Annotated in this window: 108 protein-coding genes and 1 tRNA gene (2 of these 109 running past the window's edge); 39 read left to right on the top strand and 70 right to left on the bottom strand. The window is 36.1% G+C overall.

From position 1 onward, the window contains the following. Positions 1-706: the 3' portion of a class II glutamine amidotransferase gene (locus C0Z22_RS13925; protein WP_103218974.1), read on the top strand. The gene continues 143 nt to the left of window position 1, outside the view; only the last 706 of its 849 coding nucleotides appear in the window; its start codon lies beyond the left edge, outside the window; the stop codon is at positions 704-706. Here C0Z22_RS13925 and C0Z22_RS13920 read toward each other — a convergent pair. After that, positions 699-2,129: a hypothetical protein gene (locus C0Z22_RS13920; RefSeq protein ID WP_103218973.1), complete on the bottom strand. Its 1,431-nt coding sequence runs from the start codon at positions 2,127-2,129 to the stop codon at positions 699-701. The two genes, C0Z22_RS13925 and C0Z22_RS13920, sit on opposite strands and share 8 nt — an antisense overlap. Beyond that, complete coding sequence (locus tag C0Z22_RS13915; protein WP_158246936.1) at positions 2,126-3,022, bottom strand: YihY/virulence factor BrkB family protein; 897 nt, start codon at positions 3,020-3,022, stop codon at positions 2,126-2,128. The genes C0Z22_RS13920 and C0Z22_RS13915 overlap by 4 nt, the downstream gene beginning before the upstream one ends. A gap of 258 nt (positions 3,023-3,280) precedes the next feature. Between C0Z22_RS13915 and C0Z22_RS13910 the strand changes: the two genes are divergently transcribed. Further along, positions 3,281-3,709, top strand: a complete 429-nt coding sequence (locus C0Z22_RS13910) for a hypothetical protein (protein ID WP_103218971.1) — start codon at positions 3,281-3,283, stop codon at positions 3,707-3,709. A 21-nt stretch (positions 3,710-3,730) separates the two neighbouring features. Here C0Z22_RS13910 and C0Z22_RS13905 read toward each other — a convergent pair whose 3' ends face one another. After that, complete coding sequence (locus C0Z22_RS13905) at positions 3,731-4,375, bottom strand: hypothetical protein (RefSeq protein WP_146037909.1); 645 nt, start codon at positions 4,373-4,375, stop codon at positions 3,731-3,733. A gap of 163 nt (positions 4,376-4,538) precedes the next feature. Here C0Z22_RS13905 and C0Z22_RS13900 point away from each other — a divergent pair, with 163 nt between their 5' ends. After that, entirely contained in the window at positions 4,539-5,285 is a 747-nt protein-coding gene (locus tag C0Z22_RS13900; RefSeq protein ID WP_103218969.1) for a hypothetical protein, read from the top strand. Positions 5,286-5,312: 27 nt separating this feature from the next. On the opposite strand, the gene C0Z22_RS13895 is transcribed toward C0Z22_RS13900, so the two are convergent. The 4 genes from C0Z22_RS13895 to C0Z22_RS13880 all read right to left on the bottom strand — a co-directional run bounded on the left by C0Z22_RS13895 (position 5,313) and on the right by C0Z22_RS13880 (position 9,334). Further along, complete coding sequence (locus tag C0Z22_RS13895) at positions 5,313-7,235, bottom strand: serine/threonine-protein kinase (protein ID WP_103218968.1); 1,923 nt, start codon at positions 7,233-7,235, stop codon at positions 5,313-5,315. Between the two features lie 61 nt (positions 7,236-7,296). Further along, positions 7,297-7,818: a hypothetical protein gene (locus tag C0Z22_RS13890; protein ID WP_103218967.1), complete on the bottom strand. Its 522-nt coding sequence runs from the start codon at positions 7,816-7,818 to the stop codon at positions 7,297-7,299. Then, complete coding sequence (locus C0Z22_RS13885; RefSeq protein WP_103218966.1) at positions 7,808-8,536, bottom strand: alpha/beta hydrolase; 729 nt, start codon at positions 8,534-8,536, stop codon at positions 7,808-7,810. Before C0Z22_RS13885 ends, C0Z22_RS13890 begins: the two co-directional genes overlap by 11 nt. A 6-nt stretch (positions 8,537-8,542) precedes the next feature. Then, positions 8,543-9,334: a GYF domain-containing protein gene (locus C0Z22_RS13880; RefSeq protein WP_158246935.1), complete on the bottom strand. Its 792-nt coding sequence runs from the start codon at positions 9,332-9,334 to the stop codon at positions 8,543-8,545. A 164-nt stretch (positions 9,335-9,498) separates the two neighbouring features. Between C0Z22_RS13880 and C0Z22_RS13875 the strand changes: the two genes are divergently transcribed. Continuing rightward, positions 9,499-11,109, top strand: coding sequence for a hypothetical protein (locus C0Z22_RS13875; protein WP_103218964.1), 1,611 nt, complete (start codon positions 9,499-9,501; stop codon positions 11,107-11,109). On the opposite strand, the gene C0Z22_RS13870 is transcribed toward C0Z22_RS13875, so the two are convergent. Next, positions 11,106-12,170: a Crp/Fnr family transcriptional regulator gene (locus C0Z22_RS13870; protein WP_103218963.1), complete on the bottom strand. Its 1,065-nt coding sequence runs from the start codon at positions 12,168-12,170 to the stop codon at positions 11,106-11,108. The genes C0Z22_RS13875 and C0Z22_RS13870 overlap by 4 nt on opposite strands. A 43-nt stretch (positions 12,171-12,213) precedes the next feature. Continuing rightward, positions 12,214-13,380 (bottom strand): thiolase family protein, encoded by a 1,167-nt coding sequence (locus C0Z22_RS13865; RefSeq protein ID WP_103218962.1) that lies wholly within the window; start codon positions 13,378-13,380, stop codon positions 12,214-12,216. A 121-nt stretch (positions 13,381-13,501) separates the two neighbouring features. Here C0Z22_RS13865 and C0Z22_RS13860 point away from each other — a divergent pair, with 121 nt between their 5' ends. Next, positions 13,502-13,936, top strand: a complete 435-nt coding sequence (locus C0Z22_RS13860) for a hypothetical protein (protein ID WP_103218961.1) — start codon at positions 13,502-13,504, stop codon at positions 13,934-13,936. Between the two features lie 94 nt (positions 13,937-14,030). Further along, positions 14,031-14,372, top strand: coding sequence for a hypothetical protein (locus tag C0Z22_RS13855; protein ID WP_103218960.1), 342 nt, complete (start codon positions 14,031-14,033; stop codon positions 14,370-14,372). 38 nt (positions 14,373-14,410) lie between these two features. Here C0Z22_RS13855 and aspA read toward each other — a convergent pair whose 3' ends face one another. The 27 genes from aspA to C0Z22_RS13720 form a co-directional block, all read right to left on the bottom strand. Beyond that, on the bottom strand, positions 14,411-15,829 hold the full coding sequence (gene aspA / locus C0Z22_RS13850) for an aspartate ammonia-lyase (RefSeq protein WP_103218959.1): 1,419 nt from the start codon (positions 15,827-15,829) through the stop codon (positions 14,411-14,413). Between the two features lie 92 nt (positions 15,830-15,921). Beyond that, a complete protein-coding gene (locus C0Z22_RS13845) occupies positions 15,922-17,202 on the bottom strand; it encodes a flagellar hook protein FlgE (protein WP_103218958.1) in 1,281 nt (426 codons plus the stop codon). A 143-nt stretch (positions 17,203-17,345) separates the two neighbouring features. Then, positions 17,346-17,810 (bottom strand): TIGR02530 family flagellar biosynthesis protein, encoded by a 465-nt coding sequence (locus C0Z22_RS13840; protein ID WP_103218957.1) that lies wholly within the window; start codon positions 17,808-17,810, stop codon positions 17,346-17,348. Positions 17,811-17,820: 10 nt separating this feature from the next. Then, positions 17,821-18,687 carry a flagellar hook assembly protein FlgD gene (locus C0Z22_RS13835; RefSeq protein WP_103218956.1) on the bottom strand — a complete coding sequence of 289 codons (867 nt, stop codon included), beginning with the start codon at positions 18,685-18,687 and terminating at the stop codon, positions 17,821-17,823. Further along, on the bottom strand, positions 18,687-20,249 hold the full coding sequence (locus tag C0Z22_RS13830) for a hypothetical protein (protein WP_103218955.1): 1,563 nt from the start codon (positions 20,247-20,249) through the stop codon (positions 18,687-18,689). Before C0Z22_RS13830 ends, C0Z22_RS13835 begins: the two co-directional genes overlap by 1 nt. An 80-nt stretch (positions 20,250-20,329) precedes the next feature. Next, positions 20,330-20,863: a hypothetical protein gene (locus tag C0Z22_RS13825; protein ID WP_103218954.1), complete on the bottom strand. Its 534-nt coding sequence runs from the start codon at positions 20,861-20,863 to the stop codon at positions 20,330-20,332. After that, positions 20,864-21,322 (bottom strand): hypothetical protein, encoded by a 459-nt coding sequence (locus C0Z22_RS13820; protein ID WP_103218953.1) that lies wholly within the window; start codon positions 21,320-21,322, stop codon positions 20,864-20,866. It lies immediately after the preceding gene. Between the two features lie 5 nt (positions 21,323-21,327). Further along, positions 21,328-22,698 carry a FliI/YscN family ATPase gene (locus C0Z22_RS13815; protein ID WP_103218952.1) on the bottom strand — a complete coding sequence of 457 codons (1,371 nt, stop codon included), beginning with the start codon at positions 22,696-22,698 and terminating at the stop codon, positions 21,328-21,330. Beyond that, on the bottom strand, positions 22,685-23,500 hold the full coding sequence (locus C0Z22_RS13810; protein ID WP_103218951.1) for a FliH/SctL family protein: 816 nt from the start codon (positions 23,498-23,500) through the stop codon (positions 22,685-22,687). The genes C0Z22_RS13815 and C0Z22_RS13810 overlap by 14 nt, the downstream gene beginning before the upstream one ends. A gap of 20 nt (positions 23,501-23,520) precedes the next feature. After that, a complete protein-coding gene (gene fliG / locus C0Z22_RS13805) occupies positions 23,521-24,552 on the bottom strand; it encodes a flagellar motor switch protein FliG (protein WP_021266524.1) in 1,032 nt (343 codons plus the stop codon). Positions 24,553-24,597: 45 nt separating this feature from the next. Beyond that, a complete protein-coding gene (gene fliF / locus C0Z22_RS13800) occupies positions 24,598-26,259 on the bottom strand; it encodes a flagellar basal-body MS-ring/collar protein FliF (protein WP_103218950.1) in 1,662 nt (553 codons plus the stop codon). Between the two features lie 68 nt (positions 26,260-26,327). Next, positions 26,328-26,690 carry a flagellar hook-basal body complex protein FliE gene (gene fliE, locus C0Z22_RS13795; protein WP_199177570.1) on the bottom strand — a complete coding sequence of 121 codons (363 nt, stop codon included), beginning with the start codon at positions 26,688-26,690 and terminating at the stop codon, positions 26,328-26,330. Between the two features lie 26 nt (positions 26,691-26,716). Continuing rightward, positions 26,717-27,160 (bottom strand): flagellar basal body rod protein FlgC, encoded by a 444-nt coding sequence (gene flgC, locus C0Z22_RS13790; RefSeq protein WP_021265925.1) that lies wholly within the window; start codon positions 27,158-27,160, stop codon positions 26,717-26,719. Between the two features lie 14 nt (positions 27,161-27,174). Further along, positions 27,175-27,582 (bottom strand): flagellar basal body rod protein FlgB, encoded by a 408-nt coding sequence (gene flgB, locus C0Z22_RS13785; protein WP_021266076.1) that lies wholly within the window; start codon positions 27,580-27,582, stop codon positions 27,175-27,177. Between the two features lie 9 nt (positions 27,583-27,591). After that, entirely contained in the window at positions 27,592-28,524 is a 933-nt protein-coding gene (locus C0Z22_RS13780; protein WP_103218949.1) for a sigma-54 dependent transcriptional regulator, read from the bottom strand. Between the two features lie 42 nt (positions 28,525-28,566). Next, positions 28,567-31,242 (bottom strand): hypothetical protein, encoded by a 2,676-nt coding sequence (locus C0Z22_RS13775; protein WP_103218948.1) that lies wholly within the window; start codon positions 31,240-31,242, stop codon positions 28,567-28,569. A gap of 237 nt (positions 31,243-31,479) precedes the next feature. After that, on the bottom strand, positions 31,480-33,021 hold the full coding sequence (locus tag C0Z22_RS13770) for a sigma-54 dependent transcriptional regulator (RefSeq protein ID WP_103218947.1): 1,542 nt from the start codon (positions 33,019-33,021) through the stop codon (positions 31,480-31,482). A gap of 152 nt (positions 33,022-33,173) precedes the next feature. Next, the gene (locus C0Z22_RS13765) at positions 33,174-33,404 is read right to left on the bottom strand and encodes a hypothetical protein (protein WP_103218946.1); all 231 of its coding nucleotides are present in this window, start codon (positions 33,402-33,404) and stop codon (positions 33,174-33,176) included. 58 nt (positions 33,405-33,462) lie between these two features. Next, positions 33,463-34,629, bottom strand: coding sequence for a methionine adenosyltransferase (metK, locus tag C0Z22_RS13760; RefSeq protein ID WP_103218945.1), 1,167 nt, complete (start codon positions 34,627-34,629; stop codon positions 33,463-33,465). A gap of 119 nt (positions 34,630-34,748) precedes the next feature. Further along, positions 34,749-36,443 (bottom strand): hypothetical protein, encoded by a 1,695-nt coding sequence (locus C0Z22_RS13755; protein WP_103218944.1) that lies wholly within the window; start codon positions 36,441-36,443, stop codon positions 34,749-34,751. After that, a complete protein-coding gene (locus C0Z22_RS13750; RefSeq protein ID WP_103218943.1) occupies positions 36,427-37,851 on the bottom strand; it encodes a Mur ligase family protein in 1,425 nt (474 codons plus the stop codon). The genes C0Z22_RS13755 and C0Z22_RS13750 overlap by 17 nt, the downstream gene beginning before the upstream one ends. Positions 37,852-37,924: 73 nt before the next feature. Next, positions 37,925-40,474, bottom strand: a complete 2,550-nt coding sequence (locus C0Z22_RS13745; RefSeq protein ID WP_146037908.1) for a hypothetical protein — start codon at positions 40,472-40,474, stop codon at positions 37,925-37,927. After that, positions 40,438-41,769, bottom strand: a complete 1,332-nt coding sequence (locus tag C0Z22_RS13740; protein WP_103218941.1) for a hypothetical protein — start codon at positions 41,767-41,769, stop codon at positions 40,438-40,440. Before C0Z22_RS13740 ends, C0Z22_RS13745 begins: the two co-directional genes overlap by 37 nt. A gap of 14 nt (positions 41,770-41,783) precedes the next feature. Beyond that, complete coding sequence (locus C0Z22_RS13735; RefSeq protein ID WP_103218940.1) at positions 41,784-43,466, bottom strand: hypothetical protein; 1,683 nt, start codon at positions 43,464-43,466, stop codon at positions 41,784-41,786. An 86-nt stretch (positions 43,467-43,552) separates the two neighbouring features. Continuing rightward, entirely contained in the window at positions 43,553-44,440 is an 888-nt protein-coding gene (locus C0Z22_RS13730; protein ID WP_103218939.1) for a serine hydrolase, read from the bottom strand. Continuing rightward, positions 44,440-47,091 (bottom strand): pyruvate, phosphate dikinase, encoded by a 2,652-nt coding sequence (gene ppdK, locus C0Z22_RS13725; RefSeq protein ID WP_103218938.1) that lies wholly within the window; start codon positions 47,089-47,091, stop codon positions 44,440-44,442. The genes C0Z22_RS13730 and ppdK overlap by 1 nt, the downstream gene beginning before the upstream one ends. Before the next feature lie 64 nt (positions 47,092-47,155). Then, positions 47,156-48,475, bottom strand: a complete 1,320-nt coding sequence (locus C0Z22_RS13720; protein ID WP_304466325.1) for a glycine--tRNA ligase — start codon at positions 48,473-48,475, stop codon at positions 47,156-47,158. 315 nt (positions 48,476-48,790) lie between these two features. Here C0Z22_RS13720 and C0Z22_RS13715 point away from each other — a divergent pair, with 315 nt between their 5' ends. From C0Z22_RS13715 to C0Z22_RS13690, 6 genes are all read left to right on the top strand, one after another. Continuing rightward, entirely contained in the window at positions 48,791-51,244 is a 2,454-nt protein-coding gene (locus C0Z22_RS13715) for a U32 family peptidase (RefSeq protein WP_103218937.1), read from the top strand. Continuing rightward, positions 51,244-51,504 (top strand): GIY-YIG nuclease family protein, encoded by a 261-nt coding sequence (locus C0Z22_RS13710; protein ID WP_103218936.1) that lies wholly within the window; start codon positions 51,244-51,246, stop codon positions 51,502-51,504. The genes C0Z22_RS13715 and C0Z22_RS13710 overlap by 1 nt, the downstream gene beginning before the upstream one ends. 64 nt (positions 51,505-51,568) lie before the next feature. After that, complete coding sequence (locus C0Z22_RS13705; protein ID WP_103218935.1) at positions 51,569-52,090, top strand: redoxin family protein; 522 nt, start codon at positions 51,569-51,571, stop codon at positions 52,088-52,090. A 2-nt stretch (positions 52,091-52,092) separates the two neighbouring features. Beyond that, positions 52,093-52,470, top strand: a complete 378-nt coding sequence (locus C0Z22_RS13700; RefSeq protein ID WP_103218934.1) for a hypothetical protein — start codon at positions 52,093-52,095, stop codon at positions 52,468-52,470. Then, positions 52,470-52,901, top strand: coding sequence for a FixH family protein (locus C0Z22_RS13695; protein WP_103218933.1), 432 nt, complete (start codon positions 52,470-52,472; stop codon positions 52,899-52,901). Before C0Z22_RS13700 ends, C0Z22_RS13695 begins: the two co-directional genes overlap by 1 nt. After that, on the top strand, positions 52,883-53,770 hold the full coding sequence (locus tag C0Z22_RS13690; protein WP_103218932.1) for a hypothetical protein: 888 nt from the start codon (positions 52,883-52,885) through the stop codon (positions 53,768-53,770). Before C0Z22_RS13695 ends, C0Z22_RS13690 begins: the two co-directional genes overlap by 19 nt. Here C0Z22_RS13690 and C0Z22_RS13685 read toward each other — a convergent pair. Next, positions 53,765-54,562, bottom strand: coding sequence for a DNA repair protein RecO (locus C0Z22_RS13685; protein ID WP_103218931.1), 798 nt, complete (start codon positions 54,560-54,562; stop codon positions 53,765-53,767). The two genes, C0Z22_RS13690 and C0Z22_RS13685, sit on opposite strands and share 6 nt — an antisense overlap. Further along, positions 54,550-55,512 carry a DEAD/DEAH box helicase gene (locus C0Z22_RS13680; protein WP_146037907.1) on the bottom strand — a complete coding sequence of 321 codons (963 nt, stop codon included), beginning with the start codon at positions 55,510-55,512 and terminating at the stop codon, positions 54,550-54,552. The genes C0Z22_RS13685 and C0Z22_RS13680 overlap by 13 nt, the downstream gene beginning before the upstream one ends. Before the next feature lie 61 nt (positions 55,513-55,573). On the opposite strand from C0Z22_RS13680, the gene C0Z22_RS13675 reads away from it, so the two are divergent. After that, complete coding sequence (locus C0Z22_RS13675) at positions 55,574-56,278, top strand: RsmE family RNA methyltransferase (protein WP_103218929.1); 705 nt, start codon at positions 55,574-55,576, stop codon at positions 56,276-56,278. Between the two features lies 1 nt (position 56,279). Next, positions 56,280-56,534 carry a NifU family protein gene (locus tag C0Z22_RS13670; RefSeq protein WP_021266260.1) on the top strand — a complete coding sequence of 85 codons (255 nt, stop codon included), beginning with the start codon at positions 56,280-56,282 and terminating at the stop codon, positions 56,532-56,534. Positions 56,535-56,574: 40 nt separating this feature from the next. On the opposite strand, the gene C0Z22_RS13665 is transcribed toward C0Z22_RS13670, so the two are convergent. The 3 genes from C0Z22_RS13665 to C0Z22_RS13655 all read right to left on the bottom strand — a co-directional run bounded on the left by C0Z22_RS13665 (position 56,575) and on the right by C0Z22_RS13655 (position 58,973). After that, on the bottom strand, positions 56,575-56,757 hold the full coding sequence (locus C0Z22_RS13665; protein WP_103218928.1) for a hypothetical protein: 183 nt from the start codon (positions 56,755-56,757) through the stop codon (positions 56,575-56,577). A 96-nt stretch (positions 56,758-56,853) separates the two neighbouring features. Continuing rightward, on the bottom strand, positions 56,854-57,660 hold the full coding sequence (locus tag C0Z22_RS13660; RefSeq protein ID WP_103218927.1) for a nitrilase-related carbon-nitrogen hydrolase: 807 nt from the start codon (positions 57,658-57,660) through the stop codon (positions 56,854-56,856). After that, positions 57,660-58,973: a UDP-glucose/GDP-mannose dehydrogenase family protein gene (locus tag C0Z22_RS13655; RefSeq protein WP_103218926.1), complete on the bottom strand. Its 1,314-nt coding sequence runs from the start codon at positions 58,971-58,973 to the stop codon at positions 57,660-57,662. Before C0Z22_RS13655 ends, C0Z22_RS13660 begins: the two co-directional genes overlap by 1 nt. Before the next feature lie 80 nt (positions 58,974-59,053). Here C0Z22_RS13655 and C0Z22_RS13650 point away from each other — a divergent pair, with 80 nt between their 5' ends. After that, positions 59,054-60,046 (top strand): lysylphosphatidylglycerol synthase transmembrane domain-containing protein, encoded by a 993-nt coding sequence (locus C0Z22_RS13650; protein ID WP_103218925.1) that lies wholly within the window; start codon positions 59,054-59,056, stop codon positions 60,044-60,046. 5 nt (positions 60,047-60,051) lie between these two features. Here the strand turns inward: C0Z22_RS13650 and C0Z22_RS13645 are convergent, their stop codons facing one another. The 5 genes from C0Z22_RS13645 to C0Z22_RS13625 all read right to left on the bottom strand — a co-directional run bounded on the left by C0Z22_RS13645 (position 60,052) and on the right by C0Z22_RS13625 (position 66,297). Next, positions 60,052-60,672 carry a hypothetical protein gene (locus C0Z22_RS13645; protein WP_103218924.1) on the bottom strand — a complete coding sequence of 207 codons (621 nt, stop codon included), beginning with the start codon at positions 60,670-60,672 and terminating at the stop codon, positions 60,052-60,054. A gap of 2 nt (positions 60,673-60,674) precedes the next feature. Continuing rightward, positions 60,675-62,498, bottom strand: coding sequence for a translation elongation factor 4 (lepA, locus tag C0Z22_RS13640; RefSeq protein ID WP_146037906.1), 1,824 nt, complete (start codon positions 62,496-62,498; stop codon positions 60,675-60,677). A gap of 89 nt (positions 62,499-62,587) precedes the next feature. After that, positions 62,588-63,820 (bottom strand): HAMP domain-containing protein, encoded by a 1,233-nt coding sequence (locus C0Z22_RS13635; protein ID WP_103218923.1) that lies wholly within the window; start codon positions 63,818-63,820, stop codon positions 62,588-62,590. Positions 63,821-63,850: 30 nt separating this feature from the next. Then, positions 63,851-64,546 (bottom strand): TrkA family potassium uptake protein, encoded by a 696-nt coding sequence (locus tag C0Z22_RS13630; protein ID WP_021266154.1) that lies wholly within the window; start codon positions 64,544-64,546, stop codon positions 63,851-63,853. A gap of 20 nt (positions 64,547-64,566) precedes the next feature. Further along, a complete protein-coding gene (locus tag C0Z22_RS13625) occupies positions 64,567-66,297 on the bottom strand; it encodes a TrkH family potassium uptake protein (RefSeq protein ID WP_158246933.1) in 1,731 nt (576 codons plus the stop codon). 65 nt (positions 66,298-66,362) lie between these two features. Here C0Z22_RS13625 and C0Z22_RS13620 point away from each other — a divergent pair, with 65 nt between their 5' ends. The 3 genes from C0Z22_RS13620 (at position 66,363) to C0Z22_RS13610 (ending at position 69,550) form a co-directional block, all read left to right on the top strand. Continuing rightward, positions 66,363-67,511, top strand: coding sequence for a class I SAM-dependent RNA methyltransferase (locus C0Z22_RS13620; protein WP_103218921.1), 1,149 nt, complete (start codon positions 66,363-66,365; stop codon positions 67,509-67,511). A gap of 97 nt (positions 67,512-67,608) precedes the next feature. Then, positions 67,609-68,412, top strand: coding sequence for a lipopolysaccharide assembly protein LapB (locus C0Z22_RS13615; RefSeq protein WP_158246932.1), 804 nt, complete (start codon positions 67,609-67,611; stop codon positions 68,410-68,412). A 16-nt stretch (positions 68,413-68,428) separates the two neighbouring features. Then, a complete protein-coding gene (locus tag C0Z22_RS13610; protein ID WP_103218919.1) occupies positions 68,429-69,550 on the top strand; it encodes a RodZ family helix-turn-helix domain-containing protein in 1,122 nt (373 codons plus the stop codon). Here C0Z22_RS13610 and C0Z22_RS13605 read toward each other — a convergent pair. Next, positions 69,547-70,728 carry an LptF/LptG family permease gene (locus tag C0Z22_RS13605; protein ID WP_103218918.1) on the bottom strand — a complete coding sequence of 394 codons (1,182 nt, stop codon included), beginning with the start codon at positions 70,726-70,728 and terminating at the stop codon, positions 69,547-69,549. The two genes, C0Z22_RS13610 and C0Z22_RS13605, sit on opposite strands and share 4 nt — an antisense overlap. 101 nt (positions 70,729-70,829) lie before the next feature. On the opposite strand from C0Z22_RS13605, the gene C0Z22_RS13600 reads away from it, so the two are divergent. Both C0Z22_RS13600 and C0Z22_RS13595 read left to right on the top strand, forming a co-directional pair. Continuing rightward, complete coding sequence (locus C0Z22_RS13600) at positions 70,830-72,338, top strand: leucyl aminopeptidase (protein WP_103218917.1); 1,509 nt, start codon at positions 70,830-70,832, stop codon at positions 72,336-72,338. Positions 72,339-72,350: 12 nt separating this feature from the next. After that, positions 72,351-72,827 (top strand): tRNA (cytidine(34)-2'-O)-methyltransferase, encoded by a 477-nt coding sequence (locus tag C0Z22_RS13595; RefSeq protein WP_233189732.1) that lies wholly within the window; start codon positions 72,351-72,353, stop codon positions 72,825-72,827. Here the strand turns inward: C0Z22_RS13595 and C0Z22_RS13590 are convergent. The 10 genes from C0Z22_RS13590 to C0Z22_RS13545 all read right to left on the bottom strand — a co-directional run bounded on the left by C0Z22_RS13590 (position 72,824) and on the right by C0Z22_RS13545 (position 84,792). Beyond that, positions 72,824-73,810, bottom strand: a complete 987-nt coding sequence (locus tag C0Z22_RS13590; RefSeq protein WP_103218916.1) for a hypothetical protein — start codon at positions 73,808-73,810, stop codon at positions 72,824-72,826. The two genes, C0Z22_RS13595 and C0Z22_RS13590, sit on opposite strands and share 4 nt — an antisense overlap. A 68-nt stretch (positions 73,811-73,878) precedes the next feature. Continuing rightward, a complete protein-coding gene (locus C0Z22_RS16145) occupies positions 73,879-74,754 on the bottom strand; it encodes a hypothetical protein (protein WP_103218915.1) in 876 nt (291 codons plus the stop codon). A 110-nt stretch (positions 74,755-74,864) separates the two neighbouring features. Beyond that, complete coding sequence (locus C0Z22_RS13580; RefSeq protein WP_103218914.1) at positions 74,865-75,845, bottom strand: hypothetical protein; 981 nt, start codon at positions 75,843-75,845, stop codon at positions 74,865-74,867. A gap of 61 nt (positions 75,846-75,906) precedes the next feature. Continuing rightward, positions 75,907-76,902: a hypothetical protein gene (locus C0Z22_RS13575; RefSeq protein WP_103218913.1), complete on the bottom strand. Its 996-nt coding sequence runs from the start codon at positions 76,900-76,902 to the stop codon at positions 75,907-75,909. Between the two features lie 102 nt (positions 76,903-77,004). After that, positions 77,005-77,967 carry a hypothetical protein gene (locus C0Z22_RS13570; protein WP_103218912.1) on the bottom strand — a complete coding sequence of 321 codons (963 nt, stop codon included), beginning with the start codon at positions 77,965-77,967 and terminating at the stop codon, positions 77,005-77,007. A 161-nt stretch (positions 77,968-78,128) separates the two neighbouring features. After that, positions 78,129-79,079, bottom strand: a complete 951-nt coding sequence (locus C0Z22_RS13565; RefSeq protein ID WP_368667190.1) for a porin — start codon at positions 79,077-79,079, stop codon at positions 78,129-78,131. 183 nt (positions 79,080-79,262) lie between these two features. Continuing rightward, positions 79,263-80,444 (bottom strand): hypothetical protein, encoded by a 1,182-nt coding sequence (locus C0Z22_RS13560; RefSeq protein ID WP_103218910.1) that lies wholly within the window; start codon positions 80,442-80,444, stop codon positions 79,263-79,265. A gap of 153 nt (positions 80,445-80,597) precedes the next feature. Further along, entirely contained in the window at positions 80,598-81,734 is a 1,137-nt protein-coding gene (locus C0Z22_RS13555) for a hypothetical protein (protein ID WP_103218909.1), read from the bottom strand. A gap of 128 nt (positions 81,735-81,862) precedes the next feature. Continuing rightward, positions 81,863-83,392: a lytic transglycosylase domain-containing protein gene (locus tag C0Z22_RS13550; protein ID WP_103218908.1), complete on the bottom strand. Its 1,530-nt coding sequence runs from the start codon at positions 83,390-83,392 to the stop codon at positions 81,863-81,865. Between the two features lie 155 nt (positions 83,393-83,547). Further along, positions 83,548-84,792, bottom strand: coding sequence for a dicarboxylate/amino acid:cation symporter (locus C0Z22_RS13545; protein WP_103218907.1), 1,245 nt, complete (start codon positions 84,790-84,792; stop codon positions 83,548-83,550). 47 nt (positions 84,793-84,839) lie between these two features. On the opposite strand from C0Z22_RS13545, the gene C0Z22_RS13540 reads away from it, so the two are divergent. Continuing rightward, on the top strand, positions 84,840-85,382 hold the full coding sequence (locus C0Z22_RS13540) for a hypothetical protein (RefSeq protein ID WP_146037905.1): 543 nt from the start codon (positions 84,840-84,842) through the stop codon (positions 85,380-85,382). Here C0Z22_RS13540 and C0Z22_RS13535 read toward each other — a convergent pair. Then, positions 85,379-86,188, bottom strand: coding sequence for a hypothetical protein (locus C0Z22_RS13535; protein WP_103218905.1), 810 nt, complete (start codon positions 86,186-86,188; stop codon positions 85,379-85,381). The two genes, C0Z22_RS13540 and C0Z22_RS13535, sit on opposite strands and share 4 nt — an antisense overlap. A 245-nt stretch (positions 86,189-86,433) precedes the next feature. Between C0Z22_RS13535 and rplU the strand changes: the two genes are divergently transcribed. From rplU to C0Z22_RS13510, 5 genes are all read left to right on the top strand, one after another. Next, positions 86,434-86,739, top strand: coding sequence for a 50S ribosomal protein L21 (gene rplU / locus C0Z22_RS13530; RefSeq protein ID WP_103218904.1), 306 nt, complete (start codon positions 86,434-86,436; stop codon positions 86,737-86,739). A 26-nt stretch (positions 86,740-86,765) separates the two neighbouring features. Further along, entirely contained in the window at positions 86,766-87,020 is a 255-nt protein-coding gene (gene rpmA, locus C0Z22_RS13525) for a 50S ribosomal protein L27 (RefSeq protein WP_021266471.1), read from the top strand. Between the two features lie 89 nt (positions 87,021-87,109). Further along, positions 87,110-88,111, top strand: a complete 1,002-nt coding sequence (gene obgE, locus C0Z22_RS13520) for a GTPase ObgE (protein ID WP_103218903.1) — start codon at positions 87,110-87,112, stop codon at positions 88,109-88,111. 3 nt (positions 88,112-88,114) lie between these two features. Next, entirely contained in the window at positions 88,115-88,579 is a 465-nt protein-coding gene (rsfS, locus tag C0Z22_RS13515; RefSeq protein ID WP_103218902.1) for a ribosome silencing factor, read from the top strand. A gap of 6 nt (positions 88,580-88,585) precedes the next feature. Continuing rightward, positions 88,586-89,053, top strand: a complete 468-nt coding sequence (locus C0Z22_RS13510) for a 23S rRNA (pseudouridine(1915)-N(3))-methyltransferase RlmH (RefSeq protein WP_103218901.1) — start codon at positions 88,586-88,588, stop codon at positions 89,051-89,053. A 3-nt stretch (positions 89,054-89,056) separates the two neighbouring features. On the opposite strand, the gene C0Z22_RS13505 is transcribed toward C0Z22_RS13510, so the two are convergent. Beyond that, a complete protein-coding gene (locus C0Z22_RS13505; protein ID WP_199177574.1) occupies positions 89,057-90,064 on the bottom strand; it encodes a tryptophan--tRNA ligase in 1,008 nt (335 codons plus the stop codon). 111 nt (positions 90,065-90,175) lie between these two features. Beyond that, positions 90,176-90,478, bottom strand: coding sequence for a hypothetical protein (locus tag C0Z22_RS13500; RefSeq protein ID WP_103218899.1), 303 nt, complete (start codon positions 90,476-90,478; stop codon positions 90,176-90,178). Positions 90,479-90,621: 143 nt separating this feature from the next. Between C0Z22_RS13500 and C0Z22_RS13495 the strand changes: the two genes are divergently transcribed. The 3 genes from C0Z22_RS13495 to C0Z22_RS13485 all read left to right on the top strand — a co-directional run bounded on the left by C0Z22_RS13495 (position 90,622) and on the right by C0Z22_RS13485 (position 93,276). Then, a tRNA-Met gene (locus C0Z22_RS13495) sits at positions 90,622-90,697 on the top strand. 89 nt (positions 90,698-90,786) lie between these two features. Continuing rightward, a complete protein-coding gene (locus C0Z22_RS13490) occupies positions 90,787-92,001 on the top strand; it encodes a sensor histidine kinase KdpD (protein WP_103218898.1) in 1,215 nt (404 codons plus the stop codon). 48 nt (positions 92,002-92,049) lie between these two features. Further along, positions 92,050-93,276 carry a sensor histidine kinase KdpD gene (locus C0Z22_RS13485; protein ID WP_103218897.1) on the top strand — a complete coding sequence of 409 codons (1,227 nt, stop codon included), beginning with the start codon at positions 92,050-92,052 and terminating at the stop codon, positions 93,274-93,276. Here C0Z22_RS13485 and C0Z22_RS13480 read toward each other — a convergent pair. The 3 genes from C0Z22_RS13480 to alaS form a co-directional block, all read right to left on the bottom strand. Continuing rightward, positions 93,273-93,572, bottom strand: a complete 300-nt coding sequence (locus C0Z22_RS13480) for a hypothetical protein (protein ID WP_103218896.1) — start codon at positions 93,570-93,572, stop codon at positions 93,273-93,275. The genes C0Z22_RS13485 and C0Z22_RS13480 overlap by 4 nt on opposite strands. Before the next feature lie 65 nt (positions 93,573-93,637). Further along, positions 93,638-93,991, bottom strand: a complete 354-nt coding sequence (locus tag C0Z22_RS13475; RefSeq protein ID WP_103218895.1) for a hypothetical protein — start codon at positions 93,989-93,991, stop codon at positions 93,638-93,640. Positions 93,992-94,127: 136 nt separating this feature from the next. Next, positions 94,128-96,698 (bottom strand): alanine--tRNA ligase, encoded by a 2,571-nt coding sequence (gene alaS, locus C0Z22_RS13470; RefSeq protein WP_103218894.1) that lies wholly within the window; start codon positions 96,696-96,698, stop codon positions 94,128-94,130. A gap of 232 nt (positions 96,699-96,930) precedes the next feature. Between alaS and C0Z22_RS13465 the strand changes: the two genes are divergently transcribed. The 8 genes from C0Z22_RS13465 (at position 96,931) to C0Z22_RS13430 (ending at position 105,177) form a co-directional block, all read left to right on the top strand. Beyond that, positions 96,931-98,514: a phosphoenolpyruvate carboxykinase (ATP) gene (locus tag C0Z22_RS13465; protein WP_103218893.1), complete on the top strand. Its 1,584-nt coding sequence runs from the start codon at positions 96,931-96,933 to the stop codon at positions 98,512-98,514. After that, positions 98,514-99,050: a CopD family protein gene (locus C0Z22_RS13460; RefSeq protein WP_103218892.1), complete on the top strand. Its 537-nt coding sequence runs from the start codon at positions 98,514-98,516 to the stop codon at positions 99,048-99,050. Before C0Z22_RS13465 ends, C0Z22_RS13460 begins: the two co-directional genes overlap by 1 nt. Further along, complete coding sequence (locus C0Z22_RS13455) at positions 99,050-99,295, top strand: DUF1653 domain-containing protein (protein ID WP_103218891.1); 246 nt, start codon at positions 99,050-99,052, stop codon at positions 99,293-99,295. Before C0Z22_RS13460 ends, C0Z22_RS13455 begins: the two co-directional genes overlap by 1 nt. Next, on the top strand, positions 99,292-100,086 hold the full coding sequence (locus C0Z22_RS13450; protein ID WP_103218890.1) for a 2-oxo acid dehydrogenase subunit E2: 795 nt from the start codon (positions 99,292-99,294) through the stop codon (positions 100,084-100,086). The genes C0Z22_RS13455 and C0Z22_RS13450 overlap by 4 nt, the downstream gene beginning before the upstream one ends. 83 nt (positions 100,087-100,169) lie before the next feature. Then, positions 100,170-102,023 (top strand): phosphatidylserine/phosphatidylglycerophosphate/cardiolipin synthase family protein, encoded by a 1,854-nt coding sequence (locus C0Z22_RS13445; protein WP_158246930.1) that lies wholly within the window; start codon positions 100,170-100,172, stop codon positions 102,021-102,023. A gap of 41 nt (positions 102,024-102,064) precedes the next feature. Then, a complete protein-coding gene (locus C0Z22_RS13440) occupies positions 102,065-102,619 on the top strand; it encodes a hypothetical protein (RefSeq protein ID WP_103218888.1) in 555 nt (184 codons plus the stop codon). Positions 102,620-102,683: 64 nt separating this feature from the next. Next, complete coding sequence (locus tag C0Z22_RS13435) at positions 102,684-103,805, top strand: hypothetical protein (RefSeq protein WP_158246929.1); 1,122 nt, start codon at positions 102,684-102,686, stop codon at positions 103,803-103,805. A 1-nt stretch (position 103,806) separates the two neighbouring features. After that, the gene (locus tag C0Z22_RS13430; RefSeq protein WP_103218886.1) at positions 103,807-105,177 is read left to right on the top strand and encodes a hypothetical protein; all 1,371 of its coding nucleotides are present in this window, start codon (positions 103,807-103,809) and stop codon (positions 105,175-105,177) included. Here the strand turns inward: C0Z22_RS13430 and C0Z22_RS13425 are convergent, their stop codons facing one another. Beyond that, the gene (locus tag C0Z22_RS13425; protein ID WP_103218885.1) at positions 105,178-106,914 is read right to left on the bottom strand and encodes an ABC-F family ATP-binding cassette domain-containing protein; all 1,737 of its coding nucleotides are present in this window, start codon (positions 106,912-106,914) and stop codon (positions 105,178-105,180) included. A gap of 65 nt (positions 106,915-106,979) precedes the next feature. Between C0Z22_RS13425 and typA the strand changes: the two genes are divergently transcribed. Together typA and C0Z22_RS13415 are read left to right on the top strand one after the other, a co-directional pair. Further along, positions 106,980-108,821 (top strand): translational GTPase TypA, encoded by a 1,842-nt coding sequence (typA, locus tag C0Z22_RS13420; RefSeq protein WP_103218884.1) that lies wholly within the window; start codon positions 106,980-106,982, stop codon positions 108,819-108,821. A gap of 224 nt (positions 108,822-109,045) precedes the next feature. Continuing rightward, positions 109,046-109,747: a response regulator transcription factor gene (locus C0Z22_RS13415; RefSeq protein ID WP_103218883.1), complete on the top strand. Its 702-nt coding sequence runs from the start codon at positions 109,046-109,048 to the stop codon at positions 109,745-109,747. Here the strand turns inward: C0Z22_RS13415 and C0Z22_RS13410 are convergent. The 6 genes from C0Z22_RS13410 to C0Z22_RS13385 form a co-directional block, all read right to left on the bottom strand. Continuing rightward, entirely contained in the window at positions 109,736-110,803 is a 1,068-nt protein-coding gene (locus C0Z22_RS13410) for a glycosyltransferase (RefSeq protein WP_158246928.1), read from the bottom strand. The genes C0Z22_RS13415 and C0Z22_RS13410 overlap by 12 nt on opposite strands. A 7-nt stretch (positions 110,804-110,810) precedes the next feature. Then, positions 110,811-111,968: an NAD(P)/FAD-dependent oxidoreductase gene (locus C0Z22_RS13405; protein ID WP_103218881.1), complete on the bottom strand. Its 1,158-nt coding sequence runs from the start codon at positions 111,966-111,968 to the stop codon at positions 110,811-110,813. A gap of 4 nt (positions 111,969-111,972) precedes the next feature. Then, entirely contained in the window at positions 111,973-113,808 is a 1,836-nt protein-coding gene (locus tag C0Z22_RS13400) for a DEAD/DEAH box helicase (protein ID WP_103218880.1), read from the bottom strand. Positions 113,809-113,978: 170 nt separating this feature from the next. Beyond that, positions 113,979-114,671: a hypothetical protein gene (locus tag C0Z22_RS13395; RefSeq protein ID WP_103218879.1), complete on the bottom strand. Its 693-nt coding sequence runs from the start codon at positions 114,669-114,671 to the stop codon at positions 113,979-113,981. A gap of 74 nt (positions 114,672-114,745) precedes the next feature. Beyond that, positions 114,746-115,135 (bottom strand): hypothetical protein, encoded by a 390-nt coding sequence (locus tag C0Z22_RS13390; RefSeq protein ID WP_103218878.1) that lies wholly within the window; start codon positions 115,133-115,135, stop codon positions 114,746-114,748. A 166-nt stretch (positions 115,136-115,301) separates the two neighbouring features. Continuing rightward, on the bottom strand, positions 115,302-115,343 hold the 3' end of the coding sequence (locus tag C0Z22_RS13385) for a hypothetical protein (protein WP_103218877.1). It continues 348 nt past the right edge of the window; 42 of the gene's 390 nt are visible here — the last part of the coding sequence; its start codon lies beyond the right edge, outside the window; its stop codon occupies positions 115,302-115,304.

Genomic DNA, 115,343 nt, shown 5'->3' with positions numbered 1-115,343 from the left:
TATTATCAAATCTACTTGTGCTGCACTAGAAGATAAGATTTTCAAAAAGGTTTCTGGTGTAGTTTCATCACAAACCGTACTTGGACATATTCGAAAGGCCACCATTGGAGAGACTAATATTCTTAACACTCACCCATTTCAATATGGGCATTGGACCTTCGCACACAATGGAAATATTAAAAATTTTGATGAGTGTCGTGACAAGATTCTTTCACATATCCCAGAGTATTTTCAAAAATTTATTTTAGGGACAACTGACAGTGAGGTTCTCTTCTACTTTCTCCTTTCAAAGATCTCAAAAGAGATCAACTTAAGTGAAGAAGAAATTGATATCGAATTTGTCACAAATATTATCAACAGTGCAATTGATGAGCTTATTGAAATTATTGGCGAATTGAACTTTGATCCAAAAGCTCCACCAACAGATAACTTCATTTCATTTATCTTAACAAATGGAAACCTTATGCTTGCCTTTAATGGTGGTAAAAAGCTTTACTATTCTACATATAAGAACAAATGTCTCGATCGAGATACCTGCAGTAGTTTTTCCCCAGAATGTGAGGCACCAACTAAGACAAGTTTTGTAAACCATCTAATCTTTTCAAGTGAGCCACTATCTGGTGACAATATTTGGATTGATCTTAAGCCTATGGAAATTATGGGTGTAGATTTTAAAATGAGATTATTTAACAAAAGCCTTAGATAGCTCGATAGAATTTCCCCGAGTTTAAGTACTCATGGTAATCATCCATTTTATATACCTTCATTCTACTGATCGAGTAATCATAAATAACAGATTGGAGCATCTGAGGGTTTAATCGCGATGTAGCAAATGCTTCCCAAAGGGCCTTGTACTCATTCCCATCAATAGCTTCATCAGCAAATAAGATATGGCAAATTGCAAGATACTTAAGCTTTGAATCTTCTTTCTTAATACCTTTGAAAACCCTTTCAATGTACTTCTTATTTAAAAAGCCATTGATTTTTTCAAGGTCATAACGATCATTTAAAACAAGATTAATTATCAGTAGAATCTCTTCTTCTACGACCTTACCTGATAAGATTTCATCGATACCCTCAACAATCCCTTTCTTTCTTCCAGATTTAATAAAATCAGAAAAAGTCGTCAGTCTATTCTCATCTAATCTTAAGAAGTGTTTCGCAAAAGTTAGAAAGAGCATATTGGCCATATCGTAAAGCGGTTTCTCTTCGTGCCATATTTTACGTATAAATTTACGATTTTTCTTAAAGACAGTTGGTACTTGAATAAGGACACTAAAGAGCCAAAATACCTGTTCTATATTATTAACGACGAAGTTCGCATCGTAGTTATCAAAAAACCACTCTTCTTCTTTTTCAGTTAATTCGTGATCTGCGAGAAGGACAATCAAAGAAATAAATGGAGAAACAAATTTCCAGCTATCGTCGTGAAACTCACCGAGATGCATCTTCTTAATAACTGATTTAACAGCTGCAATTTCCTTTTTATTTACTTCGCCATCAGACTTTACAGCGGCAATGACTTCATTACGCATCTTTAGAATTTCATTTTTAGAATATGCATTTACTGCCAAAACATTCTTAATATCAAATGAATGGATTGGAACCTTTGGCATGTGTCCACTAATGTGACGTAAAATATTTCGAAGGCTTTCAAATTCAGCTTGATCCAAAACACCATCATTAGAATATGAGATCATTAATGAGAACAATAAGGCATTTGAGTAATCTCTAAGTCCTGCTCTATTAAAGTAATGGGTACGATAAAATCCATCTCTGATATATTCAAGATCTTCTTCTTTAATCTCTAGATGTTCATAAGCTTCACGTAATACATTTGGCGCTTTCTTATTTCTAATCTTCGTACTAAATACGTCAAAAAGGCGAAAGAAAATCTGCTTCTTTTCCTCATAAGTAAACTTAGCATTGATATATTTGAATGAGCTTTTCCATCGATTGTAAAAGGATTGATCTTCATCAATTTCATTAATAATTTTTTCAACTTGATTATAGGAGCTAAAAGACCATGAATAGAAATAAGCAAAGAAATTCTTTCGAAGTACCTTATCAATATGTAAATCCTCACATATTTCATGGCACATCAATAGAATGACATCTTCTTTAATCAACGCTTACCTCTTTTCTTGCCATCGAAAATCTTAATCTTAGGCACATAAGTATAACAGGCCCCTAAATAGAAGGAACATATAATATAATAAACCCAAATCATTGCTACGAGTAGGTTATAAAAACTTCCGTAGTCACTAACTAAATCATCTTTAAAATACTTAAGATAAACCCAATAAGTCGATTTGCCGATGAAGAAGCACATAACAAATACGCAAGCACCACAGAGCGCATCTTTATAGCTAACCTTGATTTGTGCTGAGACTTTATATACAAGAGCAAAGATTGTAATTGTAAATGGTAACAAGAGTAATTCAATAAGATAATAAAGCTCATTTGAGTGTTTTGTTACATTTGATAACAAACCAACAATCACATTCTTTTCCATCAAAAATGAAACGATTAGAAAAAAGAGAGCTAAGACAACACCAAAAATAGCAGATCTTAGATCATCTTGAATCATTCCCCCGTCAATATCCACTTTTGAAAGAGTATTAATTCCAAAAATAAATGAAGTACTAATACCTAAACAAGCAAAGAACCAAAGACCAAGCTGATGCCAGTCCACAAATGAGCCCTTTACCTGCTCTTCTACTAGATGCTTAATAGCATTTAAGACAGAAGTATCAATCTGTGGAAAATTTGAAAAGATCATTGAAATGATATGTTCTTTTGCCGTATCACTATCACCTAGATAAGCACCAATAATTGAGATAAGAATCATGATCGCCGGGCCAAAACTTAAGATCGTAAAGAAAGTTGTTGCACCGGCCAGTACTTCTCCCTTTCTCTTTTTAAATAAAAAAATTGAGGCAATTAAGCGAAGTACAAATGTCTTACAAAATTCAAGAAAGTCTTTTTCAATTTTGTCAGGATCGAACCTAACGGCGTTCATATATTTTTTCATTTGCTATTCAGGTACGAATACCTGACTCCCTTTCTCTTCTTTTCATCGATTCCTACATATATTCATCGGTTATAAATCCCTGAATTTTAGTTTGTTCATTCTTTTTTTTTCCGCAATTTTAAGTACCTACAAAAGTTAGCCGATAAGTATGATTAGCTGATGGTCAAAGATTACCATCTCAAACTGCTTTTAAAATGGTGGTAAAATACTAAGGTGGCCCTGGTCACTTCTAGGATGGAGAAAATAATGAGTAAGTTAATTATCGCAATTTCATTAATGTATTTATCGTCACAATTTTCTTTTGCAAGAAAACCAGCGGTAGAAGATACATATACTTCTTCAATCGAAGAATATAAAGAAGTTGAACCTTCAAAAGCAAAAGGATATGACTTCTCTCCAACGAGAAAACCCTCTACAGCAAAAACAGAAAGAGTACATAGCCCAGAACTTTTAAAAGTAGAAAGTTATACAGAAAGTAATGCCTCAGAAAGCTTACTTTACCTTTTCTTTATTCTACTTCCAATTGCAGTTAGTGCTTATACATTCTTCAGAGCGAACAAAGATTCTTACGCTAATAACCTAAAGCGCGAAGAGACTACTGATCATTCTAATGTAACTCACCTCTCAGATAAGAGAAGTACAAAAGAGAAAGACGAAGTTAAGAAAGCTTCGTAAATATCCTAAAAAAGAACCAATTTATTTTTTATATGTTTGAGACCACTTACTCCCATTAACATGGGAGTAAGCCTTATAGACTGAACCACTAGAGATAACGACATCTAGTTGTCCATCATTATTAACATCCATAAAGTTAACTAAATGCGCCCTCTTATAAAGGCCATAATTATCTTTGTTCTCTTGCCAAATTTGTCCGAAGTTATGAATTTTAATATTATCTAACTTTCCATTCTCAACTACGATACCCCATAAATTGGAAGAACCATATGTATTGATATAGTTAGTATTACCATTAAATTGGTAGAAGAGTGTTGCTGTTTTATTTTCTGAAATCTTTCTTCTTTTAATTCGATAGATGTGAGAATTAAATCCTGAAATTGGAAATCGATAACTAAAAATTAATCTTTTTTGAACATCATAAATCTGTAAAGTCGGGATACCATCAACAATTGAGGTTCCAATATACTCTCTTACAATGTCGCCATTTATATCAATTTGGTAAAGTGCGGAATCTTTCTTGTAATGAGTTTTAGCTCTCTTCTTCTCTTCCTTTTTGCTACCTTGTGTATAAAAATCATCGAGAAGCCAGGCATCCTGAGCAATACTATTTGTTGAAAATAATAAGATCGGACATAGGCCAATCATCAATTTTAATGACAACATATGTTAATTATATCATCGAGTTCAAATTCCAACATCCCCATGCTCTTTTATTCCCCTATTTCGTCAAAAACAGCGACAAACAATATCCTCGAGGGCCTAGAAGATTGACGTATGCTCGACTAATTCGATAATATTTTGCAATAGGACACACAGAGGGGACATAATGCAACGCCAGATTGGTTTTATTAAAAATCAGAATCAAATTATTATCAGAGATTTAAATAGCAACACAAAAAGCAAGATTGCTGACGTGTCAGAAGTATCTGAAGAGAAATTTGACTGCATCTTTTATTCTCCTGAATTATTAGAAGAAGAGGTTGTCCATAACTTTCTAAAGAAAGAATCAAAGTACACACCACTACATGAAGGAAATAATTTTTTTGAAAGCTCTGAACAATTTGAAGCAGAATCAAACGATAAACTAAAACAAGTATTTGATAAGATTTCAAGTAACTGGATTTTGCAAAATAATATTGTTCTACTAGAAGAGCTATTCGAAGTAGTGGATCACCTAAAAGCTCTATGGCCAAATGATAGAACTGCCTTTTTCGAAGAACTGTGGCATATTTTCAAAATCAACCTAGGTGCTAATAATCTAAAGCTTATCTATAATGATATCGAAGACGTTTCAAAAAATAGCGATAAAAAGGCACTCGTTCACATAACGATTGATGGGGACAAAAAACCAAACCCAGTTAAGGGAAAAGAGTTTGAAGCAAAGTTAATGAAACACTTTGAAGAAGAATTCGTAAATGCTTTTCAAATTGTAGAGTACAGTGAAGAAAAGGGTGAATTAACTATTTGTGGAAATATTCTAAAGAGTCCATTTATTATTATGGCCAATATTGGTCAAATAACAAAGCTTCAAGAGTCAGTTCTTGCAACACTAATTAAAGCATTATCAAGATAAAAAAGGCCCGCTAAGCGGGCTTTTTTTTTATAATAATTTACAAAGATCGACGACCTTGGAATTTTGAATTTCGAAACTTACCTTATGTGGTACAGAGCTCTTTGCATCCTTAATAATGACTTCATATTCCTTTGGAACACTATCACCTTGTGGACTTATTCCAGTTGCAAATGGAATCCCTGGAACAAAGCGGATAGGTAATCTCTCTTCTCTTTGCTCTCCAAAAAGTTCAAAACTGATCGTTCCCTTTAAACAAGCAGAACTTGTTTGCAGATATCCAAAGTATGCTTTTGGCATCGATTCAACTTGAATATTACGAGACTCTCCATCCTGAATTGAAATATCTTGGACAATGAAGTGCTCACGCCCTGTCTTCTCTACACGAACAGTTAATAGTTCATTTGCATTTACTTTTATACGATTTAAAACATCAACACTTTGTTCAGATCCATTGATATAAAGTTTATCTTTATTTCGACTGAAGTTCTTAAGCGTTATCGTTCCACGCTGGTTACTTGTAGGCTCACGCTTTGTTTTAGCCTTTGGCTCTACTGTCGTTGCAACCTCAGTTGGAGTTGTTGATGAATTTTTCAAGAAAGGAATATGATCCTTAGCAAAGTAAACTCCAGCAGCAATTGCTGCCACAGAGGCAACATGAATGAAGTAGTTCTTTTTCTTTGCTTCAACTTTCTTCTTTTTCTTAATTCGCTTGATCTTAGTACTAGCACTAGTCTTATTAGAGCGAATATCAATCTTATTAATTTTTGTTTTTGATGACTTTGAGGCCATATCAAGTTTAGGTAATGAACCTTCTACTTGAATATCTGTTTGTTCATCAATATCAAGTTCAAAAAGTGCCTCTTTTTCTTTTCTCTTCTTAGCTACAGATGGTTGAGTTGCATCAACACTATCATCACTACTATAAGGCTTACCTTCTGTTTCATTTTTATAATCTTTAATATATGGGCCAAGCTCAATCTGACCAAATTCATACATTCTTTCACGGTCAACTTTAATCTCATCTTTGAATAACTCTTTAGCAAAGTATGAAAGATCTGAAGAGTTGAAGTCTGGATAAGTTGAGTATAAGAACTTATTTAAAGCTCGAGCAAACTCTTCAAGAGATTGGTAACGCTTGTTACGATCTTTATGAAGGGCCTTTAAAATAATCTTATCAAGTTCTTTTGGAACCATTGGGTTAATTGATGAAGGTACAGGAATTTTACATTCTTGAATCTTCTTTAATACCGCTAGATCATTTGAAGCTTTGAAAAGCTTTCTAGAACATAGCATTTCCCATAATGTAATTGCTGTAGCAAATAGATCGTAACGTGGATCAAGATCTAAACCATCTAAGTATTCAGGAGCAAGGTATGATAACTTACCTTTAATAGTTCCCGCCTGAGTCGCTTCAGAGTTAGTTTCAGACTTTGCAATACCAAAGTCGATTACCTTTACTGAGCCATCAAAAGTTAACATGATATTATGAGGTGAAATATCACGGTGAATAATATTTGCAGGTTTCCCTGTTAGTTTATCAGTGAATGTGTGAGCGTAGTGAAGGCCTTGGGCTGCTTGAATCGTAATAAAAGCTGAGATTTCAACAGGAAAGACATAGTTATGTTCTTTAAGTTTATCGATATATTGCTTTAAGTTTCTACCATCACAATATTCCATCGCAACAAAAAGCTGACCATTATGAAAACCATAGTCATAGGTCTGAACGATATTTGGATGTAATAATCCAAATGTCGTCTTAATCTCATCCATGAACATAGTTTGAAATGCTTCGTCAGATGAAAATTGTGGCTGAACCATTTTGATTGCTACAATTTTATCGGCTTGCTCCCCCAGAAAGCGAGCTCGACAAATTTTGGCCATACCACCATCAACTAGGTGATCTAGAATAAGGTATCGACCAAATCTATCAAATTTCTTTTCTTCACTCATTACTAAAGCTCCTCGAATTTTTATCGGAACTTCAGAGTGCAAACTTTAGATAAGTTTTTGACTAAAAATGCAGAGTTTTCACTCTATAATTTGGAAAATGAATCTTTAAGTCACCGATATCAGATGTAGCACAAAGTGTTTTACTCTTGTATAACGACAAAAAGAATTTATTGAAATCTGGATGGTTTGCAATGGCAAGATCAAAGTCATTAGTTACGACAGGTTGAAGCTCTTTCGATAAAACTTGATTATAAAACATTGCATGAGAAATTCGGTCAGAGTCTAAACTAAATGTGATAGCAACATAGACATCCTTACACTCTTTAAGGCGTCTTGACTCACCTTCAGAAAACCATTGCCAAAACGGAGAGCTTGGCTCGATTTTAGTTAAGAAAACATCATACATTAAATTAAGCTCTGAATACCAAGAGAGGCGTTGAAACTTCAAAGGATCATTCCAAGGCTTACCACCAGCAGTACCACCCTTGATAATAGATTCTCCGCCTTTGACAAAGTTCTTTGTCATATTTCCGCAAGAAGTTAATAAAACCAGGGCAAAAAGAGCTAAAATTTTAGTTTTCATGTATCCAATTATAAGTTTCTTTGAAAATAATGTCTTGTTTTTTTATGGTCTTTACAGAATTAAACTCAGGGATTTCGACCTCTTCTCTAAATTCACTCATAATTGTCTCAAAGATAATACTGTCTTTATTACTACTAAAGATTAAGTTTCGACATTGCATGAAATAGACGTTCAATTGAACTTTTTTCAAGATTTGGTTAAGAACAACTAGAGTCTTCTTTGTTACAAAGTTATTGGCTGTTAAGTCATTGCTTTGCTTTGATAGCTTAATATGAGAGCGTGACAAGAAATTTGGTTGCCATGGTATTTTAGATATTAATTCATTTTTTAAGTTCTTATTATATTCAGTTCTAATTTTAGGATTTAAGAATATATTACCTTTTACATTATCAAATAGCGTGGAATAAAAAAGAGAGATCAATGCACCTTGATTAACGGCCAGAGTATAAATCTCCTCACCTTGCGCAAGTTTACTATGTTGATATAGTTCATTTAAAAAATTCTTAACGTGATTAATACTTTCAAAGTGTCCACGTGTGCCAGAACTTAGGCCATGGCCAATATAATCAAAACAAACAACATTCACCCCTTCTTCCACAAGCAAGGGAATTAAACTATCGTAAGTATAGTGGCCTCCGCCAATATCATGAAAAAGAATGAGGGTTTTTGCTTCCTCATTACCTGAATGATACTCACGAATATAGATCGAAGTATCCATCTTAAATTAACCGATATAGCTTTTAATCGAGCTTTCAGCTTCGTCTGAGAGATTAACAAATCGGAGAGCAAAACCTTGGTTCTCATTAAGATGTCTTACTACTAGGCCCGAGGCAATAAAGTGGTAATCAGTATTTTCAGGGTGAACATTTAATGTGACCTCATCACCTACATTAAATGGAAAATTCGAAACGAGAACTTGCATACCACCGATTGAGATATCGCGACAAACTCCTTCAAATACCTGTTGAGAATCATGAAAGAACATACGAGCAACAAATGGCTTTCTTTGATTTAATCTTCTTTCATCATCTGTAATTAATGGAGGAACAGTCCCCATTACCTTCTTAGCAATTGGTGTTTCTGCTAAGAAAACCCATTCGTTTTCACCAGGAATATAGGCAAGAGTTTTTTCATTAATACGATTTTGCTGATAAGCCTTTTGTAAATCAATTACACTAAACGGCCCATACTCAACTTCTTCCATTCCTCGATCAAGACCAATTTTAATCGTAATTATTTTTTCATCATCTTTGATATCATCCCATGAATAAAGAACGACGTGCTGATCATCAATGACAGGAGGCATATCGAGCTCTGGAGGAAGTTCATCCATTACACGCTTATTTAATAAGTGTCCTAGCTCAGTTGCTTCTGAAATAAGTTTCCAATTATCAAATCCTTTAGTCCAAACATAGCTATCAGGTGTAAGCTTTCCTTTTCCAAATAGGACTTCAACCTCTTCCAATTCAACAGGTCCTACTCTTTCACCTTTTTCAACGTAATACCATTGTGCCATTTTCTTCTCCATTTGATTTGCACTTCCTATTTTAACCTGTTGATATCATTAACAAAATTAATGAAAAATATTGCCCCTAAGAAGCATCAAATGGGAATAATACTTTAGTAAAAAAGGCTGAATTATATTTAAGTTTTAGTTTTTCTTAACCGAAGAGTTAATTGATGAAAAAGATCTTACTTGTTTTGACATTATTATTCATGGCCTCTTGTGCGAAAGAAGAATTTGCGACTCGCAAGAATTCTGACTCATTTGGAACTGATCCAACTCAGACAGTAAACAGTGAAATGTGTTCTAAGTTTACTTATATTAGGCCACCTGTTGACCTACTCTTTGTTTGGGATAACTCAAGAAGTACCAGCTTTATTAGTAGCCAGACTAAAACGGCACTAAATAATGTTGTAAACAATATTGCGGATCGATTCGATTACCAGGTTCTTATGGCGCCTCTTATTGGTTCAGGAAATAATGAAACTTATTTCTTTTCTCGCTCAGGAATTAATCCTTCAGGAGTAACAACGATATCTCGTTACGCCGCTTCAAATGTCATCTCAAACTTCAGTGGTGCAACAGGAACAGAGGAAGCTGGACTTACTCGTATTAGAGACCTTGTAAAATTAAATCAATTAAATGGTGCCCTTAGAAAAGGTGCTCATACAATTATTGTGATCATGTCTAACGAGGATGATAACTCTTGGGTTCCTTCTGGTTCAGGTGTTTCAGGGAGACATCCAATCGGAGAAAGGTATATGAAAGGGATTTCTCATGATCTCCTTTGTATGCGTGGTAATTACAATGGCTCACTCTATGATCAATCTGTCTTTAGTAACGAAGAAAAAGCAATGTTTGGAATCACTCGTACGACTTATGCTACTTTTAATAGAACATGTAGTAATGTCGGAAACTACGAACTCGACTCATCAATGATGAGATTCATTTCTCTAGCTCCATCTGTTCAGCCTAGCTCTTACAATTGTCCGCAAATTAGCAAAGGTGAATTGAATTATTACTATCATAAAGCTAGTGATTTAATTTATAATCAACCATATAGTAATATAACAGGTAGTAATCCATATCCATTTCCACGTTCTAGTAATTCATACAACGGATTTGGCTACAACGATAATATTAACGTATGTACTCAGAGTAACTTCAATAATATTTTCGATCACGTAAATAATTCAATTGTTGATGCAATCCTTAAGCACAAATACAACTACTGGAAAGTTGCAGAACCAGGTGCTCTTATTGACCCAAATTCGTTAATCATCACGAAGTATGTAAGAGGAAGCTCTCAACCGGGTACACCAATCCTTGAAGGTGCAAGTAATGGCTATACCTATCTTGTTGGAGAAAAATATAATTTTGCTACAAGATACTCTCCTTCAGTTGGAGAGGAGCACTCAGGCCACTTTATTCGCTTAAATGGAAATGCAATTGTGGAATATCCAGAATGTTTAGTTGTAAGCTATCAAACACCACAAAACTTTTATGGTTACGTAAAACTTAATAGTAAGCCTGTTGAAAGTTCGATTACTCTTAAGATTAATGGGCAGACTATTAATAAGAGTTCGACAAATGGATGGCAATTAATGAAATCAGGATCTAATCCTGCTTATTATTCAAACTTCAATATTAAGGTGACAAGTCCAACAGATGACACTCCAGCGACACCTGTTATGAACGAAACTGGTTACTTCTTAAAACTTTATGGAAATGCTATTTATAGTGATGGTGCCAATGTTGAAGTAAACTTCTATCCAACTGGAAACTAATAACTATTACCGGCCTTTTCTTCATTTAAACGTTGCCAAGCAACTTGAAAGATTAGGCCCGGTAAAATTTTAATCAATTTATCCATATCAACAACATTAGTCATATTACCTTTGTCATCCACGAAAATATCTTCCACAATTCCCGCTAATATTGCAGGACGAATATCTTCAGCGTTAACAATCGCTTCACCTTCCTTAAGCTCAGCAATAACTGCAGATAAATCGGCAGAAGACTTTCCTTTAGTAATACCTTTTGCAAGAAGTTGATTCTTCATACGAGAAAGAATTAGATTGCACTTCTTCGTTGTTTTTATTTTCTTATCATCTGTTTTTATTTTTTCAGCATTAACAAAAGCTACAATACTTCGAAGATTTTCAAGATTAGGTATTTTTACAAGTTTTGGTTGTCCGTCCTTATCGTCTTCCATAACAATTAAACCTTCTCTTTTTAAAAGTTCAATCATCTCTTCAAACTTAATTTCAGAAACACCAAAGATATCGAATAGGTAATAACGAATTGAGCTAATATGAATACGGTGTGCACCATCCTCACCTTTTTGTGCGTGTACTTTTGATGATAGATAAATCCCTGCAAGAATTCTTAGGACATCTGTTGTGTGAAAGAAGACATACTCGCCAACTTTACCATCTTTACCGAAACCAACAGAATTGGTCTCAAGTGCCTTTACACGATCATTCGTCTTTCTCAAACGTTCAGCAAGAGTGTTAACGATTGTTTTAAACCATGGATTAAGACCCTGCATTGTTTTATCGAATGCAGAAAATGTAACGCGAACAACATCTGTAGGAACAATGGCAGCAGCAGAACAACTTCTTCTTGATCCCTTATCATCAAAATAGGCCATCTCACCAATAACTTCACCAGCACGAAGGATTGCAATTTCAACAAAGCCCTGTCCTTTTGGAATATAGAGTCTTATCTGTCCTTTTTGAATAATATAAAGAGAATCCGCTGGATCGTTTTGGTTGAAAAGAACTTCACCTGCTTTGAATCGAACGATACCAGATTTGTGTTGTTTTTGTGTTTGAGCTTGGGCCATCCATAGTCCTACTAAAAAGCAGGACTACGAAAGTCCTGCAAATTTATTTAATTTTTTCTAATATCAATGATAACGCCTCACCGCCACCGATGCAAATAGAGGCCAAACCGTACTTTGCATTTTGGTTTTTCATAGCAGTCATAAGTGTTACCACAATACGAGTACCAGAAGTTCCAATTGGGTGACCAAGTGATACACCAGAACCATAGATATTAAGTTTTGCGTGATCAATTCCCATTTCTGCCATCGCTGCCATTGGAACAGCTGCGAAAGCTTCATTGATTTCAAAAACATCAATATCTGAAAGTTTTAGTCCAGTTTTCTCAAGGTTCTTCTTCATTGCTTCAATTGGAGCAGTTGTAAACCAAGTTGGCGCTTGAGCGTGAGATGCCCAACCAACGATTTTAAATTCTGCTTGGTCTTTATATTCTTCACCTGCAAGAACAACAGCAGCAGCACCATCATTAATAGTTGATGCGTTAGCAGCAGTAATTGTTCCATCTTTTTTGAAAGCTGGTCTTAGACCAGGAATCTTATCAAACTTAGCCTTGAATGGTCCTTCGTCTTCAGAAACAACAACGTCACCTTTGCGACCTTTGATTGTTACTGGAGCGATTTCATCTTTAAAAATCCCAGCTTCGATTGCAGCTTGAGCTCTTTTAAAAGACTCAATTGAATAAGCATCTTGTGCTTCTCTTGTTAGGTTATATTTTTCAGTACACTCTTCTGCACAATTTCCCATTGCTTGGTCAGAATAAACATCCCAAAGTCCATCCCATTGCATAGCATCTTTAACTTCTGCTGCACCAAATTTTGCAACACCAGTTCTAGAGTTCATAAGCAAGTGAGGAGCTTGTGACATATTTTCCATACCACCAGCAACAACAACTTGATTGTCACCTGTCATAATTGACTGAGCACCAGAGATAATTGTCTTCATCCCCGATCCACAAACTTTGTTAATTGTTGTACATGGAGTCGCTTCGCTTAGACCTGCAAAGATTGCGGCCTGACGAGCTGGAGCTTGTCCAACACCTGCCTGAACAACGTTCCCCATAAATACTTCATCAACCTTATCTTTTGCGATTCCCGCTTTTTCAACTGCAGCTTCAATTGCCGTTGCACCTAAGCGAGTTGCTCCAACTTCTGCAAGTGAGCTTAAGAAACTTCCACTTGGTGTTCTAGCACCAGAAAGAATATAAACACTCATTATTTACTCCTTTTTATTTAGTCTTATTTAAAGTCCAGATATATTGACACACAAACAGTGGCTTGTTAATTATCTTCTACTTCTATATAGATTTTCGTAGCGTTAAAAAAGGATATTGCGAATGCTTTCAAGAACAAACGGGCCATTTTTAATTGATCTTCCAAATGAGTGGGCAGATTCTGTACTTGAACTTCTTCAAGATACGTATCGCAACGAGTTATTTGATGCTAATAAAGTTTTTGAAGTCTATGGAAGATTGCACAAAGGTGAAGTTCTAGTAATTGCTTCTCTTGTGGACACATCAAACCAAGCAGCTGCTGCTACAACATACTTTGCCTCAATGGATCTAGAAGAAAACGGTGACCACACTAAGCTTCTAGAAGGATTAGTGGATTCAATCGGTGCCTTCTTTGATCAATTCTTTGCAGACGAAAACTGGGATGATTACCAGGATATGTGGAAAGAAGAAACTTTCAAAGGTACACAACTATACTGCAAAGTGACAAGAGAGAATGTTGGCCTAACAATCCAGGCCGATAGACTACTAAACCAGTAACACGTCGCACCTATAGCTTTACCCTCGTTAACTTGCCAGAGCCTCTAATCTCTAATAGCATTTTTATATAAATATTCATTAGAGAGGGATTTTTATGAAAAAGCTATTATGTTTAGCGCTGCTACTTTTTTTAACTCAAAAGATTTGGGCACAAGAAGAAAGACACCGCACAGTGGAAGGCCAAATTAATTGGGGACCTTTTGTTAATTGTGAAATTTATAATAATTCACATAGGTTTATGACTGTTCTTGATTATCAATACACGATTACATACACGAATGGATTTCAAAGAACTTTTAACTACCGTTGCCAACATGGTTGCAACGTTAGAAGCTTTGACTTCACAAGGTTCTCAGGGCCAACAAATCATCCAAATATCATGGCCGCAACTTGCCGAGCTCATGTATTTAAAGAAAGAAGAAATCGTCGTAATTAATATAGCGAAAAAGAAAGCCTCCGAAATGGAGGCTTTTTTTATTTGAATAATTTTGCTCTGTACTTAGGCTTAATTAAATTTTCAACTGAAAGAATCTCATCTAATTCTTCTTCAGAAAGTAACTTCTTCTCAAGAACTAATTCTCGAATTGATTTCCCCGTCTTTACGGCCTCTTTTCCAATAACGTCACCCATGTGGTGGCCAATAAATGGATTTAAATATGTAATGATTCCAACTGAGTTTAAAACCATATTTGTCGTATGCTCTTCATTAGCTGTAATCCCTTCAACGCACTTCTCTTTTAAAGTTGTTGCCGCATGACTAAGAAGATCAACTGATTCAAATAGAGATTGAGCAATAACTGGCTCCATTACATTAAGTTGCAGTTGTCCTGCTTCAGCGGCCATTGTAATAGTCATATCATTTCCAATAACTTTGAAACAAACCTGATTTACAACTTCTGGAATAACTGGGTTTACCTTTGCTGGCATAATAGATGATCCGGCCTGGAGCTCAGGAAGATTGATTTCATTAAACCCACAACGTGGACCTGAAGAAAGAAGTCTTAGATCATTACAAATCTTTGAAAGTTTAACCGCTGTTCTTTTTAAAGACCCAGAGATCATGACATAAGCACCACAATCTGATGTTGCCTCAATTAAGTTTTCCGATTTTACAAAACTTTCTTCTGTAAATTTTGAAAGAAAACCGATGGCAAGATCAGAATAACGATCGTGAGCATTTAGTCCTGTTCCAATTGCTGTCGCACCTAAGTTAACTTCTAAAACAAGGTCACGACAACGAGAAAGAGAGCGCACTTCTTCACGAAGATTAACTGCCCATGAGTGAAACTCATCTCCTAATGACATAGGAACAGCATCCTGTAATTGTGTTCTCCCCATTTTTAAAACTTTTTCAAACTCAACGCCCTTCTTTTCAAAACTATCTGATAGCTCTTGAATTCGCTCAATTACTTTAGTCATATAAAAGAAAACTGCGACACGAAAACCAGTTGGATAAGCATCGTTTGTTGATTGAGATTTATTTACGTGATCGTTTGGATTTAAGACACTATAATCGCCACGTTTATGTCCATTCATTTCAAGAGCAACGTTAGCAATAACCTCGTTAGTATTCATATTTACCGAAGTACCAGCTCCGCCTTGAAAGACATCTGATGGAAAGTATTTTAAGTAATCATCAAGGTTTGCTAGGATTTCATCACAAGCGCTAATAATCATATCGCACTTATCATCTTCCATTGTACCAATTTCTTTATTAGCAGCTGCTGCTGCCTTTTTAGTAAGAACCATCCCCTTAACAAAATTAGGGTAGTCTCCAATTTTTGCATTTGATATTTGAAAATTATTTAGGGCCCTTTGCGTATGGATTCCATAAAGCATTTCATTATCTATTTCTAATTGTCCGAGTAAATCTTCTTCAATTCTTGTCTTCATAAAATTCTCCAATAATAGAAGTATTTAAGCACAAGAACATAAAAAAGGCCCTCAAAAGAGGGCCTTAAAAGCATAGGAGTATGAGTTATTTATTAACCCTTGATTCTGAAGACCTCTTGCATCATTTTATCTGCTGTAGAGATCGTCTTAGCATTAGCTTGGAAGTTTCTTTGAGACGTCATTAGGTTAACGAACTCATTTGCAATATCAACGTTTGAAAGTTCGATCGACTTTGAAAGAACTTGTCCACGTCCTGCTTCACCTGGTTTCCCCATTGCTGGTTGACCAGAGTTTTTAGATTCTTTAAAAAGGTTTTTCCCCATTTTGAAAAGACCTTCGTTATTATCAAATTTTGCAATAGCGATTTGAGCGATATCTCTTGTTTCACCATTGTCATAAACTGCAGTAAGGATACCATCATCGTTGAACGATAGAGATCCAAGAGTAGCAGCTGATGCACCATCTTGAGTGTGTCTAGCAACTGCAGACCCTGAACCATACTGAGTTGAAGCATCAGTACCATCTCCACCTTCAGAGATTGATTCACCCCATGAGAATTCAATTTTTTGACCTTGTTGTGCACCTTTATTGAAGTTGAAAGCATTTGAAGACTCTACTTCTTCTTGAAGCTGACCTTTGTCGTTGAAGATAAGTTGACCTTGTGCCATTTCAACCATAGTTCCTGCTTCACCACCTTGAGCATCAGCACCGTCAACCATTGCACGGTAAGTCCAGTTATTATCAGCAGTCTTATTATAATAAACAGTAATTAATCTAGCTGTACCTACGTTATCGTATACAGTCATTGAAGAAGAAAAGTTTGAAGTTTCTTCTGGATTATTTGGATCAAATTGCTTAACAGAAGCTCTTGAGTCTAAGTTCATAGAAAGCTTAACTTTTTCCGTTGCTTGAGCTGGAATCGTTGTGTTTCCTAACTTAATCTCACCTTCTTTATTTGTAAGTGTTCCATCTTCATTTGATTTGAAACCAATTACTTTATATCCATCACCGTTAACAAGCTCACCGTCTTTGTTAAAGTGCATTGAACCATCTCTAGAGTATCCATTTCCGAATGGAGCTTTTACCTTGAAGAAACCATCACCTTGAATAGCAAGGTCAGTGATCGATTCAGTTCTTGCAACATCACCTTGAGTCATGATTGGCTTAATGTGAGCTAGCTTTGTACCAGCACCGAACTGATCTCCACCTTCGATCCCTTTTAGAGAGACTGCAAGTACATCTTGAAATTCAGCTCTAGAAGCTTTAAAACCATGTGTCCCAGCGTTTGAAATGTTGTCTGAAACAACGTTCATTCCCGCTCCAGAAGCGCTTAAACCAGATACACCAATGTTAAATGACCTTAAAATACTCATTCGTCCCTCCTAGACTAAAACTAAATCTAAACTGCTCTGTTAGATCCAGATCTAAAAACGACTAAATGGAATAAAGATTTTAAAAGATGTGTTTACAACGACAGGCAAACACGAAGCTTCCGTTAGGACCAGCTAATTAAATCTTAAACCAATACAGTCGAATCAATTTTTGTAAATACGTTACTCTCTATACTTCCCTTATCAATGGCCGTTACCACCTTCTTGGCCGGTACATCCACGATATAGGCTGCTTTATCTGTAATTACTAAAGAATCCTTTCCACCCTTACTTTGAAGTTTTTGAAAAGCATCCTTAAGTTTAAAAAACTCGTTACTATCAATATCAATATTTCGCTCTTGCAATCTCTTCGCTGCATGAGTCGAAAGTTGAATTCCGTGTTCTCTTTGAGTTTGCGCTAACTGATCTAACTGATGCGCTTTATTGATCTTCTCATTTGAGATCTGCTCATTTAAAAGGTTTTTAAATTCTGATTGAGCAGCTTCGTTTCCACCAACATTACCAAGACGGTTACGAAGATCAACTTTCTTCGAACCAGGAATCTGGCTTACATTTGGAATATGAAAATTTGAAATATCTTTAGTTCCCATTTATTTCCAATTATTGGTTAGCGGAATTGTTAATATTATTATAGTTTTGTGCCGCCCTCTTTTGCAATGCGGCAATATTTTTATCGTTCACTTCTGAACCTGTATTAGAAGCTAGTTTGAAGCTATCAACATCACGTAAGAAAACTTTTTTTCCATTTTCTAATGTGAAAATTGTCTCTCCATTTTCAAAATCAACACCATTAACAACACCTGTCGATTTTGTTTCACCCTTAAATTTATTCATGTCCTTATCAAAGGCCCAAACTTCAAGTGTGTAATCACCTTTTGCAGCTCTTGTATTATCAAGTTGACGGCCATTCCAAGCAAGAGTGTGTTGTCCTCTTCCAAGATTTTCTGCTTCAACCTTTCCAATTAACTGGCGATTTTTATCATAGATATTAACCATAACATTCTTAGCTTCTTTATCTAAGAAAAATGGAACATCTTTTTTATACGATTGGCCATCATAACTAACTGAGGCACCTTTCGTTAAAATTTCTTTTCCTAAGAAACTAGCACCGAAAAACTTGAGCTCTTGAGGGTCATTCTTACCCATTTTATCGAGCTTAGCATTCATATTTGTCATCTGCTCTAATTGAGAGAATTGTGCAAGGTCAGCAGATAGCTGTTTTTGATCCATCGGCTTCATTGGATCTTGATTTGTAAGCTGGTGAGAAAGAAGCTTTAAGAAACCATCTTGGCCCATTTTATTGTGCTCTTTTTCATCAACAAACTTTTGATCAACAATATCATTACCAGCAATACGGTTTAGTTGCTCACCAACCGATTCACCTCGACTATTGCCCTTCGTTTGACGTGGGCCCATACCGATTTGTGAAAATGAATTTCTCTGTTGTGGTTTTCCAATTTCTGGCATTATGCACCTATGCGTTCGCTATACTCTTGCCATCTTCTTTGACGGCCTTCTCTTGCATCTTGAAAACTATCAAATGCAAAAGAATCTTCACTATCTAATTGTCTCGCATATTCAGACTCATTTCCACTCATTTTTGAAGAGGAGATTTTGTCCGCTTGCCTTTCACTATTACGCTTTTCATTCTTAAAGCTTTCAGATTGTGAAGCAGTATCGCTCATTTGACCAGACGTGGCCGTATGGATCTTAAAGTCAGCTACTCTGATTCCTTTCATATCAAGATTTTTAAGTAGCTTAACTTCGTTTTCCTTAAAGAATTCTTTCGCTTCAATTGTTGAAGCTTCAATATTTAATGCAATCATACCATTAGCGTCTTTATTAGCCGTTACATTAAAATGTCCAAGTTCATTATGCTTTACAAGAACTTGTAGAGACTTACTATTTTCAATTCGATTCATTTCGATATAGTTAGTCACTTCTTTAATCATTTGATCAGCATTCGTTACGTTTGAAAGATCAAGAACTTCTGGTGCTTTCGCAAGATTGATTTCAGCTTTAAAATCATTTGCTGTATTCGAATTTCCAAGTGCACCAATTAAATTATTTTGAACCTGTTGTGGTGCTCTTCTATCACCTTTTGCTGTAATATCTGATGAAAAGTCTTCAACCTTAGCTTCATTTTTCACACGAATAATTGAGTTATTCTTCTGTGATGCTTCTTTTGTAAACTTATTCATATGTAAGCTATTTGAAGCTTTCATTTCATTTGCAGGTTGATTATTTAATACTTGGCGATTAGCAATAAAATCTGCACTACTCGTCAACTGATTACTTTGTAAACTAGGTGCTTTCTTACCTTTAAGTAGGTTTGTTGGTGCCATTCTTAAAAGATTCGTGTTTTCACGAGGAGCTTCAACTTCTCTATCTGGTGAAACTTGCGCTGTTTCAATAATTGCTTGTGTGTGCTTACCTAGTAGAGCATTAGTCTTAACACCATTTGAAGCTAGTTTTGGTGCTTGCTTGTTTTCAGTTGAATTTTCTAATTTTGAGTTAACAAGTGTTGTTTTTGCTTTTTGTAATTCAACAATATTCTTTGTTCCAAGAATATTATCAATATCACTGTGCTTACCAACTGATCTATTCTCTGCTGTACTTGCTGAGCTTAAAGTTGAAATTAAAGATGTCGGTGTTGAGTGTTTGGCCATGGCCTTTGCAATCTTTGGACTATTTGAATCTTTAATTAGCGAGCTAGTATTTGCTTTTCCCTCTTTAAGAAGCTCTCTTACTTCTTGATGAGTGATTTTTTCGTTAACTGGATTTTTAAGATTATGCTTTTGCGATTTTGACACTAATCCCTTGGCCACATTCGTAGTCAGAAGTGATTCTTGTCCTTTGGACTCCCCACCATGAAGAAGTTTACTAAACTCTTCTTTTTGTCCTTTAGAAAGCTTCTTATTGGCATGACTAGAAAGCAGGTTATCGAGAGAAACAGTTTTCGCACTAGTCTGCGACTGCTCCTTCATCCCCTTTGCTTTTAAGTTATGTCCAAGTAAGTTTTTAAGCATTATTCTTTGTCCCTTTTTTTAACGCCTTGCAATATCTTTACATAAATTCACAAAAAAATTAACCATGGAAAAGTTTACCCCTACTTCTTCATCGTCATGTATTGCTTTTGTAAACGCGCTGAAACTTCTTTATCCATCATGTTAAAGATCTTCGAAACCTTTACAGGATCGAGCTCTCCGAGAATCTTGATTGAGATAGAAGGATCTTGCTGAGAAAGTAGATTTGCCGCTGTCTGAGGCCTCATATTAGAAACAACATCAACCATGTGAATAACACGCTTTTGTTCATCAGAATCTTTCTTATCAAGACATGATAGGAAATTTGTTTGGTAAGTTTTAAATTCCTTAATTCGACCTTCAAGTTCTTTTTGATTAACAACAACTTGTTCTTGTTGATTCTTTAAGGCCTTTTCACGAATTGCCAACTCTTCTTCCTTTTTAAGAAGCTCTTTTGAGAATTCAATCAACTTTGAACGCCCTATTTTTTTCATTTTCTTCTCTAAGGCAACTTCAAGTGCCTTATCAAACTCTTCTTGTGAATATATTTTCTTCTCTTCTGCAATAGCTGAAAGTGAAGATGAAATAATCAAAACTAAAAGTAATAACCTTTTCATTTAAGCTTCCCCGGCCAATTTTTGAGCATGCCTTTTTGCCATCATTAATTCATCAATCGCTTCTTGGCGCTTCTTCTCAATGACCCTATTTTGTTCTGTTTCAAATTCATTTTTTAAATTAACAATTACTTTAACTTCACCTTTTGCAACAGAAAGCTCTTTTACTTTCTCTTGGTACTGTCTTTCAACTGCGTGCAATTGATTTTCTAAGACTTTTATTTCGTCTCTTTTTGATTGAATAAACATTGGAAAAAATTGAGCATTCCTTCCCGATGTATATGTATCAAAGAAAGCCTCTTGGGCTTTATAAGTTTCTTCAATATCGAGGTTACATTTTGCAATAGCTTCGTTTAAACGGCCTTTTTCGATATTAATCTGCCCTAATTCAAGTTTAATTTTTTGTTCCTTGAATTCTCTTAGTTTTAATAAGCCTTGTAGTTTAAACTTTTCTCTACGCAATTATATTACTCCTCATATGAGTTATAAGCCTCTTCTGCATACTTTGCGAGTCCAACCATCGAATCATATAGTTCATCAATTGATTGATAATGGTCCTCACCTTGCATTTGTTTTAGTAGATCATTTAGTTGATCAATGATAATCATCGCCTTATCAACCTTAGGGTTTGAACCTTTTGAATAAGCTCCAACGTTAATTAGATCTTCGTTATCTCGATAAGCTGACATAAGATCTCGCATATGTCCTGCGACTACTCTATGTTCGCTAGAAACAACTTTATTCATTACCCTTGATAATGACTGTAAAACATCAATTGCAGGGAATTGATTTTTTGATGCAAGAGCACGAGATAAAATAATGTGTCCATCACTGATCCCCCTTACGGCATCTGCAATCGGTTCATCCATATCTCCCCCTTCTACAAGAACAGTATAGATCCCAGTAATGGTACCAGCCTCAGCTTTTGTTCCCGCGCGCTCCATTAATTTTGGAAGCTGTGCAAATACAGTTGGAGTGTAACCCTTTTGACCTGGAGGATCTCCAGCACTTAAAGAAATTTCACGTGAGGCCATAGCAAAACGTGTAATCGAATCCATCATTAAGAGAACATCTTGATTTTGATCTCTAAAATATTCTGCAAATGTTGTAGCAACATAAGCGGCCTTCATACGAATAAGTGCAGAAGTATCAGAAGTTGCAACTACAACGATTGATTTCTTTAAACCTTCTTCACCTAAGTCATGTTCGATAAATTCACGAACCTCACGGCCACGCTCTCCAATTAGAGCGATAATATTAACATCAGCTGATGACTTTTGCGCAACCATACCAAGTGTTACTGACTTACCAACACCAGAACCGGCCATAATAGCTAAACGTTGTCCTTTTCCAGCTGTCATAAAAGCATTAATTGCATTAACACCAGTATCTAGCATTTCACAAATTGGTGGACGCTCTAATGGATTAATAGACTCACCAAAAATAGATCTCACTTCATTAGATCTTTTAATCGGGCCCTTTCCATCGATTGGGTTTCCTTGGAAGTCGATAACACGACCTAGATATTGCTCTCCAACGTTAACCTTTGTAACAAGCTCTTTTAAGTATACTTTTGTTTCTGAGTTAATCCCTGCGATTTCAGAATAAGGCATTGTTAAACATTTTGGGCCATCGATTGAAACGACCTCTCCAAGACAACGATCACCAAATTCAGTAACAAACTCGACGTTTGAACCAATAACGGCACGTGATAGGTTTACTTCATAAAGCATACCCTTTGATGCACAAACCTTCCCTACTTTTTGGTAAGGAGTTGCGTATTCATATGCCTTATGAATTGCTTCAAGGTCTAATGTTGAAAAATTATTGTGATTCATCCGAGTCGTCCTCTGAACTTGCTAAGCCTACTGCTTCAAATAACTTATCTAGACTATCAAGTTGAGTCTTTAAGCTACCATTGACAATACCGTTTTGAGATTCAACGACAATACCAGGTGCCTCGATATCAAAGTCAATTTCGACACGAGTGTTAGTAAGCTCTCCAAGTTTTGCTTGAACAACTTCTAAAACCTCTGGCATTTGTTCGAAATGCTTTTCATTGACTCTAATAAGAAGGTTTTCTTTTGTTTGTGCTTCGACAATAAGCTTTTCGAGAAGACGAATAATATATTCCCCATCATCTTTAAGCTCTTTTAAAACAATCCACTTTGCGATTGTTCTAAGTAGTGTATATGTTTGCATTTTCTGTGCAGAAAGAAGTCCTACTTGAGTACTAAGAACTTCTGAAACCATATCGTTTAAAAGAAGAATCTTCTCTTCCGCTGCTCCAGCAAGTTCAACCTTAACTTCTTCACGTCCTTGCTCTCGTCCAAGCTCTAACCCTTCACGATAAGCGTCCTCTTTAACAGCTTCAACTTGACGGGCCACTTCTTCTTGTACGGCCCTAGCAAAATCATCTTCTTCCTGTGCTCGCACACCTCTATGCTCGTGAACAATTGGATTTAAGTCAAAACCAGTATCTTTGGCCATTTGTCTTTCAACGCGAATAATCTTTTGCTTCTCTTCGATTTCACGAATCGACATTCCTTCGAAATCTTGAAACTCAAAATCCTCAACACTAGAGTTCAGAGGTTTTTGAGAGAAAGAGTGAAATTCATATTCTTTTACTTCACGAGTCATACTAAGCTACTAACCTTATCTTATACAAGGGCATCGCCATCTCCACCACGTGAGATAAACGCCTTACCTTGTTGTTCAAGTTCTTTACATTTGTGAACGATCTCTGCTTGAGCTTTTTCAACATCAGAAAGTTTTGTCGGCCCAAGAGCATCCAAATCTTCCTGTAGAAGAGTTGCTGCACGGTTAGACATATTTCTAAACAGCTTCGCTTTAATTTCTTCAGGTGCCGTTTTAAGAGCAATAACAAGTTTTTGCTGATCAACTTCTTTAAGAAGTGCTTGAATACCACGATCATCAACATAGACAAGGTCTTCGAAAACAAACATAAGCTTACGAATTTCTTCTGCAAGTTCTGGGTCTTTTTCCTCAACTCGTCCCATAATATTCTTCTCAGAATTCTTATCCATAAGGTTAAGCATATCTGCGATAGGTTCAACACCACCAAGTTGATTTGTATCAATTGTTCCAAGTGTAGAAAGTTCAGTCTTAAGAACATCATCAAGTTGTGCAATAAGTTCAGGAGAAACGAAGTCAAGGTTTGCTACCCTTAATACAACTTCGGCCTGAAGTCCCTCAGGAAGACGTCTTAGGACATCAACCTTACGCTCTGCTGATAAGTGAGCAATAATAAGCGCAATTGTTTGTGGGTGCTCATTAATTAGGAAGTTAGCAAGTGTTCTAGTATCAACTAGCTCCAGTGATTCTAGTGTCTGATTGGCACCAACATCAATGATTTGACCAAGAAGTTGCTTAGCACGATCTTCACCAAGAGCATTAACAATAAAGTCACGAGATGAGTTATCAGAGAAAAGTAGATCATTTTCTTCGTTTAGTTCAGAGTAGAACTCCTCTAAAACACGCTTGATCATCCAAATTGGCGCCTTCTTAACATTAGACATCGCATTGATAAGACGTTTTACGTCGTTATCGCGCATATGTGCGAATATAAGTTGCGTCGTACTCACACCAAGAGAACTAAGCAGAAGTGCTGCTTTGTCCTGTCCTGATAGTAGCGAGTATTCTACATCTGGGTCTAATGATTGATCGGCCACTTTTCTCTCCTCTTCCTTAAAGGGCTCTATTATTTACTATTCTCATTACGCAATCTGCTTATCAGATTCCGTACTATGAATCATATCATGCACAATCTGTGCCGCTTTTGCAGGGTTTCCTTCAACCAGTGAAATAATCTTCTCACGTAGCATATTCCCTTCAATTTTCTCTGGATTAAGCTTTTCTTCAATCTGTGGAAGAGCATCCTCAAGTCCAGGTAGTTTTTGATTTGCTTGAACCTTTTCTAGTTCTTCTAGAGTTCTTGGTAAGAAATCTTCAACAGTTTCTACTGCGTTGTCTGTTACCCACTGGATAAACGGACGAACAACTACAAAGAAGAATAGTGAGATCGTTAAACCAATTGCAAGATACTTGAAGATATTCTTGATTAACTCTCTATTTTCACGCTCACGCATAAGAGCATCAATGGCCTCAAGATCTTCTTGTTGAAACTCCATATTCTTAATTGTGATAACATCACCACGACGGTTATCAATACCTAGAGTTGAAGCAACGATCGCTTGAAAATTTGCAATATCAGCTTCCGACCATGGCTCATACTTAGTTACCGTCTTACCATCTAGCGATTGTGTTACACGTTTACCGTCAACCATTACTGCAGCAGAGATTTTTCTAACAGATGCAGTTGGTGATTTTGAACGAGTAACTTTCTTTGGAACATTATAGTTACGAGTTGCTAGTTCTTTTTTAACGTCATTTCTTGTCTCAGGAACACCTGGTTGAGGCTGCTCTCCAGGTAGATTTGAACGTGCTCCAGGAATACCTTGTGGAGAAGGACGTGAGCCTTGAAGGTTTTGAGTATTTGTTACTTCAGAGAGAACTGCCTTATTTTCAGAATCGTAAGTTGTTTGAGTCGATACACTTTCAGTAAAGTCCATATCAACAGAAACTTTAGCAATTACCTTTCCTGCACCTACTACTCTAGTTAAAATATCTTCAATTTGTTTTTCATACTTTCTATTTAATTTAGACTCAAGAGCAAGACGATTTGCAGTATTAGCAGTCATAGCATCACCGATATTTTCAGAAAGCTTCTTTCCTCTGTGATCTAAGATGACAACACCTTCTCCTCTCATTCCTTCTACAGATGAAGCAACAAGTGAAGAAATACCTTTAATCTCTTGTTCTGTTAGAGTAACACCACGGTTTAGCTCAAGAACAACTGAGGCCGTTGGTGGTTTCTTCTCAGATACAAACGGAGAAGATTCAGGAATATTTAAGTGAACACGTGCTCTTTTAACACCTCTTAGGTGCTTAATCGTCTTAATCAGCTCACCTTCAAGTGCTCTTTGCTTATTTACTTTTTGAACAAATGAAGTTGTACCAAAAGATTGATTATCAAATACTTCATACCCTACTGTTCCAGAAAATGAAAAACCAGAAGTCATCATTTTAAGACGGACAGTTTCAATCATATCTTCAGGGATACTAATTGTTTTACCATCTGCAGATGTCTTCTTCTCAACATTGTTCTGACTTAAGAAGACTTCAACTTTAGTCATATCTTCTTTATTAAGATCAGAGTAAAGAACTTTATAGTTAGTATGAGTGGCCCAAAGGACAACACCTAGTAGGAAGACTAGAATAACCCCAGTAACAGCAAAGAGAGAAATCTTCTTTCCTGCATCAAGTTCTCCGTAGAACTCTTTGAAGTTTCTAAGCATTTTATCGAAAAAATCTTTCACGTATCCTCCTGACACCTGAAACTCTTAATTCATCCTAAACTAAGAGATCATTAACAACTAGTTATTAACTAGACTTGCATTCTCATTACTTCTTTATAAGCATCAATTACTTTGTTACGAACTTGGTTCATTGTCTTAAAAGCAATTTCAGCTCTTTCAACAGCTAGCATTGTTTCGTGGATATTCTTACTTTCACCACTTACTAATTTTTCAATAGCTGTGTTAGCTTCTTTTTGTAAATTGTTAACATCCATGATCTGATTTGCTAAAAGTTCAGAAAAAGACTGACTCTTCTCAGATGGAGTAACCTTAGATAGCTCATCGAAGCCCTCTAATTTGAATTCTTCCGCGCCACCAGTTGGACTAGTCCACTCGCGCATTTTATGTGAGTTAAAGACGTCATTCATTGTAGTAATATTATTGATCGCCATGGTTTAACCCCTTTCCTTTATACTTCTTAGTTTCCACTTCCAATTTCAAGCGCTTTCATCGCCATACTCTTAGTCGTATTCATTACGTTAATATTCGCTTCATAACTTCTTGAAGCTGAAATCATGTCTGCCATCTCTTCCATTACATTAATATTTGGATAGGCAACATACCCTTGCTCATTTGCATCAGGGTGATTTGGTTCATATTTTAAGATTGGTGGCTTATCGCTCGAAACAACTTCTGTTGCATGAACAGATTGTGCTACTTCGCCCATCTCACCTTCTAAAATATCAGAAAAGCTTTCACGAGCTGGCTCGCTTCCAAAAGCAACTTCTTTCTTACGATATGGACCACCTTCGGCCGTTCTTGTAGTCTGTGCATTAGCAATATTTGAAGAAATCGCGGCCATGCGCTTCTTATTTGCAGCAACACCTGATGAACTAATTTTTAAACTCGTTAGTAAATCCATTATCTCCCCCTACTCTATTTTTCAGAGTTAATTGTATATTTCAGCATCCCAAGTTTCTTATTCAGTAACTTTACCGATGCATCATACAAAATTTTATTTTCTGCCATTTTGGCCATTTCAGCGTCTCTGTCGACAGTATTCCCGTCTTCAGAGACGATTCCATTTGGATCATCATAAATTTCAGGTTGAAGATTTTCAAAACCACCATTGCCAACGTCAAAGTGTTTCTCTTCAGAGGTCAACATTTCAAGATTCCCATCAACGTCTAAAGCTCTTGCAAGTGCTTCTTCAAAGTCAACTCGCTTTGCTTTATAGCCAGGTGTATCTGCATTAGCGATATTCGAAGTTAAGACCTCATGTCGGATCTGCCTTAAATTCAAAGATGCAGCTAGTGCTTTTAATGTCTTATCCTCAACCCTCATGATGAAACCTTATCTTAAGTTAACAAAGTATGAGTTTCCGTCACCACGGTACTCATTGATTTTGTTTCTTAGTGTTCTAATTGAAACACCAAGAATCTTTGCAGCTTGAGTTCTGTTTTCAGAAGTATGGATAAGTGCCTTCTTGATAAGTAGCTTTTCAGCTTCTTTAAGAGACATTAGTCTGATTCCTTCTGAATCATCTTCAGAGATAACATTTACTGCTTTCTTCTCACCGATCTCAAGGTGTTCAGCTGAAACTTCATCTCCTTCAAAGTTTGCAAGAGCATTTTCAATTACTGCCTTAAGTTCTTTTACATTGTGAGTCCAGTAGTGAGAAAGAATCTTATTCATAGCATCGTCTTGAACGCTAACTTCTGCACCACCAAGAGTAGTTTTGATAATATTTTTTGCGATGTACTCTAGGTCACCTACTCTCTCTCTAAGTGGAGTTAGAGTGATTGAGTTAGATGAAATGAAAGTATATAGTCCACGGTAAAAACGACCTGCACCAACAAGCTTAGATAAGTTCTTAGTTGTTGTAGCAACCATTCTTACATCAATTTCATAATCAGTTAATTCACCAAGAATCTTGTGAAGCTTCTTTTGAAAAGTATCTTCTAGACCATCAACATTAACTAGAACAACAGTTCCACCGTTAGCGTTTTCGAATGCACCTTTAATGAAACGTCCTGTTTCGGGGTCTCTATAACCTAAGATCTCATTCTCAACTTGGTTTGCTTCTGCTGCGCAGTCTACAGTTACAAATGGCTTTCCCTGTCTTGTTGAATTTTCATGGATAAAACCAGCTAGTGTCTTCTTACCAACACCTGCTTCACCAACGATAAGTACTGGTGCTTTTGTAACAGCAACATTGTTTGCAACTTTGAGTGCTTTAACAATTTTAGGATCTTGTCCGAAAATTTCTGCTGTAAACGTATTCATCTGACCTCCTGTCTGTCATTGCCCGATCCGTGGGCTAAAATTTTATAGTGTACGTTTTTTCAAGTTAATTAATGTCAGCTCTGTCCTGGCCAACTCTTTCAGATAATCTTTAGCTTCACTATCTGAAAGTATTTCATTTAATAACTTTTCCCCAGTTGTGAAATCATTCATTCTTAGGCTTTCCTTTCCTAATAAGAACTTCACACGGTTTTTATAAAGAGAAGTTTTATACTCATTTAAGAATGTTCTTGCCTCATCTGCAGCAATCTTATCTGTATTCTTAAATAGGATTTCAATTCTTTGGTAATTTACTCTTTCTCTTAATCCCTCAACAACTGTATCAGCGATCTGGAATGAGCTAGCATCTTTTAGAAGTGCAGTTGATACCTTCAGGTATTTATCGAACTTCTTACTCTCATAGATTGATTCAAGGTAAAACTGGATTGAGTCAACAAGGTCTTTAGCATCAATTGAATTTGCATTTGTTCCACTTGCGTAGAATTTCTCATACTCTTTTTCAGCTTTTGAAAACTCTCCTCTCTTATAGTGAGCTAGAGCTTTATAGAATGTGATCTTTTCGAATCCTGGGTAGTCTTTTTCTGTACTCGCGATAATACGATCTACTGAAGAGTAATTTTTTAGCTTTAGATTTCTTAGAATTTGTAGCTCGTTTTTATACAAGTCCAATTTCTTAACTTCCTTGCGAGAAACCCATAGAGGGAAAGTATGAGCAGTTTCCTTTTTGCTCGCTATCATTTTCTCATACATTTTTTGAAATCCGTCCCACAGTGTAAGATTTATATACGATTTCGCGATAATAAATTGTATTTCAGGGTCTGCACCGATCTTAGCAAAATAAGTATCTTTGTAGATTTCCCAAGCGCGGATAGCACGAGCAAATTTTCCTTCATCAAAGTTAGACTTAATGATCCCGTACACAATTTCTGCACCATCAGCTTCAAAAACCTTCTTTTCACTAATTTTCATTCCTGCAATAGGTAGAGCTGTTAAGAAAGTCAGGGCCTCTTCATACTGTCCATCAACAATGAACGTTCTTAAACGAGTTTGCCAAAGTAGCATTTCGAGTTCTTTATTAAGTTTCTTATCAGTACCCTTATCAAGGAAAACTCTTGTTTCAATATCTTTTGAATCAGGCTTAAACTTTCTAATTGTACGAAGACCTACATAACGAATACGGGCCTCAAGGCTCACTTCTTGGTTTTGAGCTCTATTAATTGCATTCTTATAAAGCTCTAGTACTTCATTCTTTGGCCGATCCTGTAGATCAGCAATAAGGGCCATACGAAGTCTTGCTTGAGCCGCTTCACTCACATATGAATATTTAGCGATGAAAGTATCGTAAATTCTAAATGCTTTTTCATATTGAGAAGTTCTAAAGTAAGCTTCAGCTGCGTTATAGTAGATTGACGGTAGGTATTCACCCTTAGTAGTTTTTGCAAAGTTCTCGTAAGCATCAATCACTTTTTCTTCATCATTTTGTCTCAGATAAGTGTACATCTCGTACGCTTTAAGCTTTTGCTTAGAAATGATCTTAACTAATGTCTTATCTTGAATTAAATTTTCTACTTTCTCAACTTGATTAAGGTTTGCAAGAGAAGAAAGAATATACTCTCCCATATACTCTAATTCTTCATAATCAAAATTTTCTTTTGCATCACTAAAGAATCTCTTTGCATACTTAAGGGCCTTAACGAAGTCTTTCTTTTCACGGTAAAACTGTACTAAGTATTTATAAATACCTTTTCTTAAGTCATAAACATCAGTTCTTTCAAGAATATTTGTGTACATTGAAACAGCAGTATCAACTGGCTTAATATCACCTTTTTCTAGTGTTTCTCTTAAAAGAGCATTTGCTTTCATGTAGTCATTGTATGGATTATATGACTTTGGAAATTTCTTCTCATAAAGCTTAATCGACTTATACATAAGTCCCCACTTACCTTTTCTATAAAGATTAAGTGTCAGTTGCATATGAGCTTCTTGTTCGTTCTTATTGTAATCAAAGTTCTTAATTGGAAAGAAGTATTCTGCAGTTTTTCTATTCGTTAAAATTTGTGTCTTTAGCTCTGGTGCAAGTGCTTGATAATCCCAGATAAAAGAGGCTCCATATCTAAAGTCACGATATGGATTCGTTTTTTTAGATGGAGCCTTTTTAACAACATTTTTTCTAACTTTCTTCGGAGCTGGCTTTGCAGCGGAAGCTTTTTTTACAAATTTTGGAGTTGATTCTTGGGCCGAAGCTTCATTCTTTTTCACAAGTGTTGAAACATCTTTAATTGCGGCTTGCTTATTGCTTACGGCACCGTCTTTCCAGAAGTCGACAAAGTAAGCACGATCACGATTTTTATAGAATGAGAAAACCTCTACATCCTTCTTTAACATTAATGTAATCGTGAAAACATTATTTCCAGACGTTGGCTCAGTGTATGAGATTGTCTTGATATACTTAGAAGAAGAGAAGTTCTTCAGCCCATCTTTTACCTTAGAGTAAACATCACCATCTAAAGTCGAAAATGATACCTCTGTGCTTGATTTCGTTACATTAACTAGTTTCTTATCAATAAAAAACTTAACGCGTAGAAAGTCATTATGAGCTTCTGGAGTAACAATTGTTGCTGATGCGATATTTAGGAAGGCCGTACAAAATACAAGTACGATAAAAGATAATAAATTTTTTGAATTAAAATCTATCTTCATTTGGTAGAAACTTCCTGTTTCAAATTTAATAACGTCAATTATTTGGCAATTTCTTCGTCCTAAAGCATGCCGTGAATTCATTTTACAATATTTTGAAATATTTCAAAGGAAAATTTTTCTCATAGGACGATTTTTCCATGTCAAAGATTTTACATTACAGAATATTAGGCATTTAAAAAGCCGACTGTGAAAGTCGGCTTAAGTATTGGTGTCATAATGGCTTTGTTAAGTAGAAATTTATTGTTGCATATTAACGTCTAAATTTCTCTTCTTCATTTTTTCGATAAGTGTCGTACGATTCATCTGGAGCAGCTTTGAAGCTTGGTTCTTATTACCATTTGTTTTAATAAGAGCTTGCTTAATTAGCGACTCCTCTACTTCATTCATAAAATCTTTTAAATTGATACCGTTTTCTGGAAGACTAACAAGGTCATCTGTATCAATCATCGAACGATTTGTAAGAGCTAAGATTTTAGGCGGTAAATCTTGCGGTCTAATCTTATTCCCACCTCTTAAGATAACAAGTCTTTCAATTAAATTCTCAAGTTCACGAACGTTACCAGGCCATTCATAAGACATAAGAATTTCAAAAGTCTCATCATCTAATTCAATATCGTTTCTTCCGTCTGCACTTACAAAACGAGATAAGAAATATGATATTAAAAGTGGAATATCTTCCCTGCGATCTTTAAGAGCAGGGATTTTTATAGGAATTACGTTTAAACGATAATAGAGATCTTCTCTAAAATTACCTTGCTGTACAGAATCTTCAAGGTTTCTGTGTGTTGCCGTAATGATACGAACATCAACAGGAGTCGTCGTTGAAGAACCAACTCGCTCGATTTCTCTTTGCTGTAGAACTCTAAGAAGTTTTACTTGAAGTAGTAGTGGCATATCACCAATTTCATCTAAGAAAATTGACCCACCATTAGCAGCTTCAAAGCGTCCCATGCGACTTGATACTGCTCCAGTAAAGGCTCCTTTCTCATGACCGAATAGCTCACTTTCTAAGAGTTCTCCAGGAATGGCACCACAGTTTACATTTACAATTTTATTGTGATTACGATTTGATGATAAGTGAATGGCCTTCGCTACCAACTCCTTCCCTGTACCAGAAGGTCCACCAATTAAGATTGTCGAATTAGAAGCAGCAACCTTCTTAATTCTTTCAAAAATCTTTCTCATTGGTTTTGAGCGTCCAATCATCCCACAAAACATATCATCTTCTGTAGGCATCTCTAGCTTGTATCTACTACTAAATGAGCGTTTATCGCTTGATACTGATGAATTAGCATTAATCTCAAGACTTTCGCGATACTCTAGCTTGTGAACAAGAGCTCTAACAACTAGATCCTTAAGCGCTTCTAACTCAAACGGTTTTGTTAGATAGTGAAAAACACCTTTCTTCGTTGCCGCAATGGCAGTTTCAATTGATGCAAACCCAGTCATCGCTATCGAGCTAAAAGTTAGCCCACGCTCTTTTAAGAGGTCGATTAAGTAAAGCCCATCTGAAGAATTATCTTCAAAACTAATGTCAGTAATTAAACAAAAGCGATCAACTTGATTCTTTGTAATATGCTCGATTGCAGGTGCAGGAGAAGAGAAACTAATAACTTCTAGGTTAATCTTCTTACTTAGATACTTCGTTATCATTGCGGAAAGAGTTTGATCATCTTCCACGACAATAATGACTGGTTTTCTTCCTTGATCGATTTTTACTTCATTATCTGATTCATCATTAGAAAATGTATCAGTTAGAAAACTAAAATCATTCTTCATGTGTCATTGCCTCTCATCGTGTGAGGTTAAAATTGTCCCACTAAAATGGTATCGAATAATTCGTGGACGTGTCAATTTTTTAACACCAAGATAAAACTTCCGAAACTAGCATAAATAGCTAATATTACAGTATTAAACAAAAAGTTTAGTCTCTAAAAGTTTCTTACAATATCTAAGAAATAATGAACAACTTTGTCTGGGCCACCGGCCATTATCCAAATAAAGAGAAAGAAACTTGAGATACAAGAGCAAAGTGCAAAAAATAATGGTGGCAGAGTATAGCCTCTAAGCCAGTAGTAATACGCAAAACGGCCACCGATTATAATAATTGGAATTGACCAAAATGGCGTGTAGCGCAATGTGAACATGAGGAATTCATTCATAAAGGTATTTTAAACTGAAAACAAAAAAAAAGCTCCCTATTGGGAGCTCTTTTTTATATTAAAGGCATAAAGCTTTTAACTTCTCTACGTAAGACAGCTCTTCCCAAGGAAAGAATCCATCTTTAGTTCTACCAAAGTGCCCATAAGCAGCAGTTGGAGAATAGATTGGTCTTAGAAGATCTAGTCTTTCAATGATTGAAGCTGGCTTCATATCAAAGATTTGGTTAACAGCATTGTTAATCTTTGCAACATCAACTTTCTCTGTACCAAAAGTATCAACAAGTAGTGACATTGGCTCAGCAACACCAATTGCGTATGCAACTTGTACTAGAGCTTTTTCAGCTAGACCTGCAGCAACGATGTGCTTAGCAATTTGTCTTGTAGCATAAGCAGCTGAACGGTCAACTTTAGTTGGATCTTTACCAGAGAATGCACCACCACCGTGAGCACCGTGACCACCGTAAGTATCAACGATAATCTTTCTACCAGTAAGACCACAGTCACCCATTGGGCCACCGATAACAAATTTACCAGTTGGGTTAATGAAGTATTTTGTGTTGTTATCAACAAGTGAAGCTGGAACAACTTTATTAACAACTTCTTCTCTTACTGCTTCTTGAACTTGAGCAAGAGTCATGTTGTCTGAGTGTTGAGTAGAAACAACGATTGCATCAATACGTGAAAGTTTACCATCTACGTACTGAGCAGATACTTGTGTCTTACCATCAGCTCTAAGCTCACCTAGAGTTCCATTCTTTCTAACTTCTGAAAGTCTTTCAGCAAGTCTGTGAGAAAGATCAATTGTCATTGGCATAAAACTGTCTGTTTCATTACAAGCGTAACCAAACATTAGACCTTGGTCACCAGCACCTAATTCTGTATAAGTACCTTCACCAACGTTTACACCTTGAGCGATATCTGGTGATTGCTTATCAAGAGCAACCATAACTCCACAAGTGTTAGCATCAAAACCTTTGTCAGAGTGATCGTATCCAATCTCTCTAATTTTATTTCTTACTGTTTCTTGAAAATCGATATTAGCTTTCGAAGTAATCTCACCTGCAAGAACAACTAAACCAGTTGTAATCATAGTCTCACAAGCAACACGAGATTTTGGATCTTGTTCTAACATCGCATCAAGTACCGCATCACTGATTTGATCCGCAATTTTATCAGGGTGCCCTTCTGTTACTGATTCAGAAGTGAATGTAAAATCTTTTAGCACTGCCTCATCTCCTAGCTATAAATAATTAATACACTAATAATTGAATGAATATACTTCTATTAGCACGTTTTAACAACTAGTTTAAGGCACTATTTTCAATAGTTTATACTCAATAAAAATTAGTAATCATCGTTCTTTACGAAGTATTTGAAATAATGAGGATTACGATATTGGTAGAATTTACCAGTCCTCGCAGAATGTACATAAACATTATTTTTATAGCGATAAACATCATATGTTTGCTCGCCACTATCTTTAAATGAATACAAGAAGTTCAAGTTCTTACGATTCAGTAGAGTATTTAATCTTGTCGTATTATGAATTAAAGGCCCAGGCCTTTCTTCCATGCTTGAATATTCATCCCATAGTGATGACATATCCATTCTTCCCAGCATTGATGCTCTCGAAAAATAGCGAGTAGCTTTGAAATCTTTATCAGGGTTATGTAACTCATCTAAAATCATTTTCAAGTTCTTACGCATTAGTTTGCGAGCAGACTTTGATTGATCAGGACAAAAGATTCCTTTAGATGCAGGAATAAAAAAGTAAGTAAAAGAGAATTGTCCCCTTTTAAAAAGTACATTTAACCAAGGATACTTTTGTGTGTCCTTAACTCCAGCATCTAATAGTGACTGATAGAAAGGCTCGTCACTTTCAATAGTATTATAGCCAGGATTATCAACACGATTGATTACAACCTTAGCAACATCTCTTCTTTCACTTCCGTAACTATCGTCAAGGCGACCAACTTCATGAATGAGAATCGTCTCAAGTGCATATAGCTTGCGATAAATTTCTTTTTGTCTTTTCCAAAACTTATAAACTAATGCTTCTTTATCATAGATATACTTACTTAAAGCATAACGTGCTTGATTCTTATCTTCGAAAATTTTCTTTAAGATATCATCTTTCGTTTTACTCTTATTTAAAAGATCAACGTAGTAATCCTCTCGTTCAATGATTTTCTTTTGCCAATAATTTGTTCTAGCAAAAGTTTTCTTATAACCTTGTCTTAAAACGCCATCAAGACGAGAAATTAAATCCGAAATATCATAACGGAGGTCTTCCGTTAAAAATGGCTTATCAAAACCAACAATACGTAAATAAACTGAATCAATTAGTGACCGTAAGCTTAGATCAGATCGACCTTTTTTAGGGTCAACACTCCCATCTTCAACGATCTTCCTTAACAAATAAGCAGAGTTTGACTTCTGCTTACCTTCTGCTGTCTCTATATCTTTCACTTTATCGTATTCACTTCTTAGGTGAAGATGATCAACGGGAAAGCTGAATGACTGTAGAAAGAAAAGACTATTTAAATATACTTCAAGATCTGTTAGAAATTTTTTTATCTCGTTCTTTGATTTTAAAGCGACTAATGATTTAGTTTTTAAGTCTTTTATATAGCGATATTTATAATTGTGGCGCATGGCCTTTTCAAACTGATTTTGAATTTCACGATTTCGCGAAAGAACATTTCTAAACGAACGCATTTTTGAAAGACGTTTATTAACACCCTTAATCCACTCACGTTTCTTTTGCATTAATGGGAGATATTCTTTAATCGTAGCTTCATCAAGTTCACCATTTAGTTTGAACGGAATAAAAATACCATTACCTAAAAAGTTTTTATAAAGCTTTTGTGACTCATTATATATCTTCATTGAGCATGTCGCTTTATACTGGGCGCGATGAAGTTTCATATACTCATTAATAACTTGAGCATCACTAATTTCTTTTGCTTGAACAAACTGATTTGAAAAACTTGTAAAAGCGATTAAAAATGGAAGAGTTGTTTTAAAGTGCTTTAACAAACTCACTACTCCATAAACCGAGACAAGAACTATTGCTCATAACTAATTGAACACTTTGCCCGTTACTATTTTCTTTAATTAAAGAAATTAAAGGCTCTAGCTCAGTGACAACATTTGTTCTAATTCCGCTTTTCTCTAAGTCTGATTGTAACTTATCAACATCTAAATCCCCCTGCCCTTTGGCCGTCGTCGGACGAGATGGTTTGATAATCGTTGCACTGGCAGCCTGTTTTAAAGAATCAGCAAAGCGCTCTTGAAATAGGTCACTTCGAGCTGTTGCTGAGCCTGGCTCTAAATAAGCATGTATCTTCTTACCTGGATATTTTAATGAAATAGCATGTAGTGTTTCCAAAACAGCTGTTGGATGGTGTGCAAAATCATCGATTATCGGAGACTCGTTATATATCCCCTTAACTTCTTGCCTTCTTTGAACCATTCTTAGATCTAGTATTCCTGCTTGAATCTCTTCAGGCTTTTTCCCAGCTTTTAAGGCAACGATAATAACAGAAGCTAAATTTAAAATATTATGATGTCCCATTAGATTTGTTTTGAATTCGTGATCACCCAAAGAACATTTCATAGAAAATGTCGTTAAACCATTATCGACATTGATTATTTTCACATTATCACGATCATATTCTGACCAAGACTTATCCGTAACCTTAAGATCGTTAATACTTTTCCATTCAGAGCATGCAATTACTTCGTCCACACTAGGAAGAATTGCTTTAAACTCATTTTTTATATCTTCAATTGATTCAAAAATATCTGCATGGTCGAACTCAAGAGATGTAATAATTAATTTATTAATATAGTAAGAGCGAAATTTTGAGAATTTTTCAAAGTATGCCGAATCGTACTCATCCGATTCAATAAAGAAGTAATCCCCTCTTCCAACTCTTGCAGGTGGGCGCTCGTCCATAACACCACCGATAAGGTAGCCCGGCTCCATTCCCAACTTTTCAAAAAGTTGAACACCGAAGTATGTAGTTGTCGTCTTACCGTGCGTCCCCGAAATACCAACAACAGTTTTATCTTTTAAAACGAGTGCTCCAATAGCGGCCGGAAATGAACAAAAAGGAATTCCTGATTCTTCAATAAATTTTGCATCATCAGAGTTTCTTGCAACGACATTACCTACAACAATTAGATCAAAATCTTTAATTACTTCTTCAATATTATGTTCTTCAAATTTATAGACATCAATACCCGAGTTATCTAGATAGGTACTCATTGGTGGGTAAAACATACGATCCGCACCAGCTACTTCAAAGCCTGCTTCTTTTAGTAAACAAGCTGCTGCTCCCATTCCCGTCCCACAAATGCGGTAAAAGAATACTTTTTTAAATTTATTTGATTCTGTTAATGCAGAAAGTGCATTTATATCTTTATAATTTTCTAAATTCATAACTTACCCTTTATCCGTCAATTTTAACCGTTTTTCGGACAAAGGGTAAGGGTAAATATTTGTAATTAATCAATTACTGTTGAGATAGGAACATTTTAATTACATCCTTACATGTCTTAGTTGAGTTTGCAGATGTAATACCATCCGGGTTAATTTGATTCCACCACTCAAGCACCGCTTTAACTTTGAAATCTTCATTATCATCGGACTGTACCGCAATTCTTTCTAATTCAGTTGGTTTGAGTTGGCGTCCAATCTTTTCCTCAACAGCATCCTGAATTGCTTCAAGATCTCCAGCAGGTTCAATTGAAATAATCTCATCAGGAAAGACAATCAGTGGAATCATCTCTTCTAGCTCATTATAATTTGAAACAAGATTTAATAAGCTCCTATTATTAGACATCTTTAGTGCGGCTATATTTTGCCCTTTAAATTCACTAGCAAAACTATCTGCTACAGATAGGACTGAGCCTGATAAAAATGGAGAACCTAAAGGCTCAACACTATGCCCTTTAAATACTGCGGCCAACGATTGAAATTCAACTGGCATATATTGACCTGACTTTTTACTAATTTTTTTATCAAAGAAAGTTTTTAAAGAACGAAGCCTTCTCGTATAACTTCCCTGATTCTTAGTTAGCATTTTGGCCATAAGGAAGTGTCCACCATCATCTGATTCTCGAACAAGATCATCTCCTAGGCCTCTAAAGCTCACAAAGAAGTCATCACTTGGATTTTCAATTTCTTTTAACCATCTTTGCCAAGCTGCAATCTCAGTTGGCTCCATTTGTTCCCATGGCATATAAGCTTCAATAAGTTCTGCCACTTTCTTACGATTACCTGAAGAAATATAATCATCTAACTTGAGATCTTGCGCCTCAAGTGCTTTATGAAGTTCTTTCCATTGTTTGGCCAAACCATTTCGAACAGTCTTTTCAGAACGCACTTTCTTCTTAAGGTTATTTACAATTTTAGACGCGTGTTCTTTTCTCGTATTTGCATATTGCTCAATTTTAGAAAGTGCTTCATCAGCACTTCCTTGGAAGTAGCCTCTCATCATATTAGTTAGCTTATCCATAGCATCTACTTCTGCACGTGCTAAAAACTCACGAGAACGCATTGATCCATGCTTTGCATTTAAAGCTGCTTCGGCCCAAAATACCGGATGTTTCAAGAAGTCGCCATTGCGTGTAATTTGCTCCACATGCATAGCCTCTTCTAAAATAACCAGAGGATTCTTATATCCTTCCTCTGTAAAACGTACCTTTATTAGAAGCCCTTTTTCAGGATCAACATCTGGAACAATTTCAGCAAGCTTTCCATCTTCAAGTGTAGCATTCTTTTCAACTACAACTTCATATCTGTAGTTTTTAGCATTTCCTTGTAAGTTAGCTGACTTAATGTATTCATTAAAAATATAAACAGGATCTTTATCAAATTGTGCTTTAAATTTTGCATGTGTATCAAAATCGACTAAAAGATCTTTTGTTGATTGGTCTGGTTTAAAAAATGATAAGTGACAGAATTTATCATCAACACAAACATCTGAGTTATTAACAGTAGGTAGGAAATTAAATTTTAAATTACCATTATAAGTAACTTGTGCATCAAGACCAGCTTGCTTAAATGCGGACTGAGAATAAAGATTTACAAGGAAGTCACTGTCAAGACCTACGTATTTTGGAATTGTAACAAATTCCTCAGATGGAGGTCCTCTTATAAAATTGATTTCACAAAACTTTGAAACCTTACTAATTTCTTTTTCTAAGTCAGCAACAACTTCTTTATATTGCTCAACAATAGCATCTGTATCAGCATGAACGTTGATAATAATCTTATCTGTTTTAGGATGCCACTTACCATCAACAAATTTCTTATCGATAGAAATCTTTGGCATATGCCCAAACTCTTCAAGCTTTCTTAAAACATAGCCTGAAACTTCAGATGATTCAGTAATTCTCTTTGTAAAGTAATTATCACTAAAGTTATCAACTGAATCGACTACGGCCTGAATCTCTGCTTCAGAAACATTCTTATTATCCTTTAGCATTGAAAAGACATAATACTTTAATGTATTTGCCTTATTCCCTAGTACTTTATCAATTGTACTTCTCAATATTCCAATGTGGTTATCAGCAGTATTTACTCCTTGAGGAATACCTACTTTGTCTCTATCAAGCATTGCATAGAGAAGTTTATTCAATGAATTTCTTCTTTTTGCACCAGTGGCAGATGCGAGTGTTTCACCTTCAGAATTTAAAACATCTGAAATTAGAAGATAAGCTTGGAGATCATCATCTTGACCATTAAGAATTTTTCTTAAGTGACTTACTTCAACTTCAACAAAATCTGAATGACTAGAACTCTCTGTTAACCACTCATTTGTTTCAATAAAAGGAGAATAAACATGATCAACAGTACCACCGACTTTAGCACCATCAATATCCATAATCGTTCCACGAAGTTTTTTGCTTTCTCCGTCTAAACGAGTATGTGAAGGAATCACAAGATCACCAACACTATAGCCTTTATCAGGAAACGCTCCCGCAGTACCGATATATGTTATATTCTTATGTCCAGTATTCTTTAAGGCCTTAGCAAGTGGAGAGATCTCATCCCCCAACTGTTAGCAACAACACGCCAAACAACGTCTTCACCTTCAGAATTTTTAAAGACAAGATCAGACATTGAGATAACATAGTTATCATAGTCATATTTCTTAAACTCAAAAGGTTCTATCCCCTTGGCCTTAATTGTCTTTTCTAATTTCGTATAAGCTGTTTCGACATCTTTTTTATTTTTAAAAATATCGTATTTCTTAATATCACCATCAGCCATTAACGCTTTAAAGGAGTCTTTCAATTTATCCGAAATATGTGAAAGCACCAAATCAGGCTCGTCTTCGTAAAGATTTTTAAGTGCACGTACTTTCCATAACGTTTCAAACGTCCTCTCAATAGCACCCTTTTGACCAATGATGACTCTTTCAGATTTTGGTAAATGTCTAAAAATACCTGATAACTCATCCTCCATCATTTTGTGAGTCTCATCCAGATCACCAAAGATTCTCACCTTATTAGTTACAGTGTGACCTCTTTTAGAAAGTCCAAATTGTAACATTAAGTGATTAAGGCGATCTTTCCCACCAATGGCCGTGATAGCGTAGCGATAAGTTGATTCTCCAGGATATTGAACAGCATAAATTTTATTATAATTATTAGCAAAAGGACGGATTTCCTTTAATATCTGACCACCATTTGCCTGAAGATTTTTTAAAAATTCTCTTGAGTTCTCAAGGTGAAATTCTACATCGCGATTACTTTCAACAGCTTCCCAAAATACAGCACGTGTTGTTCGATTAGAAATATAGTGATCCGCATCTAGAGTTAATTCACCATTTTTAATTCCTTGATCAGGAAGAGTGAATTCTGATCGCGGCTCTACTTTAGTAACAGCTGAATCATCTTTTGGTTTAATCTTAGAATCTAGAAGAGTAAAACCTTCATTAAGCTTATTCTTAAAGAAGTTATAACCCCATTCATAGCTTGTTTTTGTCCCAGAAGGCTTCTTACCTAATCGATCTTTTAGAATATCATAAATGATTGCATCATAATTTTTTGCATCAAATATTCTTGAATCGCTTGAATATTTATCGACGATATAATCAAGCTCAACTTTTTTAAGAACATCTAATGATTCCCCATCAATCTTCTTTCCAAAATTATTAACGTACTCGCCGATATAGTAATCAAGTTTATCAACTGCTAATAAAGTCTCTAGCCTCTCCATATCTGCAACAGATGCAGGAGCTCTCGTACTAAAATACGAATATTCAGAGCGATCGACCTGAGTATACTGTGTTAAAACAGTGAGAGTGAGTAGTAAGACGGAAAGTAAACCAAATGCTTTCTTATGCATGTATTCCTCTTTTATTATTGTAAGAAGCTCTTAATAGCGTATAAACAATTATTAATCTTAGGCATTTCATCAATCACTTTTACTTTCCCCTTACTTGAAGAAGAAAATTTATTTTTTAAGTTACTAAAGAAATTACTAATCTTCTTGGCAACTCCAACATTACCTTCTGCCGATCCTGTTAAGTTTGATTTCAACTTTGGAACTAGGTATGCCTTATCATATTCATTGAACTCACTTGAGCGAGACAGAATCTCGTCAGCGATACTAGGCCCTTGAGCATCTCCATAAATCCTAATCATTTCTTTTCTAAGACCGTCATGAAGTGAGTCTTTAATCGCCTCGCGATTTGTCTTCTCCATATAATCTTCATCAAAGAATCCAACCATTTCATCTGGGAAAGTAATTAGTGGAGCAAGGTATTCCATTTCAGACTTAAAACCAGACATTTGATTAAAAATCAGAAGCTCTGGATCGATTAGGAAAGCCCCCATAGCACCTTTTGCATCGGCCACAGTCTTATCATCTGCAATAGAAAAACCAAATGTATATCCAGTATCAAAGTTTGAAGTGAAAGAAAGGAATGGGCTTCCTTGCGCTTCAATTGAGTGTTGTTTAAGCATTGTCGTTAAACGAGCAGTTTCGACAAATTTAGAGTCTGCATTACTTGGGTTTGAAGCAATCTTCTTACCATACATCGTCTGTAAAGAACGAAGCCTACGGTTATAAGTCCCTTGATTTCTTGTAAGAATTGTCGACATTGAGCCAAGGTTTGCTTGCTTAACAGCATCCTCATATTCTAGCTCTTGACCATTTACGATTTGTGGAAAAAGTCGATCTCCATAAGTTCCACGATATACTAGAACCTTATCTTTGGCTTCAATAGGGTTTCGCATGCGCTTAAGAATATGATTCCAATACGAATCTTCAATAGGAGTCATTTGCTCCCAGGGAAGATATTTTTCAAGAAGATCTGCAACACCTTTTCGGTCATTACTTTGAATAAGTGCTTTAAGCTGATGATTTTCAGCAGCTTTATCCAGCGCGGCCATTGCATTTTTTCGCGCTGTCTCTTTCGCCTTCATTTCTTTTTTCACAACTTTAAAATCACTTTCAAGCTGAGAGATTCCTTCTTCGATCGTTTTACGATCTTCATCGTAAAGCGCTGAATCACCTAATGCCTTAATTTTTAATTCTTCTAAAGCGATCTTTGCACGAAGGTCTCCATTTTTAGCATTATGTGCAATTTCAAAGAATGAATAGATATTTACGATATTCTTTTTCTCATTAATTTCAGATAGAAAGTTAAATAAAAGACTCTTTGAAGATTTAGTGATTGCTTCATTATTTGTTGAACGAATAACTTTTAAAACATGAACACCATTTTCTTCAATAGATGTATCAATTGCAAATGCTTGACCTTCAGGTAAATCCATAGAGTCTAGTGAAATTAAGACGGCCCTTGTTTCACTCGAATCATAAACTCTCTTTTGTAAGTTTACATTGTAATGTGCAACTAGCTCTTCTAAGTTACGGTCAAATAGGTCAGACACCTCTGTAACAGAATTTAAGTAAAGAGCAGGTTGATTACTAATCTCACCATCGACACTTGAGATCGATCGATCTTTTTGCTGACAAGACATTAGTAAGAATGAAAATACTAAAAATAATAATTGAATGCGCTTAAGGACGAGCCCCATTATTCATCTCCGATAAAATACTTGATATTTATCGGCAATTATTAAGAATTTCTTAATTGAAGCTATAAGAGGAACTGTAAATTCAGCTACTTAGAAAAGAAATTATTTGCGATTTCCTTCCTGATTTCACTTAATTTCTGGCGGTCATACCAATACTTAATGACTTCATTCGATAAGATCACCACTCCTTTTTGCGAGTGTGGCTCAATCCAAATTGAAGTACCTGTAAAACCAAGATGACCAAAAGTATCTTTATTGGAATAAATACCTGCAAGAGATGTTTCAGGATTTGTCACGCTATCCCAACCATTAATAAATCGATGATCACTTTCACGATTTGTTTTATTAATTAATTGATAATCATTATTTACTCTTAGAAGTGTTCGGCAAACGCCATCAATGGTTCCAAAGAGCCCTGCATGTGAAACTTTCTGCGCAATAACGAAAGCATTATCATCGTGAACTTCCCCATCAATGATATCTCGGTTTCGACGCCCCGTTGGCACACAGATCTCATCTTCGATATCAAGCCAATGCTTTATTTCTTCATCCCACATTGTTGAAACAAGTTCGTAAAGCCCTTGCTCCTTTTCGATTTCAAGTTGAAGTCTTAGAGCGCCAAAATCAGAATAAAGAGTTTCACTCTCTTTAATCTCATAAGAAAGAATTTGTTCTCTCCAAGTATCGACAGAGAGTCTACCCCAAGAATTCAAACCACCACGATGATTTAAAAGAAGCTTCATATCTTCAGAGAATAGCTCTGGTTTATTTAAATAAGCAAAACCAAGCGTAAGAGGCTTTGTCAGAGAGGCCAAATCAAAATAAACCTTTTGACCTTTTAAAAATGGATTTTCAAAAAAAGAAAATGTTTCATACGTACTTTTTTTGAAGTCAATATAAGCAAAAGCAAGGCAGTTAAAATTATAACTGCCAAACTCTGCTTTTATTTTGTTTGTTAATTCTGTAATCGACATTACTTGTTGCGAATCACGGCCTGTGCTGCTGCAAGACGAGCGATAGGAACTCGGTAAGGAGAACAAGAAACATAGTCTAATCCAATTCTATGACAGAAGTCGATTGATTGTGGCTCACCACCATGCTCTCCGCATATTCCAACGTGAATATCTTTATTGGCACTTCTACCTTGCTCTGTTGCAAACTTAACAAGATAACCAACACCTTCTTGATCAAGAGAAACAAATGGATCATTTGGAAGAACTGATTTTGAAATATATTCAGTTAAGAAACGTCCAGCATCATCACGAGAAAGTCCAAAAGTTGTTTGTGTTAAGTCATTTGTACCAAACGAAAAGAAGTCTGCATGATTTGCAATCTCAGCAGCAGTAATAGCAGCACGAGGAAGCTCAATCATTGTTCCAAGTTTGTATTTGAACTCTTTATCACCTTTTGTCTTATTAATTGTTTCAACAAGAATTTCTCTTAAGATTGATAGTTCTTTTGCTGTTGCAACAAGAGGAATCATAATCTCAGGTCTAACATCAACACCTTCAGCAATAGACTCAAGAGCTGCTTGAGTGATAGCAGTTACCTGCATTGTATAGATTTCTGGATATGTAATTCCTAAACGACAACCACGGTGTCCAAGCATTGGGTTGAACTCGTGAAGTCTTTCACAGCCATCTTCAATTGTTTTAACTTCAACATCAATATACTCAGCAAGTTCTTTTTTCTCTTCATCTGAGTGAGGTAAGAACTCGTGTAGAGGTGGATCAAGAAGTCTGATATTAACAGGCATACCATCAAGGGCCTTGAATATTCCTTTGAAGTCTTCTTTCTGATAAGGAAGAAGTTTTGCAAGTGCTCTTTCTCTTTGAATTGTTGAATCAGCGAAAATCATCTCACGAACGGCAAGGATTCTCTCTGGCTCAAAGAACATATGTTCCGTACGACAAAGTCCAATCCCTTCTGCACCAAATTTAACGGCCGTTTCACTGTCTTCTGGGTTATCAGCATTAGTACGAACTCTAAGTGTTCTAATCTCATCTGCCCAAGTCATAAACTCAGCGAAATCTGCATTGATTTCAGCATCAAGTGTTGGAACCTCACCCTCTATAACTTCACCTGTTCCACCATCAAGTGTGATGAAGTCACCTTCAACATATTTCTTATCGCCAATCATCATCGTGCGATTCTTACTATCAACGAGAATGTCAGAACATCCAGCAACACAAGGCTTCCCCATACCACGAGCAACTACGGCCGCATGTGAAGTCATCCCACCACGAGCAGTTAAGATCGCCTGAGCGGCTGCCATTCCAGCAATATCTTCAGGAGAAGTTTCTTGGCGAACAAGAATAACCTTCACACCATTTTCGTGCATACTAGTGGCATCGTCTGAGTGAAATACAATCTTACCTGCACCCGCTCCTGGAGAAGCAGGAAGACCTTTTGCAATAATATTCTTTGTTGCATCTGGATCAAGTCTCGGGTGAAGAAGTTGGTTAAGTGCTTCAGGATCGATTTGCATAATCGCTTCTTCCTTCGTCACAATTCCTTCTTTCTCAAGATCAACAGCAATCTTTAATGCAGCTGCTGCAGTTCTTTTTCCATTACGAGTTTGAAGAAGATATAGTTTATCTGCTTCAATCGTAAACTCGATATCCTGCATATCTTTGTAATGCTTTTCTAGTTGCTGATAAAGTTCCGTTAATTCAGCAAACGCCTTAGGCATATATTCTTCAAGTGTTTTTTCATTTCTATTTGAATCATTCTTTGAACACTCGTTAATTGGAGCAGGAGTTCTAATTCCCGCAACAACATCTTCCCCTTGAGCATTTACAAGGTATTCACCAAAGAACTTCTTATCCCCAGTAGAAGGATCACGAGTGAAGCAAACACCTGTTGCACAATCATCACCCATATTTCCAAAAACCATGGCCTGTACGTTTACAGCAGTTCCCCAGTCTCCTGGAATATTATTAAGCTGACGGTACTTGATAGCTCTTGGGTTATTCCATGAACCAAAGACTGCTTCAATTGCTAGCCATAGTTGTTCCATTGGATCAGTAGGAAAAGCCTTTCCTGTTTCTTGTGCAATAATTTGCTTATAGACTTTTACTAATTTTTTAAAATCTTTTGCATCTAACTTTGTATCAGAATCAACGCCCTTTGCTTCTTTTAAATCTTCAAGAGTAGATTCTAAGAGTGAGTGGCTCATTCCCATAACAACGTTTGCATACATTTGAATGAATCTTCTATATGAGTCCCAAGCAAATCTCTCGTTACCAGACTTCTTGGCAAGGGCCTCAACAGTTTCGTCATTAAGTCCTAAGTTTAGAACCGTATCCATCATTCCTGGCATCGAAACTCTTGCTCCAGAGCGAACAGAAAATAGTAAAGGATTGTCTCCACCACCGAAAGTTTTCTCTGTTGAAAGCTCAACAAGCTTTAAAGACTCAATAACTTGGGCCTTAATTTCTTCATTTATTTTATTAGCTTTTTGATAATCGATACAGGCTTCAGTTGTAACTGTAAAACCTGGAGGGACTGGTAATCCAAGAGCAGACATTTCAGCCAGGTTGGCACCTTTACCACCTAGAAGATTTTTCATGCTTCTATTACCTTCAGTTTTTTCCTTTGAAAACGAGTAAACCCATTTACTCATAACTGCGCTCCTTGCTTAGTATAGAAAAAAGGCCACGAACTTGTGGCCCTTCAAAAAATTTATTTTAAATGTAGATTCTATCTCTTAAATAATTCTTAACTTGATCTAGTGCGATTCGCTCTTGATTCATTGAATCGCGATCACGAATCGTAACAGCGTTATCATCTAAAGAGTCAAAGTCAAAAGTGATACAGAATGGAGTACCAATTTCATCTTGACGACGGTAGCGCTTTCCAATTGAACCTGCCACATCATATTCAGCTGCAAACTCTTGTTGGAGTTCATTAAATAATTTTGTTGCTGGCTCATCTAATTTCTTCGTTAGTGGAAGAACAGCAACTTTAACAGGAGCAAGAGAAGGGTGGAATTTCATTACAACTCTTTCATTCTCTTTATCACCTTCATTTTCAATTCTAAAAGCATCACATAGAATCGCTAGTAGTGAACGATCACAACCAACAGATGTTTCAAGAACGTAAGGAAGGAATTTCTTATTTCCATCAAGTAGATCTGTGTACTTTAAGTTCTTTCCTGAAAACTCTTCGTGTTGGCGAAGGTCAAAGTCTGTTCTTGAGTGGATACCTTCCATCTCATCCCAACCATGTGGGAATTTATATTCAATATCTTCTGCAGCATCCGCGTAGTGAGCAAGCTCATCACCTAAGTGTGGATGCCATCTTAAGTTTTCTGGACGCAGACCATTTGATAAGTGCCAATTCCAACGAATTTCTTTCCACTGCTCCATTGCCTCAGCTTGAGTTCCTGGCTTAATGAAATATTGCATCTCCATTTGTTCAAACTCACGAGTTCTAAAAATGAAGTTACCTGGAGTAATTTCGTTTCTGAAAGCTTTACCAATTTGAGCAATACCAAATGGAAGCTTCTTTCTCATTGTTGATTGAACATTTAGAAAGTTTACGAAAATCCCCTGAGCCGTTTCAGGTCTTAGGTATACTTTTGAAGATGAATCTTCAACTGGCCCCATTTGTGTATTAAACATTAGGTTAAAATCACGTGGCTCAGTGAACTCACCAACAGCACCACAGTTTTGACAAGGAGCTGATGTATCAATTTTATCTTCGCGGAAACGAGACTTACATGCTTTACAGTCAACCATTGGATCGTTGAAACCATCAACGTGACCAGAAGCTTTCCAAACCATTGGGTGCATGAAAATTGAAGCATCAACACCAACGATATCTGAACGTAAAGTCATGGCCTTCCACCACTTATTCTTTAAGTTTCTTTTTAACTCAATTCCGTATGGGCCGTAATCCCAACAAGAAGATAGACCGCCATAAATTTCCGAACTTTGGAAAATAAATCCACGGCGTTTAGCTAGACTAACAATTTGCTGCATGTCCTTAATATTACTTTCTGACACAATGCCCCCTACTATGGTAAATAATTGCACAAAGTATACCCACTCATTCACCAATCGGCTAATTATTTTCCCATTAAGGTAAACGCCACCTTTTTGTAATATTACTAACTTATGCGTCATTTTTTGTTCAAAAACCGTGATTTTTCAGTCAAATATAAGCAAAAGCTAATAACAGTTCATGCAAGTAATTAGCGATAATTATAATCCAATGATCTAGCTCCAAAATTCAGATAAATATGGCGATTATCTATATATAAATTACTGAAATCACGATTTGATATCGCATACTTTTTGCGCTCGTGCTAAAAGCAGGTCATGAAAAAATCAGAAATTCTCGCCCCAGTGGGCAATATGCAAATGTGCTTAGCAGCAATTCACGGTGGTGCGGACGCCATCTATGTAGGAATGCCTGGCTTCAATGCCCGTGGAAGAACTCACGACCACTCAGTTGGTGAACTAAAAGAGATGATCGACATGTGCCACCTCTATGGAGTTAAGGTTCACGTGGCGTTTAATATTTTAATATTTGAAGAAGAGATAACAGATGCCATCGAAAGATTAAATGAAGTGGTGGTATTAGGTCCCGATGCTCTAATCATTCAAGATATTGGCCTTGCAAATCTTGTTCGCCAAATTTATCCAGATCAAGTAATACACGGCTCAACTCAAATGACTGTGACAAATCATGATCACATCACTTTCTTAGAAGATCTTGATATCAAACGCTTCGTACTAGGACGCGAAAACTCAATTCCTGAAATAAAAGAAATTCGAGCAAATACTGAGCGAGAGCTTGAAGTCTTCACTCACGGGGCGCTGTGTGTTGCCTACTCTGGCCAGTGCTTTACTTCAGAAAGTATCGGCGGACGTTCGGCCAACCGTGGTCAATGTGCACAGAGCTGTCGCTTCTCTTATGAAATGTTTGTGGATGGTAAAAAAGAAGACCTCACGAAACATGGCCGTAAAATGAGCTATCTTGTGTCTCCTCAAGATCTTTGTGGAATTGAAGAAGTTAACGAACTTCAAGACATGGGCATTGACTCTTTTAAAATTGAAGGCCGTCTTAAAGGTCCTGCATATGTGTCGACAGCAGCAGGTGCTTTTAAAGCAAAACTTGAAGGGAAAGAAGTAAGTCAAAAAGAAATAGATAATATGGCACTTACTTATTCACGTGGCCTGTTTTCTGGTTGGCTTCATGGTGTTGACCATCAACAACTAGTAAAAGGTAACTACGGAGCTCACCGAGGAATTGAACTTGGTAAGATCAAGAGAGTTGATCCTCCATATTTAGAAATCGACACTGATCGCGAATTAGAAAATGGAATGGGCGTTGCAATTTGTGATGACAATAAAGGTATTGAAATTGGCTCATCTATTTTTAGTGTAAAAAGAAAAGGAAAACGAGTTAGCCTTTCTCTTGCTCATGATTTTAAATGGAAGCAAGTTCGCCCAGGTATGGATATCTACCTAAACTCTGACCCAAAGGTTGCAAAAGAGAGCGAGTCTCTAATTAGCGATATTAATAAGCAAAAGCGTATACCTGTTGAAGTAACACTGCTAGCAAATGCAGGAGAAAAGCTTACTTATATTATTACAGATGGCCAATACAAAGTTATTAGACAAAGTGATGACTTAGTAGAAGAAGCGAGAAAACCAGCTGATCTTGAGAAAGTTGAAAAAGATGCTTGTGCACTTTCGCGTACTATTTATTCTGTTTCAAAATTCGATTTAAAAACAAATGGTAAGTCTCCTTTCATTCACTCAAAGGCACTTAAGAAATTAAGACAAGAAGCTATTGAAGAATTGAATAGTCAAAGAGTTAGTGTCAAAGCACCAAAATCGCAATCATTTAAACTATCTAAAAAAGAAGTTTCAGAAAACGAGATCACACTAAACTTTCTTCTTAGAGATTTTGATCAGGTTAAGCAAGCATACGAAGTATTGAAAAACTGTGATTTTGAAAGACTTCTAATTACTTTAGATTTTGAATTTGGAAAAGACTATAAGCCCTCATTAGAGCTTCTTAAACAACTACCAAACTGCCAAGTTGGTGTTGCGACTAATAGAATTTTAAAACCTAAAGAATACCATCATTTAAATGTTCTGACTCGATTGGATCCGGATTTTATCCTTTGTCGAAATCTAGGGTCGTATCAATATTTAAGATCAAAGACAGATGTTCAATTGAAAGGAGATTTCTCTCTTAACGTTGCAAACTCTCAAACAGCAAATTATTTACTTGATAAAGGTTTTGAAACATTAACTTCATCATATGACTTAAATGCAAAACAACTAGAAAATCTTCTTACCAATACTGATGCTGGAAAGATTGAAGTTAATATTCATCAGTATATGCCAAGCTTTCACATGGAACACTGTGTGTATGCAGCATTCTTATCAGAAGGTTCTTCGTTTAAGGACTGTGGGAAGCCTTGTGAAAAACATCATGTAGAACTTAAAGATCAATTTGGAAATATGCACTTTATTAAAGCCGATCAAGAGTGTCGAAATACAATGTTCAATGCTATTGCACAAAGCTCAACTGACTTAATTGATGAGTTAATTGCAAAAGGTGTCTCACAGTTTAGAATTGAACTTTTAAATGAGCACGATGACAAACTTAAGAGTAAACTTGAAGGTTATCTAAATTTCTTCAATGGAAAGATTTCAACGAATGAGTTAAAATCAATGTTAGGCACTCAGGAAAAGTACGGAATTGGTACAGGGATGCTAATGAAAGAAGATACTTATCAAGCGAGAAAGAATTAATGGCAAAAGCCAACAAGTGGTTTGTCTATATTATAGAAACTCAAAATGGAAAGCTCTACACAGGTATTACAACTGATGTAGAGCGCCGATTTGAAGAACACAAAAATGATCCGAAAGGAGCAAAGTTCACTAAAGCAAACCCTCCTAAAAAAATTCGTTTCACAGAAGAGCACCCTGACCGCTCAAGTGCGAGTAAACGAGAAGCCCAAATAAAAAAATTAACACGTCCCCAAAAACTGACATTAATCAAGAAATCGTAAATATTAATACCTACTAGGGTATTGAATTCTTGTACTTCAATTAGAGATTTTATAAATATCACATATGAAATTACTAATTGCATTTATCTTCTCAAGTATAACTTTTGGGGCATTCACAGAAGTTCGCTACGACTTATCAACACATAAAGAGAAACAAATTTCTCGAACTAAAAATAAGAAAGTTCTTATTTTTCTTTCACCAAGCTGTCCTTGCTCCCAAAAACAATTTGATTACATAAACTCTCTTGCAAAAAAGTTCAATAATATTGAATTTATTGGTTTTAGCTCTAACAAGCATATAAGTAAAAAGAAGGCCCTTGAGTACTTTGATCAATTCAAAATTAACTTTCCAATCTTTATCGATCAGGATCTTAAGTTTGCAAATAAGATGAATGCATTAAAGACCCCACATATTTTCTTATTAAATGAGAAAGAAGAAGTTATCTATCAAGGAGCTGTGACAAATAAGAGAAGCCCTGAATTATCGACGAAATTTTATTTAAATGATGTGCTAACTGCACTCAAAAATAATAAAGAGCTACCATATAAAGAATCAAAAGCACTTGGTTGCTATATCGCGAGGTAAATATGATTAAGACACTAATTACACTACTTATGACAGCTTCAATTGTTGCATGTCCTTACCAAATAGAATCTCAAAACTTATGTGTTGATCTTGAATGGACTAATGGGCCTTTTGATGGAAAACCATCTACATTTGAAGCCGTTGTCTTTGATAAAGATTCACTAGAGAGAGTGACACCGCAAGATTTAAAAGTATATGTATGGATGATGATGGCCAATGGGCATCAACATGGTGGGCCTGCAATCAATTGGTCATTTAATGAAGAGTCAATAATCAATGGAAATGCTAAGTTCTTCATGGGACATATGAAAGGTTACTGGCAAGTTCGCTTTGAATTAGACGGCGACATTACAGCTATTGATGTGGAGCTTAAGAAGTAATGAAACTATTGTCACTTACACTTCTATTCTTACTATTTACAAGCTGTGGAGATTCTCCCTTTTCCGGTGGTCTTAAAGAGTTAGTTAGTGGAGTTGATAATATTTCTAACGAAATACGTTTTGATACGGAGGCCTTAACTATTTTGAGACAGTGGAATAAAGGCCCAATAGTTTACGATAGTTCAACACTTACAATTACATTTAAAGACTCAGCAAATAACTTGAAAGATCCTGCAGGTGAATTCTCTGCCTACATCTGGATGCCAGATATGGGACATGGCTCATACCCAATTACTGTAACGAGAATAGCTACTGGAGTTTATCAACTTACTGATATCTATTTCACAATGGGTGGCCTCTGGGATTTTCACTTACAATTAAAAGATAACGGAAATTTATACGACTCTATATCATGGCCTCTTACACTTTAATTCTATTTACAATTTTCTATACTATTAGCACTTATGCGTCTTCATGCTGTGGCGGCGGAGCAAATATACCTAATATTATTCTTGGTGATCACCAATGGGAGGCAAAAATTAATTATGCCAACTCAGCAGTAACAAGTGAAGCCGGAGTAGATGGTAAGATTCATAATATTAATTCTAAAAATGAAGTAACAGAAACAATCGCCTTAAAAGGCAGTTATCTAATTGATAGCTACTTTCAATTTGCCTTAGATATACCAATCAAAAAAAGAACAGTTGAGTCTCCAACCCAAAGGACGAGTACCACAGAGATAGTCGATCCAAGCTTTCAATTTACTTGGGAGTTCTTACCGGAGTTAACTTATAATCTCATTAAGCCTCGTGGTTTTATATTCTTTAAACAGTTAATTCCAAATGGTAATTCAATATACAGCTATAACGATCCTCTATTGTCAGACTCCCTAAGCCGTGGTGTTTTTGAATCAACTCTAGGTTTTGCATTTTTTAAGGTAGTATACGAATACGATTATTCATTAACACTAGAAGGTCACTACGGTTTTAAAAGAACGATAGACAATAAAGAAGTAGAGCCAGGTTTTGGGTACTCTTCTTCCTTAGGATTTGGTTATAATCCAAATGCAACTATGCGCTTTGGAACTTCTTTAACTTATTGGCAAGACAGTGCCGTTAAGATAGATGGCATCGAAGGTGAAAACAAATACTACCTTTCAACGAGTTTCAATTACTCATATATGTTTACGAGAAGCTCTATTGTCTTAAATTACTCAGATGAAACAATTTTAAATATTGCAAAGAATACAAATTTAGCTAAGGCCATTTCACTTACATATAAAGTTTTTGAAGATCTATAATAATAAGCTTAGTGACTTATAATGTTCACGCTGCACGTGTTGATGGTAGCAAATATAATTCACTAATTGATTAAGATCCGACTTTTGAATATGTGTACTAACTTTATAATCCGAATACTTACTTGCAGCTACGTTAAGCATTTCGTTTCGAAGGCTCTTTCCCTCTTGCCCATTTACCAATCGTTGCTCTTCGAGACTTAAATGTGAGAAGTGAATAAAGCCACCTTGTTCAATTGAGAGTGACACAAAGTCATTATCACCAATTTCAACACCAGAGACGGCGCATGTTTCAGTTCGAGGAAAAATCCCCAATTCGACCATCGCCTTTACTAGAAAAATAAATAGTTCATGATTAGGATTAAAATCGCTAGCAGTAACTCGACTTTCCAAGCGAAAGATTGCATTTGAAAGAAGTCGAAAAATACCTTCATGACTTTTTTCACTTAAATCAAGATCATCTTTGTGCGTAATCTGTGGAGCAAAAGACTGACAAAGTTCGCAGAAAAAACAAAGAAGGTAGAATGCCATTGGATTATGTGAGATATTTTTATGACACCATTTTTCAACATGATCCTTACTAGTCAGTATTTCGAAACTATTTTTAACTCGGCCAAAGCCAACTTTAAAAAGATAACCAACTTGCAAGATAGAAGATACTTTCCTCTTTCCTCCTCCCTGTCCACCATAGAACATCACAGAAATTTTATTTCCGTTTCTGAGGAGTAAATTTCCAATCAAGTGTTTGTCTTGATATGGAATTTTGTTAATAAGAATGCCTTCTAATTCAACCATAATAATAAATCCTGACTCATTATAAAGAGATAATCACATATCTTGTAGTGAATTCTTTCCCACCACTTCTTCCCCTTTTCAAGAGCTCCAATGTATTGAAATTCCTCTCCAAATCGTCCTCCGCGACCTATCATTTGAAAATTTGTCGATTCATTTGGTTTATAACTAATATAAATATTCTCTATTCCATGTAAATTAACCCCGTGACTTAAGGCGCTAGTTGCAATAATTAAATCAGAGGGTGCCTGATTCTCTCTGACAACAAAATCCTTAACCTCTCCCCCCACGCAATAATCACAAGAAACACCTAATCTTTGAAAGAACTTATTCCAAAAAAAGACTTCTTTTCGTGACGAGCAAAACAGAATTGTTCGTCCCCTCTCAAAGAACAACTGCTCAAAGATAAGCTTCAATAAAAGAAGTGGCTTAATTAACATCCTCTTCTTTTTATACATATTTTTCTTTTGAAAATTTCCGATATTTAGAAAACAAAAATGCCTAAAATTATTTTCAACATCTCTTTCAATCACTCCATAAAGTTCGTCAGTGATTGTCGCACTTAAACCAATCACCTTTGTATTTCCAGAGGAAGAGATTTGATAGAGAAAATCAAGCAAGCGTGGACGAAAAGACTCTCCCCATTCGTAAAAGAGATGAAATTCATCAAGCACAAACAAGGAGTTGGATTTTAAAGCAAACTCTAAATCATCCCGAGAAAGCGACTCCACTGTCGTTAAAAAGATTCCTTTGTCAGAAATATTATTCACAACACAGTCCCTCTCCTTCAAATCTTCCAGTATTGAACGCAGCGGAGAGACAATAATAATCCTTTCAAAGTCCTCTAATAATTGCCAAATAAGTCTTGTTTTCCCCCAGCCCATAGGGGCCATAAATAAAGTGAATGAATGCTCTCTATTGACGATCTGTGACAAAGTTGCTTTAAAATCCATACCCAAGAGGTGCAAGAAGTGGTAAAAGAGTTAAAGCTATAACTCATTAAAATTAAAGAACATGAATTCTGTCATAATTAGAAAAGAGCAAATTCACGATTCAAAAGCTGTTCTCACACAAGAACAGTCGAAGCATTTACTTGAAATTGTAAAAGTAAAAGTTGGCGACGAACTCAAAGGGACAATTCTTGAAGAAGGTCTAACGACTATTACTGTAAGTAATATTAGCGATGGAATTGTTGAAGTAGAAATTGGGCAAGTCAGAAAAGGGCTTCACTTTCTAATTGAGTTGATTATTGCAGCTTCAAGACCTCCTACAATGAAAAAAGTGTTTGAGCACTGTAGTGCTATGGGTGCAAGTCACTTTCATATTTTTAAGGCCATTTTAAGTGATAAGAGCTATCTCACTTCTAAAGTTTATGAGCGCTTTCAAGAACTATCAGAACTTGGCGTTAGTCAGTCTGCTGTTTTCTATAAAGCTCCAACTCTTAAGAAGACTTATCAATATGAGGATATAGAAGCGAAAGGTGTTCAACGATTTATTCTCTCACCTTATGCCACAACAAAGTTAAAAGATGTTAAAATAGATATTGAAAGACCATTACAATTGGCCATAGGCCCAGAGCGTGGATGGACCAACCAAGAAATAAATGAATTTAAAAATCTTGGTTTTGAAGAGATCAGCATAGGTCCTTCAATTATGAGAGTTGAAAATGCCTCAATCGCAATCCTTGGCCACTTAAACCAATTAATGGATAGGAAATAATATGCTTAGAAAAATTGAAAAACTTTTTGATGAACAAGTAAGACCAGCTCTTGCTGCTCACGGTGGTAATATCGAATTAATCGATTACGATAATGATAAACTCTATGTAAAGATGACTGGTGGCTGTCAGGGTTGTTCTGCTTCACAAGCAACGCTTACAGATGGTGTTGCAAGACTTGTTAAGCAAAACTTTCCAGACATAGTAGAAGTTGTGGATGTTACAGATCACTCAAAGGGTGATAATCCGTTTATGTAAAAAAATAGCTCCCAGTCGGGAGCTATCAGCTTATTAAAGTTTAAGCGACTTTAGTATGTTCTTCTAATTCGGACTCGCGCATTCCATAGTCTTCATTTGCATGAGAAATTGATCTTCTCACCCTATCCTCAGTCTCCCAGTAACTTAATCCTGAAAGGATAATACTTCCGCTGGTGGCAAATGCCATGACTGTAGTCACGAGTATAATCTCTAGTAATTCCATATTTGCCTCCTTAATCTAATCATATAGACTTATCGGCAGATAAATGTGGAATACCTCCAAATTCTACTCAATTTTCAATAAATTTAAATACTTAGATTAGAGAATGACCCTTGAACGGGCCTCAAGAATTTGCTCTTTTTTGAGTCTTACAATAGACACACCTTCTTCATTTTTTTGATCAGAAAGAATCTCGCCCCAAGGGTTAATAACAAGGGAGTGTCCGTAAGTGTGAATGCCAGGATTATTTTCACCACTCTGTGCACTGGCCACGACATAACACTGTCCTTCAATTGAACGAGCTCGTAATAGAGTATGCCAATGTGCCTTTCCAGTAGGAACAGTGAACGCTGAAGCAAAAGTAATCAGATCGACCTTATTATCGTAGTAATACTGAAGGAACTTTGGATATCGAAGATCAAAACAAATTGCGATACCAATTTTCCAGCCAAGAATATCAATAATTAAAGGATCATTTCCTGCTGTATAAATATCAGCTTCATTAACTTTCTTATGAATCTCATTTCCCTGCTCATCTACAGTTGTGATGTCACAAGAAAATAAATGGCACTTGTCGTAGCTACCAATAACACAACCTTTAGGATCCAAGTTAATGGCCTTATTATAAATAGCTGTATTACTTTTAAAAGCAACAGAGCCCCCAACAAGGAAGAGCCCAGAATCAATGGCCAATTGCCTGATGTTATCAAAGTGTTCATTGTCCCACTCCACAAGGTATGGACTTGGCATGCGGCCATTTGAGATTGAATAAAAACACTCAGGCAGGAAGGCCACTTGGGCCCCCGCTTCTTTTGCCTGAGATAAGTATTTTTTAATTTTTTTTAGATTCGATTGATAATCGAGAGATGAAGAAATTTGAATATTGGCGATAACCAATTCATTCATTAAATTTTCTTTCCGATCGCGTAGTAAGTGAATCCTTCCGCTAAAACTTTTTCTGTTTTAAATAAGTTTCTTGCATCAAAGATGATTTTACCATTTAAGCGCGAAGAGATTTCAGTAAAGTCGGGAGTAGAGAATTCTCTCCATTCAGTTACAGTAACCATAGCGTCACATCCACTTAAACAGTCATACTTATTAGCTACTTGCTCAATAGATGAGTGATACTTTTCATCCACAGCTTTCATGAAGTTTGGTCCACCTTCAGGATCGAAGAAACGAATCTTTGCACCAGCATCGATTAGGTCCTTTGCCATATAAATTGCAGGAGACTCACGAACATCATCAGTATTTGCTTTAAATGCTACACCCCAAAATGCAAAAGTTTTTCCACTTAAGTCTTCACCAAAATGCTTTTTGATTTTTGTTGCCATGTAAAGTTTTTGCTCATCATTTACATCTTCAGTTGATTCAATGACTCTTAGAGTATGCCCATGTTCTTTAGCTGTATAAATTAAGGCCTTCACGTCTTTTGGAAAACATGATCCACCATAACCAGGGCCCGGATATAAGAAGTGTGGTCCAATTCTTCGATCACTTGAGATTCCTTGGCGAACCTCATTGATGTCTGCACCAAGAGTGTCACAAAGTCTTGCAATGTCATTAATGAAAGAAATCTTAGTCGCTAGAAAACAGTTTGCCGCATACTTTGTCATCTCTGCTGAAAGATTAGACATCATATAAATTGGGTTACCTTGTTTTACTAATGGCTCGTAAAGCTCTTCCATAGCTTGCGCTGCGTACGGGTCGTTGTGACCGATAACTACACGATCAGGTCTCATGAAGTCTTCAATTGCTGATCCTTCTTTTAAGAACTCTGGGTTATTTACGATATGAAATTTTTTGTCTGTATTTTTTGCAACAATCTCTTTTACTTTTTCACATGTTCCAATTGGAACTGTTGATTTAATAACAATGATTGCATCATCACTAATATTTTTTGCTACATCTTCAGCAGCTTGAAATAAATATGAAAGATTTGCACTTCCATCATCTCCAGAAGGAGTTCCAACCGCAAGAAAGATCGACTTAGAATCTTTTACTGATTCAAGACCTGTTGAGAAAGTTAGTCTCTCTGCTTTAATATTTCTTTCTAGTAGATCGTTAAGTCCTGGTTCAAAAATTGGTGATTCACCACGTCTCATCATTGCAACTTTATTTTCATCGATATCAACACAAGTAACCTTGTGACCGATTTCCGCAAAACAAGTTCCACTTACTAAACCTACATATCCTGTTCCAATAACTGTAATTTTCAAGCTTTTATCCTTTTTAAAAATTGGTACTAGATTAGCACCTTTTATGCTAAGTTTTAAGTCTAAATAAGGACTTCAACAGTATGCTCAAGGCGTCATTCCAGACAATTCTCAAAGTAGTTTTCGCAATTGCTATCCTGACATGGCTTGCAAAGTCAGACAAGCTTGACCTTGGGCTAATAAACAAAGTACTTGAAAATGGTCCATGGGCCCTGATCTCATTTACTCTGTTAGTGTGTGGTTCATTTATTGCAGCTTTTCGCTGGTCACTTCTCCTTAAAACAAAAAGTGAAAAGATTCATATAAAGAAAATTTATCCAATTAATTTGATTGGACAATTCTTTTCCACTTTTCTCCCTGGTGTTGTAACTGGTGACTTCTTAAAACTTCTCTATGTTAGAGATTGTGATCGAAATTTAAAAAGATCATTTCTTTTAAGTACTGCACTTATTGATCGAATCATTGGCCTTATTGGCCTTTTAATTGTCGGTGGCTCCTCTTCGATTTATTTTTATTCGGAACTGATCGTTTTATCACCAAAGGTAAAACCTCTCATTTCATTCAATATTATGCTTCTACTTGGTGCACTTGGTTTTGTCTTAGTACTCTTTATGCCGGTAAGAATTAAAAGACATGTCATTGAATTAATAAAAATTCTACCAATTGTTGGAGATAAGATTGCAAATATTACTGAAACGTTTTGGAAAATTGGTGAAAGTCGAAGCGTGATATTAAAATCAATTGGCCTCTCAGTGATAGTCCACATCTTTGCAATTAGCGCTTTCTGGAGTTTAGTTCATTCTTTCCTAGATACAAATATTGGAATTAAACAACTTTTTAGTATTATCCCTATTGGGCTGATTTCAATAGCTATTCCAATATCTCCTGCAGGAGCAGGTGTTGGCCACCTTGTTTTTGAAGAGCTCTTTAAGGCACTGGGACAAGATAAAGGTGCTTCATTTTTCAATCTCTACTTCTTAGTAGCAATTTCAGTGAATCTTCTAGGTGTCATTCCATACGTTCTTTGGAAAAAGAAGCACACCTTCAAAGAAGCAGAAGCACTTGAAGAAAATTAAGTAAATTAGTTAAAAACAAAAATCTTTTTCGGATCGATATGGCCGTACTGACGCCACTTAGTCTTTAAAGCTTCAATCCTTAAAAGAAATTGCATATCTCTTTTACGATCATTTAGCTTTCTGACTTTCTTAGATTCCTTAACAAGCGGCCCTCTCGCATCATAAGGAAGAACAGAGATATCATCTAATAACATCGTCTTTCCTTCGTGAGAAATTGTTCGAGCAATGAATAAGTCATCTTTTACTAGTTGTAACGTAAACTCATTCTTAGGAATATAGAATTTAGTATTATGTAGAATGTCTTTAAAGACATGCTTTTTAAAAAGATTTTGTCCACGGTATTCAAAAAGAGAATGATTAATACTTAACATTGAATCTTTTTGATTTTCTTCAATTGAGATTTCATTAACAAATTTCTTAATAAGTGGCCCATTATCATCGAAGTCACGTTGAGTGATATACCAGTAAACGAATCCATTCATACGAGATTCGTAATCCTCATCTTCTTCCGATAATTTCCCAGCAAGCTTAAAATACTCTTCTTTTGCTGATCTTAATTTGTCATAGTATTCATTCGACGAAAACTTAGTTACAGCATCGTCTAAAATACTTCTCAATTCTTCCATGTTTATTTTTTCCCACCACTACTTTCTTCATCAACAGCAAGAACGGCCAAGAATGCTTCTTGTGGAACTTCTACGGATCCAACCATCTTCATTCTCTTCTTACCTTCTTTCTGCTTTTCAAGTAGTTTTCTCTTCCTTGAAACGTCACCACCGTAACACTTAGCAAGTACGTTCTTACGAAGTGCCTTTACAGTTTCACGAGCAACAATTTTAGCACCAATTGCAGCCTGAATGGCAATATCAAATTGTTGACGATCAATAATCTTTCTTAATCGTCCTACAAGATCACGACCCTTATAGTATGCATTATCAACGTGACAAATAATTGATAGAGCATCAACTTTCTCACTATTTAAAAGGACATCAACCTTAACAAGTTTTGAGGCTTGATAACCTTTGAACTCGTAATCCATCGATGCATATCCCTTAGTGTAACTTTTTAACTTATCATAGAAGTCAAAAACCATCTCACTTAGTGGAAGATCATAAGTAACCTGCACACGCTCTTCAGTAATATATTTCATATCAGTCTGAATACCGCGCTTTTCCTCACATAGACGAATAATCTTACCAACAAATTCGTTTGGTACGTGAATTGAGATTGAAACAACCGGCTCAGTAATTTCTTCAAATTTTCCAGGCTCAGGCATTGTTGAAGGGTTTTCAACATCAACAATCTCACCGTCATTCATCTTAACTTTATAAGACACAGAAGGTGCAGTTGAAATTAAATTTAAACTAAATTCACGCTCAAGACGTTCTTGAATAATATTCATGTGAAGTAGACCAAGGAATCCACAACGGAAACCAAAGCCTAGTGCCTGAGATGTTTCAGGCTCGTATGTAAATGAAGAATCATTTAGCGCTAGTTTTTCTAGAGCATCTTTTAATACTTCATAATCATGAGATTCAACAGGGAAGATACCACAGAAAACCATTGGCTTTACTTCTTCGTATCCACCTAAACTTGGCGTATCTTTCTTCTTAGCATTAACAACTGTATCCCCAACCTTTACGTCACGAATATTTTTAATACCGCAGATAACCATCCCAACTTCACCGGCACCGAGTTCTTTTACCTCAGTAAAGAACGGAGTGTTCACAGCAAGCTTAAGAACTTCATATTCTTGATCTGAATTCTTAAGATAGATAATATCTTTCTTATTAATCGTACCTTCAACCACTCTGAGTAAGAAGATTACACCCTGATACGGGTCAAACCATGAGTCAAAAATTAGACCCTGAAGATCTTTATTTGGGTCCCCTTTAGGACAAGGGATTTTTTCAATAATCGATTCAAGTAGGTCTTCTACACCAAGTCCTGACTTAGCTGAAACTTCATCAGCATCTAATGCTTCAATACCAACAACATCTTCAATCTCTTGCTTAACACGTTCTGCATCTGCGTGAGGAAGATCAATTTTATTAAGGACAGGCATGATTTCAAGATCATTTTCCATGGCCATATAAACGTTAGCAAGAGTTTGCGCTTCAACACCTTGAGAGGCATCAACAACAAGAAGAGCACCATCACAAGAAGCAAGTGATCTTGAAACTTCATATGAGAAGTCAACGTGACCCGGAGTATCGATGATATTTAGGTAGTAAGTCTGTCCATCGCGGGCCTTGTAGTTCAATCGAACAGTTTGTGCCTTAATGGTAATCCCACGCTCTTTTTCAAGCTCCATATTATCGAGAATACGATCAGATTTCTCGCGATCAGTAATTGAACCTGTTTTTTCAATTAAACGATCCGCAAGAGTCGATTTCCCGTGGTCAATATGTGCAATAATGGAAAAATTTCGAATTAGTTTCCTATCAATCATTGTATCTATAACTCCGCTAAATTCCACGAATCATAGCACATATTTCTAGGGATAACTATATTTTCGAGAGTTTTGAGGCACCTAAATACTTAAGATGCCTGAACTTCTTTTGACATTACCATTAAGTAATAATCTAGTGACGAGTCGCGTCCACGAATTGGAATTACTGACGCATAGCCTTCGTAAATATATTCAACTACTTCCTCGATATCTTCATGAGACTCACCTGCTTCATCCCCTTCGATATCAACCTTTACAGAAATCTTATCTCCAATCTCTTTATCTGATTTAGCTGAGTCATCGCGCTTAGCGATTTTGATTTCCTGGTTTTCAATCTTAGAACGACGCTTAATGGCAAGTTCATATGTTTCAATGATGCATTGAGGAATAATTGAGTCTGTCATCACTTTACCAATTGTATCTTCAGATTGAACCTGAAGAAGTTGGTAAATCTGATTATTCATATACATGAGCTCACCCTTGGCATTTGTTAAAAGAACAGGTCTCTTAACCATATTGGCAAGTACATCAAACTTTCTATTCTCTACAACAATCTTATCTGCACGTAATTCTTCAAACTTTTTGAAAGAGTGAATCATCTTATTCATCTCTTGAGCAATCTCTCCAATCTCGTCATCTTGCGAATAGTAGATCGAAACGTCGAAGTTACAATCTTGTAGCTCTCGAATAGCATCTTTAATCTTCTTAAATGGTAAAGCAATTTTACCAGGGATAACTAGACCTAAAATAATCGTCCAAAGAAATGCAATAATTAGAGTAATCATCATCTTGCGTTTAGTTTCGTTGATGATTCCTTTAATTTTCTCTTCTCTTTCCACATTCTGATAATACTGAATGTCTTGAAACTCAGAGAATGCATCAAGAATTTTATCGGCCAGCTCACCTATGGAAGTCATTCCGATATTATTTCGATGGAATAAAGAAGCTTTACTTAGAATAACCTTCAATGAATCGGTATAAGAGAGCATTTGTCCAATAATCTTTTTAACCTCTGGTTCATCGTAGTGAGTATCAAGTCTTTGAAGTTGTGATGTAAAAGACTCACAAAGGTTTAGAATTCTTTCCACCATCTCTGGAGTTGGTTTTTTTGTGAGAATCCTTCTTTGATTCTTTAAAATCGCAACCGCTGAAATCCTAACCTCGTCAGTAATAAGAGTTACTTTATTTGAACGATCAGTAATCGACTCAATTTCTTTATTGAGGTTATTTAAATGATAAAAAACGATGAACGCTAGAAGAATTACAACTGCTGCTGCAAATGAAAAACTCCAGGCGACTCGATTTCTTAGTGATAAATTCAAAATTATTCCCCTTTATGCGACGTCAAAGACTTATGCATCCTCAAGATCAGCAAAAAGTTTATTAAAATTCTTTTCACTTCCAACTAGAACAACGATGTCATCTGATTCGATAATATCCATCGGCATTGGACAATCGTTAATTTCCATACGATAAGCAGACTTACCGTCTTCAGTGATATATGGAACCTTCTTTTGAAGGGCAACAATATTAAGTGAATAGTTTTGACGAATCTTACTCTCTACCAGAGTCTTTCCTTCAAATTTCTTTCCAAGCTTAAGCTCGACAATAGAATATCCGGCCGCAAAGTTATAACGCTGAAGAACGTGAGGAGCAATAATCTTAGAAGCGACGATTTCCCCCATCTCCTCTTCAACTTTAATAATTTCAGAAGCACCAATTTCATGAAGAACGTGCTCGTGAAGTTTTGAAGTAGCACGGGCAATTACACGACCTACACCAAGCTTTCGAAGCATTGTTACGGCCATAATCGACATCTGAATATTGTCACCAATGGCAACAACCGCAGTATCAACGTCAGAAATATTTACAGATCGAAGAGATCTTTCATCAGTAACATCTAGTGCAACAGCGTGTGTTGTACGGTCTTTAATTTTATCAACGAGCTCATCATTCTTATCAATAGCAATTACCTCGGCTCCCTTTTCAAAAAGTCCAACCGCAGTTTTTGCACCAAATGTCCCTAGCCCGATAACAGCAACTAGCATATAAAATCCTTTATCTAATTTTAACCAATCATTATTCGTCCGTCAGGGTAGTCTAATTTACCTGAGTATTTCTGTCTCTCACCAATTGCTAAGATTAGAGTTAAAGGACCAATACGTCCAATAAGCATCAGAATAGAAATTGCGACTTTCCCTGCGACTGTTAAAAATGGAGTAACTCCAAGAGTGAGCCCAACTGTTCCCCCTGCACTTAGAACTTCAAAGAAAAGTGGTAAGAAGTTTTGATTTGGCTCTATTTTCATCATGATAAAAATAAATGATGTTGAAACGACAATAGAGATGAACATAAGTGCTGTTGCCTTAACAACAACAGGTCCAGCAATTTTGCGATCAAACATCATAACGTTTTTATCACCTTTTAGTGTTGATATAATAGACTGAACAAGAATAGCAAGAGTCGTCGTCTTAACCCCACCGGCCGTCGAACCTGGTGAACCACCGATGAACATAAACATGGCCATCATATAAATCGTATACGAATGAAGATTCGTCAGAGGAATCGTGTTGAATCCCGCAGTTCTAAGGGTAATTGATTGGAAGACAGAAATCTGAATTTTCTCCCAAAGATTATAGCTATCGAGAGCACCAAGAAACTCTCCAAAGAAAATAAAAATTGCACCACCAACAGTAAGAGCTAATGAAGTTATAAGAACAACTTTAGTGTGCATCCCTAAACGAACAATCGTCTTCTCTCTAGTGACAACTTCCTTTAATTCCTTTAGAGCAATGAAACCAATTCCTCCAAGAGAAATAAGAATTGCAATAGTTCCGTGAATTAATGGATTAGTAGCATAATTTTCAAGAGAGTTATCAAATAGAGCAAAACCAGCATTACAAAATGCAGAAACACTATGGAAGAATCCGTAGTACATTGCCTGACCAAATTCAAAGCCTTCGAAAGTGAAACCAATCGTTAAGATAATGGCCCCCCAAAGCTCAATAATAAAAGTATATTTAACAATATTGATAATCATAGCAAAGAGCTCTTCCAGAGAAGAAACATCGAGAAGGTCCTGCATGATAATACGATCTTTCATCTTCATCGATCGACCTAGAACAATGGCCATAGAAGAGTAAAGGGTCATAATGGAAAGACCACCAATTTGAATTAGTCCTAAGATGACCAATTGTCCGACCACACTAAAACTCGTATTCGTTCCAAGTGTTGAAAGTCCTGTAACACAAGTTGCCGAGGTTGCAGTAAAGAGGGCATCCACAAAACTGATACTTACTCCATCTGCAGCAGAGAGAGGAAGCATGAGTAATAAAGTCCCTGCCATGATAACCCCACCAAAGGTGAAGAGAACAAGCTGAGCAGACGTTAATTTGATTTTACTAAAGAGCGTATCAAAACGATTCTTATACTCTCGATTTGTTGGTTCTCCCCCATCATCATATAAAGATAAAATAGTCGAGAGTAAGTGCGCGCTGGCGAGCAAATAGGTAAACTTTAAATCACCCCAAGTAATGAGTGTCGGTATAAATACGAGTAAAGAAAATGAGTATCGACGAAAAAAGTCTTCACCATTTTTTGCTTCAATCATGTTCTTAATAACCGTTAAAGCAATGGCAATTGGGACTACCCAAACCATTAAGTCTAGGGTATTCACGATAAACTTTTGATTCCAACTGGCCGGGATCTTCTTATTATCGTAGAGAGTGAATAAGAGGATAAAACTACCGTTGAAAAAAAGTTCAAACAGGAATGACAATTTTTGTAATAATGATGCCATATTCTTTAATAATATTACTAATTTAGCTAAGTTGATACTTATAGCAGATTGAGACATATTTTCCTATGACTAAAAAGAAGAAACCAAACAAAGAGATCAAGTTTCCAAAAACTTTCCCAATCGATTTCAAAGTCGAACACCTCGACTCTCTTGGTCAAGGTGTATCGAAATCAAATGGAATTGCTTTTATTCAAAAAACACTTCCCGGAGAAGAAGGAAAGGCCCTTGTATACAAGTCTAAGAAAAGTATTCAATTTGCAAGCTTAACTGAGTTAACTAAGAAGTCCCAATTACGTACTGATTCTGAATGTCCTTACTATAGCGAGTGTGGAGGTTGTCACTTCCTACATACTAGTTATGAAAATGAGATTGAGTTTAAAAAGAAAGCTTATCTCGACAACTTTAGTCGCCAATTTAAAATCGACTTAAGTGAATCTCTGATTATTCATAAAGCAGACGAACGCTATAAATATCGAAATCGTATTCAACTTCATTATAATAAGAAGGACAACTCTCTTGGCTTTTTTAACGATTCAAATTCTAAAATCATTTCAATTAAAAATTGTTTAATGGCAAATGATGACATTAATAGTGAATTAGCAGTGCTTAATGAAAACTGGCAAAGTGTTGCAAAAAAAAGCAAAGGCCATGTTGAATTATTTCAACGAGATGGAAAAATCTTAAAAACATTTGATTCCTACTACTCAGCGGAAGGGTTCTTACAAGTAAATCCACCGATGAATGAACGCCTATTAACACTAGTTAATGAATATATGAGTAAAGTCACAAGTAACTCCTCTATCACTGTTGATTTATTTGGAGGAAGCGGAAATATTACAAAAGCACTCTCACATCGTACTATTGTCATGGATGCAACTCCGACTAAATTTATCAAGTTACAAAATAAAGAGCATCAGGAATATATTGAATTAGATATCTACCACCACACGGCCATAAAGAAGCTAGAGGAAATGGCAATTACAGAAATTGATCTTCTTGTAATTGATCCTCCTCGAAGTGGACTTAAAAATATTGATGAATTCACTAAAATCCTAAAGCCAAAACATATCGTATATGTCAGTTGTAATAACCAAACTCTGGCCAGAGATACCCATAAAATTCAATCAGAATATCGTATTGAAGAGTCGCACATGTTCGACTTTTTTCCTGGTACCCGACACTTTGAATCAGTTATCTTCTTTGCGCATAGGTAACGATTGTAAGTTCTTAGATTAACATTGTAATGGGCACTGAAAGCCATTACAATTAAAGAGTATATTCTCTTTTTAATCTAACGTTTTTGGTGAAATGATGAAACGAACTACAGTTACTTTTCTATTTGCAACATTAATTGGAATCATGACGACTTCATGTTCTTCGAATCAGAAAGCAGAACAGTTAAAGAAGGCAGAGCTCTTCTATACATATGGTACTCAAAAAATGATCGATAAGGATTACTCTCAAGCACTTGAAGCTTTAGAGAATGCGAATCAATTAAATCCTAATGATACAAAAACTTTAAACAATCTTGGTCTTGCATACTACTTTAAAAATAGACCAGAAAAAGCAAAGTTCTACTTTAATCAGTCGATTAAAATAGATAATAAAAACTCAGACGCTAGAAATAACCTTGCTTCAATTTATTTCAAAGAAGGTGATTACAATAAAGCAGAAGAGCACTACAAAATTGTTTTAAAAGACCTTATTTATCGCTACAACTATCGAGTTAAGTACAACCTATCTCTTATAGAACTTAAGAGAGGAAACAAAGATGCAGCAGTTAAGTACCTTCAAGAAGTTACTGGCTACACACTAGACTATTGTCCTGCTCCTTATCAATTGGCCCTAATCTATAAGAAAGATGGAAATATCAAAGAGGCCATCAAGAACTTAAATATTGCAACAACAGGTGAATGTAAGAAAGAGATTGCACCAAAGTTTGAACTTGCAGAAATTTATCGTTCTCTTGGTGAAGCTAAGAAGGCACTACCTCTTTACAACGAAATTATTGAGCAGTTCCCAAGAACTGATTATGCGAAAAGAAGCTTAGTAATCAAGAATAATCTAATGAAGAATGTTTATTACTCAAACAAATTTGAAACTGATAATTTATAATTAAAAAGGCGTAATAATGGAACAGGAAGTTGCAAAAGAAGCCCAAAACCTATCTCTAGGAAAATATCTCCAAAAGGCCAGAGATAAGAAAGATCTAAGTATCGAAGCAGTAAGCAGACATACTAGAATCAACCTAACAAACCTTTCGGCACTTGAAGCGGACGACGTCGAGCGACTACCTAACATCGCTTACGTAAGAGGTTTCGTTAAGACACTGGCAAAAACTTATGACATCGATGTCGAAGAAGCAACAAGAAAGCTTGAAGAGCTTTATGGCGAAGCTGCAAGTGAACAGACACAACCGCTTGAAGCAACAGACTTCCCTCAAGCAAACGTAGAGAAGAAGCAGGATCTTGTTAAAAAGGAAGTTCAAATTTCGGACTCTCTAAAATATAAATTACTAGGTGTTGTTGCGGCCTTCTCTATTGGTATTTTTATTTTTATTAATCTTGATAAATCCAGAGAAGTAGATACTGGTGAAGAAACTAAAGAAGTCGTTGTCGAAGCACAAGTGTTAGATGAGAACACTCCGCTACAAGAAGAAAGCGTTGAAGAGACAGAAACAACTTCACAAGAAGCAACAAGTGAAGATGCTACTGAGCAAGTAGTAGAAGAGACAAAACCTGAAGTTATCGTTGAAACTAAAAAAGAAGAAAAGCCAGAAGAAAAAAAGGTAGAAGAAAAAGAAGAAAAAGAGCTTAATTTCTACAACCTTCCTTCTCCACTCTTTGCATTCAAGGATATCTCAGAAGATGAGAAGAATGAGATTATTCCAGCAAATATCAGAGCTGCATTTGAAGATGGAAAACAAAATATTTTTCTAAAAGCTATGACTGGTGATTCTTGGATTGTTTATCAAAGTGATGAAGATCCAATCAAAAAGTTCACGCTTAAAGAAGGAAGGTATCTTCTAATTAAGGGTGATAAGATTCTACTGCGCCTAGGAAATATTGATGCTCTAAACGTATTTTATAATGGTGAACTACTAGGTATGAATTCTCGCTCAGGGGTCAAAAGCTTAGTTTTCCCTGTTGAAATTGCAAAAGATTACAAGTTACCACTGTTTATTTTTGATAAAAACGGTGGTGTTCAAACATCTAAAGAATATTTAGAACAAAAAGAAAATTCTCAAAACTAAGAATTCCAATCTAATTTTTTATAATAACTAATTCCAATAGCTCCTGTGACTACCGCTGGTAAGAACAGGACTAATGGGATTGGTAAATTACTTTTCTTAGCAACAGATACACCAGAGAAATAAAGGGTGTAATAAACAATCGTTACCAAAAGAGCTAATGCACTAGTATTACGAGTTGCACCTCTCCCCTTTTTTACACCAAAGACAAAGCCTAAAAGAGCAAAAACAATACATTGAATAGGTATCGTAAAACGTTCCCAATACTCAATATTTCCCTTTCTTATATCATCTTCTAGCTTATCCTTTATCTTCTTCGTCTTAGTATTTTTTAATTGGCCCTTTAGCTTTCTAATATGTCTTCTCAGCTCGTTAGATGACATCATACTTGCCTTGTTAACACTCGAAAAACTCTGACCTGTTACTATTGGATATTCATACGTTTCAAATAGAATTTTCTCTACTTCATGGCCTTCTTTATCAATAGAAATAATACTTCCATTGAAAAAATCAAATCTAATATTTAAACCACTTGAGTCTCCATCGGACTTTGGCTTATTCAAGACTCCTTGTTTGGCCATAATTACTTTATCAACACCATCTTTAGAAGAGATTCTCAAAAAAACATTTTCTAATATCTTTCCATCATCCTTCACATCTTCAGCAAAAAGAATTACCCCAGGAATCTCTGTAAAAAATTGCTCTTTTTTAATATCTGTCAGAATTCCCTTTGATCCAAGTTGCTTAAAAGTATTCCTAAATATTTTCTTTGAAGTAGGAATCATATTCGTATTTAAAGAAACGACAGAGACAGCAATAAGAATTGAGATAATAAAATAAGGAGAAAAAATTCTGTGCTTATTAATTCCCATGGCCCTCAATGCAACAATTTCTGAGTCTTCACTTAATTTATTTAGTGTATAGATCATTGCAAAAAGAATCGATAACGGAGTCGCCATTGGGATGAAACTAATAGAGATATGGCCAAGAATTTCTAAAAATTGAAAAATTCCTACACCTTTTTTTGTCACAAGCCTCATGAATTTGAACAGTTGTGTCGTTAAGAGGAAGGCAACAAAGAAAGTAAGACTCATCGCAAAAGGGACAATAAAGTTTGACGCAAGGTATCTTTGAAATATCTTAGTTGGGATTAAATCTTTGATCTTTTTGACTGCGTCCATGAAAACCCTTAGCGACTGTTGTCATACTTTGTCTTTTTGTATAGTTACTGCTAGTTTATACCCTCTTAAATCACTTTGAAACCCCCTTTTAAGGAGCAAATATGAAATTCACTTTGAATTTAAATTCTAAAGAAAATTCAAGTGCTGATTGTTATGTAATTGGTGCTTATTCAACAAAAACAAAAAAAGGTAAAAAAGAAGTAGAAACTGTAGCTCTTACAGGTTGGCCAAAAGAGCTTAAAGCTACTTTTGAATCAATGAATAGCTCAGTTGATTACAATGGTACAAAAGGTACTACTTATGCTTTCAACCACTATGGTAGCGACGTATTAGTTGTTGGACTTGGTGACAAAACTAAAGTTACAACTGAAGACATTAGAAAAGAGTTAGCGAAAACTTATAAACTTGTTTCTAAGTATAAGAAAGTTGCTGTAGCTTTTGATACGTTTACTTTTAAAACGAAAAAAGAAGAGTCATTAGCAGTTCTAGTTGAAGCTTTTGAAATGTCTGCTTATAAATTTGATAAGTATCTTTCAGAATCAAAGCCAGCTGCTCTTAAAGAAGTAATCATTGATACTGCTGAAAAAGCTGCAAAGAAGAAAGACTTTGATAAAGTTATCAAAGATTCACAATTTGTAACTGAGTCGATCAATGTTGCACGTGACTTTGTTAACGAGCCACCAAACGTTCTACGTTCAACTGAATACGCAAAGCGTGTTAAAAAAGATGTTGAAGGTATCGCAGGTGTAAAGTGTAAGATCCTTGGAAAGAAAGAGCTTAAGAAAGAAAAAATGGATCTTTTCCTATCTGTTAACAACGGTTCTGCATACGATGCTCAACTTGTTCACCTTACTTATACTCCAACAAAAGCTACTAAGAACATGAAGCACATCGCTTTCGTAGGAAAGGGTTTAGTTTTTGATACTGGTGGATATTCACTTAAGCCAGGTGGATCAATGATGAATATGAAGTTTGATATGGCAGGTTCTGCAACTGTTTATGCTGCATTTAGAGCTGCTGCTAAAATGAAACTTCCAGTAAAAATCACTTGTATCCTAGGTATGACTGATAACGCAGTAAACGCTGATGCAACGATGCCAGACTCAATTGTAAAAGCTAGAAATGGTAAAACAGTTGAAATCCTAAACACTGATGCTGAAGGACGTTTAGTTCTTGCTGACTGTCTAGACTATGCTTGTGATCTAAAACCAGATGCAATCATCGACGCTGCAACTCTTACTGGTGCTTGTCTAGTTGCTCTTGGAACTGAAGTTTGTGGTCTTATGTCAAATGACAAAAAGCTTTCTGCAAACCTTCTTAAAGCTGCTGAATCAGCGGATGAGTATATGTGGGAACTTCCAATTATCCCTGAGTGGACAAAAGACATGAAAGGTACAATCTCTGACCTTAAAAATATCGGTGGTTCTTCTTTTGGTGGTACAGCTAAAGCTGCTGCTTTCCTACAAGAATTCATCAAAAATGATATTGCTTGGGCACACCTTGATATCGCAGGTGTTGGTGACTCTCAATCTCACCTACCATACTGTCCACCAAAAGGTGCTTCAGGAACTGTGATTAGATCTCTTGTAGAGTTCTTAAAGCAAAACTAAGAAGTCATCCTAGTGAGTAGTAACGCAATTTTTAACATTGTTCTATATGCGCCAGATATTCCCGGAAATACCGGGAGTATAGGGCGTACTTGTATCGCTCTTGGTGCAAGACTAGTCCTTATTAAGCCTTACGGATTTGATCTTTCAGAGAAGGCCGTCAGACGCGCGGGACTTGATTATTGGAAATATGTTGAAGTTGCAGAATACGAAAACTGGGAAGAATTCATAGAAAATGAAAAGCCAGATGAAGAAAATCTTTTCTTCTATACAAAGACGGCCATAGAAAATCATTTCTATGGACGAAACTACACTAAAGGCTGCTATCTTGTCTTTGGTTCAGAGACAAAAGGGCTACCAAAGCATATCTTTGATAGCTACCCTAATCGTTTATTTTGTCTTCCAATGTTTTCAGAGCATGTGAGATCGTTAAATCTCTCAAACGTGGCCACGACTGTGGCCTACGAAGCATTAAGAGTTATTCAATATTAAAATTGATACCCCATACCAAGTGTAATTCGATATTGATCTAGCTTAATATCTTGATTAGCAATCTCAAGACTACCATCAGCAAGATAGTCAAAAGCTAGAGTTATATCCATCCCCGCTTCACGATATCCAAAATCCACAGAAGTATAGATTTGTTCAGATGATGAGTTATTAATATCAAGTTTTCGATATTCAATACCTGGAGTAACATAGAGATATTTTGTATAAAGAACTTCAAGATCAAAGTTAAACTTCATTCTCTTATAATCACCTGAAGCGTATCCATTATCTCCTGACTCATATTCAAAATCAGTATCAAACTCTAAATTACTATGTTTTCTTGTTCCACCAATAAAAAATTCTTTTCTTGTTCCACGATTAAGCTCTTGGCTTTTTGTTTTAATACTAAGACCAGCTTCAGCAGATAGAACTTCATCAAGATAGCCACCAGCAAGTGTTAGATCAGTGTAGTAACCATGCTTTTTTGAATTTGGCTTTACGTGTTTATAGGCTCCACCAAAGCTTGCACGATTAATATTAAACATAGTTGAAGCTTCAACTTCGAATGTATTGATATTTTTATTTTGAAGGTCTCTTTCAATATTTCTATATCCAAAACCAAAAGAAACTAAATCAACAGGTCTAAATCCCATAAGAAGAACAGCTTCTCTATTGTGGCCAACCTCTGTGATAATTGGCTGAGTCTGTGCAAATCCAACATTGTCATTATATGAAAACTCTGCTGAAAATACACGGTTCCCAAAAGCACCATTAATATCAAAGTCTGAACTATCAAGAGTATCGATATCCTGAATCTCTGCACTTCCGCCTTCGAATTGTGTGTTAAAAAATTGTCTACGATCATTTGCTACGGCCATTGAAGAGCTATGTCTCGTTTTACCATCTTTAGAGATCTCAGGCATAACTCGATTTGCAAATGCTGTTGATGTTAATAGTAGTGATAGTGCAAAAATTTGTCTTTTCATAATCCCTCTTAAATAATTTGATTTTATTCTAGAGGATATAAAAAGGGAGGTCAAAACCTCCCTGATATTTAAAAGAAATAAACAGCGTTTACTTTTAAGTTCAGATCTCCACCTAAGAAGAAGTCAGCACCTACAGTTGCGTCAATTTTATCCTTACGATAACCAAAATCACCTGAAACTGCTAAGTTATCGAATTCAAAATCGTAATCCACGATATCCCACATAACACCTGGAGTTACGTAGTATCGATCTTGTACTAAAATTTCAGCATCACCAGTTAGAGAGATTATATTGTCAGAGAAAATATTTAGTCCGTCAGTTGATGAAACAGAAATATCAGCATCGTATTCGATTTGGTCAACGATCATTGTTAAACCACCAAAAAGATTTAATCTATCATCTCGACCTAGATCATCTGATGAAAGCGCATAAGTCATTCCCGCTTCCCAAGTCATTTTCTTATTCACTTGCCCAATACCGGCAGTCGCAGAAAGATAACTTCCATCTACAAATACCAAGTCCTGAGAATTATATGTAACAGATCCACCAACAATAAACTCTTTCCACTTAGTAGAAGCTGCAAACTCAATGGCCATGTCTTTTGCATCAGAATCAAAACTATTAAAATCAATTCTAAGTCCAATGGCCAAGTCATCTGAGACCTTCATTCCACCCTTAGCATTGATTGAATTATAACCATCACCAAAATCAACAACACCTTCTGCTGAATAGTTTTTAAATGAATAAGCACCAAATGCTGCTAATCCTGAAGTGTCTTCAGTATCTTCGATCATCGCTCCTGCAAATGTTCTCTGTTGAGTCGAAACTGCGATTGCAGAATTATTAAGAGTTTTTCCATCACGTGAAGTTTCAGGAACTATTGTATTAGCAGCTGCTGATAAAGTTAGTGATGATAATAAAATTGTACTTAGTGTTTTTTTCAAAATTACTCCTTTAATTTTAATAACTTAAAAAAAGAATTATAGGAGAAAATTAAAATAAAAAAAGGGAGGCCAAAGCCTCCCCGTCCACATATAAAATTTATAAATAAATCTTAGAACTTGTAACCAACGTTTAAGTTAAATCCTATACCATCAGCATCAATACCTTCTAACTCACCTGTTGAGTAGCTTAGTCCAAAAGTAGTATCAAGACCATCAGCTCTATAACCGAAATCAGACTTTACGCTAAGAATTGATGAATCAGAGTCAGCGGCTTTAGGTAACGTAGTACTCAAGTGATAAACACCTGGTGTGATATAGAAAGTTGGACCAACTAAGAATTCTGCATCAAGAGAGATTTCAAGTTGAGAATAATCGTTGTCTGTTGCACGATTTTGTAAGTAATCACCATATTCATAAGATAGTGATCCATCTAATTCAACATCATTAACAATCATTGTACCGTTACCAAAAACTCCTAGGCGAGTATCTGCAAGTACAGCATCGTTACCTTTAGTTGTATATTGAATTCCCGTTTCCCAAGAAACAGATTTATCTTGTTTACCAAAAGCAAGAGTAAGAACAGTATAATCTCCTTCAGTTGTAGGAGTATCAATCATATGATGAGCAAGTGAAGCACCTAGGGTAGTTCCATTAACAACCATAGTTCCACCTGCTTCAAGAACAGTATCATCAATAGTTTCAGTCAATTCATCTACAGATAGCCCTAAACCAAGAGTTAGGTTTCCACCAGTTCTAAATCCCATTAATAGATTAAGTTCTGCAAGATCTTGTTCTGCACCCATCGTTTCCATTTTATTTTTTGAATAAGAACCTTCAAATGAAAATGTATCAGTTGAAACTGCACCAAATAAATTTGTAAAAGTAATATCTAGATCAACTGAAGGTGTCGTATCAGTTTCAAGGGACTGAGAAGTATATTCACCAGCGATATAGCTTCTTTTATCTTGAGAAACAGCAAGTACTGATGTGTTTTTTGTTTTACCATCGCGTGAAATTTCTGGCATTAATACGTTAGCGTATGCTGATGTCGAAAGTGCTGCTAGAGCAACTGCACTAATAAACTTCTTCAAATCTTCCTCCTTGAAGCAATAAAATAAATATTAAGATTTATTATACTTTAAAATAAATTAATTAAAACAAATATCCTACGTTTAGTGACCAACCAAGGCCATCGTAGTCGATATCATTTTCTTCACCAACAAAAATATAGCTTGCACCTATTGTTGCATCTAGTCTTTTTGTACGATAGCCAAAATCAGTTTTAAGTCTTACGTCAGAAGTGTCACTTGAGACACCTGGAGCATTTTCGGCCGAATAATTTATTCCCGGAGTAATATAGAAGCTTGATCCTAATAAGAATTCAGCATCAAATTCGAAGTATAGAGCATTAAAGTTATTTCCATCTGATGAATTATCTTCATCTTTTAAGTAGTTTCCAAATTCATATGTAAAGCTACCATCAATTTCAATTCCATTTACTACTTTTGTCATACCACTAAAAAGAGTGAATCTCTTACCAGTCGTTAAATCATCAGAGCCTTCAGTCTTTAGTTGCACACCTGCTTCGACACTATTTTTAGAATCTTGTTGACCAAAGCCTGCACTTAGAACGAAGAATCCACCTTTTGTGGCAGAAGTTTTATTTTCAACATATTCAACAGAACCACCTAAAACCTTGTCATTAACTTTAAGACTTCCACCGGCAGAAATAATACTTTCATCTGTTGAAATATTTAATTCAGACTTTGTGTAACCAAGCCCTAAAGTTAGCTTCTTATTTACTTGGTATCCACCGAGAAATGAGAAGTTGGTCGCATGATTTTTAGAACCTTCAATATCAAAAGTAGGTATATCAACAGTTAACTGTCCATTGAATCCATTTGAAGAAAATCCACCAAAAACACCTGGAACAGTTTGTTTAATTTCAACGACTGGATTCGTATCACTTTCTACGCTTAAGTATTCATACTTAGCCGCCGCAAAATTTCTCTTTTCTTGCGATGATGCAATAACAGACGTGTTTAAAGTTTTACCATCACGTGAAATTTCAGGAAGAATAAAATTTGCAGTTACATTGGTACTAATAAGTGAAAGTACACTTAGACATAAGATATTTTTCGACTTCAACTCGAACTCCTAGGGCGTATGAATATTTTATTAGATTATACAAAGAGAAAAGGGAGATGAAAATCTCCCTTTTTATGACAAATATTTGATTAATATCAGTTTTTAAAATAAATAGGCTACATTAACCTTCCACGCCATTTCATCGTAATCGACAGATCCAGCTTCGCCAATAACTGCATAATCGACACCGAATGTCGCATCAATTCCGTTCATACGATATCTAAAGTCTGCAGAAAGATCGAGTTGCTTTGTGTCTGTTCCATCATTATCAATAAGTGTATATTCAATACCTGGAGCAATGAAGAACATCTTATGTAGCATAAATTCAGCATCAAAATTTAAATGAAACATAGAGTAGTCACCACCAGCTGTTGTGAAATCTCCAGTTGTATAATCAATATCACCATCAAGCTCTGTGCTATCTAATACCGTAGTCATTCCCGCAAAGATTTTTGTACGACTAGGAGACTTAATAGCATCATCTTTCTCTTCAAGATCAAACTGAAGTCCCGCTTCCCATGACATATTATCTTTATTTGAACCAACACCTAAGATGATACGATTATGAGAACCATCTACAGTTCCATTATCTTCATCCACAAGACTAAAAGACCCACCAATAATTAGATCATTCATATTAAATGAAGCAGCTATCTCAATAACTGTATCTTCACTATCAGGATCTGTATCAACCATCTGATAGCCGATACCAAGAGCAAATTGATCTGATAACCTGAAGCCTGCTTTAATATCATATGTATTACTATCAGTATCAGTAGCACCAGTATCAACATTTCCAAAATTTAGATCTGCCTCGATTGACATCATCTTATTTGACCAAGCACCGTAAAAATCAAAGTTAGTGGTATCAATATCACCACCACTATCTGGTTCTAAATTTGAAGAGTTATACTCAGCCGCAACAAAAGTTCTCATCTCTTGTGTTACTGCAATTGTTGAATTATTTTTTGTTTTACCGTCACGTGACGTTTCGGGAACTATCGTATTCGCAAACGCTGTCGTTGTAAGCCCAACTAGAGTTGCGGCCATAAAGATATTCTTCATTTATTCCTCCATTAAAGTTGTATATGCAAATTTTCAACTAAGATGAAAAAAATAAAAACTTAATTTAATTTAAAAAAATGATGGCTTGAATGAGTTAGTTAGAAATAAGAAAGGGAGACCTAAGTCTCCCTTCACGTATATTCTAAATTTTAAAATTAAAATTAGAAGTTGTAAGCTACGTTAACTTTCCAAGCCATTGAATCGAAATCAACGTTGTTTGACTCAGCCATAACAGCATAGTCAATACCAAAAGTAGCATCGATTTTGTTAGCTCTGTAACCAAAGTCAGCAGATAGGTCTAGTTGGTTAGTTTCAGTACCAGCTACGTCTTCGCTTGAGTAGTTAAGACCTGGAGTGATGTAGAACATTTTCCCTACTAGGAATTCTGCATCAAAGTTGAAACCTAGAGCAGTATAGTCACCACCAGCTGAAGTTACATCACCAGTCTTGTATGAAAGATCACCATCAAGTTCGATGTTGTTAACAACTTTAGTCATACCAGCGAATAGACCAATTTTTGATCCAACGTCTAGGTCAGTATCTTCTTCCATATCGTAAGTAAGACCTGCTTCCCATGACATATTGTTTGCGTTTGAACCAACACCTACAGTAAGAGTGTTGAATGAACCATCAGTTGTACCTTGCTCATAAGAAGTGATTGCAAATGAAGCACCAATTACTAGGTCATTCATATTGTATGAACCAGCAATTTCAAGTTTAGACATATCAGTTTCTGGAGTTGTATCTTCACCCATCATTGTGTAACCAAGACCAACAGCAAATTGCTTATTGATTCTGTATGCAGCTTGTACACCGTAAGAATCGTTATCTGTATCTGCATCTTCACCCATGTTGATGTCTGCTTCTACAGAGATCATTTTGTTTGACCATGCACCGTAAACATTCATGTTAGTTGTATCAACTTCTTGTGCACCAGCAGTATCAGCTTCTGTAGTTTTTGAGTTATACTCACCAGCTACGAAAGTTCTCATTTCACCAGTTGTAGCGATAACTGAAGAGTTCTTAGTTTTTCCATCACGTGAAGTTTCTGGAACGATTGTGTTTGCAAATGCTGCAGAAGAAAGTACTGCCATTGCGATAATACCTGTCATTTTTTTCAAAACTTACTCCTTGTTTTGTTTTATTTAAACTAGCGTTCTAGTTCGATTTAAAAAAATAATTTACTAAATTATACCCTTTTTGTTTTTCTGTGCAATTTTTTTTTACTTTTTTTTAAGAAAGGCCGTGGTTACACTTCCACGGCCTTCTGTATACAATCAAAAATTTTAAAATAATTAGAAGTTGTACTTCATTGCAACTCTTGAATCAGTGTCTTCACCATTTGTACCAGTGTAAACATCAATATCAACAGTTTTATAAGTTAAAGTAGCACCTACAGCAACTCTTGTAGTGTTTTCAAAAGAAGCATCACCATTTGTGTAAGAACCATTGTAGTTAGCAACAACAGCTGATGCTAAAATATTAGTTGGTCCACCTGTTGCATTTGCAAGGTCAGTAGATTTTGCATTTGAGTAAACAGATTGAGAAACAGAACCTCTTAGAGTTAACCAATCAGTTGCTTTAGTTTCAGCACCAATAATAACTGGAAGATTCATTGTTTCTAGCTTTGCTTTACCAGGAACTGCGTTAAGTTCTACATTGATTACTTGGAATGCAGTTCTTACGAAAACCATTCCACCTTCAACTTTGTATTCTTTACCTGCACCAAGATCTAAACGAGAAAGTTCACCATCTTCAGCACCGAAACCTCTTTCTTGGTCCCAAGAAAATGTTTTATATGAACCGTAGAATTTAGTGTCTTTATTGATTGTGTAAGAACCACCAACTTGAACACCAAGAGTTCCATCAAACTTATTACCTGATAGAAGGTTCTTAGACTCAGACATTAGAGAAACGTTTGCGTATGCATCCCAGTTGTCTTTGTTAACACCAAGCTTAACGGCCATTGCTTCGTCTTCCATTTTATTATTTGTTGTCCCATCAATTGATGTAACGTCTCTGTCTGAAGAAGCATAAACAAAAGCTGCCCCCCAGTTAACACCAGCTTTTCCACCAATGAAAAGTTCTAGTTGATTATCTGATGAAGCTAAGTAGTTTGTTCCAGCAGCTGGAGCTGACGCAAGAATTCTAAGAGATGTCGAAATATTTGATTCGTTACCTAGGTAAAGACCATAAGTGAAGTTCCCCATTTTCTTAAAGAATCCACCCATTGCTTTTGGGTCACCATCAGTATCTAGAGTTGCTGATCCAGAACCAATTCCTTCTGCACCATACTCAAGTACAACCATATCTCCATAGTTGTTTACAAATGAAGCGTTAGTGAAGATATAACGATCATCCATTGTGTAGTAGTTGTCTTCAACTTCATCACCAAGAGCAAGAAGTCTTGCTTTTGTAGCATAAGCACTTGTGCTTAAAAGAGCTAAAGTAGCGGCACCTAAAAATACCTTTTTCATATTCCTCTCCTTGAGTGAGTAAATTCCATGAGTTCAAAAAGTAAACTCTTATTAAAAAATGTTAGTTCTTAAATTTTCGAAGGAGATGGGATGAATGTCAACACCCTGAAATTGCTAAAGAATTCGCAATCCCAGGGCTGATATAAGTATTTTTTATTTTATTTTTGCTTGGACAGCGATTCCTCTTGCGAGAAACTTTGACGACATCCAGGAATCTACGAATGTATCATTCTTTGTCGCCGCCTGCTTCAAAGGAGCGTTAAAACTAAAGAAAATAAGGTGATCTTCGTTTAGAGTTCCATCCTCTATTGAAGAATCGTCAATATCCGGACAATAAGAATAGTCTCTTAAAACCACACGCTCCTTTGACTCATTCTCATTAAAAGCGTCAAAATTCTTGGCCAGGTTTTTCTTCAGAAGATTGATTTTTTTAGAAATATCTTCCTCCGTGCTCTCTTCTTTATCGACAAAAGTAACAAATTTGGCCGTTTGAGCATATCCTTCACTTTCAGATTCACAAATCTCACCGATAAAGTGTCCCCAATCGTGCGTAAAAGATAATGGAAAGAAATAAGTTTGCGACTCTTCATCTTTTGTAATTTTCTCTTTTAAGTCTAAGTGAACATAAAGAGAACATGGTGTCGATGTACTTTCACAAAATTCAATGAACTCACTTGAAAGTGTCTTCTTATCTTGAAAGAGCTCTAAAAACTTAGCAGGAGACTCTCCCCAATATAAATTTTCACATTCAATAATTAGACCATTTGTTAGGCATACTTTCCAAAATGCTTGATCAATTAATTCTTCTGGAGTTGTACGATAGATTTCTTTAATTCTAAGATTAAAACTATTAGTTTTAATTCTCTCTAGAAGTCCTTCTTTACTAAGCGATGGAAGAAGTTGCGATGGCGATAATTGAATATGATTATCAATATAACTCTCTTCCCCCCACAGTAGTGGCATTGGCTTTGTACGAGATCCAAACGGGTGAAATTTAGAATCTTTGTAAAAGCATGAACTATTGATTGGTGTCTCTTCAACAAGTCCTAGATCTTTTAAGATTGAAATATTTCCTTCACCGCGAATTAGTGACGGTCCCATTAGCTTGAAGTTATCTTCAGTTACTTCTTCTTCAGAAAGAAGCTTTACACTTGTTGCATCTAAATTATTTAAATGATCGAATAGATCAATTGCAAAGATATCACTTCCAACAATCAAATTTTTAATGAATGTCTTCTCTTCTTGTTTTACTTCAACTTTTTTAAGTTTAAGAATATCGCTATAGGCCATAGTACCAAATTCCTTGTGTGTTGTGTTTGGCAATACAATAACGTATTTTTTTTGGAATTAAAATAGCGAAACCACGCATTAAAGCGTGGTTTCAGGTAATTTCACTATTTTTTTCTTACATTTTTAGATTATTTAATGACGAGCCTATCGCCTGCTCTAATTTGTCTCTTCTTGATAATATTTAAATTTGAAACAATTAGAGTATCAAGGCTTACACCTGTTTTACGTGATACAGACCATAAAGAGTCTCCACGTTGAACAGTATAGTATTGAGTTGGATTATTAATTTTCTTTCCACGTTGTTTCGCTAATCTGATGCGATTACTATATTTTCTTTTTCTTACAACAGACTTACGAGGTTTATCATAGAGATCTGCGTACATATTATCTTTCTTACTCTGTCCTATTCTAAATGGCAGTGTTACGTAAGATCCGCGCTTAACTCTTGAACGATGTGATTTGTAATCATCGTTTAACCAAGTAAGAACTTCTTTATCTTTAATTTTAAATTTTTGAGCAACATCACTTAAACGAGTTCTCTTACCTCGTACACGATACTTTTGAAAAACATCCTGGCTAGCGACGTAATTCTTTTCAGTACAACAACTTGCCCACTGCTCTCTTTTTCCAACAGGAACTCTTAACGTGTAAGTTTTGTGTGTTGGTGGCGTGAACCATCTTTGAATCTCTGGGTTTAAGTAATGAAGATCATCAAATTCAATATTTAAATCTTTTGCAATTTCGAATAAGTCCGCTCCACCAGGAACAGAGATTTCTTGAAAATCCAGTGGTTCATGCCAATCAATCTCTTCAAAACCAAAAGACTTTAAGTTCTTTCCAATAATAGCTAGCGCCATAATTTTAGGAACATAATTCTTTGTTTCTGGTTTTAAATAACGGCCTTTTCTGATTTGCCAAAAGTTCTTTGTACGATAGCGACGAATCGCACGAGACATCTTTCCTTCACCAGCATTATATGATGCTGCAGCAAGCTCCCAAGAACCAAATTGATTAAAGAGTTTTCTTAAATATTTTGAAGCAGCAATTGAAGACTTGATTGGATCACGTCTCTCGTCAACATACCAGTTAACTTCAAGTCCATAACGACGACCTGTATAAGGCATGAACTGCCAAGGCCCTACCGCTTTTGCCCACGACTTAGCTTTTGTTTGGAATCCAGATTCGGCCATTGCTAAAAAGATTAAGTCTTGTGGTAGACCATTATCCTTTAAAACTTTAGAAAGGATCGGAGCATACCTTCCAGCTCTTGCAGAATATCTCTCAAAGAAGCCACGGCCACGTGTAGTAAAATACTTAATCCATTTCTTAACTGCCGCATTGTAAACAACAGGAATATCAAAATAATTATTTTCTAAATTTAAATGCTCAGCTCCATATAGGAAGTAAGTCTTAAGTTCATGAGTTGTTGGATGTTCAATCTTTGCAGAACCAACAATCTGATCATTCGAGAACTCTGCTCCGTGCTTTGCACTACGAGCGATGATTTTTTCTTCTGAGTATTCCGCATCTGCTTCAATTTCAGCATCTGTTTCAACAACTTCAGAAATGTCCTTCGGGCTCGGGACATCTTTCTCAACAGAGATACATGAAAAGAGCAGTTGGGAGGTTACCAGTAAAATTAATCCATTAATTCTCATCGATCTTCCTTAACTATATGTGCGTATTTCGTTTTCATAAATATTCGGGAACCCAACTTTGGGGTTCCCATATTTTTTCAAATTGTCGTGTCTGAGTCAACGAGGAAAAGATTTTTTCGGTTAAGTACAGTACTGAATTCAATACTTTATATTGTTTACTCTTTATTTTTCAGCATAGAATCAACAACAACTGTTCCCATGGCGTCACCAAAGACGTTAACTGCAGTTCTGAACATGTCCAGAATTCTATCCACAGCTAAGATAAGACCGATCCCCTCAATAGGAAGCCCGACAGCTGAAAGTACGATCGACATTGTAATTAGCCCCGCACCAGGAATTGCTGCTGCTCCAATTGCCGCAAGAGATGCTGTCATAAAAATAATAATCTGCTGAGTTAAACCTAAGTCAAAGCCATAAGCTTGCGCAATGAAGATGGCGGCGACTGACTCATAAAGAGCAGTTCCATCCATATTTACAGTTGCACCTAATGGTAAAACAAATTTTGCAGTATCTTTATCAACGCCTAAATTTTCTTCAACATTCATCATCGTAATAGGTAGAGTTGCTGCTGAAAAAGCAGTAATAATAGCTGGCCCTACACCTTTTAAAATCTCAATAGGTGAAGTCTTTCCGCGAATACTTCCAATAATCAGAAGAAAAATACCATGACAAATCAATCCTAGAATTACTGTCAGCATATACTTAGAAAGAGATATAATTGCGCCAAAACCAGATTTAGCAAGAACCCCTGTCATAAGAACAAAGATTCCATAAGGAGCTAAGCTCATTACTCCCATTGTTAGTTTATTAGAAAGAGATTCAAGAGAACCTACTACTTTAACAAATGGTTCACTATCTTTAGGAATAAATAGCGCAGTCATTCCCATAAGAATTGAGAAGACGATAACTTGTAAAATATTTCCATCGGCCATTGAACCAAATGGATTCGTTGGAATTGCACCTAGAAGAACTTCTTTGATTGAAGCAAACAGTGACGCCCAACCACTTGAACTACTTGCAACTTTCGACTGCATTGCTTCTGAAAGGCCATGAACTCCAGCAGAGCCAAGATCAGCACCAATACCAGGATTGATAAGATTTACAAAAATAATTCCAAATAAAACGGCAATACAAGTTGTAATGAAATAATAAGCAACGGCCCTTACCCCCATTCTTCCTAATGATTCTGGTGTTCCTAAGTGGTACATCGCCATAAAGATAGATGAGAAAACAAGAGGGATAATCACCATTTTAAGAAGAGAGATAAACGCATCTCCTATAGGAGAAATAAATTTTACGTATTCACCCTTTCCAAAATAATGTAACAGAAGACCCAAAATTAATCCGAGTACCATTGCAATACCAATCTTCTGCGCTTCCTTCTTTGCTGCTGGTTGCATTAAATTCCCCTTTTAACTATAAAAATTCAAATCGTTTAAAATAACGTATGGTAAAAAAAATTCTTAACAATATTCTAACTTGTTCATTTATTCTCTTATCATTTTGCATATTTATCAATCCGGCAAAAGCTAAGGTGGAAGAACCGAATTACGACTTCACCTTTGATAAATTCAAACCATTCTATCCTGGACAAAAACTGTCAGATATAAAGAATGAATATAAAGCAATCAGGTTAATCAATGACAAGAAACCTCTAGCAACTTATGAAATTCAAATTCGCCATCAGAACTACTTCTTTCCTGTTTTTATTCATGTTAGAGATGAAGTCGTTTTAGATTTCTACGCAAGACTTCCAAATTACTTTCTTCACAATACTTTTCATCAATCACTAATAAATCGCTATGGTAAGCAGGATAAGTTTATCAATAATGACGGCACGTCAGTCTATATTTGGAATGATGAAGCCGGATTCACAATTACATACACAGGAGCATGTACAATTACATGCTTCCCGATATTTATTCATATGATAAAAAAAGATGATGTGAAGAATAAGGATTCTTTTCTCATTAAACTTTTAAAAAACTAACTTAACTCTTTTGCAACATCGTTTAATGCAAATTTGTAACACATAATATTTTTGGCAAGAGTGGCCAGGGCCTGTCTTGTTGCCATTGGCATTCCATTGGCACCAAAGTAAGCCGAGTGAATTGCTAAAAATGCCTGTGCATCTTCAAACCTCATCTTAACAGGGCCCAACTTATTAAGAGGATCAAGCTTTATAAAGATCTCTGATTTTCTCAGTTTATGTACTTCACTCATCGTAAATATATTCTGATTACGATAATCGATATAAATAACTTCACCTTTAACATCTGCCATACGGCCAAGAATAATTCCCTGCTTAGTTTTTCTTCCCCATAGGCCAATAATTCCCATAGGAGCTAAAGCCCAAGTTAAAAAGCGATTGATAACGACTCGGCTTTCAAATTCTCTTTCGGTGTGACCAAATTCTGGAAATGTTCCCATTAGCCACTCATTTGAAGCCAAAGACAGAACAATCATCGCCATATTCTTATAGCGATAAACATTGTATCCAGGTTTTTGTACGATCGACTCCTTCCCATACTTGTCATTGTCAAAATTTGATCTAATTTGGGCGGCCACCATCGGTGTCGCTTCATCAATAGTCATAACCTTGGCCAGTTGATTTGACGCTATATTTTGTTGGGCCAGCTCACTTTCTTTCTCACCCAGCTCAGTAAAATTCATAATTTGTAAAAATCCTGCGATTTCCGGATCGAACTCCGCAATACGCAGCCTAATATAAACAGGCAGCGCCTGCTCCTTAGCATATTGATAATATGTGTATTTTTCAGTACTTACAGATTGCATTATCGCCTCCATTCAACTTAATTTTTCGGTATTTTTTCCGACTAAATAAGCTCGAAGTGGTTTCCGCTTAGCGCTAGGCAAAAAATCCTCAAATAAAGGAGTGTAATTGCGTCTTAGTCCTTGACAACAGGCCCAATTATTAATAAAAATCCTAGTTTCATAAAGTTAATTTCAGTCCGAGGGAAAAAAGAGTTAGCGAGAACTATCGAGCAACCCCCAAAGGCTGCCTTTCATTAGGAGAAAGTATGTACGGAGTAGTAGAGATCTCAGGTCACCAGTACAGAGTAGAAGCTGGTATGACTATTGATGTTCAGAAGTTAGAACAAGAAGCTGGATCAACTGTAGAATTTGATAAAGTTCTATTTGTTGGTGGTGAAAGCGCAAAAGTTGGTGCTCCAACTGTTGCTGGTGCTAAAGTTGTTGCTGAAGTAGTAAGACATGATCGTTCAAGAAAAGTTATCGTTTCTAAAAGAAAGCCAGGTAAATACATGAAGAAGAACGGACACAGACAACACTTTACAACTTTAAAAATCAAAGAAGTTAAAGCTTAATTAATTATCAATTTTAGGAGTTAGATATGGCACACAAAAAAGCCGGTGGTTCAACAAGTAACGGTCGTGATTCAAACCCAAACATGTATGGTGTTAAGAAATTTGGTGGTGAAGCTGTTGTTCCAGGAAACATCATTGTAAGACAAGCGGGATCTAAGTTCCACGCTGGTAAAAACGTAAAAGTTGGAAAAGACTTTACTCTATTCGCTACGAAAGAAGGTAAAGTACAATTTGGTTTCTATAACAAGAAGAAGCAAATCGTTTCTGTTGTTGAAGCTTAATTAAAATTACCATTTTACGCTATTAATTAGTTGTAAATATTAAAGGGAGCCTATACATAGTGCTCCCTTTTTTTATATAAGACCTTATTATGAAATTTATCGATGAAGTTAAAATTACAGTAATTTCCGGAAACGGAGGAAACGGATGCGTAAGCTTTCGCCGCGAAAAGTATATCCCATTTGGTGGACCAGATGGTGGTGACGGTGGTGATGGTGGTAGCATCTACTTTGAAGCCGACGAAGGAATGAACACTCTTGTTAACTTCAGAGGTAAAAAACATTACCGCGCCGAACACGGACAGCAAGGTGGTGGCCGTCAAATGTGTGGAGCATTTGGTGACGACCTCACAATCAAAGTTCCTGTTGGAACAATTGTTCGTAATGCAGAAACGAATCAAGTTATCGCGGATCTAACTGATCACGGTATGAGATTAATGGTTGCACAAGGTGGACGTGGTGGTCTTGGAAATATTCACTTCAAGACTGCAACTAATCAGGCTCCACGAAAAGCAACTGCAGGAAAAGAAGGCGTAGAACTTGAAGTAGATCTTGAACTTCGTCTACTTGCTGATATCGCACTTGTTGGATTACCTAATGCTGGTAAATCAACACTTATTTCTTCAATCTCTGCAGCAAGGCCAAAGATTGCAGATTATCCTTTTACGACTCTTGAGCCAAACCTTGGTGTTGTTACACTTGGTGAAGATGACTCATTTGTTGTTGCCGATATCCCAGGGCTAATTGAAGATGCCTCAGAAGGAAAAGGCCTAGGGATTAAATTCCTAAAACATATTGAAAGAACAAAATCTCTTGTTCACCTAGTGGATGTTTCTTGGTGTCTTGATGAATACGAAGCGTTTGAACAATACGTAATTATTCGCCAAGAGCTTGGTCGCTATAGTGAAGATCTTTTAAATAAGAAAGAGCTAATTTGTTTAACAAAAATTGATGCTATGACAGATGAAGAAATTAAGAAGTTCCAAGACTTCTTCGAGGCACAGGTTGATAGAAAGTGTCTTCCAATCTCTTCAGTATCTGGATTAAATATAGACTTACTAAAATCTTTAATGCTTAAAACGATAAAGGACTAATCAATGTCACAAAATGAATTTATCACGAAAAACGTAGATGAAATTGCAGATAATTCAAAGCTTGAATTCCCATTAAATATTGCTATGGCGAGTGCTTGGATTCTTGGTAACTTTAAAGGTGTTAACCTTAAAGTTCTTGATATGAGAAAAACAACTGCACTAGCAGATTTCTTCGTACTTGCATCAGCAACAAACTCTTCAATGGCAAATGCAATGTCTGATGAGATTGCAAAACAAATGAAAAGAAAAGGTCAGACGGTAATCTCTAAAGAAGGTCTACACCAACAAACAGATTGGATTCTAATTGACCTTGGTGACATTATTGTTCACATCTTTGATGAATCAGCTCGCGAAGCGTATGACATCGACAATTTATGGTCTGTTCCATCAATTGAAATTCCAAATGAGTACTACTACTCTTCTGAAGAAGCTGGAGCATCTACTGATTCAGATAAAGGTTACTTCTAGTAACTCATGAAAGACAATCATGTTATTGTCATTGGGAAGTTAAAAGATAAGCACCTTATCGCGCTTGAAAATGAATACCTTAAGCGTATTAACTTCCCAAAACTTCACATCCATGAGTGTAAAGGTCATCAAGAAAATATTGATCTTGAACTTAAGGAACTTCTAAATAAAGTCGAATCCATAAAAGCAAAATTTGGAAATCAACACGTAGTTGCAATGACCGAGCATGGAAAAACTTGCGATAGTGAGAAGCTTAGTAAGTATATTTATGATGTTATTGAAACCCAGCAAAAAGGTGTTTGCTTTCTAATCGGTGGAGCAGCAGGCTTTCCTAAAGAGTTTTTAAAGACAGTTGATTACCAACTCTCCCTATCTCCTATGACATTTCCACATAAGATTGCCCGACTTGTTCTAATCGAACAAATATATCGAGCTCAAACGATCAAGCAAGATCATCCTTATCATAAAAACTAAATATTAGTTTGAAACACCAATAGCTTTCTTAATACGACGTAAGTTCTCTTGAGCGATAGGACGAATCTTAGCAGCACCTTGTGCAAGGATAGCATCGATCTGTGATTTATCGGCCATAAGAGCTTCATACTTTTCACGCATCGGTGTTAGTTCACGGTTTAGGACCTCAAAAAGTTCAAGTTTAGCGTGGCCCCAACCAATTCCTTCTTGATAACGTTTGGCCAAGGCAACTTGTTCTTCTGATGTTGCAAAGAATTTATAGATATCAAAGATTAATGATTCGTCAGGATTCTTTGGAGCCTCAGGAGGAGTTGAGTCTGTTGTGATTTTATTAATCATTTTCTTAAGCTTCTTCTCTGGAACAAAGCATGGAATATGGTTTCCATACGACTTACTCATTTTACGTCCATCTAGACCTGGAAGAAGTTTATTTTCGGCCTTGCTTACAATAGCTTCAGGAAGAGTAAGAAGATCACCAAATTTGTGATTAAAGCTTGAAGCGATATCTCGCGCAATTTCGATATGCTGTAGCTGATCCTCACCTACTGGTACATAATCAGTATTCATAAAAAGAATATCTGCGGCCATAAGAACAGGATAAGAAAATAGACCCATATTAATACCAAAGTCTTCATCGCGATTTTCTTCAGCATTCTTATCTTTCTTTGCTTTATATGCATGAGCGCGATTCATTAATCCCTTTGAAGCAAAACATGAAATAATCCAATTTAGCTCTGTAATCTCTGGAATATCACTTTGCTTATAAAGAATTGCTTTATTTGGATCAAGTCCAGCAGCTAGCCAAGTCGCGGCCACTTCATAAATATCATTTCGAAGAATTTCTCCATCGTGAATAGTTATAAGAGAATGATAATCAGCAATAAAGAAGTAGCCTTCCATATCTGATTTATTAACATTATCAATAGCAGGTTTAATTGCACCGATATAGTTTCCTAAATGTGGCATTCCTGTTGGTTTAACACCTGTAAGACAAATTTTCTTTTTACTTATGTCACTCATTTTCAAAGCCTACTTCTTAAAGTTCACAGTCTGTTATAGCTAAATTTTTGACAAAAAAAAAGGGCCCATTGCAGGCCCTTTATATCTAATTATGTAATTCTATTAATTGTCGTACTTTACTAAAGAAGAAGACTCCATAAGCTCAGTTAGAAGCTCAATAGAAAACTCTAAAGCTTGATCTCCGTATGGAATTTTTGAATTCTCTTGGCAAAATTTCGACTGTTTTACTAGTGAAGCGCAAATTCTCATCACTTCCGCAGTCCCATCAAAAAAGTCTGCTTCATCTTCTGTTGTCATAATATGTGCCATTAGCATATTAATCGTTTTAATTGCGCGAAGCTGTGCAGGTGTAAGCTCTGAAGTATCGATATCAATCGTTAACTTACTATGATTTTGCATTTCCATCGTCTAAACTCCAAAAAATTTATTTTTTAACATCCCTCATACAGAGTTCATATCGGAGCGTCTTCTAGAAATTTTAGTAATTTATGTCTGACAAATTTAATTTGACATAAGACCTTTCTGATAATATATTGATTTTACTTTGTCGCGGGGTGGAGCAGTTGGTAGCTCGTCGGGCTCATAACCCGAAGGTCGTTGGTTCGAATCCAGCCCCCGCAACCAATTTCTTACTTAAAAAATCCCAGTCATTTTCAACTAAATAAAATATCGTCATAGCCGACAATCTTTTATATTATTTATATTTAGTAATTATGAAAGATCGTTTTAATACACTTCTTATTCACTTCACTAATGTCATGGCGATGATCTCATTACTTGCCTATGCCTTTAGACACCATCATTTTATCAATGATAATGTTTTGTATTATTTTGTTTTACCAATCTCAACTCTTTACCTTGCCTTCTATTATTTTGACTTTAAAGGGCAACATACACTTAGAAATATTTCGAGCCTCTTTCCTTCTATCGCAATAACATTGGTATTAATTACTTCTTTTGGTGGTATTCACGCTCCAGGAGTCTTCTGGATTGCAGGGTTCCCAATTTTCTTTGCAATATTTTTTAGAAAAAGAGGGATGATTATTGGCATCTCACTCATGCTTGCTATCTATGCTGTCTTCTATGCCTTTGAGGCGCAAATTCTATCGATGACAGTTAATGTGTCACCAGAGCTTTATATGCAAGAAAAGAGGATGAATGTTATTCACTTCTCGATTGTTATTACTCTTTTCTTTCTATACTACACTTGGCTTGAGCAACAAACGCGAGATGAAATTGAACAATCAAAAGAGCAACTGGACACCCTTTTACATGTTGTTCTTCACGATCTTTCTAATCCAATTACAATTTTAAAGTTAAAACTTTCAAATTTGAAAAGACGGTTTCAAATTAAAGATAATGAAACAAAGCAAATCAAAGAAGCTTTTTCTAAAATTGAAGAGATTATACAAAATATTAGAAGCTTTCAAATGAGTTCTGAAAACTTACAAGAAGATAGAAGAATAATCGAATCAACAGAGTTGAAATCATATCTTTCAGAGCAGTTTAGATTAATTAATAAGAAACACTTAAAATTAATTTTTAAAGATGAAGGAGGCTTTAAGATAAAATGTTCTCCCTCTATTCTTAAAGACCATATACTAAGTAATTTACTTACTAATGCTGTGAAATTTAGCCATCCCGAAGATATCATTGAAGTAACTTTTAGCATCCAAGGAGACTCTGCACTGCTCAGTATTCGAGATGAAGGTATTGGTATTCCAGAAGAACTTATGGAATCGATTTTTGAATTTGATAAGAAAACCACAAGGCCTGGAACAATTGGCGAAGCTGGTACCGGTTACGGGCTTCCAATCGTACACTACTTTGTAGAGCTTTCAGGTGCAAAAATTTTCGTTCACTCGCCTACAAGTAATGAAAATGGCACGGAGTTTACCCTAAGTTTTCCCTTGAGAAATCATAAATAAATTTCACTTTGCTAGCATAAGATCACAATTTGATTTAAAGTGGCCTCGATGAAACTAAAATTCAAAAGCGAGAACCTTATTCAGCGCTATCTGATTGTTTTTACGCTTATCATGGTATCAATTACAGTCAGTTACTACTATCTGGCGTACCCTAATGTTCTCTTTCATAAGATTCCGAAAGAGTTCTTTTATACGTATACGACGACCCAGGTTTTATTTTTTATTATTGCCTGTGCACTAGGAAAGCATGGTCTCGCCAAGGCGATTTGTGTTCTGCCATCTATTCTAATCATGATAATCATTGTCTTCACTTTTGGAGGCGTAAAGTCTCCTGGGATTATTTGGATAACAGGAACGCCTATTTTTTTCGGAGTTTTCTATAATAGATCAGGGCTTCTTTTTGGTGTATTTGTGATGATCTCCACATTTGCATCTTTTTTTATGCTTGATCATACTATCGCATCTCTATCTTACCCTTTAACGAATACTCAATACTATTCTCTATTGAAATTTAATATCGTACAATTCTCTATTCTCACGACAATATATTTTTTCTTCTATGTTTGGCTGGAGTCCAACTCTAGACTAAAACTTGCACTTTCAAATAAGCAACTTGATACACTACTTCATGTAGTCCTTCACGATCTTTCAAATCCAGTTACTATTTTGAAATTAAAAATTTCAAGCCTACTTAGAAAGAGCGTAATTGATGAGTCTTCTTACATACAAATCAACACCTCTCTAAAGAAGGTTCAAGAGATCATTTCAAATGTAAGAAGCTTCCAATTGGATTCAGAGAGTCTCTTCTCACATAAAAGTAAAATCGACTCTGAGCTAATTAAAAACTTCTCTGAACAGCATTTTAAACTCTTAAATGATAAAAACTTAAAGTTACACTTTGATATTCTCACAGAGAAAAGCTTTTTTTGTGAAAAGAAGATTTTCTGCGATCATATATTAAGTAATCTTATCTCAAATGCGATTAAATTCAGTCATGAAGGGCAAGACGTGCTTATAAAGTTTTATGATGAAGCTGGTCGTATTTATATTGATATTGTCGACAAGGGAATAGGTATTCCAAGTGACATCATTGACGGCCTTTTTCACTTTGAGCGAAAGACTAGCCGCCTAGGGACAAAAGGAGAAGTTGGCACAGGTTATGGCCTACCTATTGTGAAATACTTCACTGATTTCTCAAATGGAAAAATCAATATAAGCTCTGATGTAAATATCGGAACCCGTGTAACACTCTCATTTCATATAGCAAAGAATTAATGCAGGCTTTGATTTGGCAGCATTAGTAACTCACTCCAAAAATTAAGGTGTTCTTTAGCTTTATCATTTAAAGTAAAAGATTCCTGGCAGATGCTCTTATAACATTCGATCCAGCATTCGCGTATTTTTTCAGCAATATCGACAGGTATGATATTGGCCTCAAGATAAGCTTTATCTAAATGCTTTAGTGATGAAAAATAAAATACATCGTTTACACGCGAGCGCTGTTCTCGCGTGTAGTGAATTGCTACAACAATTTTTTGTGCAAATGAAACTCTAGGGTCAAAATCTCTCATAAGTTACTCCAAATCTCTCAGAAATTTTTCGGAGCAAAGTTAACAAATAGTTAATTATGAACAGGTTATGCAGAGATTTTATTGAATCGATGAACAATTCCGTCAAAACGATCTTTGATCACTTTTAGACGTAGTTCATTCTTTTGAGGAAAACGACCAATTCCCTTACTAAGTAGATTGATTTCGGCTTGGACAAAGCGCTTCTTTAAGTTAGTTTTTCTAATTCCTTTCAATTTCCCAAGGTAATTGATATTTGAAGAAGTCATATCACTCATTTTTAGAATAATAGACTTTTCAACAATCTCTCTCTTTTCTTCGATTTCGGCAGCATCAAGATGATTCTCAATGATTTCAAGTTGCATTGTTAAACGACGAAGCTCACGAGAAAGAGCATCTGTAGGTAAATTGGTTTTAATCACGTCTACACTCCATAAATTTAAGACAAATTCTTTATACATCAGAATTTGTTTCTAACGACTATGGAGTGAAATTAAGTATAGGGATGTTAGGAAATTAGACACAGGTTTGTCGAACCTGTGTCTATTATAGAAATCTTTATAAACTTTCAATAAATTCAAGCACTTGAGCGCCAGAGTTTACATCTGGTGCACCACCTTGAGCAAAGTTAGGGCGTCCGCCACCACGTCCAGCGACAGGCTCTAGGATCTTCTTTAAGAAGTCCCCTGCCTTAACATCAGAGTTAGACCATACAAATGATTTCATCCCCTTATCATCCTTCGAAATGAGGCAGATAAGCTGTACTTCACCCTTGTTGATCATATTATCACCAATTTCTTTAACCGCTTTAGCATCAGCATCCAAAGTAGCAGCAAATAGCTTAAACCCTTCATAGTCACGCTTAACTTCTTTGATAAAGTCAGTTGATCCATTTTGAGCTGCTTTAGCACTCGCTTCCTTGATCTTCTTTTTCATCTCTGCACGAAGATCCTTAATACGAGCTGGAACCTCTTGAGGTTTCGTACTAAGTTCTTTTGCCGCAGCATTAAGTAGTGCCGTTCTTTCCTGCATCACACGAACTGCTTCAGTTCCTGTTACGGCCTCAATACGACGAATACCTTTTGCAACAGAAGTTTCCTGAGTAATTACGAAAAGACCAATATCACCTGTGCGTCCTACGTGAGTCCCACCACAAAGTTCAACACTTTCCTTTCCGAATGCAATTACGCGAACATCGCTATCGTATTTTTCACCAAATAATGCCATCGCACCATTATCAATTGCTTCTTCGTATGAACAAAGCTTTGTTGTACGTGAATCATTTTGCATAATCCACTTATTTACTAAAGCCTCTACTTTAATCAGTTCTTCGTTAGATACTGCTTGAGGGTTTTGAAAGTCAAAGCGTAGACGCTCTGAAGTTACCATTGAACCCTTTTGAATCGCATGCTTTCCAATCACTTCGTGAAGAGCAGCATGTAGTAAGTGAGTCGCAGAGTGGTTTCTCATTGAAGCTTTTCTATTTTCACCATCAACTACCAACTCAATCTTTTCACCTGTTTCAATTTCACCAGAAATAATCTTAGCGATATGAACATGAGTATTTTTTACTTTCATTGTATCGATAATCTGAAGCTCACCAGTAGATGTTCTAGCAGTTCCGATATCACCGGCTTGTCCACCAGACTCACCATAGAATGGTGTTTCTTTTGTCGCAAAGTAGATTTCATCTTCAGTACGGTAAATTTTTAAAATTTCACTATCTGTCTCAAGAGAGTCATATCCAGTAAACTCAGTATCAGCTACTTCGATAAACTCAAGTTCAATTCTCTCCTGGTCTGCACCAACAGAGCTCTTGCGAGAAATTACACGAGAAGCTTTTCTGTGAGCTTCGTAACACTCGTTATATTCAATTTCAGCAAATTCAATTTTCTTTGAAGCAAGCTCAGCTTTAATTACTTCTAAAGGAAGTCCATGAGTTGTTACAAGTTCAAATGCAACATGCCCTGGAAATAGTTCTTTTGATTTAGAGTTTGTTGATAGCTCTTCTTCAATTTTCTTTAGACCATTTTCAACGATTGGAACGAACTCATTAATTTCTTGTTCCATATTATAGATGATTGCTTCACGAGCTGACTTAAGCTGTGGGTAGTAATCACCAAGCATCTCAATTGTTTTTTGAATGTGCTTATTAAAGTTAGGTTTCACACCTCTTGAAATACAAGCGGCGACACACTTACGAATAAGACGACGTGGAATATATCCTTGTCCTTCGTTTCCAGGCATAACACCTTCAGCAAGAATCATAATACTTGCACGCATGTGATCTGAAATCATACGCTCAGTTTGAATATCTGTATTCTTACCTAAAAGCTCTTTTGAAAATGCCATAAGCGGTGCGAGTAAATCAGTTTCATAAACAGAATCGCAACCATTCATAACCATTGCAAGTCTCTCAAGTCCAGAACCTGTATCAACGGACTTAAGTGGTAGAGGCTCAAATGTTCCGTCTTTTTGCTTGTTAAGCTCCATGAAAACACCGGCATTCCAAATTTCAATGTAACGACTTACATCATCAAAATGTCCACCCGGCTTATACTCAGGCCCATACTCTGCACCTGTGTCATAGAATACTTCAGTACATGGTCCACATGGCCCATGATCCCCTGCCGGTCCCCAGAAGTTATCTTCACCAAGAACGACAATATGATCCTCAGGAACACCACACTTCTTCCAAGCCTCAATAGACTCAGTATCTGGTTTAATCCCTAGATCATCATTTCCACCATAAACAGTGAAGTAAAGTCTCTTTGGATCGAAGTCTAGTTCATGAACTAGTAAGTCGTAAGCAAGCTTACATGCTTTTTCTTTGTAATAGTCACCTATTGACCAAGAACCGAGCATTTCAAAAATTGTTAAGTGGTGACGGTCACCAACATCATCAATATCTTTTGTACGAATACATGGTTGATAATTTGCTAGCCTTGGAGATGGAGGAGTCTCTTTTCCAAGAAAATAATTCTTTAACGGGGCCATCCCAGAGTTGATAAAAAGTAGTGTCGGGTCGTTTTGAGGAACGATTGAAGATGCACTAATTTTTAAGTGATCCATCTTTTCAAAGTAATCTAGGAATCTCTCTCTAATCTCGCGAGATGATAATGGCTGCATATTTTCTTCCTTATAATTCAAAGCACAACTAAGTGCATCATATCTATTGTGTATAAGTCCCCAAAATATACTATAAAATCGTTATTCCGACTACTTCTTAGCGTTAAAAAATATGAGCTGAATTAGGATAAAAATGGTTATCAATACAGGTTAAAAAGCATATATTTAGTGGCATAAAAGAACTAATAACAAGAACTATTATGGACTGTAAAAAACGAACCGGAGATGATGTATGACGCAATTTTATACAGACATGGGAATTAACATGGAGCGACCAAATAATAAGATATTTGTAAACTCTGCAAGAAGCTTTTTAATTCAAGAAACAGTAGCTCGTGGCATTGGAAAGCTAACTAAAGACGGTGCTCTAGTAGTTGAGACAGGAAAGCATACGGGGCGCAGCGCCAATGACCGTTATATCGTTCGCGATGAAACAACAGAAAATACAATCTGGTGGGACAATAATTTTAAGGCCATGACACCGGATACTTTTGCAAAGTTAAAGTCACATATAACTAATTACCTAAATGAAGATCGTGATCTTTTCATTACTGAAAGAAGCGTTGGTGCTGACGAAGTTCACAACCTTGGTGCAAGACTTGTAACAACTAATCCTAATCATGCACTTTTCTCAACTCACCTATTTCGTGAAAAGATGAGAGACTTTAATGAAAATGATTTTACGATTCTTCACGCTCCAGAACTTCAACTGGATCCAGCTGAATTTGATTTAAGATCAGAGACTGCAATTGTAACTTGTATCAAATCTAAAATTACAATTATTGCAGGAACACTTTATGCGGGTGAAATTAAGAAGAGTATGTTTGCAGCGATGAACTATCTTCTACCTGAGTCGAATATTATGCCAACTCACTCAGGGGCATCTCGCCTTGATAACGGTGAAGTTTCAATCTTCTTTGGTCTTTCGGGAACAGGAAAAACAACTCTTTCAACAGATGTTGGTACTTATCTAATTGGTGATGATGAGCACGGAATTAGTGAAGCGGGTACTTTCAATTTTGAGGGTGGATGCTATGCTAAAACTTATAAGCTTTCTCAAGAAGGTGAACCAGAAATTTACGCGGCTTCAAATCGCTTCGGATCACTTCTTGAAAACGTTGTTCTAGACGAGAATACTGGACTTGTTGATTTCTATGATAAGTCACTTTCTGAGAATGGACGTGCTTCATATCCTTTAGAGTTCATCGATGAACTTGAAAAGACTTCACGTGGTGATATTCCTAAACACGTATTCTTCTTATCTGCTGACGCCTTTGGTGTTTTACCTCCAGTTGCAAAACTGACAAAAGAACAAGCGATGTTCTACTTTGTTCTAGGTTACACAGCGAAGCTTGCTGGAACAGAAATTGGAGTAAAAGAGCCAACGGCCACTTTCTCATCTTGTTTTGGAGCTCCTTTCATGCTTCGTCATCCAAGTGAATACGCAAAACTTCTTGGTGAGTATATTGACAAGCTAGGCTTTAATGTTTGGATGGTGAACACTGGTTGGACTGGTGGTGCATATGGTACTGGACAACGTTTCCCTCTAAATATTACAAGACAGATTATTCGTAACATCCAAGCTAATAATCTACATAACGTTGAAACTGAACAAGACCCTATCTTTGGTCTAAATATTCCAAAAGTTGTGGGAGAAATTCCAAGTACAATTTTAAATCCTCAAAAATCGTGGGAAGATCATGATGCTTATACAACTAAGGCGCAAGAGCTTGCCGTTAGCTTCCATAAGCAAATGAGTACATTCGGTAATTTCTATGAAGAAAATATCGCTGGTGCTCCAACATTTGGAAAATAATGAGTTACGAGTATTTAAAAGCACTACATTTAATTAGTATCGTTTGTTGGTTCGCAGGACTTTTTTATATTGTCCGCCTCTTTATCTATCATACTGAGGCCCAAGATAAGAGCGACAGTGAACGAGATATTTTAAGTGCTCAGTTTAAAATTATGTCTCGCAGGCTATGGTATGGAATTACCTGGCCTGCTTGTATTGCTACGGTGATCTTTGGCGCTTCATTGGTTTATACTACTTACTGGCCAATGAAAGGACACTACTGGTTACATTTAAAATTAACACTAGTTGTTTTACTGCTAATGTACCAATTTAAATGTCATAAGATTTTTAAAGCACTTCAAAATGACAATTTTCCTCATACCGCAAAATTCTTACGTATATGGAATGAAGTTGCGACACTCTTCCTTTTTGCGATTGTCTTTCTTGCTGTAATAAAAAGTTTAGAAGGAATTCTCTACGGAGTTGGCGGAATTATTGCTTTAGGAGTTGTTCTTATGGCGGCAATAAAATTTTATAGAAAAGTAAGGAAGGACTAATGAGTAAGATCGTCAAAGGTGGGTTATACCAACACTACAAAGGTATGAATTATATCGTTCATGATATTGTTCGCCATTCGGAAACATTAGAAGAGTTAGTCTACTACGAATGTCTATATGAGAATGATCTTGGAAAACTCTGGGTTCGTCCTCTAGAGATGTTTATTGAATCTATTGTTATTGATGGAGTTGAAACTCCTCGTTTCAAATACATTGGTGATCAGAAGGCAAATTCTCGCTTATGAGACATATTAAACTTACTAAAGTCAAACGCCTTTCTTCTTGGCGCAAAGTTTCTATGAATACATGGAAAACACCTATTGATCCTTCGACATTTGGCCTTTTAAAATTTGATGCGACTAATTTCAAAAAATACACAAAAGATAAAGGAGTAACTCCTACCCATCTTTTCACAAAAATAATTGCACAAGTATTCCACGAAAACCCACAAATTAATCGAATGATTCGTGGCCCTCATCTTTATCAAAGAGAGAGTGTCGATATCTTTTTACAAGTCTCAGTAGATCATAGTGGAAAGGACCTTTCAGGAACAGTCATTAGGAATGCTGACAAGAAAAGTGTTTTTGATATCAAGAAAGAACTGATGAAAAGTGCGAATAATATTCGAAACGACAAAGATAAATCTTTTAAAAAAGTTAAAAAGGTTGTCGAGCTTATTCCTAACTTTCTTGCGAGACCTGCCCTTACACTACTAGACTTTGCTATGTATCGACTCAATCTTTACACGAAACTCTTCAGTGTAAAACGTGATCCATTTGGATCTTGTATGATTACAAGTGTTGGTAACTTTGGTGCTGAATTTGCATTTGCTCCAATTCCCACAATCTCTCACGTGCCAATTGTTTTGAGCTTATTTAAAGTCAAAGAAGAGGCCATCGTAGAAAAAGGTGAGATTATTGCCAGAGAAACACTAACTGTTGGAGCTACACTCGATCACAGAATCATTGATGGAGTCTATGCGAGCAAGATCATTGCCGGAATTAAGAAATACGTTGAGCACCCGCAACTACTCTAAATCACGTCTGTTTTCTTTTTAAACAGAACGGTAGTTATTTCAAAAATCAATATTTTTTCATTAATCCAACATAAAATATGAGCATGTCTCATATATTAGTAAGATCCATAAGATCTGCACTCATATTAACTTTGGCCACTAATGTCCTAGCGCTGCAAATTCCTTTTGTAGATCAAGGCTATGTTATCAATCAGGCAAGTGCTGACAGAGCAACATACAGCTATAAGACAGATGAGTATGGAAGGCTTGAGAATACAAAGTGGTATGAGCTGACTTGGCATCTCTTACAAGAAGATTACCAAACTGATTATGATGCCTATATAGAAAAGTATGGGGGCACAACTTTTAATGAAGCAAAGATCAATTACTACTCACAATTTAATTTTTCAAATGAGAATAGACATCATCTCGTAGATGTATACCCATTAAAAGAATGGGGTTTTTTAAATCATCCACCAATTAGAAAGAAAATAGTTAACCTATCTTTATTCTCAGAAGATTTTAAAAGGATTAATTTTACTACGATTGAACATTCCTTTTTTACATCAGCATTTCAAATAGAAATGGATAAGGTTTCAAAATCTCAACTTAGCTTTGGCAATAATGTAGAACTTCTTGAAAATCATTATTCATATAAAAAGAAACTAGAGCTTATTAAGAGCGCAAAGTCTGAGATCTTAATGTCGTCTTTGAGTTTTGTTTGCGACTCTTCTGTAAAGATACTAGTTAATGAGTTAATTAAAGCTCACCAAAGAGGCGTCAAGGTCTATATTATGGACGATAAAATGATGTCTAAAGCACTAGGACATAATGAATGTCCAAATAAGCTTAAAGATAAGGGTATTCAATTTATACGAGCAAATGATTTTTGGAAACATGAAGGACGTACAGTCTATCATCACAAGAAATTAGTCGTGGATGGAAAAATTGCTATCGTTGGCGGTCAAAATCAACTGAATGCTGACAATCTTTCCCAAGATACTGACTTCAAAAACAAAGATATTGATATCATGGTTCAAGGTCCCCTTGTCACCGATATTGCAATTGGCTTTCTAAAAGACTGGCAATATTTTAAGAAAAAAAATACTCGAAATATTAGAGGAAGAAACGGCGCTATCATCAGACACACTGGTAAGAATATCGCAAACCTAGAAAAGGAACTCGACTTTTACCTCACAAGACTAGAATGGGAAGAAAAGAATGAGCTGAGAGGGCAAGGACAATATGACAAAATATTAAATAATAAAGACACAAGAATGAAGGGAGTCTGTCGTTTTATACAACAGTCACCTTATGAATATCGAACAAATATTGGTGATGCCTACCTCCTTGCACTTAATTATACAAATACATACCTAGGAGTTATGGATCCGATTCGTTCAGATACATACTATAACTCAGTATTTAAAGATGCTCCTTTAATAGAGAAGTTTGATACATTTAAGATGTTTAAAAAATTACATCAAAAAGTAGAAGAGCTTCAAAAGAGCGGCATATCTCTAGACTTCATTACGACAGGTACTGATATGACTGGTAATGAGATTATTGACATAAAGAATGAAGAAATAAAAGAATTACTACTTAATGAAACACTTAGCGATAAATCACTACAGAAAAAAATCAGAAAAAAACTCAAAAGTATAAAAAAGTGGAATGACTATTTTGGAGAGGCCCATTTCTCTAATCTTTTAAAAGATTATGCTAGGTTTGACTCAACTCGTGTCTGGTTACATCTGAGTTTTCTGCATTCTAAAGTATTTTATTTTGATAGAATATTATCAAGTATTGGAAGCTATAACTTCCAACACAACGCTACAGATCACTCTTATGAAAATACTCTGCTTTGCTTAGATAAAGACTTAAATAATGCTTTGGACGAAGTATTTGTAAGAGATATGGCAAACTCAGTTCCACTTAAATTTAATAATTTAGAATAAATTCCGATGAGCTACTTAGGAAACTTTTCTTAGGTGGTAATATGAGACTTAAAATTGTCTTAAAATCTTCATTAGTCATTTTATTTGCATTTGCAATTCACGCTTCTGAAATGAAGATAAAGCTTAACAAAAGCTTTTTTCCTAAGAAAGAAATTACAATAGATGCAGATTCTCCTGATCGAATTATTGTTGAATATGACCTACTTTACTATATTAGTGACGGCTGTGCCGCAGATGTCATTACTTCATATAAGTTAGGAGGTTGTCCACGTAAGAAATACAAAACACTTAGAAAAGAAAGTAAATACATAATCGAGCTAGAGGATTCAAGTGCAAGAAAAGGTAAAGGGCCACAAACTATTAGACTTTCAGTAAAACAAGAAGAAAAAGACTCATATGATATTGTACCCGTTATCACTATTCTAGATGGTAATGAAGACCAAATTAAGATTGAAGATCCTTGGTTTAGTGCGACGAAAGTTACTTTAAAATCACGTGATCGTGTTATCAACCAATCTCAAAGTAATCAAAAAGGTGAAGTTGAAAACAACCAGTCTAATCGTAAAAACAACAATGTGAAATCACATAATCAATAAGAATTTTAAATACTTAGATTAGAACGCTTTTGCTCAAGTAATTGCCCCTCATTACCGATAAGAATTGAGTAATGAGAGAAAGGGAATTATCGTAATGATTTATTCAAAGAAAAAAATTTTAAAACTATGTAGTCTCATAGCACCGCTACTCTTTTCAAATCCTTTGTTTGCAAATGATGACAAAATTGTAGATCAAATTATTGAAGGTCATGAATTCTACGAAGCAAGTGTTCATGGCTCTAAGATCAATATTCTTGAGTCTGATGCATATAAGAAGGCTTTTACTGATCATTTAAAAGCTCGCTTAACTGAAGTAATTATGGAAAAGGCCGATCCTCTCTTACAAGAGGAAAAAGCTTTAATGGATAAAATAGCTAAAGGTGATAGTTCTGTAAGTACTAGAGATAGCTTAAGTAATGTACGTGCAAGATTAGATATCTATCGTGATCGCGAAGAAGTTAGAAAAATCTATCGAGAAGTCAAAGAGATCGAAGTAAATAAAGAAAGTAATTATTGCTACGATAGCTCTCAAGCTACACTTAGAATTGTTTCAGGTGGAGAGATGACGATTCGTTGTATTACGAATGAAAGTGCTCGCAATATTGTAAAAGTTGCCCTTTTAAATCCAAAAGATCGCGGAGCTATTGAAGTTAAGACGTCATCTGCGACAAAACCAGAGCCTGTTGAGATTGATACTCAAACACCTGAGATCGAAAGAAAATTTTATTTTTGTTACGAAAGAACAAAAAACATTTTAGCAAAAGAAAGTAACTGCCGTCCCAAAAGGCTAAAGCTTTCAGAGGAAGAGCTTAAAAAAGTTGGACGTAGCAACTGTTATCCTATCGATCAAAGTTATAGGTATAAACCAGAAGACGGATTTACTCCAACGGCCAAGCTTTATGGTAAATGTCGAGATGAGATATGTACAAATGAAGACGAGCAAATTGACTTTGCAAAATTCGAACTTATATCATTCTCACAAGAAGATCCAAAACAGTGTATCAATGACAATTCAAATTCTAGAGTTTGTGCTCAAACTTATAAATGTAAAAATCAAACTTATCAGATCACATGTGAATTTAATGATGAAGAATCAATTGGAGATAACTCTTGTCATGTGAAATCCATTTCAAATTCTACAATTGAGAATAAGTGTAGTGTTATTGAATTAGGAACGGAGGTATAAGATGAAATATTTAATTTCTGTTCTATTCACTATTACTTCATTTTTTAACACGTATGCTTTCACAGTACCAACAGTATACAATACAGGTAAGTTAATTAATATTACGAAAGAACACTATTTAATCCAAACTAAGTCGAAAAAATATATAAAGGTGAAACCATTTTTAAACAATCCTAAAGTAGGGATTCAGGTAACCTACCCTATTTCAACGACCGACATTGCTGTATCAGATAACTATATTTATCAACAAGCTTTAAAAATGTTACCGCAAAGTGAATACACATCGGATATTATCGAAGCTTATTTGAAGACACTTGCTGAAGTTTCACGAAATGGACTCTACAAGGTTGAAAGTACAAATGGTGGAAAATATTCATTTAACTTTGTCATCGATATGCTAATCCCAACAGCTTGCGCTGAAGGGCAAGAGTGTAACAATATGTGCTACTTTGGTGGTTGGGCATCAACGAGAAAAGGTAGCTATTGTCAGGCTCCTTGGAAAGTTTCTGGTTTAGATAAAGTTCAAAGTGTTGATTCAGAAGTTTATACTAATAGTTATAGTTGTGGTGGAAAAAACCTATTTCGCTGTAATCCGAAAATTTTTGGTGGCTATGACTCGAGTCTCGACCCACTACCATTTGTAGCTACAAAAAACTCAAAAAGAAATAGCGAAGCCGGAATTTGTATTAAAGTCTCACCTTCATATGCTTATGCGACTTCTCAATGTCTAGAAGCTTCTGCAAAAGTTCCTAATTTCAAAGAGTCTTTGAAAGAGCGCTATAATAACAATAAAGAAACATTTGAAAAAATCATTGATAATGTAAATTGTTTTTGTGAAGCAAAGAGTACACCTAAAAAGGCATTTAGCTGTAATGCTCTAAAAGAGAGGCTTGCAACAATTTTTGAAAAGCCTGAGCAACCAGAAAGTCCTAAAGTAGAGGAAAAAGAACCAGAGCCTACACCAGAAGCTATTCCAGTAATTCCACGTGATGACGACGGAAGAGAGAAAGCAATTCCTCGAGAAGCAGATGGTGGCGATGAAGAAAAATTTGTTCCTGTACAGGTAGAAGTCGAACAAGAAGAGGAGCTTCTTCCTGATGATTTAATCTATTACAATTGTAACTTTGATTCGAATGAAAAATTATTTGAAGGAAAGAATGCTAATTGCTCAAATAAGGGAGTGTGTCTTAAGAAGTTAATCTGCGAAGCCCACTCTGAAAAGCAAAAGAAGTTCGATATTAAATCTAAACTTCTTGCATACTGTCCTTGTGATGAAAATGATGCCACTCAATGTGCCAATGCGAAAGCCGACAAGGCCATTCGTACAAGTGCTCCTGATTCGTCTAACTCATCATCAGCACAAGAACAATAATTATAGTAACTCTAGTAACTCATCGATTTTTGCATTAACTAGTTCAAGCTCATGGCCTGCGCTAGTTATTGCATCGGTGTCACCCGCCGCTGAAGCATTCTGAATTTTCTCTTCTAAAACAGACTGATACTTTTCTAATGTTTCAATCTGGGCCATGATCTCTTCTTCTTTATATTTATTTCCTGATACCTTAGGCTCTTCTTTTTTTACTGGTTCTACTTTTATCGGAGCAGGCTTTTCTTTTATTGGCTTTACATCTTCTTCCCAACCAATTTTTTCAAGAAATTCGTCATAAGTACCCTCAAAGAACTCGGCACCATCTTTTCTAAAGATTACAAGTTTGTTAACACAAGAGCGCAGAAGATCCTCATTGTGAGTTACAATCAAGCATGCTCCCTCATAGTCATTGATCGCTTCACCTAGAGACTCAATACTCTCCATATCTAAGTGGTTTGTTGGTTCATCTAGAAAAAGTAAGTTCGTTTTCTTTGCCAGAATTTTTCCAAGCATAACCCTAGCTTTTTCTCCACCAGATAAAACAGAAATTCTCTTGTCTGAATCTTCACCAGTAAAAAGCATAGTTCCGGCAATTGCCTTTACTCTCGTAATAGGTAGTTCCGTATTAACTTCTTGGATTTCTTGAGCAATTGTATTCTCTGCATGAAGACGTTTCACATTTGTTTGACCAAAGTGTCCTAGGGCAAGACTTGGGTGTTCCCAAATCTCTCCTGTTCTCTGTTTAAGCTCATGAGAGAGAACATTGAGAAGAGTCGACTTACCTTTACCATTTTTTCCAATAATCCCAATTCGATCTTCACGGTCTACTTCAAAACTCACACCAGAAAATAAATTCTCTTCATCATAACCAAAGCTCAAATCATTAACCTTCATGATTTGCTTACCTGGGCATGAAACGTGATTAAAAGAAAAATCAAGATCAGCTATCTTTTCTAGTTGCTTCATATCTTGCATCTTTTCAATTGCCTTTAAACGCGACTGAGCTTGAGATGCACCTCTGGCACTTACACGGTACTTATCCACGTAATCCATCATATGCTTTATTTTCTTCTCTTGATTCACACGAGTTTGTTCATAAATAATCTCATCTTGCTCAAGCTGCTCGTAGTACTTCTTTGTTGGCCCTTTTATTTTTCTAAGCTTTCCACGATGAACACCCATCGTATGAGTCGTTACCGAATCCATAAATGAACGATCGTGAGTAATGATAATTACTTCACCTTGGAAGGTTCTTAGAAATGAACGAAGCCACTGAAGTGAGACGATATCAAGGTAATTTGTTGGCTCATCTAATAAGAGGCAGTTCGGCTCAGTAAGAAGAGTTTTGACGAGATTAATTCGTATCTGATAACCACCTGAAAAACTCTGGGGACTTTTCACAAAATCTTCATCAGAAAAGCCTAGTCCAGTTAAGAGTTTTTCTGCTCGGTAAGTTTCATATTCAAACTCTGGCCCTAGTGCTGACATACACTCGGCCAAGACAGTCTCATGCGAGAAGTGAATATGTTGATCTAAGGTACCGATTTTATAAGACTTTGGAATCTTTACTTCGCCACTATCATAGGACTCGATCCCCATAATGACCTTAAATAAAGTCGATTTACCAGTACCGTTTCGTCCCACTAGGCCTATTCTTTCACCCATATTGAGTGAGAACGTCACTTCTTCAAAAAGCGTTCGGCCACCAAAAGATTTAGTTACATTTACAAGCTGAATCATATATATTGTGTAGCAAATAAATTCATTAATAGAAAGCAGATTAGACAGACAAGAAAGGGCACACAATGAGTCAATTTGAGAAATTAAAAAACATCGCAGTAGTTGCGCACGTTGACCACGGTAAAACAACCATGGTTGATGAAATCCTTAAGCAATCAAACACTTTTGACGAACGCGCTGAAGTTGAAGAGAGAGTAATGGACTCTGGCGAAATCGAAAAAGAACGCGGGATTACAATTACAGCTAAAAACTGTTCTTTCTTTTACAAAGACACAAAAATTAACCTACTTGATACTCCAGGCCACGCGGACTTTGGTGGAGAAGTAGAAAGATCACTAATGATGGTAGATGGTGTACTACTTCTAGTTGACGCTTCAGAAGGGCCACTTCCACAAACTCGTTTTGTACTTAGAAAAGCTCTTTCAAGAGGACTAAAAGTTGCCGTTATTATCAATAAGGTTGACCGTCCAGACCAAAGAATTGAAGAAGTAAAAGGTGAATGTGAAGACCTACTTCTAGAAATCGCAACTGAACTTGAAGTTGAAGACTTTGATATTGATATCCCTTTTATCTACGCTTCTGCAAAGAATGGTTGGGCAGCAATGGAGCCAGGTGTAGTAAGGGAGGATATGATTCCGGTACTGGATTTCATGGTTTCAGACTACTTCCCAGAACCAAAACAAGACATCGATTCTCCTCTACAATTACTCGTTTCAAATCTTACATACTCAAAATTTCTAGGACAACAATTTGTTGGACGTATTCACCAAGGTACAATTGTTAAGAACCAACAATTTACTTGTATCGGTGATGGAAAATCTAAGAACTTCAAAGTTTCAAATATTCAAACTTACTCAGGACTTCAAACAGTTGAAGTTAACGAAGCTCACGCTGGAGAGATCGTTATTTGTGCTGGTATTGAAGAAGTTCATATTGGAGATACAATCACTCCAACTACTGCTCAAAACCCACTAGAAAGAATTGAAGTAGAGCCACCAACTGTTGCGGTTAACGTTTCTGTTTCAACTTCTCCAATGAGTGGTCAAGAAGGTGAATACCTAACTTCAAGAAAGCTTGAAGAATTCTTACAAGATGCTTGTCGTCTAAACGTTGCTCTTCAATATGAAGGAACTGACGACGCAAAAGTATACAAACTAAAAGGTCGTGGAGAGCTTCAAATCGCTATCGTTTTCGAAGAACTAAGACGTAAAGGTTTTGAGCTAATGGTTTCAAGACCAGAAGTACTTTTCCAAGATATCGATGGCCAAAAGCACGAGCCATATGAGTTAGCAGTTCTTGATGTACCAGATGATTTTACTGGTGTTGTAACTGAAAAACTTTCAATCAGAAAAGGAATCATGTCTTCAATGATGCCAATCGGTGAAGGTCGTACAAGGATTGAATTCGAAATTCCATCACGTGGTCTAATCGGTTACCGTGGTGCTTTCATGACAGATACTCGTGGAGAAGGGATCCTTTCAACAGAATTCCTAGGTTACCGTCCATTTGCAGGTGAAATGCTTGCTCGTCAAAATGGTGCCATCATTTCAGATAGAGCTGGTAAAGTTACTGGATACGCTGTCTTCAACCTACTTAACAACGGTGAGTTCTTTGTTGAGCCAGGTGATATGGTTTACGAAGGGATGGTTATCGGTGAAAGTAAAAAAGAAAACGATGCCAACGTTAACATTTGTCGTGGGAAACAACTAACTTCAGTTCGTACTGCAGGTAAAGATGAAAACATCATTCTTCCACCAGTAAGACCAAGAACTCTAGAGTGGGCACTTGACTGGATTGATAACGATGAATGGGTAGAAGTAACTCCTCAAAATATCCGTATTAGAAAGAAAGAGCTTGCTGCTAATAAACGTTCAGTTGTTAGAAAAGAAAAGAAGAGCAAGGACTAATTGCCAATTAAAAAGCTTAAAATACCCAATATAGGCCCCTAGACAAGAACTAGGGGCTTTTTTTTTCCACAATTACGAACTCTTAAGTACCTATAATTAAAGAAATTATCTAAATAATCCCAAAACGACGCGTCGAGCATATATTTATCTTATTGACGAGCATATGAACCAACCTTTAAAATCAATACGTTATAGTTCAAAACTAAAGAACGAGAAGTTGAATCATGTCAAAAATTTTAAAGGCCCAGAAGCCACACGTAACAATCGTTGACGATGACAGCGATAACTTAGAAAACTACCAAGATCTTCTAGAAGATGAGTTTGATTTAGAACTTATTCAAAATCCTCTCGAGCTTCTAAGTTTCTTGAACACAAACAAGACAGACATTATGGTGCTGGATCTTCACATGCCAGAAGTAAATGGTTTCGAACTATTTAGTAAGGCCAGAGAACTTGCTCCGCGTACTCCTGTAATTTTCTTAACTGGTGACCCTTCAGAAGAAGCCTGTGTTAAGGGACTTGAAATTGGAGCACAAGACTTTATTGTTAAGCCAGTAACCATTAATGAACTAGTGGCCCGTATTAAAAATAAAGTAGAAGCAAAGAAGAATAAGCATCGTCGTAAAAAGAAGAATGAAATCAACTTTGAAGATCATAATTTCTCAATCAATCTCGATCAGCAAAATGTTGTTCTAGAAGGAAAAGAAATTAAACTTACGACAACTGAGTATAAAATCATCACTCTATTAGCTTCAAACCCTAACAAAATATTCTCAAGAGATCATATCTCTCAAGTTGTTTGGGCCGATAGTGATGTTAACTCACAAAATATTGATACTCACCTATCAAACCTAAGAAGAAAGATTAAGCCTTTCTCAAACTACATCAAGACAATTAAGTCTCGTGGTGTACTTCTAAGACTGTAATATTTCTTTTAATATAATCTCACTCGCATGCTCCCTATCCTGAGGGATAGCATGTGATGGGATATTTTTTATTTCTTCTAATAAGTCACAACGACCAAACTCATCTTCAGTAATTACGATAGAACCTAAGAGGCGGTTTGCTTCCATCGCATTGTGATATTGCTCGTTCTTTTGTGCAATTTTTAATGGAATATAAAGACTAGGTTTACCAATTGCAATCAACTCAGCAACTGTTCCTGCGCCAGAGCGTGAAATAATGTACTTTGCTGCCTTCATTAGATCAGGCATTTCATCACCTAAGAAAGCGACTGGAAAATAGCGACTACTTTCAAGAGATTTATACTCCTCAATATACTGACTTCCAACTTGATGTATAACGACAAATTGTTTCGTTAACGGCCCTAAGTTTTCTTTAATTTTATCATTCAATAATTTCGAACCATTTCCACCACCAGTAATGAAAAATATTGGCGCATCTGAATCCTTAAGCTCAATACCTTTGAAAGTACGAGTCTTTAGTTGAGTTGTTTTAAACTCATCTCTTACAGGGTATCCAGAATATCGAACGATCTTTTGAGGAAAATATTTTAAAGAATCTTTGAAACTAACGAACACACGATGAGCAAATAATGATGCAATTTTATTAGCAAGCCCTACTCGTGACGTTTGTTCATGAACAATAATTTTATAACCAAGAAGTTTACCTGCAACAACAGTTGGGACACTCACAAATCCCCCCATCGATACAATAGTATTTGCACGTAAACGAATATGAGCAAGATAATAAAAGCATTGAATTAGTCCGATCATTAGACGAAAAATATCTGTAATATTTTGCCAATCGAGATATCTTCTAAGTTTCCCTGTTGAAACACCAATATAGCGATCAACCTTACCTTTCGTTAACTTTGACTCAATTCCAGTATATGAACCAATATAGTAAATCCTAACAGAATCTTCTTTTAACTTATCAATTAAAGTTAGAGCAGGAACAACATGTCCACCACTTCCACCACCAGTAAATACAACAGCTTTTTCTTTCTTCTTATTTCTCATAGAGAAATTATACATATTTTGCGGCTACATAGCCAGAGGACCAGGCCCATTGGAAGTTATATCCTCCAAGAAGTCCTGTAACATCAAGAACTTCACCAACAAAGTAAAGATTCTTTTGCAATCGACTCTCCATTGTTTTGGAGCTTACCTGATTTGTATCCACACCACCTCTTGTAACCTCGGCCTTACGATAGCCTTCGGTTCCATTAGGGACAAAAGTCCAGTGATGCATTACTTCTATTAGCTTTTCTTTTTGTGCTCCAGAAAGTTCTGCACAATTTCTATTTAAGGGAAGATCGTGCTGGGCCAACCAAAGCTCAACAAAACGACTTGGTAAATGTCCCTTTAAAGCATTAACTAGATTTTTCTTCTTATGTTCTTTAAGAATTTCGTAAAGATCACTCTTAGGTAAGAAATTAATCTTAACCTCGTCCTTAATATTCCAATAAAGTGATGCTTTTAAAATCGATGGACCACTTAGACCCTTATGAGTCCATAAGATATTTTCAAGAAACTTCTTACTTCCTACCTTCACCTCTGATTCAATAGCAATACCTGCTAAATTTGCATTCACTTTGTCTAAAGTAAAAGGCACTAGTGCAGGTGTCGTCTCGATTAATTTATGACCAAATTTTTTCGCCACACGATAGCCGATATCAGTTGCTCCAAGCCCAGGAAATGAAAGACCTCCTGTTGCAAGAACAAGAGTTTCACTTAAAAAATCAGTGCCATCAGATAAAGTGACTTTATATTCTTCTTCATGCTCAACATCAACAACACGACTATTAACTCTTAGCTCACAATTTTTAGGTATAGACTTCAGTAGTGCTTCTAAAATTCCACGCGACTTTTGATCACAAAATAGCTGACCTAACGTCTTTTCTGTATAAGTTAAATTGTATTCAGATATAAAAGAGATAAAATCCCAATTTGTATATTGGCTTAATGCTGACTTACAGAAATGAGGATTATTAGAAACATAGAAATTTGGAGTGACGTCAAGATTCGTAAAGTTACAGCGCCCGCCTCCAGAGACAAGAATCTTCTTTCCAGGGCCTTTTGCACCTTCAAGAATTAAAACACTTCTTCCTCTTTTGGCAGCATGAATGCCGCAGAATAAACCTGCGGCACCAGCACCAATGATTATGACATCATATTTTTTCATTTAATTAGATTTGGCTACGAGAGTTTCCTCTATTTCCGTTTGAGCGCCCAGTGCTGCTACGACGGTTTCCAAAACCACCACGGCCACCTCTTTCAGAGCGTCCACCACGATCTCCACTACGATCTCCACCACGATCTCCACCGCGTCCGCCACGGTCACCGCCACGGCTAAAACGACCACCGCGATCACCACTGCGTCCACCATCACGAGAACGTTCTTTAGTTGCTTCAAATCTTAGTTTCTTGTTACCGATGAATACTTGTTCTTCACCGTTGATTAGAAGCTTTCCACTTTCAATTGGAATATCAATGAAAGAGAACTTATCTTTAAGCTGAACGTTACGGATCTTTCTTTGATCAATTTTAAGCTCACCTGCAATTGCATCTAAGAAAGAAGCAATTTGAGCACCGTCATCACGTCCGTAGTTTACGAAACAACGAATATTACCACGGTTATCTGCTCTAACTTCACCACGTGCACCACGCTCACCTCTTTCACCTCTTTGCTTAGGCTCCATATCGATGATTGGATTCATTTCAAAACGCTTCAGATTGTCAGCAAATAGTGACATATACATTGCTCTAAGAACTTGCTCTTTTTCAAGGTGATCAAAGTTCTCAGCAAAGATGCTAAAGCTATCGTCTAAAGAATCATCTCCCTCAAGTTCTTCAAAAATCTCCTCAAAGTGGTTTAGCTTACGGCGAACCATAGCTCCTTTAAGAGTATCAACTGAAGGAATTCTTTCTCTTTCAATTTTAGCTTTTGTTAGTCTTTCTAGTGCAGAAATCTTTCTAATTTCACTTGGTGAAACGACAGAAAGAGCTAGTCCTTTTTGACCCGCGCGTCCTGTACGACCAATACGGTGTACATAAGACTCTAGATCTTGCGGAAGTCCATAGTTGAATACGTGAGTTAGGTGATCAACATCAATCCCACGAGCTGCAACGTCTGTACATACAAGAAGCTTTACTTTCTTATCTTTAAACTTTCTCATCGTTACATCACGATGTTTCTGATCCATATCTCCGTGAAGAGAATCCGCAAGGTAACCTCTAAGGTTTAGTTCATCACAAAGAGAGCTTGCTTCAAGCTTTGTCTTTGTAAAGATGATCCCGTAGTAATCCTCAACAGCATCAAGAAGACGACAAACTGCTTCTCTCATATTTTGATCACGTACAAGGTAGAACTTTTGCGTAATATTATCATTCGAAAGAGTTTTCTTTTGAACTCTAACAATTTCTGGTTCATCAAGATAATTCTTAATTAAATCAAGAATTGCAGGTGGCATTGTTGCTGAGAACATCCACGTTTTCTTATTTTCAGCTTGAGCAAGAATTTCCTTAACATCATCAAGGAATCCCATGTCTAGCATCTCATCAGCTTCATCAAGTACTGCATACTTAACTTTTTCAAGCTTTAGAACACCACGATTAATTAGATCAAGAACACGTCCTGGCGTACCAACAACAATTTGCGGCTTAATTTTCTTTAGGTTTCTGATTTGGTTATCAATTGCAGTACCACCGTAAACCGACATCGTCTTTACAGTTTCAAATGTTGAAAACTTTTTAATTTCATCGTTGATTTGGTTAGCAAGCTCTCTTGTAGGAGAAAGAATAATTGCTTGAATATTCTTTTCACTTCCATCAATACGATGAAGAAGTGGAAGAGAGAAAGCAGCAGTCTTACCTGTCCCAGTTTGGGCCTGACCAACAAAGTCAGTGTCTTTTTCAATTAATAATGGAATAGCTTGAGACTGGATATCTGTTGCCGATTCGAACCCTCTATCTTCGAGTGCACGAAGCAGCGATTCCTTAAGTGGAATTTCGTTAAAATTCAATTTTGACTCCTTAAACGCAAGCCTAGAATGCAGGCCACGGATGTTTGCTCGATCTTGAGCTGAAATAATGACTAGTGACCGTCATTTATAAATAGGCGTATTTTCTTAATTTCCGGGACTCTAACACGCTAGACGCTGTGTTTCAAGGGCCATGGAAATAATACAATTGTTCAATTTTTAATTGTATTGAATTCATCTCTCAAATTTTTGGCCATGTTACTAAAAAATGTTGAAACCGTGATGGATTTATTAAGTAACCAATGGTCAGTGCTACACGTAAATGTGTACGTATAACGTGTCCTGCCTCCAGCGGCCGGCATTATGTAATAAACCCCACCAGATGTTTGCATCACACTGTTATTACTAAGGGGAGACGAGATATAACTCTTTGAAAGCTTGTCATCCATCATCTCCATCGTAATTTTAAAGCCATCCATATAGCGATAAACACGTATCAAATCATTATATGTATAAAGGCCACGATTATAGGATCTACGCTTAACGACAAAGCGCTTGATTTCATTCTTATCGAGTTTTTTTATTTTGAGATCATTTACAATGACAGACTCAATTAATGAGTCACTAGAAAATGGACATTTTTTAAATTTATTAGAGAGAGTGCGCTTATCACTAAGTTCATTATTACAACGTTTATCAAAGGCCAAGACTGTGTCTAAGACAGTATTTACAGGTAGAGCTAGAACATCACTAATGGTTCCTTGATAGAAACGAATTCCATCTTTCTTTCCCGAAATCATAGCGACATCGAATTCTTTCGATTTTACACGATGATCAATATCAAATTTTTTAATATTGATGGCATATGCTGAAACCGCAAAAAATATAAGAATAAGAGTCTTCATGCCTTTTATTTACCATCATTTGAAAATTTGGGCAAAGACTAAGAGGACTTTCTATAAAAGATCAAAAATTCTAATTACTCTCTATTATCTTTATGGTCTTCATAAAAACGATCGATTACCTCTTGCCTCTCATCAGTACTTAGTTCCAAAAGAATATTCAATGTTTCTAAGACTTCTTTCTCCTCTTGTGAGGAGCTATCTTTGTAATCAAGACGATCTTCAAGTTTACTTATAACATGCTGTAATGCCGTCTCTTCTACTAAAATTTGTCTCTTTAAAAGCAGATTATTAAGGCTCTTTTGCTTTTTAAGAATAACAATATCTAGTGCCGAGCTCTCCTGCTCTTGATGATAGATCTCATTTTTAATTGTATTTAGCCTTTCCTCTAGCTCACTATCAACATTACCTGCAAAAGTACTAGCAGATAGAAGTAGGGCCGATAGAATAACCAATAGTGTTTTCATGATATTTTCCTTAAATTTAATTTTGAATTAATTCAAGTTAACATCAACAAACTGTATTTTGATTACGGTTGAAAGCATTACAAGCGGTGTATGAAATATACACATGATATATTTAGATCTCAAGGCCCATTCCCAAGAGAAGGAGCCCTAAGTTACTGATTTTATATTATAGATCGCGAAAGACTTCGTCCTCTATGAATTCATTTGT

It is taken from the genome of Halobacteriovorax sp. DA5 (assembly GCF_002903145.1).
Classification (GTDB): domain Bacteria; phylum Bdellovibrionota; class Bacteriovoracia; order Bacteriovoracales; family Bacteriovoracaceae; genus Halobacteriovorax_A.
Note: the sequence above shows the minus strand (reverse complement) of the source record. Positions and strands in the feature narration are given on the sequence as shown.

What these genes read in the sequence shown, in the direction of transcription:
- C0Z22_RS13855 (WP_103218960.1), top strand. Translation starts at nt 14,031, where the DNA reads ATGAAAAAGCTATTATGTTTAGCGCTGCTACTTTTTTTAACTCAAAAG.
- C0Z22_RS13465 (WP_103218893.1), top strand. Translation starts at nt 96,931, where the DNA reads ATGACGCAATTTTATACAGACATGGGAATTAACATGGAGCGACCAAAT.
- C0Z22_RS13450 (WP_103218890.1), top strand. Translation starts at nt 99,292, where the DNA reads ATGAGACATATTAAACTTACTAAAGTCAAACGCCTTTCTTCTTGGCGC.
- C0Z22_RS13750 (WP_103218943.1), bottom strand. Translation starts at nt 37,851, where the DNA reads ATGAATTTAGAAAATTATAAAGATATAAATGCACTTTCTGCATTAACA.
- C0Z22_RS13610 (WP_103218919.1), top strand. Translation starts at nt 68,429, where the DNA reads ATGGAACAGGAAGTTGCAAAAGAAGCCCAAAACCTATCTCTAGGAAAA.
- C0Z22_RS13605 (WP_103218918.1), bottom strand. Translation starts at nt 70,728, where the DNA reads ATGGACGCAGTCAAAAAGATCAAAGATTTAATCCCAACTAAGATATTT.
- C0Z22_RS13625 (WP_158246933.1), bottom strand. Translation starts at nt 66,297, where the DNA reads ATGGCATCATTATTACAAAAATTGTCATTCCTGTTTGAACTTTTTTTC.
- C0Z22_RS13730 (WP_103218939.1), bottom strand. Translation starts at nt 44,440, where the DNA reads ATGTCGATTACAGAATTAACAAACAAAATAAAAGCAGAGTTTGGCAGT.
- C0Z22_RS13560 (WP_103218910.1), bottom strand. Translation starts at nt 80,444, where the DNA reads ATGAAAAAGGTATTTTTAGGTGCCGCTACTTTAGCTCTTTTAAGCACA.
- C0Z22_RS13590 (WP_103218916.1), bottom strand. Translation starts at nt 73,810, where the DNA reads ATGAAAAGACAAATTTTTGCACTATCACTACTATTAACATCAACAGCA.
- C0Z22_RS13550 (WP_103218908.1), bottom strand. Translation starts at nt 83,392, where the DNA reads ATGAGAATTAATGGATTAATTTTACTGGTAACCTCCCAACTGCTCTTT.
- C0Z22_RS13700 (WP_103218934.1), top strand. Translation starts at nt 52,093, where the DNA reads ATGATTAAGACACTAATTACACTACTTATGACAGCTTCAATTGTTGCA.
- C0Z22_RS13880 (WP_158246935.1), bottom strand. Translation starts at nt 9,334, where the DNA reads ATGGCACAATGGTATTACGTTGAAAAAGGTGAAAGAGTAGGACCTGTT.
- C0Z22_RS13695 (WP_103218933.1), top strand. Translation starts at nt 52,470, where the DNA reads ATGAAACTATTGTCACTTACACTTCTATTCTTACTATTTACAAGCTGT.
- C0Z22_RS13710 (WP_103218936.1), top strand. Translation starts at nt 51,244, where the DNA reads ATGGCAAAAGCCAACAAGTGGTTTGTCTATATTATAGAAACTCAAAAT.
- C0Z22_RS13390 (WP_103218878.1), bottom strand. Translation starts at nt 115,135, where the DNA reads ATGAAAACACTATTGGTTATTCTATCGGCCCTACTTCTATCTGCTAGT.
- C0Z22_RS13395 (WP_103218879.1), bottom strand. Translation starts at nt 114,671, where the DNA reads ATGAAGACTCTTATTCTTATATTTTTTGCGGTTTCAGCATATGCCATC.
- C0Z22_RS13665 (WP_103218928.1), bottom strand. Translation starts at nt 56,757, where the DNA reads ATGGAATTACTAGAGATTATACTCGTGACTACAGTCATGGCATTTGCC.
- C0Z22_RS13780 (WP_103218949.1), bottom strand. Translation starts at nt 28,524, where the DNA reads ATGAATACGTTTACAGCAGAAATTTTCGGACAAGATCCTAAAATTGTT.
- C0Z22_RS13455 (WP_103218891.1), top strand. Translation starts at nt 99,050, where the DNA reads ATGAGTAAGATCGTCAAAGGTGGGTTATACCAACACTACAAAGGTATG.
- C0Z22_RS13680 (WP_146037907.1), bottom strand. Translation starts at nt 55,512, where the DNA reads ATGGATTTTAAAGCAACTTTGTCACAGATCGTCAATAGAGAGCATTCA.
- C0Z22_RS13615 (WP_158246932.1), top strand. Translation starts at nt 67,609, where the DNA reads ATGAAACGAACTACAGTTACTTTTCTATTTGCAACATTAATTGGAATC.
- C0Z22_RS13565 (WP_368667190.1), bottom strand. Translation starts at nt 79,079, where the DNA reads ATGACAGGTATTATCGCAATGGCAGTACTTTCTTCTGCAGCATTTGCA.
- rsfS (WP_103218902.1), top strand. Translation starts at nt 88,115, where the DNA reads ATGTCACAAAATGAATTTATCACGAAAAACGTAGATGAAATTGCAGAT.
- C0Z22_RS13535 (WP_103218905.1), bottom strand. Translation starts at nt 86,188, where the DNA reads ATGCAATCTGTAAGTACTGAAAAATACACATATTATCAATATGCTAAG.
- C0Z22_RS13715 (WP_103218937.1), top strand. Translation starts at nt 48,791, where the DNA reads ATGAAAAAATCAGAAATTCTCGCCCCAGTGGGCAATATGCAAATGTGC.
- C0Z22_RS13775 (WP_103218948.1), bottom strand. Translation starts at nt 31,242, where the DNA reads ATGAAGATAGATTTTAATTCAAAAAATTTATTATCTTTTATCGTACTT.
- C0Z22_RS13415 (WP_103218883.1), top strand. Translation starts at nt 109,046, where the DNA reads ATGTCAAAAATTTTAAAGGCCCAGAAGCCACACGTAACAATCGTTGAC.
- C0Z22_RS13620 (WP_103218921.1), top strand. Translation starts at nt 66,363, where the DNA reads ATGACTAAAAAGAAGAAACCAAACAAAGAGATCAAGTTTCCAAAAACT.
- C0Z22_RS13705 (WP_103218935.1), top strand. Translation starts at nt 51,569, where the DNA reads ATGAAATTACTAATTGCATTTATCTTCTCAAGTATAACTTTTGGGGCA.
- C0Z22_RS13895 (WP_103218968.1), bottom strand. Translation starts at nt 7,235, where the DNA reads ATGAGTGAAGAAAAGAAATTTGATAGATTTGGTCGATACCTTATTCTA.
- C0Z22_RS13890 (WP_103218967.1), bottom strand. Translation starts at nt 7,818, where the DNA reads ATGAAAACTAAAATTTTAGCTCTTTTTGCCCTGGTTTTATTAACTTCT.
- C0Z22_RS13650 (WP_103218925.1), top strand. Translation starts at nt 59,054, where the DNA reads ATGCTCAAGGCGTCATTCCAGACAATTCTCAAAGTAGTTTTCGCAATT.
- C0Z22_RS13810 (WP_103218951.1), bottom strand. Translation starts at nt 23,500, where the DNA reads ATGACTCGTGAAGTAAAAGAATATGAATTTCACTCTTTCTCTCAAAAA.
- C0Z22_RS13500 (WP_103218899.1), bottom strand. Translation starts at nt 90,478, where the DNA reads ATGGAAATGCAAAATCATAGTAAGTTAACGATTGATATCGATACTTCA.
- C0Z22_RS13660 (WP_103218927.1), bottom strand. Translation starts at nt 57,660, where the DNA reads ATGAATGAATTGGTTATCGCCAATATTCAAATTTCTTCATCTCTCGAT.
- C0Z22_RS13410 (WP_158246928.1), bottom strand. Translation starts at nt 110,803, where the DNA reads ATGAGAAATAAGAAGAAAGAAAAAGCTGTTGTATTTACTGGTGGTGGA.
- C0Z22_RS13555 (WP_103218909.1), bottom strand. Translation starts at nt 81,734, where the DNA reads ATGGCCTATAGCGATATTCTTAAACTTAAAAAAGTTGAAGTAAAACAA.
- C0Z22_RS13835 (WP_103218956.1), bottom strand. Translation starts at nt 18,687, where the DNA reads ATGCCAGAAATTGGAAAACCACAACAGAGAAATTCATTTTCACAAATC.
- C0Z22_RS13875 (WP_103218964.1), top strand. Translation starts at nt 9,499, where the DNA reads ATGAAAAAGATCTTACTTGTTTTGACATTATTATTCATGGCCTCTTGT.
- C0Z22_RS13570 (WP_103218912.1), bottom strand. Translation starts at nt 77,967, where the DNA reads ATGAAGAATATCTTTATGGCCGCAACTCTAGTTGGGCTTACAACGACA.
- C0Z22_RS13740 (WP_103218941.1), bottom strand. Translation starts at nt 41,769, where the DNA reads ATGCATAAGAAAGCATTTGGTTTACTTTCCGTCTTACTACTCACTCTC.
- C0Z22_RS13840 (WP_103218957.1), bottom strand. Translation starts at nt 17,810, where the DNA reads ATGGGAACTAAAGATATTTCAAATTTTCATATTCCAAATGTAAGCCAG.
- aspA (WP_103218959.1), bottom strand. Translation starts at nt 15,829, where the DNA reads ATGAAGACAAGAATTGAAGAAGATTTACTCGGACAATTAGAAATAGAT.
- C0Z22_RS13445 (WP_158246930.1), top strand. Translation starts at nt 100,170, where the DNA reads ATGTCTCATATATTAGTAAGATCCATAAGATCTGCACTCATATTAACT.
- C0Z22_RS13870 (WP_103218963.1), bottom strand. Translation starts at nt 12,170, where the DNA reads ATGGCCCAAGCTCAAACACAAAAACAACACAAATCTGGTATCGTTCGA.
- C0Z22_RS13825 (WP_103218954.1), bottom strand. Translation starts at nt 20,863, where the DNA reads ATGAAAAGGTTATTACTTTTAGTTTTGATTATTTCATCTTCACTTTCA.
- fliE (WP_199177570.1), bottom strand. Translation starts at nt 26,690, where the DNA reads ATGGCGATCAATAATATTACTACAATGAATGACGTCTTTAACTCACAT.
- C0Z22_RS13865 (WP_103218962.1), bottom strand. Translation starts at nt 13,380, where the DNA reads ATGAGTGTTTATATTCTTTCTGGTGCTAGAACACCAAGTGGAAGTTTC.
- C0Z22_RS13670 (WP_021266260.1), top strand. Translation starts at nt 56,280, where the DNA reads ATGCTTAGAAAAATTGAAAAACTTTTTGATGAACAAGTAAGACCAGCT.
- C0Z22_RS13735 (WP_103218940.1), bottom strand. Translation starts at nt 43,466, where the DNA reads ATGGGGCTCGTCCTTAAGCGCATTCAATTATTATTTTTAGTATTTTCA.
- C0Z22_RS13690 (WP_103218932.1), top strand. Translation starts at nt 52,883, where the DNA reads ATGGCCTCTTACACTTTAATTCTATTTACAATTTTCTATACTATTAGC.
- C0Z22_RS13830 (WP_103218955.1), bottom strand. Translation starts at nt 20,249, where the DNA reads ATGCTTAAAAACTTACTTGGACATAACTTAAAAGCAAAGGGGATGAAG.
- C0Z22_RS13815 (WP_103218952.1), bottom strand. Translation starts at nt 22,698, where the DNA reads ATGAATCACAATAATTTTTCAACATTAGACCTTGAAGCAATTCATAAG.
- C0Z22_RS13845 (WP_103218958.1), bottom strand. Translation starts at nt 17,202, where the DNA reads ATGAGTATTTTAAGGTCATTTAACATTGGTGTATCTGGTTTAAGCGCT.
- C0Z22_RS13915 (WP_158246936.1), bottom strand. Translation starts at nt 3,022, where the DNA reads ATGAACGCCGTTAGGTTCGATCCTGACAAAATTGAAAAAGACTTTCTT.
- C0Z22_RS13545 (WP_103218907.1), bottom strand. Translation starts at nt 84,792, where the DNA reads ATGCAACCAGCAGCAAAGAAGGAAGCGCAGAAGATTGGTATTGCAATG.
- C0Z22_RS13485 (WP_103218897.1), top strand. Translation starts at nt 92,050, where the DNA reads ATGAAACTAAAATTCAAAAGCGAGAACCTTATTCAGCGCTATCTGATT.
- C0Z22_RS13460 (WP_103218892.1), top strand. Translation starts at nt 98,514, where the DNA reads ATGAGTTACGAGTATTTAAAAGCACTACATTTAATTAGTATCGTTTGT.
- C0Z22_RS13510 (WP_103218901.1), top strand. Translation starts at nt 88,586, where the DNA reads ATGAAAGACAATCATGTTATTGTCATTGGGAAGTTAAAAGATAAGCAC.
- C0Z22_RS13885 (WP_103218966.1), bottom strand. Translation starts at nt 8,536, where the DNA reads ATGGATACTTCGATCTATATTCGTGAGTATCATTCAGGTAATGAGGAA.
- C0Z22_RS13675 (WP_103218929.1), top strand. Translation starts at nt 55,574, where the DNA reads ATGAATTCTGTCATAATTAGAAAAGAGCAAATTCACGATTCAAAAGCT.
- ppdK (WP_103218938.1), bottom strand. Translation starts at nt 47,091, where the DNA reads ATGAGTAAATGGGTTTACTCGTTTTCAAAGGAAAAAACTGAAGGTAAT.
- C0Z22_RS13860 (WP_103218961.1), top strand. Translation starts at nt 13,502, where the DNA reads ATGCTTTCAAGAACAAACGGGCCATTTTTAATTGATCTTCCAAATGAG.
- lepA (WP_146037906.1), bottom strand. Translation starts at nt 62,498, where the DNA reads ATGATTGATAGGAAACTAATTCGAAATTTTTCCATTATTGCACATATT.
- alaS (WP_103218894.1), bottom strand. Translation starts at nt 96,698, where the DNA reads ATGCAGCCATTATCATCTCGCGAGATTAGAGAGAGATTCCTAGATTAC.
- flgB (WP_021266076.1), bottom strand. Translation starts at nt 27,582, where the DNA reads ATGAGGGTTGAGGATAAGACATTAAAAGCACTAGCTGCATCTTTGAAT.
- C0Z22_RS13540 (WP_146037905.1), top strand. Translation starts at nt 84,840, where the DNA reads ATGGTAAAAAAAATTCTTAACAATATTCTAACTTGTTCATTTATTCTC.
- flgC (WP_021265925.1), bottom strand. Translation starts at nt 27,160, where the DNA reads ATGGATTTACTAACGAGTTTAAAAATTAGTTCATCAGGTGTTGCTGCA.
- C0Z22_RS13685 (WP_103218931.1), bottom strand. Translation starts at nt 54,562, where the DNA reads ATGGTTGAATTAGAAGGCATTCTTATTAACAAAATTCCATATCAAGAC.
- C0Z22_RS13490 (WP_103218898.1), top strand. Translation starts at nt 90,787, where the DNA reads ATGAAAGATCGTTTTAATACACTTCTTATTCACTTCACTAATGTCATG.
- C0Z22_RS13425 (WP_103218885.1), bottom strand. Translation starts at nt 106,914, where the DNA reads ATGATTCAGCTTGTAAATGTAACTAAATCTTTTGGTGGCCGAACGCTT.
- C0Z22_RS13405 (WP_103218881.1), bottom strand. Translation starts at nt 111,968, where the DNA reads ATGAAAAAATATGATGTCATAATCATTGGTGCTGGTGCCGCAGGTTTA.
- C0Z22_RS13430 (WP_103218886.1), top strand. Translation starts at nt 103,807, where the DNA reads ATGAAATATTTAATTTCTGTTCTATTCACTATTACTTCATTTTTTAAC.
- rpmA (WP_021266471.1), top strand. Translation starts at nt 86,766, where the DNA reads ATGGCACACAAAAAAGCCGGTGGTTCAACAAGTAACGGTCGTGATTCA.
- typA (WP_103218884.1), top strand. Translation starts at nt 106,980, where the DNA reads ATGAGTCAATTTGAGAAATTAAAAAACATCGCAGTAGTTGCGCACGTT.
- C0Z22_RS13900 (WP_103218969.1), top strand. Translation starts at nt 4,539, where the DNA reads ATGCAACGCCAGATTGGTTTTATTAAAAATCAGAATCAAATTATTATC.
- C0Z22_RS13480 (WP_103218896.1), bottom strand. Translation starts at nt 93,572, where the DNA reads ATGAGAGATTTTGACCCTAGAGTTTCATTTGCACAAAAAATTGTTGTA.
- C0Z22_RS13440 (WP_103218888.1), top strand. Translation starts at nt 102,065, where the DNA reads ATGAGACTTAAAATTGTCTTAAAATCTTCATTAGTCATTTTATTTGCA.
- C0Z22_RS13600 (WP_103218917.1), top strand. Translation starts at nt 70,830, where the DNA reads ATGAAATTCACTTTGAATTTAAATTCTAAAGAAAATTCAAGTGCTGAT.
- C0Z22_RS13765 (WP_103218946.1), bottom strand. Translation starts at nt 33,404, where the DNA reads ATGAATGAATTCCTCATGTTCACATTGCGCTACACGCCATTTTGGTCA.
- rplU (WP_103218904.1), top strand. Translation starts at nt 86,434, where the DNA reads ATGTACGGAGTAGTAGAGATCTCAGGTCACCAGTACAGAGTAGAAGCT.
- obgE (WP_103218903.1), top strand. Translation starts at nt 87,110, where the DNA reads ATGAAATTTATCGATGAAGTTAAAATTACAGTAATTTCCGGAAACGGA.
- C0Z22_RS13645 (WP_103218924.1), bottom strand. Translation starts at nt 60,672, where the DNA reads ATGGAAGAATTGAGAAGTATTTTAGACGATGCTGTAACTAAGTTTTCG.
- C0Z22_RS13905 (WP_146037909.1), bottom strand. Translation starts at nt 4,375, where the DNA reads ATGTTGTCATTAAAATTGATGATTGGCCTATGTCCGATCTTATTATTT.
- C0Z22_RS13630 (WP_021266154.1), bottom strand. Translation starts at nt 64,546, where the DNA reads ATGCTAGTTGCTGTTATCGGGCTAGGGACATTTGGTGCAAAAACTGCG.
- C0Z22_RS13910 (WP_103218971.1), top strand. Translation starts at nt 3,281, where the DNA reads ATGAGTAAGTTAATTATCGCAATTTCATTAATGTATTTATCGTCACAA.
- C0Z22_RS13770 (WP_103218947.1), bottom strand. Translation starts at nt 33,021, where the DNA reads ATGAAGAATGATTTTAGTTTTCTAACTGATACATTTTCTAATGATGAA.